Source organism: Sphingomonas ginsengisoli An et al. 2013 (assembly GCF_009363895.1).
Lineage (GTDB): Bacteria > Pseudomonadota > Alphaproteobacteria > Sphingomonadales > Sphingomonadaceae > Sphingomicrobium > Sphingomicrobium ginsengisoli.
In genome coordinates this window covers 505,792-618,028 of sequence record NZ_CP045434.1, presented here as the reverse complement: position 1 = coordinate 618,028, position 112,237 = coordinate 505,792, and the positions used below count along the sequence as shown (strand labels likewise).

The 112,237-nt window shown below is 68.8% G+C and carries 105 protein-coding genes, 1 tRNA gene, 1 other RNA gene, 1 pseudogene and 1 riboswitch (2 of these 109 running past the window's edge); of the genes and pseudogenes, 42 read left to right on the top strand and 66 right to left on the bottom strand.

The genetic code is table 11. The features are described from left to right. Window positions 1–391 carry the 3' end of an argininosuccinate synthase gene (locus GCU42_RS02970; protein WP_114227911.1) on the top strand. The gene continues 836 nt to the left of window position 1, outside the view, so 391 of the gene's 1,227 nt are visible here — the last part of the coding sequence; its start codon lies off the left edge, out of view; it ends in the stop codon at window positions 389–391. Here GCU42_RS02970 and argH read toward each other — a convergent pair. The 3 genes from argH to GCU42_RS02955 form a co-directional block, all read right to left on the bottom strand. Next, a complete protein-coding gene (argH, locus tag GCU42_RS02965) occupies window positions 388–1,791 on the bottom strand; it encodes an argininosuccinate lyase (protein WP_114228362.1) in 1,404 nt (467 codons plus the stop codon). The two genes, GCU42_RS02970 and argH, sit on opposite strands and share 4 nt — an antisense overlap. 54 nt (window positions 1,792–1,845) lie before the next feature. Next, complete coding sequence (locus GCU42_RS02960) at window positions 1,846–3,183, bottom strand: histidine kinase dimerization/phospho-acceptor domain-containing protein (protein WP_152569427.1); 1,338 nt, start codon at window positions 3,181–3,183, stop codon at window positions 1,846–1,848. A gap of 180 nt (window positions 3,184–3,363) precedes the next feature. Further along, complete coding sequence (locus GCU42_RS02955) at window positions 3,364–4,578, bottom strand: tetratricopeptide repeat protein (RefSeq protein ID WP_114227913.1); 1,215 nt, start codon at window positions 4,576–4,578, stop codon at window positions 3,364–3,366. Window positions 4,579–4,779: 201 nt separating this feature from the next. Here GCU42_RS02955 and GCU42_RS02950 point away from each other — a divergent pair, with 201 nt between their 5' ends. The 3 genes from GCU42_RS02950 (at window position 4,780) to GCU42_RS02940 (ending at window position 8,941) form a co-directional block, all read left to right on the top strand. After that, the gene (locus tag GCU42_RS02950; RefSeq protein WP_114227914.1) at window positions 4,780–5,541 is read left to right on the top strand and encodes a YaaA family protein; all 762 of its coding nucleotides are present in this window, start codon (window positions 4,780–4,782) and stop codon (window positions 5,539–5,541) included. A gap of 158 nt (window positions 5,542–5,699) precedes the next feature. After that, on the top strand, window positions 5,700–8,411 hold the full coding sequence (gene gyrA / locus GCU42_RS02945; RefSeq protein ID WP_114228363.1) for a DNA gyrase subunit A: 2,712 nt from the start codon (window positions 5,700–5,702) through the stop codon (window positions 8,409–8,411). 59 nt (window positions 8,412–8,470) lie between these two features. Further along, window positions 8,471–8,941 carry a host attachment family protein gene (locus tag GCU42_RS02940; protein ID WP_114227915.1) on the top strand — a complete coding sequence of 157 codons (471 nt, stop codon included), beginning with the start codon at window positions 8,471–8,473 and terminating at the stop codon, window positions 8,939–8,941. A gap of 102 nt (window positions 8,942–9,043) precedes the next feature. Here the strand turns inward: GCU42_RS02940 and GCU42_RS02935 are convergent, their stop codons facing one another. Genes GCU42_RS02935 through uvrC form a run of 4 tightly spaced genes read right to left on the bottom strand, consistent with a single transcriptional unit; the run spans window position 9,044 to window position 12,567 of the window. Then, window positions 9,044–9,475 (bottom strand): DUF488 domain-containing protein, encoded by a 432-nt coding sequence (locus GCU42_RS02935; protein WP_114228364.1) that lies wholly within the window; start codon window positions 9,473–9,475, stop codon window positions 9,044–9,046. A 6-nt stretch (window positions 9,476–9,481) separates the two neighbouring features. Then, a complete protein-coding gene (apaG, locus tag GCU42_RS02930) occupies window positions 9,482–9,886 on the bottom strand; it encodes a Co2+/Mg2+ efflux protein ApaG (protein WP_114227916.1) in 405 nt (134 codons plus the stop codon). 6 nt (window positions 9,887–9,892) lie between these two features. Further along, complete coding sequence (gene recO / locus GCU42_RS02925; protein ID WP_114227917.1) at window positions 9,893–10,630, bottom strand: DNA repair protein RecO; 738 nt, start codon at window positions 10,628–10,630, stop codon at window positions 9,893–9,895. Further along, window positions 10,627–12,567, bottom strand: coding sequence for an excinuclease ABC subunit UvrC (gene uvrC / locus GCU42_RS02920; protein WP_114227918.1), 1,941 nt, complete (start codon window positions 12,565–12,567; stop codon window positions 10,627–10,629). The genes recO and uvrC overlap by 4 nt, the downstream gene beginning before the upstream one ends. Window positions 12,568–12,664: 97 nt before the next feature. Between uvrC and GCU42_RS02915 the strand changes: the two genes are divergently transcribed. Beyond that, the gene (locus tag GCU42_RS02915) at window positions 12,665–13,480 is read left to right on the top strand and encodes a hypothetical protein (RefSeq protein ID WP_114227919.1); all 816 of its coding nucleotides are present in this window, start codon (window positions 12,665–12,667) and stop codon (window positions 13,478–13,480) included. Beyond that, window positions 13,477–13,875 carry a GFA family protein gene (locus GCU42_RS02910; RefSeq protein ID WP_114227920.1) on the top strand — a complete coding sequence of 133 codons (399 nt, stop codon included), beginning with the start codon at window positions 13,477–13,479 and terminating at the stop codon, window positions 13,873–13,875. The genes GCU42_RS02915 and GCU42_RS02910 overlap by 4 nt, the downstream gene beginning before the upstream one ends. Here the strand turns inward: GCU42_RS02910 and GCU42_RS02905 are convergent. The 5 genes from GCU42_RS02905 to GCU42_RS02890 all read right to left on the bottom strand — a co-directional run bounded on the left by GCU42_RS02905 (window position 13,872) and on the right by GCU42_RS02890 (window position 18,628). After that, a complete protein-coding gene (locus GCU42_RS02905; protein WP_114227921.1) occupies window positions 13,872–15,578 on the bottom strand; it encodes an asparagine synthase-related protein in 1,707 nt (568 codons plus the stop codon). The two genes, GCU42_RS02910 and GCU42_RS02905, sit on opposite strands and share 4 nt — an antisense overlap. A gap of 6 nt (window positions 15,579–15,584) precedes the next feature. Continuing rightward, window positions 15,585–15,716, bottom strand: coding sequence for a hypothetical protein (locus tag GCU42_RS15480; RefSeq protein ID WP_275887915.1), 132 nt, complete (start codon window positions 15,714–15,716; stop codon window positions 15,585–15,587). A 75-nt stretch (window positions 15,717–15,791) separates the two neighbouring features. Next, window positions 15,792–16,517 carry an aspartate/glutamate racemase family protein gene (locus tag GCU42_RS02900; RefSeq protein ID WP_114227922.1) on the bottom strand — a complete coding sequence of 242 codons (726 nt, stop codon included), beginning with the start codon at window positions 16,515–16,517 and terminating at the stop codon, window positions 15,792–15,794. Window positions 16,518–16,708: 191 nt separating this feature from the next. Further along, window positions 16,709–18,226, bottom strand: a complete 1,518-nt coding sequence (locus GCU42_RS02895; protein WP_114227923.1) for an NAD(P)(+) transhydrogenase (Re/Si-specific) subunit beta — start codon at window positions 18,224–18,226, stop codon at window positions 16,709–16,711. Window positions 18,227–18,346: 120 nt separating this feature from the next. Further along, a complete protein-coding gene (locus tag GCU42_RS02890) occupies window positions 18,347–18,628 on the bottom strand; it encodes an NAD(P) transhydrogenase subunit alpha part 2 (protein ID WP_114227924.1) in 282 nt (93 codons plus the stop codon). A 340-nt stretch (window positions 18,629–18,968) separates the two neighbouring features. On the opposite strand from GCU42_RS02890, the gene GCU42_RS02885 reads away from it, so the two are divergent. The 3 genes from GCU42_RS02885 (at window position 18,969) to GCU42_RS02875 (ending at window position 22,440) form a co-directional block, all read left to right on the top strand. After that, complete coding sequence (locus tag GCU42_RS02885; protein ID WP_162789230.1) at window positions 18,969–21,254, top strand: putative bifunctional diguanylate cyclase/phosphodiesterase; 2,286 nt, start codon at window positions 18,969–18,971, stop codon at window positions 21,252–21,254. 293 nt (window positions 21,255–21,547) lie between these two features. Further along, a complete protein-coding gene (locus GCU42_RS02880; protein WP_114227926.1) occupies window positions 21,548–21,967 on the top strand; it encodes a secondary thiamine-phosphate synthase enzyme YjbQ in 420 nt (139 codons plus the stop codon). Beyond that, complete coding sequence (locus tag GCU42_RS02875) at window positions 21,964–22,440, top strand: YbaK/EbsC family protein (RefSeq protein WP_114227927.1); 477 nt, start codon at window positions 21,964–21,966, stop codon at window positions 22,438–22,440. Before GCU42_RS02880 ends, GCU42_RS02875 begins: the two co-directional genes overlap by 4 nt. Here the strand turns inward: GCU42_RS02875 and GCU42_RS02870 are convergent. Further along, a complete protein-coding gene (locus tag GCU42_RS02870) occupies window positions 22,437–23,564 on the bottom strand; it encodes an NAD(P) transhydrogenase subunit alpha (protein WP_114227928.1) in 1,128 nt (375 codons plus the stop codon). The two genes, GCU42_RS02875 and GCU42_RS02870, sit on opposite strands and share 4 nt — an antisense overlap. 13 nt (window positions 23,565–23,577) lie before the next feature. Continuing rightward, window positions 23,578–23,727, bottom strand: coding sequence for an aa3-type cytochrome c oxidase subunit IV (locus tag GCU42_RS02865; protein WP_114227929.1), 150 nt, complete (start codon window positions 23,725–23,727; stop codon window positions 23,578–23,580). Window positions 23,728–23,837: 110 nt separating this feature from the next. Between GCU42_RS02865 and GCU42_RS02860 the strand changes: the two genes are divergently transcribed. Beyond that, complete coding sequence (locus GCU42_RS02860; protein ID WP_114227930.1) at window positions 23,838–25,274, top strand: sigma-54-dependent transcriptional regulator; 1,437 nt, start codon at window positions 23,838–23,840, stop codon at window positions 25,272–25,274. A 39-nt stretch (window positions 25,275–25,313) separates the two neighbouring features. On the opposite strand, the gene GCU42_RS02855 is transcribed toward GCU42_RS02860, so the two are convergent. Further along, window positions 25,314–26,126 carry a SurA N-terminal domain-containing protein gene (locus GCU42_RS02855; protein WP_114227931.1) on the bottom strand — a complete coding sequence of 271 codons (813 nt, stop codon included), beginning with the start codon at window positions 26,124–26,126 and terminating at the stop codon, window positions 25,314–25,316. Between the two features lie 82 nt (window positions 26,127–26,208). On the opposite strand from GCU42_RS02855, the gene GCU42_RS02850 reads away from it, so the two are divergent. Next, the gene (locus tag GCU42_RS02850) at window positions 26,209–26,466 is read left to right on the top strand and encodes an XrtV sorting system accessory protein (protein WP_114227932.1); all 258 of its coding nucleotides are present in this window, start codon (window positions 26,209–26,211) and stop codon (window positions 26,464–26,466) included. A 16-nt stretch (window positions 26,467–26,482) separates the two neighbouring features. Here GCU42_RS02850 and epsI read toward each other — a convergent pair whose 3' ends face one another. Beyond that, window positions 26,483–27,178: an exosortase-associated protein EpsI, V-type gene (gene epsI, locus GCU42_RS02845; protein ID WP_114227933.1), complete on the bottom strand. Its 696-nt coding sequence runs from the start codon at window positions 27,176–27,178 to the stop codon at window positions 26,483–26,485. Beyond that, complete coding sequence (xrtV, locus tag GCU42_RS02840; protein WP_152569426.1) at window positions 27,171–27,980, bottom strand: exosortase V; 810 nt, start codon at window positions 27,978–27,980, stop codon at window positions 27,171–27,173. Before xrtV ends, epsI begins: the two co-directional genes overlap by 8 nt. A gap of 176 nt (window positions 27,981–28,156) precedes the next feature. Here xrtV and GCU42_RS02835 point away from each other — a divergent pair, with 176 nt between their 5' ends. Continuing rightward, window positions 28,157–29,368 carry a glycosyltransferase family 2 protein gene (locus tag GCU42_RS02835; protein ID WP_240309480.1) on the top strand — a complete coding sequence of 404 codons (1,212 nt, stop codon included), beginning with the start codon at window positions 28,157–28,159 and terminating at the stop codon, window positions 29,366–29,368. On the opposite strand, the gene GCU42_RS02830 is transcribed toward GCU42_RS02835, so the two are convergent. The 3 genes from GCU42_RS02830 to GCU42_RS02820 are packed head-to-tail and all read right to left on the bottom strand — an operon-like array spanning window position 29,298 to window position 33,233. Continuing rightward, a complete protein-coding gene (locus GCU42_RS02830; RefSeq protein ID WP_152569425.1) occupies window positions 29,298–30,608 on the bottom strand; it encodes a glycosyltransferase family 4 protein in 1,311 nt (436 codons plus the stop codon). The genes GCU42_RS02835 and GCU42_RS02830 overlap by 71 nt on opposite strands. Continuing rightward, entirely contained in the window at window positions 30,565–31,557 is a 993-nt protein-coding gene (locus tag GCU42_RS02825; protein WP_114227936.1) for a glycosyltransferase family 2 protein, read from the bottom strand. The genes GCU42_RS02830 and GCU42_RS02825 overlap by 44 nt, the downstream gene beginning before the upstream one ends. Next, a complete protein-coding gene (locus tag GCU42_RS02820; protein WP_114227937.1) occupies window positions 31,554–33,233 on the bottom strand; it encodes a glucosamine inositolphosphorylceramide transferase family protein in 1,680 nt (559 codons plus the stop codon). The genes GCU42_RS02825 and GCU42_RS02820 overlap by 4 nt, the downstream gene beginning before the upstream one ends. 149 nt (window positions 33,234–33,382) lie before the next feature. On the opposite strand from GCU42_RS02820, the gene GCU42_RS02815 reads away from it, so the two are divergent. Beyond that, entirely contained in the window at window positions 33,383–34,420 is a 1,038-nt protein-coding gene (locus GCU42_RS02815; RefSeq protein ID WP_205214988.1) for a glycosyltransferase family 4 protein, read from the top strand. Between the two features lie 10 nt (window positions 34,421–34,430). After that, a complete protein-coding gene (locus tag GCU42_RS02810; protein WP_114227939.1) occupies window positions 34,431–35,381 on the top strand; it encodes a UDP-glucuronic acid decarboxylase family protein in 951 nt (316 codons plus the stop codon). Window positions 35,382–35,442: 61 nt separating this feature from the next. On the opposite strand, the gene GCU42_RS02805 is transcribed toward GCU42_RS02810, so the two are convergent. From GCU42_RS02805 to GCU42_RS15310, 4 genes are all read right to left on the bottom strand, one after another. Next, window positions 35,443–36,006 carry an FxDxF family PEP-CTERM protein gene (locus GCU42_RS02805; RefSeq protein ID WP_114227940.1) on the bottom strand — a complete coding sequence of 188 codons (564 nt, stop codon included), beginning with the start codon at window positions 36,004–36,006 and terminating at the stop codon, window positions 35,443–35,445. A gap of 167 nt (window positions 36,007–36,173) precedes the next feature. Beyond that, window positions 36,174–36,695 (bottom strand): CAP domain-containing protein, encoded by a 522-nt coding sequence (locus tag GCU42_RS02800; protein ID WP_114227941.1) that lies wholly within the window; start codon window positions 36,693–36,695, stop codon window positions 36,174–36,176. 76 nt (window positions 36,696–36,771) lie between these two features. After that, window positions 36,772–37,401: a L,D-transpeptidase family protein gene (locus GCU42_RS02795; protein ID WP_114227942.1), complete on the bottom strand. Its 630-nt coding sequence runs from the start codon at window positions 37,399–37,401 to the stop codon at window positions 36,772–36,774. 12 nt (window positions 37,402–37,413) lie between these two features. After that, window positions 37,414–38,043, bottom strand: a complete 630-nt coding sequence (locus GCU42_RS15310; RefSeq protein ID WP_114227943.1) for a PEPxxWA-CTERM sorting domain-containing protein — start codon at window positions 38,041–38,043, stop codon at window positions 37,414–37,416. Window positions 38,044–38,213: 170 nt separating this feature from the next. Between GCU42_RS15310 and GCU42_RS02785 the strand changes: the two genes are divergently transcribed. The 3 genes from GCU42_RS02785 to GCU42_RS02775 are packed head-to-tail and all read left to right on the top strand — an operon-like array spanning window position 38,214 to window position 42,229. Beyond that, window positions 38,214–39,683: a mannose-1-phosphate guanylyltransferase/mannose-6-phosphate isomerase gene (locus GCU42_RS02785; protein ID WP_114227944.1), complete on the top strand. Its 1,470-nt coding sequence runs from the start codon at window positions 38,214–38,216 to the stop codon at window positions 39,681–39,683. A gap of 55 nt (window positions 39,684–39,738) precedes the next feature. Next, complete coding sequence (locus GCU42_RS02780) at window positions 39,739–40,311, top strand: LemA family protein (protein WP_114227945.1); 573 nt, start codon at window positions 39,739–39,741, stop codon at window positions 40,309–40,311. Window positions 40,312–40,315: 4 nt separating this feature from the next. Continuing rightward, window positions 40,316–42,229, top strand: coding sequence for a DUF2207 domain-containing protein (locus GCU42_RS02775; RefSeq protein ID WP_162789232.1), 1,914 nt, complete (start codon window positions 40,316–40,318; stop codon window positions 42,227–42,229). A gap of 4 nt (window positions 42,230–42,233) precedes the next feature. Here GCU42_RS02775 and GCU42_RS02770 read toward each other — a convergent pair whose 3' ends face one another. Together GCU42_RS02770 and rpmE are read right to left on the bottom strand one after the other, a co-directional pair. Then, on the bottom strand, window positions 42,234–42,758 hold the full coding sequence (locus GCU42_RS02770) for a GNAT family N-acetyltransferase (RefSeq protein WP_168713090.1): 525 nt from the start codon (window positions 42,756–42,758) through the stop codon (window positions 42,234–42,236). Between the two features lie 12 nt (window positions 42,759–42,770). After that, window positions 42,771–43,001: a 50S ribosomal protein L31 gene (rpmE, locus tag GCU42_RS02765; RefSeq protein ID WP_114227948.1), complete on the bottom strand. Its 231-nt coding sequence runs from the start codon at window positions 42,999–43,001 to the stop codon at window positions 42,771–42,773. A gap of 94 nt (window positions 43,002–43,095) precedes the next feature. Then, window positions 43,096–43,231, top strand: a riboswitch (cobalamin riboswitch). A gap of 78 nt (window positions 43,232–43,309) precedes the next feature. Between rpmE and GCU42_RS02760 the strand changes: the two genes are divergently transcribed. Genes GCU42_RS02760 through GCU42_RS02745 form a run of 4 tightly spaced genes read left to right on the top strand, consistent with a single transcriptional unit; the run spans window position 43,310 to window position 47,532 of the window. After that, complete coding sequence (locus tag GCU42_RS02760; RefSeq protein WP_114227949.1) at window positions 43,310–45,154, top strand: TonB-dependent receptor plug domain-containing protein; 1,845 nt, start codon at window positions 43,310–43,312, stop codon at window positions 45,152–45,154. Further along, window positions 45,126–45,872, top strand: a complete 747-nt coding sequence (locus GCU42_RS02755) for an ABC transporter substrate-binding protein (protein WP_114227950.1) — start codon at window positions 45,126–45,128, stop codon at window positions 45,870–45,872. The genes GCU42_RS02760 and GCU42_RS02755 overlap by 29 nt, the downstream gene beginning before the upstream one ends. Beyond that, on the top strand, window positions 45,869–46,837 hold the full coding sequence (locus tag GCU42_RS02750) for a FecCD family ABC transporter permease (RefSeq protein ID WP_162789234.1): 969 nt from the start codon (window positions 45,869–45,871) through the stop codon (window positions 46,835–46,837). Before GCU42_RS02755 ends, GCU42_RS02750 begins: the two co-directional genes overlap by 4 nt. Then, a complete protein-coding gene (locus tag GCU42_RS02745) occupies window positions 46,834–47,532 on the top strand; it encodes an ATP-binding cassette domain-containing protein (protein WP_114227952.1) in 699 nt (232 codons plus the stop codon). Before GCU42_RS02750 ends, GCU42_RS02745 begins: the two co-directional genes overlap by 4 nt. A 1-nt stretch (window position 47,533) precedes the next feature. Here GCU42_RS02745 and fabZ read toward each other — a convergent pair whose 3' ends face one another. The 9 genes from fabZ to pyrH form a co-directional block, all read right to left on the bottom strand. Then, window positions 47,534–48,007 carry a 3-hydroxyacyl-ACP dehydratase FabZ gene (gene fabZ, locus GCU42_RS02740; protein WP_114227953.1) on the bottom strand — a complete coding sequence of 158 codons (474 nt, stop codon included), beginning with the start codon at window positions 48,005–48,007 and terminating at the stop codon, window positions 47,534–47,536. 4 nt (window positions 48,008–48,011) lie between these two features. Then, the gene (locus GCU42_RS02735) at window positions 48,012–48,596 is read right to left on the bottom strand and encodes an OmpH family outer membrane protein (protein WP_114227954.1); all 585 of its coding nucleotides are present in this window, start codon (window positions 48,594–48,596) and stop codon (window positions 48,012–48,014) included. Next, window positions 48,596–51,190: an outer membrane protein assembly factor BamA gene (gene bamA, locus GCU42_RS02730; protein WP_114228366.1), complete on the bottom strand. Its 2,595-nt coding sequence runs from the start codon at window positions 51,188–51,190 to the stop codon at window positions 48,596–48,598. Before bamA ends, GCU42_RS02735 begins: the two co-directional genes overlap by 1 nt. A 163-nt stretch (window positions 51,191–51,353) precedes the next feature. Continuing rightward, window positions 51,354–52,484, bottom strand: coding sequence for a M50 family metallopeptidase (locus GCU42_RS02725; protein WP_114227955.1), 1,131 nt, complete (start codon window positions 52,482–52,484; stop codon window positions 51,354–51,356). Then, on the bottom strand, window positions 52,484–53,644 hold the full coding sequence (locus tag GCU42_RS02720; protein WP_114227956.1) for a 1-deoxy-D-xylulose-5-phosphate reductoisomerase: 1,161 nt from the start codon (window positions 53,642–53,644) through the stop codon (window positions 52,484–52,486). The genes GCU42_RS02725 and GCU42_RS02720 overlap by 1 nt, the downstream gene beginning before the upstream one ends. Beyond that, the gene (locus GCU42_RS02715) at window positions 53,641–54,288 is read right to left on the bottom strand and encodes a phosphatidate cytidylyltransferase (protein ID WP_240309481.1); all 648 of its coding nucleotides are present in this window, start codon (window positions 54,286–54,288) and stop codon (window positions 53,641–53,643) included. Before GCU42_RS02715 ends, GCU42_RS02720 begins: the two co-directional genes overlap by 4 nt. Further along, window positions 54,285–54,953 carry a polyprenyl diphosphate synthase gene (gene uppS, locus GCU42_RS02710; RefSeq protein WP_240309515.1) on the bottom strand — a complete coding sequence of 223 codons (669 nt, stop codon included), beginning with the start codon at window positions 54,951–54,953 and terminating at the stop codon, window positions 54,285–54,287. Before uppS ends, GCU42_RS02715 begins: the two co-directional genes overlap by 4 nt. A gap of 101 nt (window positions 54,954–55,054) precedes the next feature. Further along, on the bottom strand, window positions 55,055–55,612 hold the full coding sequence (gene frr, locus GCU42_RS02705) for a ribosome recycling factor (protein ID WP_114227958.1): 558 nt from the start codon (window positions 55,610–55,612) through the stop codon (window positions 55,055–55,057). Between the two features lie 4 nt (window positions 55,613–55,616). After that, window positions 55,617–56,342: a UMP kinase gene (pyrH, locus tag GCU42_RS02700; protein ID WP_114227959.1), complete on the bottom strand. Its 726-nt coding sequence runs from the start codon at window positions 56,340–56,342 to the stop codon at window positions 55,617–55,619. Window positions 56,343–56,466: 124 nt separating this feature from the next. On the opposite strand from pyrH, the gene GCU42_RS02695 reads away from it, so the two are divergent. After that, window positions 56,467–58,374 carry a TIR domain-containing protein gene (locus GCU42_RS02695; protein ID WP_162789236.1) on the top strand — a complete coding sequence of 636 codons (1,908 nt, stop codon included), beginning with the start codon at window positions 56,467–56,469 and terminating at the stop codon, window positions 58,372–58,374. 57 nt (window positions 58,375–58,431) lie between these two features. On the opposite strand, the gene tsf is transcribed toward GCU42_RS02695, so the two are convergent. After that, a complete protein-coding gene (gene tsf, locus GCU42_RS02690; RefSeq protein WP_114227961.1) occupies window positions 58,432–59,370 on the bottom strand; it encodes a translation elongation factor Ts in 939 nt (312 codons plus the stop codon). Between the two features lie 123 nt (window positions 59,371–59,493). Beyond that, complete coding sequence (gene rpsB / locus GCU42_RS02685; RefSeq protein WP_114227962.1) at window positions 59,494–60,246, bottom strand: 30S ribosomal protein S2; 753 nt, start codon at window positions 60,244–60,246, stop codon at window positions 59,494–59,496. 269 nt (window positions 60,247–60,515) lie between these two features. On the opposite strand from rpsB, the gene GCU42_RS02680 reads away from it, so the two are divergent. Continuing rightward, a complete protein-coding gene (locus tag GCU42_RS02680) occupies window positions 60,516–60,740 on the top strand; it encodes a hypothetical protein (protein WP_114227963.1) in 225 nt (74 codons plus the stop codon). Here the strand turns inward: GCU42_RS02680 and GCU42_RS02675 are convergent. Both GCU42_RS02675 and GCU42_RS02670 read right to left on the bottom strand, forming a co-directional pair. Beyond that, window positions 60,676–61,440 (bottom strand): CDP-alcohol phosphatidyltransferase family protein, encoded by a 765-nt coding sequence (locus GCU42_RS02675; RefSeq protein WP_114228368.1) that lies wholly within the window; start codon window positions 61,438–61,440, stop codon window positions 60,676–60,678. The genes GCU42_RS02680 and GCU42_RS02675 overlap by 65 nt on opposite strands. 55 nt (window positions 61,441–61,495) lie before the next feature. Then, the gene (locus GCU42_RS02670) at window positions 61,496–62,221 is read right to left on the bottom strand and encodes a phosphatidylserine decarboxylase (RefSeq protein ID WP_114227964.1); all 726 of its coding nucleotides are present in this window, start codon (window positions 62,219–62,221) and stop codon (window positions 61,496–61,498) included. Window positions 62,222–62,334: 113 nt separating this feature from the next. Between GCU42_RS02670 and GCU42_RS02665 the strand changes: the two genes are divergently transcribed. Beyond that, window positions 62,335–63,570 (top strand): NADP-dependent isocitrate dehydrogenase, encoded by a 1,236-nt coding sequence (locus GCU42_RS02665; RefSeq protein WP_114227965.1) that lies wholly within the window; start codon window positions 62,335–62,337, stop codon window positions 63,568–63,570. Here GCU42_RS02665 and GCU42_RS02660 read toward each other — a convergent pair. Together GCU42_RS02660 and GCU42_RS02655 are read right to left on the bottom strand one after the other, a co-directional pair. Beyond that, entirely contained in the window at window positions 63,558–64,760 is a 1,203-nt protein-coding gene (locus tag GCU42_RS02660) for an FAD-dependent oxidoreductase (RefSeq protein ID WP_114227966.1), read from the bottom strand. The genes GCU42_RS02665 and GCU42_RS02660 overlap by 13 nt on opposite strands. Before the next feature lie 72 nt (window positions 64,761–64,832). Then, a complete protein-coding gene (locus GCU42_RS02655) occupies window positions 64,833–65,045 on the bottom strand; it encodes a hypervirulence associated TUDOR domain-containing protein (RefSeq protein WP_240309482.1) in 213 nt (70 codons plus the stop codon). A 13-nt stretch (window positions 65,046–65,058) separates the two neighbouring features. On the opposite strand from GCU42_RS02655, the pseudogene GCU42_RS02650 reads away from it, so the two are divergent. Continuing rightward, a pseudogene (locus GCU42_RS02650) lies at window positions 65,059–66,630 on the top strand (cation:proton antiporter domain-containing protein); the annotation flags it as partial. A 350-nt stretch (window positions 66,631–66,980) separates the two neighbouring features. Here GCU42_RS02650 and alaS read toward each other — a convergent pair. After that, window positions 66,981–69,635 carry an alanine--tRNA ligase gene (gene alaS / locus GCU42_RS02645; protein ID WP_114227968.1) on the bottom strand — a complete coding sequence of 885 codons (2,655 nt, stop codon included), beginning with the start codon at window positions 69,633–69,635 and terminating at the stop codon, window positions 66,981–66,983. A 117-nt stretch (window positions 69,636–69,752) separates the two neighbouring features. On the opposite strand from alaS, the gene GCU42_RS02640 reads away from it, so the two are divergent. After that, complete coding sequence (locus GCU42_RS02640; RefSeq protein ID WP_114227969.1) at window positions 69,753–70,094, top strand: GIY-YIG nuclease family protein; 342 nt, start codon at window positions 69,753–69,755, stop codon at window positions 70,092–70,094. 94 nt (window positions 70,095–70,188) lie between these two features. Here the strand turns inward: GCU42_RS02640 and ettA are convergent, their stop codons facing one another. From ettA to GCU42_RS02620, 4 genes are all read right to left on the bottom strand, one after another. Then, window positions 70,189–71,868, bottom strand: coding sequence for an energy-dependent translational throttle protein EttA (gene ettA / locus GCU42_RS02635; protein ID WP_114227970.1), 1,680 nt, complete (start codon window positions 71,866–71,868; stop codon window positions 70,189–70,191). A gap of 81 nt (window positions 71,869–71,949) precedes the next feature. Then, complete coding sequence (locus GCU42_RS02630) at window positions 71,950–73,557, bottom strand: long-chain fatty acid--CoA ligase (RefSeq protein WP_114227971.1); 1,608 nt, start codon at window positions 73,555–73,557, stop codon at window positions 71,950–71,952. Between the two features lie 63 nt (window positions 73,558–73,620). Continuing rightward, window positions 73,621–73,947: a YbaB/EbfC family nucleoid-associated protein gene (locus GCU42_RS02625; RefSeq protein ID WP_114228369.1), complete on the bottom strand. Its 327-nt coding sequence runs from the start codon at window positions 73,945–73,947 to the stop codon at window positions 73,621–73,623. A 12-nt stretch (window positions 73,948–73,959) separates the two neighbouring features. After that, window positions 73,960–75,624: a DNA polymerase III subunit gamma/tau gene (locus GCU42_RS02620; RefSeq protein ID WP_114227972.1), complete on the bottom strand. Its 1,665-nt coding sequence runs from the start codon at window positions 75,622–75,624 to the stop codon at window positions 73,960–73,962. Window positions 75,625–75,709: 85 nt separating this feature from the next. Between GCU42_RS02620 and ffs the strand changes: the two genes are divergently transcribed. Beyond that, window positions 75,710–75,807: signal recognition particle sRNA small type (gene ffs, locus GCU42_RS02615), an RNA gene on the top strand. Between the two features lie 225 nt (window positions 75,808–76,032). On the opposite strand, the gene GCU42_RS02610 is transcribed toward ffs, so the two are convergent. The 3 genes from GCU42_RS02610 to GCU42_RS02600 are packed head-to-tail and all read right to left on the bottom strand — an operon-like array spanning window position 76,033 to window position 78,505. Continuing rightward, window positions 76,033–76,344 (bottom strand): 2Fe-2S iron-sulfur cluster-binding protein, encoded by a 312-nt coding sequence (locus tag GCU42_RS02610; protein WP_114227973.1) that lies wholly within the window; start codon window positions 76,342–76,344, stop codon window positions 76,033–76,035. Next, window positions 76,341–77,444, bottom strand: coding sequence for a cysteine desulfurase family protein (locus GCU42_RS02605; RefSeq protein WP_114227974.1), 1,104 nt, complete (start codon window positions 77,442–77,444; stop codon window positions 76,341–76,343). Before GCU42_RS02605 ends, GCU42_RS02610 begins: the two co-directional genes overlap by 4 nt. Beyond that, on the bottom strand, window positions 77,441–78,505 hold the full coding sequence (locus tag GCU42_RS02600; RefSeq protein ID WP_114227975.1) for a cysteine desulfurase family protein: 1,065 nt from the start codon (window positions 78,503–78,505) through the stop codon (window positions 77,441–77,443). The genes GCU42_RS02605 and GCU42_RS02600 overlap by 4 nt, the downstream gene beginning before the upstream one ends. A 94-nt stretch (window positions 78,506–78,599) precedes the next feature. Between GCU42_RS02600 and GCU42_RS02595 the strand changes: the two genes are divergently transcribed. Further along, complete coding sequence (locus tag GCU42_RS02595) at window positions 78,600–79,271, top strand: alpha/beta hydrolase (protein WP_114227976.1); 672 nt, start codon at window positions 78,600–78,602, stop codon at window positions 79,269–79,271. 4 nt (window positions 79,272–79,275) lie between these two features. Here GCU42_RS02595 and GCU42_RS14950 read toward each other — a convergent pair whose 3' ends face one another. After that, the gene (locus GCU42_RS14950) at window positions 79,276–79,443 is read right to left on the bottom strand and encodes a hypothetical protein (protein ID WP_162789238.1); all 168 of its coding nucleotides are present in this window, start codon (window positions 79,441–79,443) and stop codon (window positions 79,276–79,278) included. A 51-nt stretch (window positions 79,444–79,494) separates the two neighbouring features. Here GCU42_RS14950 and GCU42_RS02590 point away from each other — a divergent pair, with 51 nt between their 5' ends. Beyond that, a complete protein-coding gene (locus GCU42_RS02590; protein WP_114227977.1) occupies window positions 79,495–79,746 on the top strand; it encodes a hypothetical protein in 252 nt (83 codons plus the stop codon). Window positions 79,747–79,823: 77 nt separating this feature from the next. Here GCU42_RS02590 and GCU42_RS02585 read toward each other — a convergent pair whose 3' ends face one another. Then, on the bottom strand, window positions 79,824–80,774 hold the full coding sequence (locus tag GCU42_RS02585) for a threonine ammonia-lyase (RefSeq protein ID WP_240309483.1): 951 nt from the start codon (window positions 80,772–80,774) through the stop codon (window positions 79,824–79,826). Window positions 80,775–80,985: 211 nt separating this feature from the next. Between GCU42_RS02585 and GCU42_RS02580 the strand changes: the two genes are divergently transcribed. Both GCU42_RS02580 and GCU42_RS02575 read left to right on the top strand, forming a co-directional pair. After that, window positions 80,986–82,236, top strand: a complete 1,251-nt coding sequence (locus GCU42_RS02580; RefSeq protein WP_114227978.1) for a type III PLP-dependent enzyme — start codon at window positions 80,986–80,988, stop codon at window positions 82,234–82,236. 167 nt (window positions 82,237–82,403) lie between these two features. Then, on the top strand, window positions 82,404–83,462 hold the full coding sequence (locus GCU42_RS02575; protein WP_114227979.1) for a 1,9-bis(guanidino)-5-aza-nonane synthase: 1,059 nt from the start codon (window positions 82,404–82,406) through the stop codon (window positions 83,460–83,462). Between the two features lie 64 nt (window positions 83,463–83,526). Here the strand turns inward: GCU42_RS02575 and GCU42_RS02570 are convergent, their stop codons facing one another. Further along, a complete protein-coding gene (locus GCU42_RS02570; protein WP_114227980.1) occupies window positions 83,527–86,943 on the bottom strand; it encodes a trifunctional glycoside hydrolase family 18/polysaccharide deacetylase/glycosyltransferase family 2 protein in 3,417 nt (1,138 codons plus the stop codon). Window positions 86,944–87,059: 116 nt separating this feature from the next. Here GCU42_RS02570 and GCU42_RS02565 point away from each other — a divergent pair, with 116 nt between their 5' ends. Beyond that, window positions 87,060–87,488: an MAPEG family protein gene (locus tag GCU42_RS02565; protein ID WP_114227981.1), complete on the top strand. Its 429-nt coding sequence runs from the start codon at window positions 87,060–87,062 to the stop codon at window positions 87,486–87,488. On the opposite strand, the gene GCU42_RS02560 is transcribed toward GCU42_RS02565, so the two are convergent. From GCU42_RS02560 to GCU42_RS02540, 5 genes are read right to left on the bottom strand one after another with little or no spacing between them, the layout of a single operon-like run. Next, entirely contained in the window at window positions 87,469–88,650 is a 1,182-nt protein-coding gene (locus GCU42_RS02560) for a class I SAM-dependent RNA methyltransferase (protein WP_114227982.1), read from the bottom strand. The genes GCU42_RS02565 and GCU42_RS02560 overlap by 20 nt on opposite strands. Further along, window positions 88,647–89,987, bottom strand: coding sequence for an NAD(P)H-hydrate dehydratase (locus tag GCU42_RS02555; RefSeq protein WP_114227983.1), 1,341 nt, complete (start codon window positions 89,985–89,987; stop codon window positions 88,647–88,649). Before GCU42_RS02555 ends, GCU42_RS02560 begins: the two co-directional genes overlap by 4 nt. Further along, window positions 89,987–90,805, bottom strand: a complete 819-nt coding sequence (locus tag GCU42_RS02550) for a 4-(cytidine 5'-diphospho)-2-C-methyl-D-erythritol kinase (RefSeq protein ID WP_240309484.1) — start codon at window positions 90,803–90,805, stop codon at window positions 89,987–89,989. Before GCU42_RS02550 ends, GCU42_RS02555 begins: the two co-directional genes overlap by 1 nt. A 1-nt stretch (window position 90,806) precedes the next feature. Further along, entirely contained in the window at window positions 90,807–92,453 is a 1,647-nt protein-coding gene (locus GCU42_RS02545) for a tetratricopeptide repeat protein (RefSeq protein ID WP_114227985.1), read from the bottom strand. Window position 92,454: 1 nt separating this feature from the next. Beyond that, window positions 92,455–94,107, bottom strand: a complete 1,653-nt coding sequence (locus GCU42_RS02540) for an electron transfer flavoprotein-ubiquinone oxidoreductase (protein ID WP_114227986.1) — start codon at window positions 94,105–94,107, stop codon at window positions 92,455–92,457. 118 nt (window positions 94,108–94,225) lie between these two features. On the opposite strand from GCU42_RS02540, the gene GCU42_RS02535 reads away from it, so the two are divergent. After that, window positions 94,226–94,936, top strand: a complete 711-nt coding sequence (locus GCU42_RS02535) for a uracil-DNA glycosylase (RefSeq protein WP_114227987.1) — start codon at window positions 94,226–94,228, stop codon at window positions 94,934–94,936. Window positions 94,937–94,944: 8 nt separating this feature from the next. Beyond that, window positions 94,945–96,726, top strand: coding sequence for a lytic transglycosylase domain-containing protein (locus tag GCU42_RS02530; protein WP_114227988.1), 1,782 nt, complete (start codon window positions 94,945–94,947; stop codon window positions 96,724–96,726). Between the two features lies 1 nt (window position 96,727). Here GCU42_RS02530 and GCU42_RS14945 read toward each other — a convergent pair whose 3' ends face one another. Then, on the bottom strand, window positions 96,728–96,874 hold the full coding sequence (locus GCU42_RS14945; protein WP_162789240.1) for a hypothetical protein: 147 nt from the start codon (window positions 96,872–96,874) through the stop codon (window positions 96,728–96,730). Window positions 96,875–96,988: 114 nt separating this feature from the next. On the opposite strand from GCU42_RS14945, the gene GCU42_RS02525 reads away from it, so the two are divergent. The 7 genes from GCU42_RS02525 to GCU42_RS02495 all read left to right on the top strand — a co-directional run bounded on the left by GCU42_RS02525 (window position 96,989) and on the right by GCU42_RS02495 (window position 102,386). Then, on the top strand, window positions 96,989–98,059 hold the full coding sequence (locus tag GCU42_RS02525) for a PA0069 family radical SAM protein (RefSeq protein ID WP_114227989.1): 1,071 nt from the start codon (window positions 96,989–96,991) through the stop codon (window positions 98,057–98,059). A gap of 26 nt (window positions 98,060–98,085) precedes the next feature. After that, complete coding sequence (locus tag GCU42_RS02520; protein ID WP_114227990.1) at window positions 98,086–99,492, top strand: M28 family peptidase; 1,407 nt, start codon at window positions 98,086–98,088, stop codon at window positions 99,490–99,492. Continuing rightward, window positions 99,489–99,701 carry a hypothetical protein gene (locus GCU42_RS02515; protein ID WP_114227991.1) on the top strand — a complete coding sequence of 71 codons (213 nt, stop codon included), beginning with the start codon at window positions 99,489–99,491 and terminating at the stop codon, window positions 99,699–99,701. The genes GCU42_RS02520 and GCU42_RS02515 overlap by 4 nt, the downstream gene beginning before the upstream one ends. Next, window positions 99,701–100,069 (top strand): hypothetical protein, encoded by a 369-nt coding sequence (locus tag GCU42_RS02510; protein WP_114227992.1) that lies wholly within the window; start codon window positions 99,701–99,703, stop codon window positions 100,067–100,069. Before GCU42_RS02515 ends, GCU42_RS02510 begins: the two co-directional genes overlap by 1 nt. A 41-nt stretch (window positions 100,070–100,110) precedes the next feature. Continuing rightward, window positions 100,111–100,187 (top strand) — tRNA-Pro (locus GCU42_RS02505). Between the two features lie 19 nt (window positions 100,188–100,206). Then, complete coding sequence (locus tag GCU42_RS02500) at window positions 100,207–100,482, top strand: PqqD family protein (RefSeq protein ID WP_162789242.1); 276 nt, start codon at window positions 100,207–100,209, stop codon at window positions 100,480–100,482. A 209-nt stretch (window positions 100,483–100,691) separates the two neighbouring features. Next, window positions 100,692–102,386 (top strand): asparagine synthase-related protein, encoded by a 1,695-nt coding sequence (locus tag GCU42_RS02495; RefSeq protein WP_114227994.1) that lies wholly within the window; start codon window positions 100,692–100,694, stop codon window positions 102,384–102,386. Here the strand turns inward: GCU42_RS02495 and GCU42_RS02490 are convergent. Next, window positions 102,364–103,266 carry a phosphoenolpyruvate carboxykinase (ATP) gene (locus GCU42_RS02490; RefSeq protein ID WP_114227995.1) on the bottom strand — a complete coding sequence of 301 codons (903 nt, stop codon included), beginning with the start codon at window positions 103,264–103,266 and terminating at the stop codon, window positions 102,364–102,366. The genes GCU42_RS02495 and GCU42_RS02490 overlap by 23 nt on opposite strands. 62 nt (window positions 103,267–103,328) lie before the next feature. On the opposite strand from GCU42_RS02490, the gene GCU42_RS02485 reads away from it, so the two are divergent. Then, window positions 103,329–104,363 carry a nucleotidyltransferase family protein gene (locus GCU42_RS02485; protein ID WP_114227996.1) on the top strand — a complete coding sequence of 345 codons (1,035 nt, stop codon included), beginning with the start codon at window positions 103,329–103,331 and terminating at the stop codon, window positions 104,361–104,363. Here the strand turns inward: GCU42_RS02485 and GCU42_RS02480 are convergent. The 7 genes from GCU42_RS02480 to GCU42_RS02450 form a co-directional block, all read right to left on the bottom strand. After that, complete coding sequence (locus GCU42_RS02480) at window positions 104,350–105,702, bottom strand: O-antigen ligase family protein (RefSeq protein ID WP_114227997.1); 1,353 nt, start codon at window positions 105,700–105,702, stop codon at window positions 104,350–104,352. The genes GCU42_RS02485 and GCU42_RS02480 overlap by 14 nt on opposite strands. After that, complete coding sequence (locus GCU42_RS02475) at window positions 105,699–106,847, bottom strand: tetratricopeptide repeat protein (protein ID WP_114227998.1); 1,149 nt, start codon at window positions 106,845–106,847, stop codon at window positions 105,699–105,701. The genes GCU42_RS02480 and GCU42_RS02475 overlap by 4 nt, the downstream gene beginning before the upstream one ends. Continuing rightward, window positions 106,844–109,072: a GumC family protein gene (locus GCU42_RS02470; RefSeq protein ID WP_114227999.1), complete on the bottom strand. Its 2,229-nt coding sequence runs from the start codon at window positions 109,070–109,072 to the stop codon at window positions 106,844–106,846. The genes GCU42_RS02475 and GCU42_RS02470 overlap by 4 nt, the downstream gene beginning before the upstream one ends. 37 nt (window positions 109,073–109,109) lie before the next feature. Continuing rightward, on the bottom strand, window positions 109,110–109,802 hold the full coding sequence (locus GCU42_RS02465) for a polysaccharide biosynthesis/export family protein (protein WP_114228000.1): 693 nt from the start codon (window positions 109,800–109,802) through the stop codon (window positions 109,110–109,112). 109 nt (window positions 109,803–109,911) lie between these two features. Further along, window positions 109,912–110,946: an SDR family oxidoreductase gene (locus GCU42_RS02460; RefSeq protein WP_114228001.1), complete on the bottom strand. Its 1,035-nt coding sequence runs from the start codon at window positions 110,944–110,946 to the stop codon at window positions 109,912–109,914. Beyond that, window positions 110,943–111,707 (bottom strand): metallophosphoesterase, encoded by a 765-nt coding sequence (locus tag GCU42_RS02455; protein ID WP_114228002.1) that lies wholly within the window; start codon window positions 111,705–111,707, stop codon window positions 110,943–110,945. The genes GCU42_RS02460 and GCU42_RS02455 overlap by 4 nt, the downstream gene beginning before the upstream one ends. Continuing rightward, on the bottom strand, window positions 111,708–112,237 hold the 3' end of the coding sequence (locus GCU42_RS02450; RefSeq protein ID WP_162789243.1) for a glycosyltransferase family 4 protein. Its footprint extends 616 nt past the window's final position; 530 of the gene's 1,146 nt are visible here — the last part of the coding sequence; its start codon lies off the right edge, out of view — the gene reads right to left on this strand; the stop codon is at window positions 111,708–111,710.

The following is a 112,237-nucleotide window of genomic DNA, read 5'->3' as shown; positions in this document are numbered from 1 at the left end:
GACCCCCGGCGGCACCATCCTGCTCGCCGCCCACCGCGGGATCGAAAGCATCACGCTCGATGGCGGGGCGATGCACCTCAAGGACGCGATGATGCCGCGCTACGCCAGCCTCATCTACGACGGCTTCTGGTTCGCCCCCGAGCGCGAGATGCTCCAGGCGCTGATCGACAAGAGCCAGGAGCATGTCACCGGCTCGGTCCGCATGAAGCTCTACAAGGGCAATGCGACGGTGATCGGGCGCGACAGCCCGGCCTCGCTCTACGACGAGGACCTGGTCACCTTCGAGGAAGGCAGCGGCAGCTACGACCAGCGCGACGCCGCCGGCTTCATCCGCCTGAACGCGCTGCGCCTGCGAATCGCCGCCCAGCGCGCCAAGAAGCTGCAGGCCTAGCCGACCATCACCGGCGGCTTGAGGGGGAGCCCCTTCTCGAACCGCTCCTTCCAGCGGGCGATCTGCTCACGCACGCGGACCGGCGCGGTGCCGCCGTGGCTGGTGCGGCTCGCCACCGACGCCTCGACGCTGAGCACGTCGTAGACGCGCGCGTCGATGCGCGGGTCGATCGCCTGCAAGGCCTCGAGCGGCAGGTCGGACAGGTCACACCCGCGCTCCTCTGCCGCCTTGACGGCCGAACCGGTGATATGATGCGCCTCGCGGAATGGCACCCCGGCTTCGCGGACTAGCCAGTCGGCGAGGTCGGTCGCAGTCGAGTATCCGCTCGCCGCCAGCGCGCGCATCCGTTCGGGCACGAAGGTCATGCTCTCGATCGTCCCACCGATCGCGGCGAGGCTCAGTTCGAGCATCTCCGCCGCCTCGAAGGTCGGCGCCTTGTCGTCCTGCATGTCCTTCGAATAGGCCAGCGGCAGCCCCTTCATCGTGATCATCAGGCCATTGAGCAGCCCGACGATTCGCCCCGAATGTCCGCGCACCAGCTCGGCCGCGTCGGGATTGCGCTTCTGCGGCATGATCGACGAGCCGGTCGACCATTGATCCGACAGTCGGGCGAAACCGAATGGCGGGCTCGCCCACAGGATCACTTCTTCCGCCAGTCGCGACAGATGCAGGCTGCACATCGCCGCCGCCGACAGGAAGTCGAGGGCGAAATCGCGGTCGGAAACGCTGTCGAGGCTGTTCTCGGTGGGGTGCCAAAAGTCGAGCGCCTTGGCGGTCGCCGCGCGGTCAATGGGAAAGCCCGTCCCCGCCAGCGCCGCGGCCCCCAGCGGACATTCGTCGGCCAGCTTGACCACCTGCATGAACCGCAGAAAATCGCGGAACAGCATCTCGACGTAGGCCATCAGATGGTGGCCGAGCGTCACCGGCTGCGCCACCTGGAGGTGGGTGAAGCCGGGCATGATCGTCTCGGCATGTTCCTCGGCACGCGCGACCAGCACCTTCTGCAGCTCGACGATGGTGTCGGCCATCCGCACCGCCGTGCCGCGGGTCCACAGCTTGAAGTCGGTCGCCACTTGGTCGTTGCGCGAGCGCGCGGTGTGCAGCCGCCCCGCCACCGGGCCGATCAGCTCGGCCAGGCGGTTCTCGACGGTCATGTGAATGTCTTCGAGCTCCATCCGCACCGGCACGCCCTGCTCGGCGAACTCGGTGGCGATCTGGTCGAGCCCCGCGACGATGGCGTCGGCATCCTCCGCCGACAGGATGCCCTGTGCCGCGAGCATGCGGGCGTGCGCCTTGGAGCCCTTGATGTCCTCGGGCCACAGGATCCGGTCGACCGGGATCGAGGCGTTGATCTGCTGCATGATCGCGGAAGGACCGCCGCCGAAGCGGCCGCCCCACATGCTGTTGCTGTCCTGGCTCATGGGGCGGGGCTTTTCACCAGCCGCCCGCCAAGGTCAAACCGCGGGTAGCAGCAGGACGAAATCCTCGGGCTCGATATCGAGCGAGCCGCCCGCGATCTGGGCCAGCCCGCGCACCAAACGAAGGGCAAAGCCGAGCCGGGCGACCGACTCGCCGCGCAGCATGGCTTCGTCGCTCAGGCCCAGCGTTTCCTCCGGCCGGGTGATCGCCAGCACGGCGCGGTCATCGACCCGGTCAACGATCAGCTTGAGCCGTTCCTCCGGCCCGGCGGCATCCGCCACCGCGGCGACGAACCGGCGGAGCAAGCGCTCGGCGAGGCTCGGCTCGAGCGCGACCTTCACCTCGTCGTCGCGCATCTCGACGGTCACGCGCGGGTCGAGCAGCCTGGCCAGTTCGGCCAGAACGGTAACGTCCCGCGACGCCGGGCTGGCGCTGCGCAGCTTGGCGGCAAGGTCGAGATCGTCGACCGCGGCGAGCAGCAGCCGCGCTTGGCGGACGATCTCGCCCGCCCTGTCGCGATAGGCGCGGTGGGCCGGGCCGAGATACTGGCCTTCGATCACTTCGCCGAAGCCGATGATCGCAGTCAGCGGGGTGCGCAGCTCGTGGATCAGCTCGCGCAGATTGCCGTGGTCGGCGGGCAGGCCCGCGGCGAGCACCGGAATCGGATCGTGCTGCGGCACCACCGGCTCCGTCACCCGCCGCGCCACGCCCGCATAGCCGGCGAAGCGTCCGCTGCCGGGCAGGAATTGCGGCTGCCCCGACCAGCGCCAGTCGCCGCCCAGCTCGCCATCGTCGGCCAGCAGCAGCGGCTCATCGACGAACGGCTGCATGGTGTCGAACCGCTGCCGGAGGTCGCTGCGGACGGAGCGGCCGATCACCGCGCCGCGGGCGATGCCGTCGACCCAGTCGATGTCGCCGTCGGGGCCGCATTCCCACTGGAACAGCCGACCTGCGGCGACTCGCGGTGAACTGGCGGCGGACGCCGCGTTCTCCTTAAGCGGCGGACGCGCCGGCTCACGCGGGTGGAGGGTGTCGATAATGGCCTGCGTTCCGGTCGAGGCGGCGGCGCGCAACTCCTTCCACGCCGCGTCGTCCAGCTCCGCCGCGCCAAGCAGCGGTGCCGCGACCTTGCCGCGATCGGCGACGAACACCTTGAGCAGCGCGAGCGGCAGGTCGGGCGCGGCGATCGCCCGCGCCGCCGTCGCGCGGATCGTTTCAGGAACTTCGGGCGAGATTTCAGCAATCCGCGCCAGCGCCTTGTTCAGCAGCACCGGGTCGGTCTCGCCCGCGCCGCGCGCGACCAGTTCGACGAGCTGGCGCCACTGCACCACGCGGTCGCGCGGCGCTACGGCGTTGAGGCCCAAAACCGTCAAAAGGCGGTCGTCGAATCGCACCAGGAAAAGGCCCCGCACTCACACACGTCAGATGACGCTACCTAACGCCGCCGTTAAACAAACGTATACCGGGCCGTCATTAACTTTCCTGTTGTGGGACAGGCATGAAAAAAGGGGCGGCCCGACGGACCGCCCCTCCTTTCGCTTGGCTACCTCGGCTTAGTGCCCGGCGACCCATGCCGACCACAGCTGCGCGGTATACTGCCGCGGTCCGGTGACCTTGGCGAACGAGGCCTGCGCCCCTGCCTTGTCGTTAGCGCCGGCCAGCGCCTCGCCCAACCGCAGATTGATGAGGTTGGCGTCGGCCCCCGTCTTGGTCAGGGCGGCACGGTAGAGCCCCGCGGCCTTGGCATATTCGCCATAGCCGAGGAACACGTCGCCCGCGGTCACCGCCGACTTGGCGGTCGCCGCCGCCAGCCCATTCCGCTCCGTCGCCGCTAGACCGGCGCGGTCGGCGGTGACGCGAGTGCTCGCCGAGCTGTAGACCTGGGCGAAGACCGGCTTGCCCCGGGTGATCGCATTCGAATTAAAGCCCTGGTCGAGGACGGTCTTGGCCTCGCCCGGGAAACCGTGGCTCAAGGCGGTGCTGGCATAGCGATAATAGTCGCTCTCGCCCTTAAGCGCATTGGCGGCGCGCTGCAGCCGGAACAGGTCGATCTGATCATTGTCGGACTGACCCGAGGAATCGCCGACGATCCGCGTCGCGTCGCGGATGTTGTCGGCGGTCGGCGCGGACTTTATCCAGTCGATCACCACGGCGTCCAGGTTGGGCAGCTTGTGGTTGTAGGCGATCGACACCTGCCGCTTGCGCCATTCCGGCGGCACCGGCTGATTGGCCGCCTGCTGGGTCGCGATCGCCTTCTGGAAGGTCGCGACCGCCTGCGCACTGTTGCCGGCGCTCTCATAGGTCTCGGCCAGCAGCAGCATGGCGTCGGTGTTGTTGGGATCGGCCGCCAGCAACGCCAGCAGGTCGGTCTGCGCCCCGGCATAATCCTTCGCCTGGAAGCGCGCTTTGGCCTTGTTCACGCGGAACACCCGGATCTGCTCGGGCGTGGCCATGCCGCTGTTGAGGATGACGTCGCCCGCCGCGGTGATCGCGGCGTCGTCCTTGGCCGCCAGCGCCGCCTTGAGCTGGAGCTGCCCCAGCATGTACCGGTCTTCCTTGGTCGAGACGACAGCCTGCGCCGCGGCGATCGCGCCGGGAATCTTGGCGGTGTCGTTGGCGTTGACCGCGGTCTGCAGCGCGATCAGCGCCGGCTGCGCCTTGTTCGACACCTTGATCTGCGCGGGCGGCTGCTGCGCCATTGCCGGCGCCGCCATGCCAATGGCTCCCAGCGCCACCGCGCCAGCCAGCATCTTGCCGTAGAACGTCATCCCACTCTCCTGTGTGGCCGGACCGCCTCGCGGCCGCGGACCCGTTAATTCTGCAACGACGGTGAGGCGCCTTTAAGCCCCTTCCGCCGCCGGTTCCAGCGCCCTGCTGTCGGCCGCGTGAACCCCCGTTGAACTCGCCAGAACCGATTGTTTTCCCGGACGCTTTGACGTTTCCCCGAGCGACTTGCTAGGCGCGCGATCGTGATCATCCTGCTTTCGCCCGCCAAGACGCTCGACCTCGATTCTCCCGTCTCCGACCAGCCGACCCAAGCGCGCTTCGCCGCCGATGCGGCACGAATCGCGCGGGCCGCGGCGAAGCTGTCGGCCGCCGACCTGTCGGCGCTGATGCACATCAGCGCCGCCCTGGCCAAGCTCAACGTCAAGCGCTTCAAGGGTTTTCGCAAGGCCGCCGAGCGCCCGGCAATCCGCACCTTCGCCGGCGACGTCTATCGTGGTTTCGACGCTGCCAGTGCCGACGCCGACACCATCGCTTTTGCCCAGGATCACCTGCGCATCCTGTCAGGCCTCTACGGCGTGGTGCGGCCGCTCGACGCGATCCGCCCCTACCGGCTCGAGATGGGCACTGCCTGGGCGCCCAAGGATGGCGACAAGCTGACCGATTATTGGGGCCGCAAGGTCGCCCGCGCGGTGCTCGCCGATCTCAAGGCCGACGGCTCGGGTGTGCTGCTCAACCTCGCCAGCCAGGAATATTATGCGGCGGTCGGGCCGCACCTTCCCAAGCGCGGCGTCAAGGTCATCGCGCCCGACTTCCGCGTCCGCACCGCCAAGGGCCTCCAGTTCCAGAGCTTCACCGCGAAGGTCGCCCGCGGCGCGATGGCCCGCTGGGTGTGCGAGGAACGGGTCGCCGACCCGGCCGCGCTTTCCCACTTCGACCGCGACGGCTGGCGTTTCGACTCGGCGGGAAGCACGCCCGACAAGCCCCTGTTCGTTCGGGCGGCGTGACGAAAAGCCTCGCGCGCGTACGCGCGGACTGCTAGTCCTCGGGCGAGCGGGTTCCCGCGAGTAAACGAACAGCACAACAGCAGGATTTTTCCTTGGCCACCCAACCGCCGGCGGAAGCCGCGCCCGACGCGATCGCCCCCATCTCCATCGTCGAGGAGATGAAGACCAGCTACCTCGATTACGCCATGTCGGTGATCGTCAGCCGCGCGCTGCCCGACGTGCGCGACGGGCTGAAGCCGGTCCATCGCCGCATCCTTTATTCGGCCAGCGAGAACGGGTTCGTCTACAACCGGCCCTACCGCAAGTCCGCCCGCATCGTCGGTGACGTGATCGGTAAATATCATCCGCACGGCGACACCGCGATCTATGACGCCCTCGCCCGGATGACCCAGGACTGGTCGATGCGGCTGCCGCTGATCGACGGCCAGGGCAACTTCGGCTCGATGGATCCTGATCCGCCCGCCGCCATGCGTTACACCGAGGCGCGGCTGGCCAAGGCGGCGAGCTTCCTGCTCGGCGACCTCGACAAGGACACGGTCAACTTCCAGCCGAACTACGACGCAAGCGAGCGCGAGCCGCAGGTACTGCCGGCGCGCTTCCCCAATCTGCTGGTCAACGGCGCCGGCGGCATCGCGGTCGGGATGGCGACCAACATCCCGCCGCACAACCTCGGTGAGGTGCTCGGCGCCTGCCGCGCCTATCTCGACGACCCAACCGTCACCACCGAAGGGCTGATGGAGCACGTCAAGGGCCCCGATTTCCCCAACGGCGCGATCATCCTCGGCACCGCGGGCATCCGCAGCGCCTACACCACCGGGCGCGGCTCGGTCATCGTCCGCTCGCGCTACAAGGTCGAGGAAGGACGCGGCGACCGCCGCTCGATCGTCCTCACCGAAATCCCGTTCCAGCAGGGCAAGAACGCGCTGGTCGAGAAGATCGCCGAGGCCGCCAAGGACAAACGGATCGAGGGCGTCTCCGACATCCGCGACGAATCCAACCGCGAAGGCGTGCGGATCGTCATCGACCTCAAGCGCGACGCGACCCCCGACGTCGTCCTCAACCAGTTGTGGCGGCACACCCCGGCGCAGGGCTCCTTCCCCTGCAACATGCTCGCGATCCGCGGCGGCCGGCCCGAGACGCTGACCCTTCGCGACATCATCGAGAGCTTCGTCAAGTTTCGCGAAGAGGTCATCACCCGCCGCGCCAAGTTCGAGCTCCTCAAGGCGCGCGAGCGGGCCCATATCTTGCTCGGCCTCGTGGTCGCGGTCACCAACCTCGACGAGGTGGTGCGGATCATCCGCGGCTCGGCTTCGCCCGCCGAAGCGCGCGAGGCCCTGCTCTCGCGCGAGTGGGCCGGCGACCAGATTCGTCCCTACATCCAGCTGGTCGAAGCGGTCGAGCCGCAGGCAGCGGGCGACACCTATCGCCTGAGCGAAGCGCAGGTGAAGGCGATCCTCGACCTGCGCCTGCACCGCCTCACCGCCCTCGGCCGCGACGAGATCGGGAACGAGCTCGCAGGACTTGCCAAGACCATCGGCGAACTGTTGGAAATCCTTGGCAATCGTGTCCGGCTCTATGAAGTGATGCGCGAGGAGTTCGACGAGGTCGAGCGCGAGTTTGCGACCCCGCGCCGGACCGAGCTCGCCGGCGCCGCCGACGGGATCGACGACGAGGATCTGATCGAGCGCGAAGAGATGGTCGTGACGGTCACCATGACCGGCTACATCAAACGCACCGCCCTCTCGATCTTCCGCGAGCAGAAGCGCGGCGGCAAGGGCCGGTCGGGCATGAGCACCAAGGACGAGGACGCGGTCACCAACCTGTTCGTGACCTCGACCCACAATCCGGTGCTGTTCTTCTCCAACCTCGGCCGGGTCTACCGGATGAAGGTGTGGCGCCTGCCCGAGGGCGGCCCGACTGCCCGTGGCCGGCCGATGGTCAACCTCCTCCCCCTCCAGGCCGGCGAGGTGATCACCACCGTGCTGCCCCTTCCCGAGGACGAGGAGAGCTGGAACGACCTACACCTGATGTTCGCGACCGCACATGGCGCCGTCCGCCGCAACAGCATGGACGCGTTCCGCAACATCCCGACCGCCGGCAAGATCGCGATGAAGTTCGGGATCGCGGAGGAAGGCGACGGCGAGGAAGAGGATGCGACCGACCGGCTCGTCGGCGTCGCGCTCTGCTCAGAGGAGGACGACGTCCTGCTCGCCACCCGCAACGGCAAGGCGATCCGCTTCATGGCGACCGCCATCCGCGAGTTCCAGTCGCGCTCGTCGACCGGGGTCCGCGGCGTCCGCCTCCTCGGCGACGACCAGGTCATCTCCATGTCGATCCTCCATCGCGTTGGCACTGAGGCGGAGGAGCGCGAGGCTTATCTCCGCAGCCCGCGCTGGCGCGACAATGAAAGCGCCGAGGGGCTCGACGCTGATCGCTACGCCTTCATCGCCGACCATGAGCAGTTCATCCTGACCGTCACCGAAAACGGCTTCGGCAAGCGCACCAGCGCCTACGAATATCGTCGCACCAACCGCGGCGGCCAGGGCATCACCAACATCGACACCTCAGAGCGCAACGGCGGTGTGGTGGCGAGCTTCCCGGCCAAGCCAGGCGAGCAGATCATGCTAGCGACCGATCAGGGCAAGATGATCCGCACCACCGTCGGTTCGATCCGCATCGCCGGTCGCAACACCCAGGGCGTGATGATCTTCCGCGTCGCCGACAATGAACATGTCGTCTCGGTCGCCCGCATCGACGAGAGTGACGAGGTCGAGGTCGAGCCGATCGACGGCGAGCTTGCTCCCGACGATGGCGCCAACGTCGGCGAGCAGGAACTCGACAAGCCGGTCGATCCGCCCGTCGAAGACTGATCTTTCCGCAACCGGGTCTCCCCGTCACGCGTTCGATACGCTGTAACGAGGAGACCCGAATGCCCATTCCCAACAACGCGCTCGTGCTGGTCGTCGACGGCCGCAAGATGCTCTTCTTCCGCAACCAGGGCGACGAGAACCAGATCGACCTGCGGACCGAGGACCATGACGAACGCGACGACGCGCATCACGACGGCGATCTCAAGCGGGACGGGCCCGGAACGTCGCACAGCAGCGTCGGGGCCGGACGTTCCTCGATGGAAGAGACCGACTTCAAGCAGCAGGACGAGGATAATTGGGTCAAGGAAGCGGCCGAAAATCTCCGGCTCCGCGCGCTCCGCAATGACTTCGACCACCTGTGCATCGTCGCCCCACCCAAAGCGCTCGGCGTGCTTCGCAAGGCGCTTCACAAGGAAGTGGAGAAGCGGGTTGTCTGCACCATCAACAAGGAAATGAGCGGCCGCCCGATCCCCGACATCGAAGCGCTTATAGTCAGCGAAACCAAGGCGGCCGAACCCGCCGACGTCTAGGCTATGTGGTGCGCCGCCGCGTGATCCGCGCCCTGGTACTGCCGCGGCGGTGCCGGGCTGTGGATCGCCGGGACGTCGGCCTGTGCATTATTTTGGACCGAGTTACGGAAAGAGGTCGATAACCTCGGCGTCGGGAGCCTCCCACCGCAGCCACAGCGAGCGGTGGCAGCCCGCTGGCTCGCGCTCGAAGCAGAGAAGCGCGGTCGGCGCCTCCACAGCGAGCTCACGCAACTGCGCGCTGGCGGCCATCGCCTCGGGCAGCTCAAGCTGCTCGCGGTAGATTCGCTCGAGCTCGGCCTGCCGGCCTTTACGCGCGGCCTCTCGTCCCGCGGCCGGCGTGCCGAGGGCGCGCAGATGGGCATATTCGATCCCTGCTTCGGCCAAGGCCGCGCGCAGCGGCGACTTGGAAAAGCCGGGCCGGCGCGACAGCGGCAACGCCCTGATGTCGACCAGCCGGGTCACCCCCGCGGCCTTCAGCGCGGCGAGGAAGTCGGCGACCGTGGTCCCCTCATAACCGATGGTGAAGAAGCGCAGCGCCAATCAGGCCGGTCCGCTCAGCGGGAAGCGCGGAATGGCGACGTCGAACGCCTCGCCGTCCTCGTCGACCAGCCGGTAGCTGCCCTCCATCGAGCCGGTCGGCGTGCCGAGCGGGCAGCCTGAGACATAGTCGAAGCTCGCCCCCGGCGCGATCAGCGGCATTTCGCCGACCACGCCCTCGCCGCGCACCTCGTGCAGCGCGCCGCGGCCGTCGAGGATGCGCCAGTGCCGCGACAGCAACTGGACGCTCTTCCCGCCGCCATTCTCGAGCCGGATATGGTATGACCAGAACCAGCGGCCATTCTCGGGCGCGGACTGCTCGGCAAGGTAGGACACCGCCACCCGGACGGTGATGTCGCGGGTCGTCGCTTCATGCGGGAACAGGACGGCAAGGGCGCTAAGAGACATAAGCCCTTATGGCAGCCCAGCGGCGCGCCGCAACCGCTCGACGAGCCGCGCGCGGCTATCGTCGAGTCCGACCTGGCGCTGGTGCAGCAGGTCGCGCGACAGGAAATGGCCGGTCAGCGCCAGCCCGTCGAGGATGTCGGGCCACTCCGCCGACCCGCCCGCGAGCAGAAAAGGCGGCAGGCGCAGCAGCTTGCCAGCATAAGGCTCGGCCTCGGCGGCACTGACCGCTCGTCCTGATCGCGGCGAGACCGCCACCAGATTGTCGCTGGCACCACTGACCGCGCAGGCCTCGAGGTCGAGCCCGAAGCCGAGTTCCGCCAGCAGCAACAGCTCATAGCGGACCAGCGCGCTCGCCCAGCCGCGCGCCGCGGGGGCCGCCTCCACCGCGTCGAGCAGCGCGGCCAGCGCGTCGTACAGCCGGGGATATGGCTGGCGCTCGGGCAGCGCGACCGCGGTCAACGCCGCCACCCACTCGATCGCCGCCGCCGGCAGCGCTTCCGACAGCAGCGGACCGCGGCTGTGGATAAGCTCGACCGTGATCTGCGGGAGCTGGACGTCGGTCCGGGCCGCCAGTTGCGCCTCGACCGCATTGCCGGCCATCAGCACCGGCCGCAGCCGCCGTCCCCGCGCCCCGCGGACATAGCCCGCCACCAGTCCCTCGTCGGGGGTGAGCAGCCGGATCACCGCGCCATGCTCGCCATGGTTGCGCAGCCCGAGCACGATGGCGGGGGTGGTCAGCCTCATCCGTTGGGGTGGAAATAATCGTAGAGCTGGCGCGCGGTGCCCTTGCTGATCCCCGGCGCCCGCTCGAGATCCTCCAGCGCCGCGCCCTTGACCGCCCGCGCGGTCCCGAAGTGCATCAGCAGCGCGCGCTTCCGGTTGGGCCCGATCCCCGGTACCTCGTCGAGGGTCGAGGTGGTCAGGCTCTTGGCGCGCTTGGCGCGGTGGGTGCCGATGGCGAAGCGGTGCGCCTCGTCGCGGAGTCGCTGGAGGTAGAAGAGCAAGGGCGAATTGACTGGCAGCGTCAGTTCTCGCCCATTCGGCAGGTGGAACACTTCGCGCCCCTCGCGGCCGTGGTGCGGCCCTTTGGCGACGCCGATCACCGGAATGTCATGGACCCCGGCATTCTCCATGATCTCGCACACCGCGTTCAATTGGCCGCGCCCGCCGTCGATCAGGAGGAGGTCGGGCCATTCCCCGCTCGCCCGGTCGGGATCGTCCTTCTCGAGCCGGGCGAAGCGCCGTTCTAGCACTTCCTTCATCATCCCGAAGTCGTCGTCGGTCGCCGCCTGCTTGATGTTGAACTTGCGGTAGCTGTTCTTACGGAAGCCCTCGGGCCCGGCGACGATCATCGCCCCGGTCGCATTGGTCCCCATGATGTGGCTGTTGTCATAGACCTCGATCCGCTTGGGCAGGTCGGGCAGCTCGAACGTGTCGGCCAGCTCGCGCAGCAGTCGCGTCTGGGTTGTCCCCTCGGCCATCCGCCGCTCGAGTGCCTCTGTGGCGTTTCGGCTGGCCTGCTCGATCAACTTGCGGCGGTCGCCGCGCTGGGGCCGCTCGATCAGGACCTTGCGTTCCGCCCGCTCGGACAGCGCCTCGGCGAGCAGTTCGAGTTCGGGCAGCTCGCGATCGACCAGCACCCGCTTGGGCGGCGGCATATCCTCGTAGAATTGGACCAGGAAGCTGCTGAGAACCTCGGCCTCGGGCACGTCGGCGGTGTGGCTGGGGAAGAAGGCGCGGTGCCCCCAATTCTGCCCGCCACGAATGAAGAAGGCTTGGATGCACATCTGCCCGCCGCTGCAGGCAAGCGCGAAAATATCGGCGTCGCCCAGTCCCTCGGCGTGGACCGTTTGGCTGCCCTGGATGTAGGTCAGCGCGCGCAGCCGATCGCGATAGACCGCCGCCAGCTCGTAATCCTGCTTCTCGGCCGCCTCGGCCATCGACTTGCTCAGCCGCGCCTGCACGCCGGTCGACTTGCCGGAGAGGAAATTCTTCGCGTCTTCGACCAGCTCGCCGTAGGCGGGTTGTTCGATCCGCCCAACGCACGGTGCCGAGCAGCGGCGGATCTGGTAAAGCAGGCAAGGCCGCGATCGGTTCTGGAAAAAGCTGTCCGAACAGCTTCTTAGCAGGAAGAGCTTCTGCAACGCATTAAGCGTGCGAGTGACCGAACCCGCGCTGGCGAACGGCCCGAAATATTGCCCTTTCAGCCGCCGCGCCCCGCGATGTTTCTGCACCCGCGGAAAGGCATGATCCTCGCGCAGCAGGATGAACGGGAAGCTTTTGTCGTCGCGGAGCAGCACATTGTAGGGCGGCCGGAAGCGCTTGATCAGCTGCGCCTCGAGCAGCAGCGCCTCGGCCTCGGTCCGGGTGGTGACGATGGTCATCGAGCGCGTCTGCGCGACCATCCGCTGCAGCCGCTTCGACAGCCGCGCGACCTGCGTATAGTTGGTCACCCTTTGCTTGAGCGCGCGCGCCTTGCCGACATAGAGCACGTCGCCCTTGGCGTCCTGCATCCGATAGACCCCGGGCCGCGCCGGGAGCGTCTTCAAGACATTGCGGATCGCGGCGACCCCCGCCTCGAGATCGGGCGCCTCGCCCCCGCCCTTGACGGTAGTGGTCGCCGCCTCCTCGTTGAAGCGCTCGGCGGCGCGAGGATGGTGCGGACGGTCGGCCTTGCTCACGCCCGCCGACTTAGGTGATCGCCGCCAAGGTTGCGAGAGGGTGAACTTTTGCACCAATGGTGGCGCTGCCGCGCCGCTGCTCTAAAAGGCGGCATCGATGTTCATGTCGCGCGTCTCGACGGCCGATAGCCGCCCCACCAGCATCCGCGAGGCGCTCCGGGTCCCGGCCAGCCGCCGCGCGGTCGGCTGGGCGGTCGCCCTGCTGATCGAGCTGCTGCTGGTGCTTGCGCTGCTAACGCTGGGACGCGGTGAAGCCACCAAGCCGCCGCCCGAACCGCATCTGGTGAGCATCGAGCTCAGCAACCAGAAGACCGACGACACCCCTGCCCCGCCCGCGCCCGCGCCGACCCCCAAGGCCGCCGCAACCGCGCCGACGGTCCCCCTCCCGCCCGCGCCGGTTCCGTCGCAGACGCGCACCCAGGCCACCCCGAGCCCGACGCCGCCAAGCCCGATCGTCGCGCCGACCCCGATCATCGAGTTGCCGAAAGGCGCGATGGCGGGGCTCGACATCCGTTCGCTCCCCAGCGCCCCCGCCGCGCCTCGCCATGTCGCGGGACCCGCCGCGCCCGGCCCGGCCGCCGGGGACACGCCGCTCGCCGAGGGCCACGGCCCCAATGGCGAAAAGCTCTACGCCGCCGCCTGGTATCGCAAACCCTATGAGAGCGAATTGCGCGGTTACTTGTCGACCGCGCAGCCCGACAGCTTCGCGCTGATCGCCTGCAAGACGGTGCCCGACTTCCGCGTCGCCGACTGCATCGGCCTCGACGAATATCCCAACAATTCGGGCGTGCTGCGCGCCGTGCTCGCCGCCGCCTGGCAGTTCCGGGTGCGCCCGCCGCAGCGCGACAACCAGGTGATGGTCGGTGAGTGGGTGCGGATCCGGATCGACTATACGCTGGCGCGCAAGGGATGAGCGCGCGCACCGCCACCTGCCGCTGCGGGCAGCTAAGCGCGACCTGCACGGGCGATCCGGTCCGCGTCTCGGTCTGCTTCTGCCTCAACTGCCAGAAGCGTTCGGGAAGCAGCTTCGCGGCGCAGGCGCGCTGGCCCGACGATCGGGTGCAGTGGGAGGGCGAGACCAAAAGCTGGTCGGCCGCCGGCGACAGCGGCCAGGTCGCGACTTTCCGCTTCTGCCCGACCTGCGGCTCGACTGTCGGCTATCAGGCCGAGGGCCTACCCGGCCTTACCGCCATCGCAATCGGCGCCTTCGCCGAACCGTCCTTCCCGCCGCCCGAATATACGGTCTACGGGGACCGCAAGCACGCCTGGGTCGACGTCGCCGCCCCCAGCCTCGACCCGCTCGACTAGGGTTTTCCGACGGCCAGGAAGCTGGCGAGCGAAATGGCCGGCAAGACCCCCCACACCATCCGATCGTATAAAGCCCCGCGCAGCGTCCGCTCGGCCGGCCAATCGCGCAACGCGCCGAGCAGCGCGTCACAATCGACCCATTCGCGCACCGCGGGCACTTCCGCATAGCGGCGAACCGCCTCTGCCAGCTGCGCAGGGTCGTAGCTCAGGTGCCAGTCGACATTCTGCCGCCCCCGGCGCTGCGGCCGCAGCACGGCTGGCGGGAGCAGGTCGCCGAACGCGCGCTCGAACAGGTCGCGGCGGCCGTCCGGCCCGACCAGCATGGCTGCCGGAAGCGCGTGGACAAACTCCACCAGCCCACGGTCGCGGGTCGGATCGGTCTGCTCGAGCTCGCGCCCGATCGTCACGACATCGTTCGGATTGACCGAAATCCGCACCCCTCGGCGTAGCCACTTGCGATAGGTCAAGCGCGGCGCTGTCGCCGTCGTCGCCTCTCGCAGGGCCACTGCGAACGGCCCGCGGACGAAGCCATCCAGCGGCCTCGGGCCAGGCGGCGTACGCGAGCGCCAGCCGTGGCCGAGCAGCGCGCCGCCGAGGCTCCGCCACCGGCGCGGGTCACGCACCACCAGCGTAGCAATCGTCGCCAACCACCGGCCCACACCCTCCTCGGCCCGAACGTCCTCCAGCCACCCCAAGCCGCCCGCACTCAGCGCATAGTTGCCGAAGTCGCCGCTCAGCAGCAGCCGATTGCCCGCCGCACTGGCGGCGTCCCACAGCTGCTCGCACCAGGCGACTGCCAGCGGCTGCGCGATCGGCACCCGCACCCGCCGATGGATGTCGTCGAGCCTGGCGCACAGGTCGAACGGTCGCGGCCGCAGGACATGATGACGGACGTTGGCGAAACCCGCTGCGGTGCAAGCAGCGAGCGGCGCCTCGTCGAGCAGATGCAGCCCGTCGTCCGCGCCGTCCGGCTCGGCAGCGGCAGTCCAGGCGTCGAGCGTCTGTCCCCGAGCGGCCAGTTCACGCGCCGCGACCGCGGTGACTGCGCCGCTGTCACGGCCCGCGCTCAACAGCGTGCCCGCCGAGCCCTCGATCGCACTCAGACGGCGCTGCACGGCCTGCTCGAGAAGGCCGCGAAGCTTCAATGCGGCTTCCGCATGACCGAGCCTCAAACTAGCCGGTGGCGGCAATTCCCAGAAGCGGCTCACCTTGGCTTCGCCCGCCGTGATCGTCACCAGCGATCCCGGCTGCACCTGCCAGATGCCGTGATAGAGTGAGCGCTGCTCATCGAAGAACGGTTGCATGGCGAACGCTCGCGCGACCATGGTGAGGTCGAACTTGGCGGGCACCCGGCGAATGAGCGCCGCAAGGTCGGTGGAATAAATCACCGTCCCATCGGCGGCGACATGGTAGAAAAGCTCGAGTTCGCTTAGTGGCGCGAGGGCGAGGACGAGAACTTGGCGCTCAAGGTCGGCTAAAGCCACCGCCCAATCCCCGCCAAGTCGGCCGAGGTCACCGGGTGACCAATGCGAAAGCAATTTCCCCGGATCGAGCGGCGCCCGCGGATCGTCGCCGCGTCCCTCGATCACGCAGTGGCGCTGCCCCGCGCGCGCCTCCGCGGCGCGGAACAGTGCGCGGTCGTGCGCGATGGTGACGTCGTGAGCGGCCGGACCGTCGGCCGTGAACCGGCCGGTGACGGTCATCGCCGGTCAGCGATCAGCTAAATTGGCCGCCTTGGCCAGGCTTGCCGAACCCGCGTCCGGAGTGCCGACGCTGCGTTGCGACTCCGCATCGCCGGCCTTCATGACCTTGACCTGTGGCTTCGACCACTTTTTGCGCATTACCCCCACCCGAGCAGTTAACGCGTTTTTGCTAGCAACCGGTTTCGCAGGGATCAAGCCAGGGCCGCACGCTCGTCAGGCGGCGGCTCGGGCTTCCTCGATCTGCTGGTCGGCGAGCATCCACTTGACCGCCGCGGCGGCGTGGATGGCGGTGGTGTCGTAGACCGGCAGGACGTTGGCGCGGGTATCGACCGCGAGCACCAGCTCGGTGCAGCCGAGCACGATCGCCTGGACCTTGAGCTTGCCCAGTTCGGTGATCAACGTCTTCAATTTACGCTGGCTCTCGCGCACGACGCGACCGCCGGCCAGTTCCTCGTAGATGATCCGGTCGACCTCGGTCCGCCACTCGGGGCTGAGTTCCTGGATGACGATGCCGCGCTCCATGTAGGGGGCGCGAGCCCATTCCTCGGTCATGGTGAAGCGCGTGCCGAGCAGCGCGATGCGGCTGCGGCCGTCGGCGACGAGCCGGGCGGCGGTCGCCTCGCGGATGTCGACCAGTTCGAGCCCGGTCGCCTTGCAAGCGGCCTCGGCCGACTTGTGCATCGTGTTGGACGCGAACAGCAGGCCTTCGGCGCCGGCGGTCTTGAGCCGCTGCGAAGCGTCGACCACCACCTTCTCCGCGCCGGTCCAGTCGCCGCTGCGATGGAAGCGCGCGTAATCCTCCTCGAAGTCGAGGCTTTCGATCACCAGCCGGGCGCTGTGCAGCCCGCCCATCCGCTGCGCCACCTGGCGGTTGATGTGATCGTAATAAAGCGCGGTCGAACTCCAGCTCGCCCCGCCGATGATCCCGAGCTTACGCACCTGTCGCCACTCCCCTGGCGCGCGTCGGCGCGCCGTCCCCGAATACCAAGACGATTCAGGCCTCTAGCGAAGCCTCGTCGCGCTTCTTTTCACTTGTTCGCACAGGTCCGACAAGTCGCCAACGCCAATAGTTAACGCGACAACTGCCAGCTGTGGCGGCGAAGCGACAAAGCGTTGCTTGGCCGTTTCGATTAACCAAGCGCTTTCACGATCTCCTCCACCATCTTCTTGGCGTCGGACAGCAGCATCATCGTGTTGTCGCGGTAGAACAGCTCGTTATCGACCCCGGCATAGCCCGCCCCGCCCATCGAGCGCTTGATGAACAGCACGGTGCGCGCCTTTTCGACGTCGAGCACGGGCATCCCGTAAATGGGCGAGCTCTTGTCGGTCTTGGCGGCGGGGTTGGTGACGTCGTTGGCGCCGATCACGAACGCGACGTCGGTCTGCGCGAACTCGGAATTGATGTCCTCGAGCTCGAAGACCTCGTCATAGGGCACGTTCGCCTCGGCAAGCAGCACGTTCATGTGCCCGGGCATGCGGCCGGCGACGGGGTGGATGGCGTATTTCACCTTCACCCCTTCCTTCTTGAGCAGGTCGGCCATCTCGCGCAGCACATGCTGCGCCTGCGCCACCGCCATGCCGTAGCCGGGGACGATGATGACCTGGTCGGCCTGGCTCATCAGGAAGGCGGCGTCCTCGGCCGAGCCGCGCTTGTAGGGGCGGTCGATGACCTCGCCGCCGCCCGCCGCCGCGGTCGCGCCGAAGCCGCCGGCGATGACCGAGATGAAGCTGCGGTTCATCGCGCGGCACATGATGTAGCTGAGGATCGCGCCCGAGCTGCCGACCAGCGCGCCGGTGATGATCATCGCGCTGTTGTGGAGCGTGAAGCCCATCGCCGCCGCCGCCCAGCCCGAATAGCTGTTCAGCATCGACACCACGACCGGCATGTCCGCCCCGCCGATGGGGATGATCAGCAGGAAGCCGATGGCGAAGCTAAGCCCCATGACAGTGAAGAACACCCACGGCGCCTGGTCCTGGGTGAAGTAGGCGATCAGCCCGAGGATGCCGGCGAGCACCGTGAGATTGATGACGTGGCGGCCCGGCAGCAGGATCGGCGACCCGCTCATGTTGCCGTTCAGCTTGAGGAAGGCGATGACCGAGCCCGAGAAGGTGATCGCGCCGATGGCGACGCCGAGCCCGAGCTCGATTCGGCTGACGGGCAGGATGGCGATGAACGACTGGGTGGCGATCGGGGTGACCCGCACCGCGATCCCGAACGCCTCGGGATTGAGGTAGGCGGCGGCGCCGACCAGCACCGCGGCGAGGCCGACGAGGCTGTGAAAGGCCGCGACCAGCTGCGGCATCGCAGTCATCTGGATGCGGCGGGCAGTAACGATGCCGATGACGGCGCCGATGGCGATGGCGGCGATAACGAGCAATAGCGTCGAATAATCCACCGGCCATTGGAATTGCTCGCCGGCAGGGAGCGGCGCGTAGACCGTCCATCCCGGGCCCATCGGCGTCTGGCGAGGCACATGAGTAATAAGCGTCGTCAGCACGGCGATCGCCATACCGATCATGCCAAGGCGGTTGCCGCGCTGGCTGCTGACCGGGCTCGACAAGCCCCTCAGTGCAAGGATGAAGCAGACCCCCGCGACGAGATAGGCGAGCAGGGCCCAGCCGGGCTGGGCGTGGGCGGCCTCAGGCATGCAACTCTCCCCCGTCATGCTGAACTTGTTTCAGCATCCATTTTGCCTTCAGGCTGCAGCGTTCGTGGGAAGATGGATCCTGAACCAAGTTCAGGATGACGGCCGGAGAAACGCGCAAGCCTAGCGCTCCTTCTTCTTGTACATGGCGAGCATTCGGCTGGTCACCGCGAAGCCGCCGAAGATGTTGATGCTGGCGAGCACCACGCCGAGCAGCCCCAGCCACTTCGCGACCGGGTTGCCGCTCGCCGCCGCGGCGATCAGCGCGCCGACGATAATGACGCTGGAGATGGCGTTGGTCACTGCCATCAGCGGGGTGTGGAGCGCCGGGGTCACCGACCAGACGACGAAATAGCCGACGAAGCAGGCCAGCACGAAGATCGAGACGATCGAGATCAGGTCCATGAATGTCCTCTTGGCTTCCTCGCATCAGAGGGGAAGTCGCCGCGCTCGGCAAGACCTGTCCCGTTCTTGGAAGACGAAGTTTCCAAGTTTCCCTGGTTCGACCCCTGCCTGTCCGTATCTCGAAAGGGCCCGAAGCAATTTGTTAACCATTTTCCGAGCAAAGCCGAGACTGACGCTTACTCCTCTCTTGCGGGACAGCATGGCACAAGCCGACGGCAGTAGGACAGGACTAAAGCGGCACTCGCTGCTGGCCGCGTTAATGCCCGTCAACGGGTTCAAGGTTTCCGATTTAATAACCTTTCGCGTGGCAAAAGCAGATCGAATGCGCTCGGACACGCCTTTGCCTTCCGCGGAAGGGACCAAATCACCGGTCAAGCTGCTCTTGTGGCTGAGCCTGATCTGCGCCCTCGTCGGCTATTTCAACGTCGGTGAGGTGGTCGAAGACCTGCTGCGGATGACCCGCAACAACTTCCACCGCTCGGCGGCCAGCGGGCAGCTGGTGTTCGTCGCGATCGACGACCGCAGCACCAAGACGGTCGGCGCCTGGCCGTGGCCGCGCTCGGACCTTGCCCGGCTGATCGACCATGCCTCGGCCGATGGCGCCAAGCAGGTCGTGCTACAGGTCCCGCTCGACGACCACACCAGCGCCGTTGAGGACGACCGCCTCGCCAGCGCGATCGCCAAGGCCGGCAACGTCACCCTTCCCGTCCGCACCCGCCAGGGCACGGGCCGCCAGGGGGAACAGGCCGACGGCGGACCGATGTCGCTGTTCGCCCGCCGCGCGCAGCTCGCCGACACGGCGGTCTTCTACAATTACCAGCAGGCGGTGTGGCGCTCGCCCTACGCCAGCACCTATGGCGGCAAGCCTGTCCCGGGCATGGCGGCGGCGGTCTCGGGCCGCGCGGGCCTGCCGACCAGCGGCGACTTCCGCATCGACTATTCGATCGACCCGACCAGCATTCCGCGGATCAACGCCGCCGACCTGGTTGCGGGACGGGTGCCTGCCGAGCAGTTGCGCGGCAAGACGCTCTATGTCGGCCTCGACGGTGAGGCGCTCGGCGACCAGGTGTGGATCCCGGCGCGCGGGCGGATGGCGATGGCCTATGTCCACATGCTCGCCGCCGAGACGCTGCAGCGGGGCACGCCGCGCGACTGGGGTTTCCTTCCCGCCTTGCTGCTGGCGCTCGGCCTGTGCACCTGGGCCCGCCTGACCCAGAGCCGCCGCCGCGAGGAGATCGCGCTGGCCGTCGGCTTCGGCATCCTCCTCGCCGCGCCGGTCCCGCTCGAGGCTCACCTCGTGTCGGTCGACGTGTTCGCGGGCTTGAGCGCGCTCACCGCGATGAGCGTCCGCCTCGCCTGGCGGCGCTGGCGCCTGGGCGGCCTCATCAACCGCCATACCGGGTTGCCCAACCTGACCGCGCTGCGCGAGGCGTCGGGCCAGGCCAACCGCCTGCTCGCCGCCGCCCGCGTCCACAATTACGCCGAGATCGCCTCGACCCTGCCCGACGAGAGCGAGGCCGAGCTGGTCCGCCAGATCGTCGCCCGGCTGGCGGTCGCCGACAAGCCGATGACCGTCTACCAGGGCGACGAGGGCATCTTCGCCTGGTTCGCCGAGCCGGGCCCGGCGATCACCAACCATCTCGAGGCGCTCCACACCCTGTTCCGCGCCCCCGTCACCATCGACGGCCGCTCGGTCGACGTCGCGCTGACCTTCGGGGTCGAGCTTGGCAGCAACCGCGCCAATGCCAGCCGGCTCGGCAGCGCCCTGGTCGCCGCCGACGAGGCGTGGGACGAAGGGCTGCGCTGGAAATATTACGACCCCGCCCGCGAGGAGCAGGCAAGCTGGCGGCTGTCGCTGCTCGGCGAACTCGACGCCGCGATCGACCGCGGCGAGGTGTGGATCGCCTATCAGCCCCAGCTCGACCTCAAGTCGAACCGGATCGTCGGCGCCGAGGCGCTGGCCCGCTGGACCCACCCCGAGAAGGGTCCGATCAGCCCGGCCGAGTTCGTTGCCGCCGCCGAGCAGCAGGGCCGGATCGCCAAGCTGACCGACTTCGTGCTCGACCGCGCCATCTCCACCGCCGCCGCGATCAACCGCCGCGGGCAGGAGTTCACCATTGCGGTCAACATCTCGCCGCGACTGCTGAGCGATCGCGGGCTGGTCGGACGGATCAAGGAGCGGCTGGTGGTCCACCAGCTTGCGCCCGAGCGGCTGACGCTGGAGTTGACCGAGACCGAATCGCTGCAGAGCGCCGATGAAGGCCTCGCCATGCTCGACGCGCTGCGCCGGCTGGGTGTCCGCATCGCGATCGACGACTATGGCACCGGCCTGTCGACCCTCGACTATCTCAAGAAGGTCCCGGCGAGCGAGATCAAGATCGACCAGAGCTTCGTGAAGGCGATCAAGCTCAACCGGTCGGACCTGATCATGGTCCAGTCGACCATCGCGCTCGCCCACTCGCTTGGCCGCACCGTGGTCGCCGAGGGCGTGGAGGATCGCGCCACACTCGACCAACTGGTCGAGCTCCAGTGCGACATCGTCCAGGGTTATCTGGTCGGTCGCCCGATGGGCGTTCGCGAGCTCGTCCAGTCGCTGCAGATCCGGCACGTCCGCCAAGTCGCGTAACTTCGATCATTACTGCGTTAACCTTTGCCGGCGGCCCTCCCGCCTTGGCGCGTTTCTGCGACTTGTTCGGAAACATGGTAAATAGTTTGCTAACCGTATCGATTAAGGTTAATACTGCTCCCAAGCACCGTCGAATCGGCGGTGCGATACAGGGAGAGTGCTATGTGGAGCTGGCTTTTCGGTTGCGGTTGGCGCTAAGCTGACGCACCGATCCGCGCTCGGGCGGATCAGATTTTCAAAGCGCGTCCGCCGAAAGGCTGGCGCGCTTTTTCTTTGCCCGTTAGCGAGCCCGAATGCTCCACCAGGCCCTCGGCACCATCACTGTCACGGCGCCCCGCCCCGGCCTCCATGAGGTTAGCGCGGAAGTGTTGGAGTGGGTCGCTGCGCAAGGCCTGAGCGAGGGACTGCTGACCGTCTTCTGCCGCCACACCTCGGCCTCGCTGCTGATCCAGGAGAATGCCGCTCCGGCCGCGCGACGCGACCTCGAACGCTACTTTGCCCGCCTCGCGCCCGAAGATGCGGCCTACGAACATGACGACGAAGGTCCCGACGATATGCCCGCTCACCTGCGCAGCGCGCTCACCCAGACCCAGCTGGCGGTGCCGGTGATGGGCGGCGCGCTCATGCTCGGGACGTGGCAGGGCATCTATTTGTTCGAGCACCGCCGCTTCCCGTCGCCGCGCGAACTCGCGCTGCACCTGGTCGGCGCATGAGCGTCGAGAGCGTCCGCGCCTGGCTGGCCGAGCACGCGCCCGAGGCGCGGCTGATCGAGGCACATGCCAGCACCGCCACCGTCGCCGACGCTGCTCTAGCGCTGGGTGTGGCGCCGGGACGGATCGCCAAGACGCTGGCGCTTCGGGTCAATGGCGAGGTGCTGGTGCTGGTCACGCGTGGCGACGCGCGACTCGACAATGTCCGCTGCAAGGCGGCGTTCGGCGGGCGGCCGCGGATGCTCGACGCCGAGGAGACGCTGGCGCTGACCGGCCATCCGGTCGGCGGGGTCTGCCCATTCGGGCTGGCCCACCCGCTCCCCGTCTATTGCGATACGAGCCTGCGCGACTTCGCGACCGTCTTCCCCGCCGCCGGCAGCCGCAACAGCTCGGTCGAGCTAGCGCCTGAGCGGCTGGCCGAAATCACCGGTGCGCGCTGGGTCGAGGCCTGCGTGCTGCCCCCAGCCAGCGACTAGGAGGCGAGCCGCTCGGCGACGACCTGACCGCCGCGGGTCAGCCGAATCGCCTTCACGATCTCGTCCTCGTCGGGCAGTAGCGGGCGCCCCTGCTCCTTGTCCCAGAACGCCGACAGGAAATTGAAGATGTTGCGGGCGAACAGCGCGCTCGAATCGGCCGGCAGGCTCCGCGCGAGGTTGGCCGCGCCCAGAATGGTGACGCCATGCCGCTCGACCCGCTGATCTACCTCGGTCCCCTCGACATTGCCGCCGGCGTCGGCGGCAAGGTCGACCACCACGCTGCCCGGCCGCATCGAGGCGAGCTGGGCGTCGCTGATCAGCCGCGGCGCGGGCTTGCCGGGGATCAGCGCGGTGGTGATGACGATGTCCTGCTTGGCGATATGGCTCGAGACGAGCTCGGCCTGCGCCCGGCGATATTCTTCGCTGGTCTCGCCGGCGTAGCCGCCCTGCCCCTCGCCCTCGATGCCCGCGACGCCCTCGACGAAGATCGGCTTGGCGCCGAGCGACTGGATCTGCTCGCGGGTGGCCGAGCGGACGTCGGTCGCACTGACCTGCGCGCCGAGGCGGCGGGCGGTAGCGATTGCCTGGAGGCCGGCGACCCCGACACCCATCACGAACACCCGCGCGGGGCTGACGGTGCCGGCGGCGGTCATCATCATCGGGAAGGCGCGGCCATAGGCGTCGGCGGCCTCGATCACCGCCTTGTAGCCCGCGAGGTTCGACTGGCTGGAGAGCACGTCCATGCTCTGCGCGCGGGTGATTCGCGGCATCCATTCGAGCGCCAGCGCCTCGAGCCCAGCCGAGGCATAGCCATCGATCGCCGCGCGGCGCCGGAAGGGGTCGAGCGCGGCGACCAGCAGCGCGCCCGACTTGGCGCCCGCCAAGCTGGCCGGTTCAGGACCGCTGACACCGAGAATGATGTCGGCGTCGGCAAGGATCGCCGCGCGCTCGCCCAGCGTTGCACCCGCTGCCTCGTAATCGGCATCGGCGATCGCCGCCGCAGCCCCCGCCCCGCGCTCCACCGCGACGGCGGCGCCGAGCGCGACGAACTTCTTCACCGTCTCGGGGATCGCCGCGACGCGGGTTTCGCTGGGCGCCGTTTCGGCGAGGACCGCGATGTTCATCCGCGCCTGTCCTTTAGCTGGCCAGCAACACCATCACGAGCATGGCGAGGATGAAGGCGATCACGGCGCCCCACTTCAGCATGGAAATGACCTTGGCATAGTCGCGGGCGTGGACCTTGTAATCGACCGGACCTGAGATTTCGTCGGAAGTGTGAATGGCCATGGAATGCTCCGTTCAGCGAAAGCTAGAGTTGGCCCGTGCATAACAACGCTGTGAGCCGTCGCGAAGCCCCTACACCTAATCTTTACGCCTTGGTCCCTAAGGCGATGGTTATGCGTGCGGATACCATCCGATTCCTGTTGCTGGTCAACGCCGGGCTCGACGAGCGCCGGCTGGTTGCGGCTACGGCGTTGCGTGCCGGCTGGAACACGCTGGGCGCGCCCGGCGCCGCCGAGGCGGTCGAGCTGCTGCAAGGCCCCCACGGGCATGAGGTCAAGGCGGTGCTGGTCGGCGGCTGGGACAGCCAGAGCGGCCCGGCGACCGTCCGCGCGCTGCGCGCCGACCGCCCCGGCCTGCCGATCATCGTCTTCGCCGAAGCCGGCTCGATCGCCCAGGCGGTCGAGGCGATGCGCGCCGGCGCCTCCGACTTCCTGTCGCGCCCGGTCGCGCCCGAGCGGCTGATGGAAGCGCTGGCGGTCAACGCCGACCGCCGCCGCCCGAGCGGCGAGCTCGCGCCCTTGTCCGAGAAGCTCGCGCCGCAGATGGCGCTCGAAGAGCTGATCGGCGCCACCCCCGAATTCCGCGCCGCACTGGCGATCGCCGCCAAGGCCGCGCGCAACCGCCTGCCCCTGCTGATCGTCGGTGAGCCCGGCGCCGGCAAGGAAACCATCGCCCGCGCCATCCACTCGGCCTCGCACCGCGCCCGTGGGCCGCTGCTCGAAATCGACTGCAAGGCGACCCCGGGCAACATCATCGACAGCGAGCTGTTCGGCCATGTCGCCGGCGCCTTTCCGGGCGCCTTCGCCGAGCGGATCGGCAAGATGGTCGAGGCCGACGGCGGCACCCTGCTGATCGACGAGATCGGCTTGATGCCGCGCGAGACCCAGGAAACGCTCGACCGCGTGCTCGCCACCGGCGAAGTTCGTCCGGTCGGGTGCAACGGCAGTAATTCGGTCGACGTGCGGGTCATCGCGACCAGCTCGGCCCCGCTGCCCGACGATTTCCTCCCCGGCCTTGCCGAGCGGCTGTGCACCACCATCGTCACCGTCCCCCCGCTGCGCGAACGGTCGCAGGATATCCCGTCGCTCGCGCGCCATTTGCTCGCGCGAATCGCCGGGCAGCCTGGCATCCGCCCGCTGTCGCTCGGCAATGACGCACTGGCGGTGCTGATGCGCTACGGCTGGCCGGGCAATGTCCGCCAGCTCAGCAACGTGCTGTTCCGTGCCGCGCTGCAGAGCGAAGGCTCCGCGCTCACCGCCGAGGACTTCCCGCACTTGGCGGTGCAGTCGCGCTTCACCAACCGCAGCCACGACGCGACCCCCGAAATCAGCAAGGCCAGCGCCGATGCCGCCGTGTCGGGCGGGCCAGGCGTGACCCTGCTCCGCGCCGACGGCCACCTGCGCAGCCTCGAGGACATCGAGGCGGACGTCATCCGCCTCGCCATCAATCATTATCGCGGCAAGATGACCGAGGTCGCCCGGCGGCTCGGGATCGGGCGCTCGACCCTCTACCGCAAGCTCGCCGAACTGGGCATCGACAACCCGAGCTGAGCGCCGCCGGCGATGACCGGCGGCCGCTGAGCCTCCCGCTTACTTCGGCGGGCCGAAGCCCTCCTTATATTCGATCTTGGCGTTCTTGCGCAGGTCCTTGAGCCGCTGCTGCAGCGCATCGGCGCTCTGCTGGCGGCGGAGCAGGTTGACCGCCTCCGTCCGCGCCGGCGCACCGACCAGCGGGGCCGGCTCGCGCGACACGATCGAGCTCGCCACCGACGCCGCGCCATTGGGAACGATGAACGGCTCGCCCGAGGTCATCGCCGCCAGCCGCGGGTACATGTCGGGCGGGATGACGTTCGACGCGATCTGGTTGCTGGCGCGCTGGAACGGAATGCGCGCCGCAGTCAGCACCGCGATGAGCTGATCGATGCTCTTGGTCGCCATGATCTTGGCCTTGACCGCCGGATCGGCCGGGGTCTGATACTGGATCTGGTCGAGCTTCCACACTTCGCGTTTGGCGAAAGCCTGCGGATATTTGTTCTGGAAGGCCGCGATTTCGGCGTCGGTCGGCAGCTTGCTCGAATCCATCTGGCGGCTCGCGAGCATGCCGATCAGCAGCTCGTCGTTCATGCGGCGCTGGCGGGCGATGAACTCGGGCGACTGGTCGATCCCTTCCTGGCGCGCCTGGTCGGCGAGCAGGCGGCGATCGATCAGCCCCTGGAGGATGCGGTTGGTCGCCTCCTTCTTGTCGACGTCGGCCGGCAGTCTGGCGTTGGCGAGCTCGCCGTTGATCTCGGACGAGGTGATCTCGTCCTTGTTGACCACCGCGACCGTCTGCCCCTCGGCCTTCTTCTGACAGCCGGACAGGGCCACCGCGAGGGTCAGACCGAGAAGTAACTGCTTATGCATGAACAGCCCCTATTAAACTTTTGTTCGAGCGTGATTAGCATCGGTGCTAGGTGGGCGCCAGCGTAAGCGGAGGAGTGCGAAGTTGAAAACCCCCTATGACTGGATCACCATTGCGATCTTCGCGGGGCTGATCGTCCTGTTCATGCAGCGATCGACCAACCAGGACGAGCAGCAGGTTCACGATCCCCTTTGGATGTACTTGCTCGCCGGCGGCGGCTGCGCGCTCGCCAATTACCTCGGCAACGAAGGGATGCACCTGCCGGCGGTGGCGATGATCGGCGTGACCATCGCCTTCATCATCCACTATCTGAAGCCCTTCCCGACCGGCCGCCCGCACTAGGCGTCGGCGACCAGCATTAGGCGTCGGCGACCAGCACCTTGCGCCGATCCGCCGGCAACGACCCCACCATCGCCGCGACGAAGCGCTGGAGGCGGTTGAATGCCGCTTCCTGATCGGGATCGATGGTCGAGATGCGGACCAGGACGGCGTCGGGGATCTCGCCCTTCAGATTGGCCACCGCGACCGCCATTTTCTGCGCCGCCCAGGTCGGCGGCATCACCTCACCCACCCGCGTCCAGTAGAGAATCTGCTCGGTTCGGCCCGGTTGCGTGGCGGTCAGCTGGTTGGCCGCAAAGGTCGACCCATTGACCGCGATCGGACGCGGCGTGATCGGGGTGAGTTGGAAGCCGTTCGCCGGATAGCAGAATTCGGGGCGATGGATCTGCAGCACCCCAGTCTGGCCCGCACTCTGCGCGATGAGCAGCATAATCGGCGGCTCGTCGGCATGGGTATAGGTGCGGGTGAGCATCTGCGAATAGAGCGCCGCCGACAACGCGTCCTCGGGCGGGACGACGAGCCCGCTGGTCGACGCGAACTCCCATTCGCCGATCCGGTTGGGAATGAGCTTGTCGAGCTTGGTCTTGCCCAGATAGTCGATCGGCTGTCGCGGCTGGCGGGCGAAGGCGATGCCCGCACTGCCCGCGAACAGGAGCCCGAGCAGCACCTTGCGCCGATCGAGCGCTGGGCTTTCGAAACCGACCGGCTCAGCCATGGAGCACGACCTCCGGCTTGCGCGCGGTGACCCGCGAATAGAGCGCTTCGAGAGCCATCATCGTACCCAGCGCCGCGGCAAAGGTAACGATCCCGGCGAAATCGTGAAGGAAGCCCTGCGCGGCTGCCTCGCTCACATAATAAGTGAGCAAGATGAGGATCAGCACCCGAATGAAGTTAGCGAGGATCGCGACCGGCACGACCAGAAGGGACATGAGGATCAGCGCCCGCGTATCGCTCCGGTGCCGCAGATAGACGTAGAACAGGCCGATCGCCGACAGGGTGATCAGCGAGTTGAGCCCCGAGCAGGCCGCCGCGACGAACAACTCATACTGCGCGATCTGGATCACGACGCCCGAGCTGCCGACCGGATAGCCAAAGGCGTGGAGCAGCGAGACCGCTCCCTGCGAGATGGCGATCTTGACCGGATTGGTGAGGGTCGCGACCACCGTATCGGGCGGGGGTAGCGCGAACGCCATGTAGAAAATCGGAAACCAGACCGCACGGAGCATGCGGGCGCCGACCAGCAGATAGGCGCCGGCGATCAGCGCGCCGTACATCGCCACAACCTGAAGCTCGAGGATGCCGGTGATGCCGAGAACGATGAAGGCCGCCAGAAACAGCGCCAGCGCCACCAAGCCGAGCAGCAGATTGCCGCGCTCCTCCAAGCCTCGCGAGGAACGATATTCGCGCGCCAGCAGCCACAGGCCGGTGGCGAGCACGATCGGCCCGTGCCCCCCTTGCTCGGTCGACCAGTTGTTCTGAGCCACCAGGATCATCGGCGGCAGGACCATGGCCAGCATGCCGAGGATTAGCACGCCGTCGGGCCACCGCAATCGCCAGCGCGAATGTTGAAACTGGTCAGTCTTCTGAAGCAACAATTTCGCCAAACCTCCACTGCCGTTTGGCAAGGTGCAGACCTTGATGCAGGATGCTAGTCGCGCCGCCGTCGCGATGCAATCACGGGACCGACCCAGAAATGAACATGTCCGAAATACTGTCGATCCTGCTGCTGTTGCTGTTAGCGCCGATCTTGGCCGCTAACGCGTTCTTCGTCGTCGAGATCGCCGCAGGATTGGCCCGCCGCCGCGCCGCACCGACCCTGCTGGACGTCGGCGAGGTCGCGATTGTCATTCCGGCGCATGACGAGAAAGCGGTCATCGGCGAGACCCTTCGCCGGCTGGAGGCAGCGCTCGGCACCGGCATGCGGGTGCTGGTCGTCGCCGACAATTGCACGGACGATACGGCGGCGATCGCCCGTTCGTGTGGCGTCGAGGCCATCGAACGTCACGATCCGGCTCGTCGCGGCAAGGGTTTCGCGCTGGCCTTCGCGCGCGATCACCTGCTCGCCGCGCCGCCGAGCGCCGTGGTGGTGTTCGACGCCGATTGCCACATCGATCGGCTAAGTCTCGAGCGATTGGTGGCTTTGAGCGCGGCAACAGGCCAGGCGACCCAGGCGGTCTATCTGTTCGAACCGGACGCGGCGGCCGCGCCGATGGTGCAAATTTCGTCCTTCGCCTTCCTGATCAAGAATCTGGTGCGCCAGCGGGGGCTCCAACGTCTCGCCGGACGCGTCCACCTGACCGGCACGGGAATGTGCCTGCCCTGGCCCCAATTCGCGGCCGCGGACCTGGCGACGGCCAGCATCGTCGAGGATTTGCGGTTGGGGCTGGAACTGGCCGAGTGCGGGGTCCCGCCGCTGCTGGTGGACGACAGCATCGTCTGGAGCACCCACGCATCGGCGTCGCAGACGCTGGGTCAGCGCAGCCGCTGGGAGGGCGGGTTCCTCGCCACCATGCGGGCGACGGCCCCCGCCCTGCTCGCGCGTGGCCTCCGACGGGGATCGCTCGGCACCGTCCTCGCCGGCTTCGACCTGCTCGTCCCGCCGCTTGCCCTGCTGATGATGATCAACGCCGGCGTGCTGGCCGCCACCGTACTCTTCGGACTTTTCGGTCTGACAGGTTGGTTGCCGGCACTTGTCCTCGTCGGCCTCGGCCTACTCGAGATCGTCGTGCTGCTACTCGCTTGGTGGCGTGAGGGCCGCACCACGCTCAGCGGGCGAGCCCTGCTCAGCATCCCCGGCTACGCCTTGTGGAAGCTGCCGATGTACGCCGGTCTGGTCAGGAAGGGCGCGCCGGCGACGTGGAATCGCACCGAGCGGGCGTCTGAAACAAATCGCGAAGCGCCGTAGCCGACTGAGCAATATCGAATTCGCGCGCCATCACGGCGGGACCCCGCGCGCCCATCGCCTGCCGCAAGGCGCGATCGCCGACCAGGCGTTCGAGCGCGCGTGCCAGTCCATCCCAGTCCGACGGCGCGAACAGCAGTCCCGTCTCGCCGTCTCGGACCAGCTCGGGGATGCCAGCCACCTGCGAGGCAATGACCGGCTTGCCGAGCGCGAGCGCTTCCATCAGCACGATCGGCAGCCCTTCCATGAAACTCGACAGGACCAGCAGGTCGCTGTCAGCGATGGCGCTAAGTGTCTCAGCCTCGGGCAGTCGACCGAGGAAGGTGACGCGCTCACCGATGCCGAGCGTAGCGACCTGCGCGTCGAGCTCCGCACGGAGGGGGCCGTCCCCGACGAGGATAAGCCGTGCTCGGTTCCCCGCGGGCAGTCGCGCGAACGCCTCGAGCAAGCCCGAGAAGCCCTTTTCCGGAGAGAGGCGACCGACCGCAATGATCTGCACCTCGACGTCGTCCCGATCTTTCCTGGCAGGCAGTCGATCCAATTCGAGCCCGCAGCGCACGATCCTCAGCTTGGCCCATTGATCGGGATTGGTCAGTCGCTCGGCCTGAGCGCGACCGAAATAGGACACGCAGGCGACGAAGTCGGCCGCCACGATCTTGTCGGCGAGGGTGAGCCCCGCCGGATAGTCGAACTCGGAGACGCCGTGGATGGTGAAGCTCCACCCGATCCCGGCCTGTCGAGCCGCCAGCAACCCGACGCTCGCCCCGCTGTTGGCAAAGTGGTTGTGGAGGTGGGAGATGCCGCCACGCCGCAATTCGCGCGCCAGCAGGATCGCTTCCCCAAAATGCGCAACTGACAGGAGGCCGGCGCGCAAGCCCGGCGCTCGATGGCGGAGAGCTAATGCGAAGGTTTTAACGTAAGTCATTGGCGAACGCGCCAATTCGCCCAGATGCGCGCGAAGGAATGCGGTCAGTGGCTGAGTAAGCAGAGTGTAGGTCTGCTCCGCCTCGCGGCGGTCGCTGTCTGCCTTCAACTCGTCCGCCAGCGGCGCCCGCACGCTGAAGGTCCGGATCGGGACGCCGGCGTCGCGGAGGGCGGTGACCTCGCGCCGGATGAAAGTGTGCGACGTCGCCGGATACTGGCTGGCGAGATAGGCGATGGGGCCTGGCGTACTGGGCGGGGAAACCGGACGAACCAAATCAATTTCCCTTATAATCGATGGCGGTGCGGCTCTGGCCGCCAAAAATTGCCCGCGCCGCGCCGATCAATTCGCCGGACTTAATTGCGAAGATCACGAATGCTTTGCGCCACTGATAGGGATCGCCGATTTCAATTGAGGCCGCCATCCTCGCGATCTGCAGAAAATAGATGAGCGGAAGCAAGACCAGCAAAGTGGGGTGGCGAAGAAGCGCTGCAAGCACGATTAAACCAAGCGGTAAAATTGCCATCCAGAACAAACTGCTCGCGAGCAGCCTGCCATTGATGCGGTGGCTCAGTTTCGCAGTTCGCATCCAGGCTTGGGCGTAGCCGAAGCCTGCACGCATGGCCCGCCGCCAATAAGCTTTGAAAGTGAAGATCTTGGCATCGTGCTCAGTCATCAATGCGTCAATGCGCCAGATCTCCCAGTCGGCTTCGCGCAATCGAGCGGCAAGTTCTGGCTCCTCACTGGCCATGAGACTTGGGTCGAAATCCCCCACTTGGTCGAGGGCTGACACGCGCATCAGCGCGTCTCCCCCCGACGATGCGACCCGCCCGCAGGGAGTGTTCCACTCTTCATCGCAAAGCTTGTTATAGAACGAGGCATCGGGATGCGCCTCAAATCGCCGACCACAGACGACTGCTGCGCGTTGATGCTGTTCAAGAAACGCCGAAGCCTCATCGATCCACCTTTCGGCGAGAACACAGTCTCCATCGAGAAATTGGACGAAGCGAAGCGAGGGATGGTCGACCTTCAGAGCTTGGTAACCCTCATGGCGACCACGCGAAGCATTCATGGCCCGCGCAGGATCAAGCCTGACGACAGTGGCCCCCAATTCGGCTGCGCGATCCGGGCTGCCGTCCGTCGATCCGGAATCGGCGTAAACGATGGGCGCTTGCAGAGGGAGTAACGAGCGCAAACAGGCCGCCAGCCGCTCGCCTTCGTTGCGCCCAATCACGACGAAGCCAAGTTCTTGCGGAGACGGCGGCGTCATCGACGAGATATCCTGAGTTTTCGCAGCATTGCACGGCGTAGCTGAGCAAAAACGAACGTGTGCCGCGCACCGTCAATCACGGTCAGGTCCGCCGTGCCAGAAATCGTGTGAAGTCCATGGGGATAGGGTCCGGCCGGATCCGGCACCAGGCGACCGATCGCACGCTCTTCGTAAATGGAGGGGTTTAGCGAGGTGACTTGGTTGAAGACGAGAGCACCGCCATAGAAGCGCGAGCAATCCTGCGCGGGTCGTAACAGCAAGGAGCCGTGTTGGATGAATGACCCAGCCGGTCGGCTTGAGCGAACATCGATCTTCACAGGGTTGAGATCATGCGCTGTCCAAGTTGAGTCGAGATCGCGCGCGTAAAAGGCGTACAAGGTGTCCTTGTCGTTAGGGCCAGCGCGCGTGCAAAAGAGCCACCACAGATCGTCGCGCTGGAGAATCGTCGCATCGACTGCCGGAAAATCAAGCTTCAGGCGGCCGATTGGCGTAAGAGTTTGCTCTCCCGTCGCGTACACGGTCGTGTGCCCGCTTTCCGCGTTTTCGGGGAGGCAGCGCGTTTCGCCGCCATGCTCGAACAAGAACGGATAGGACAGGTGGCTTAATGTCTTCAGCGCTGGACGCACGTCCACTCCACCGTGGCCGGTAATCGTCGAGATGTGACCTTTCCCCGAATCCCAATCATATTCTTCGGCGAAGACGATCGGGTCCGCGCCTCCTCTCAGCAAAAATGGGTCTGCAAGAAATGCGCCTGCCGGCTCGGGCGACCAACGCACATCCTTCTCGACGAAATCAGCACCGCGCGCTTGCTCAGCAACGTCCCCTGGCGAAGCGTCGATGAATCCCACTCCCCATTGCTGATGCCGGAAAAGAGAAGTCCACTGTTCAGCCAGCCACGACCAAACCAGTCTCCAAACAAATCGAATGACAGCGGCGTTCTTGGGATATCGGTAAATCGGGCCGGAGGGCGGGGGCGTGCCTGCGCGCGCGTCGGCGACGCTAGGATCATTCCGTAATTGAACCAGCGCTCGGGCGAGCATAGGCGACGAGCTCATCAGAAGGTGGTCTAGTTGGCGTGAATAACTAGCTGCAATCGTTTTGAAGTATGCCCGATTGAGGATGACGCCGCCGTCCAGCTTTTCAGTCAGTCGCTGAAGAATTGCACCGGTATTGTCCGCGCCCGCATGGATCTCCCAAAAGCCCGGAGGTGCTCCCCTAAAGAAGTCGGGATCACCGTGATGATACGACCAAACACCGTAGCGACCGATCTCAAGCGCCTTGCCGGTCAGGATTCCAAACCCAAACCTCACGACAACATCGAGGTCGAAATCCGCGATGAGGCCAATATCGGCATCGCTCAACGTTTCCCTGAATTTTCCGACGGGAACCGGCGTGCAATGCACTTGCGAAACGTTTCCGAGGATTTCCGGCAGAGGAAGCCCTCGTACGGCCGGTGTCCGCCTCGATACGAGGCGGTCCAAGATTCGCCACAAGAGCGAGCCGCTTTTGAGCAATTTGGCGGCACGTGCAACGATGCCTTGCGAAACTGGCGCTTGCTTGGCGTTGACGATGAACAAGGCGATATCAACGAAGTCGAGCGACTGCGCCTGACGTAAACAGGCCAGTTGCCAAGCGGCAAGATCGCCCTGCTCGCGAAGCACGCCGACGCGAATCATTCGTTTTAGCGGTTCAGGCAATTTAAGGTCCCCAGCTCGACGCGACCGGCTTTACAGCCCTTTGCTTGGTTGCCAACACGCGAGGCATGAGGATCGCTTTTGCTCTGCCCGGTTTCCACCGGTATCACCGCGGAGCAGAGGTCGCGCTGATGTCCGTCGCTTCGGGCTTGGCGAGCCACGGCCACGCCGTGACGTTGTTCGGAGCAGGTCACGCGGATGCCGACACGAGTTATGCATTCGCGCGGTCACCGCTGATCGCGCGAGAACGCTTCGAGCGTTTTCCCAAGGTGCCGGTCTTCCGCGGCGATACGACCTGGGAAGAAGCAACCTTCCTCCCCGGTTTCCTGCGCCGCTACCGGCCGCAGGATTTCGACGTCACGCTGACTTGCTCCTACCCGTTCCTCAACTGGGCGCTGCGAGCCCGCAAGCATCGCGGCTATCGGCCGCGGCACGTGTTCGTGACGCAGAACGGCGACTGGCCGGCGCGGGCGAACAACAGTGAGTATCGCTTCTTCGGTTGCGACGGGCTGGTCGCGATCAACCCCGATTATTTCGAGGACAATCGCGCCAACTACCGGACCGCGCTCATCCCCAACGGGGTCGACCTCACCCGCTTCAATCCAGGCCCTGCACAGCGCGCGGCGTTCGGGCTCCCCGAAGGCGTGCCGCTCGTCCTGATGGTCAGCGCGATGATCGCCAGCAAGCGGGTCGGCGACGGGATCGAGGCGGTGGCGCGCTTGCCCGGCGTGCATCTGGTAGTGGCGGGCGACGGGCCCTTGCGCGACGAGCTTAGGGCCAAGGCCGACGCGCTGATGCCCGGGCGCTACCATACCCTGTCGGTGGCGGCGACGCAGATGCCCGACCTCTACCGCAGCGCCGACGTCTTCCTCCACCTCTCGCGCGACGAGAGCTTCGGCAACGTCTATGTCGAGGCGATGGCCAGCGGGCTGCCCTCGGTCGCGTGGGACTTGCCCCGCACGCGGTGGATCATGGGCGACACGGGGGTGCTCGTGACCGATCTCGACCAAGATGCGCTGGTCGCCGGGATCCAGCGCGCCCTCACCCTCCCCCGCGCCCCGGCCGCCCAGCTCGAGCGCGCCGAACGATTTTCATGGACCGCCATCGCCGCCGACTATGAGCGATTTCTCAAGGAAGTCGTGGCAGCGGGTCCCCAGCGACCAGAATAGGATTTCAGTGATGCGCACCTACGCCGATACCAAACGCATTCTCGTCACCGGCGGTGCGGGATTCCTTGGCTCGCATCTCTGCGAGCGGCTGATCGGCGAGGGCCATGAGGTCATCTGCGTCGACAACTTCTTCACCGGCCAGCGGCGCAACATCGCGCACCTGCTCGGCCACCCGAATTTCGAGCTGCTCCGCCATGACGTGACCTTCCCGCTGTTCGTGGAAGTGGACGAGATCTACAATCTCGCCTGCCCCGCCTCGCCGGTCCATTACCAGCACGACCCGGTGCAGACGACCAAGACCAGCGTCCACGGCGCGATCAACATGCTCGGCCTCGCCAAAAGGGTCGGCGCCAAGATCCTCCAAGCCTCGACCAGCGAGGTCTATGGCGATCCCGACATCCACCCGCAGACCGAGGATTATTGGGGGCGGGTCAATCCGATCGGCATCCGCTCCTGCTACGACGAGGGCAAGCGCTGCGCCGAGACCTTGTTCTTCGATTATCACCGCCAGCACGGCCTCAGGATCAAGGTCGCGCGGATCTTCAACACCTATGGGCCGCGAATGCATCCGGCGGACGGGCGGGTGGTTTCCAACTTCATCGTCCAGGCACTCAAGGGGCAGCCGATCACCCTTTACGGCTCGGGCGAGCAGACCCGCAGCTTCTGCTATGTCGACGATTTGATCGACGGGCTGGTGCGGCTGATGAACAGCGGCGACGACGTCACCGGGCCGATCAACATCGGCAATCCCGGCGAATTCTCGATGAAGGAACTGGCCGAACTCGTCCGCGACAAAGTCGGCGGCACGTCCGAATTCGTGTTCGAACCGCTGCCGAGCGACGACCCGCGCCAGCGCAAGCCCGACATCAGCAAGGCCAGCGAGCATCTCGGCTGGGCGCCGACCATCCCGCTCGACAAGGGCCTCAATGCCACCATCGACTATTTCCGCACGGTCGTCTGACGCCCACGAAAAAGGGGCCCGGCCAACGGCCGAGCCCCTTCTCCATCCGTATGGAAACGGGTTAGGCGGCTTGCTGCAGGAAGCTGCCGGCCTGACGGCGGCGCATCGAGAAGCCGACCGCGCCGAAGCCGAGGAGCATCAGCGCCCAGGTGGCGGGCTCGGGCACCGCGGGGGTGGCGCCGAACGACAGCGTGCCGCTGTACGAGGCGTCGCCGAAGGTGGTGCCGTTGATGGTCAGCACGTTGGTCGCATTGGCGATCAGCGGGATCATCTCACGGCTGGCGCTGTCGAACACGCCGTTGGCGATGTTGAACGAATAGTTCGACACGCTGTTGTTCAGCACGACCGAATTGAAGTTCAGGTTCGTCAGCGGGTTCGACGTGTTGTAGGTCGAATTGAGGATCGCCGACACGCTGTTGTAGCCGGTCGGGGTGGTGAACGTCACCGTGTCGGTGAACGTCTGGCCCGACGGGCAGCTGGTGGTGGTCGGCGTGCACTGCACGGTCGGGTTCTGGAACGAACCGGCGGCGCCGTCGATGACCGGGGTGACGACCGCGGCGTTCGCGCCGGTGGCGCAGGCGACCGACGCCAGTGCGCCGGCGACGAGATACTTAAACTTTCCCATGTGGTACTCCCTCACTGCACGCGCATGGATGAGCCTGAGCGCGATCTCAGCGAGGTCGTTAACGGGATGGTTACCTTTGGGTTCCCCGCCTAGTTCGCAGGTGCACCATTTTTTCCGGTCCGGGTCCGGCTAGTCATTGAGAACATGGGATTTGTTCGGAACCAAATTTATAGGATCCGTTCACCAATGACATTTCCAGCTGTACTATAACGGCACACTAGAATCTCTTCGGCCCCTGCCGCACTGCTCGCGCAGCCGACGTGCGTGGTCCGCCGCCAGATCATCTGAGTATAGTGGCTGACGTCCTCAACCCGGCGCGTCCGGCTCGCATATGGAAAGATGCCGGGGCGGAATTCGCGCTTCTCGGCGGTCCACAGCCCGACCATATTCTCGGGCAAATAATAACCCGGGGTGCCGCCCCAGATATTCTCGCCCTCGGGTGTCGCCCCAGGTTCGTCGGGCGAATGTTCGAAGCGCCCGGTCCGGCTGAGATGCTTGGCCCAGACGGCCGCGCCCTTGGCGAGCCCCTCGTCCCACGCCAGCGGCGGCACATCCATCACCGCCCGCTCGCGATTCTGCGCCGCCAGCAGCCGGTCGTTGAAATTGGTCCGCGGGCCGAGGCTGCCGATCAGCAGCGGGGTGGCGGTAAGAAGCAGCGCCAAACGCGGAAGAAACTGGGAACGGGGCATGCGTCACCTCGAAGGAACGAGGCGCCGTTTTGAACGAAGAGAGTAAAAGGCCGGTTAGCGTCCGGCGGCGAAAGTCTCAGGCCGGCTTGGCCGAGCGGACGATGGTGACCGGGTCGCCGACCTTCGCCTGGGCATAGACCTTTTCGGCGAAGGCGGTGGGCACGCCGATGCAGCCATGAGTCGCGGCCCCCCACCGCACGTCGCTGCCGTGGATGGCCACCCCGTCGCCGGTCAGCCGCAGCGTATAGGGCATTGGCGCGTCATAGGTGCTCGAGCGGTGATCCTTGCCTTTCCACAGGATTGGGAAGCGACCGAGCGGGGTTTCCTTGGCGTCGGCGCCGTAGAGCACCACCGCGGTGCCAATCTCATGCCCCTGGCGGAACACGCTGATCAGCTGCGTGCGCAGGTCGACGCGGATGGTGACGGGACCGGCCGGGACGCCCGCCTCGTTCCACAGGAAGTCGCCATATTCGAGCGCATGGTCGACCTTGAGCAGCGAGTGCGGCGCCTGCTCGAACCCGCCGACCGCCTGGGCCTGACGCTGCTGGGCGGCGTCAAGCACGATCCGGGCGTTGTCGGTCGGGGCGGCGGGCAATGGCCGGGCGACCGCCACCGCCGCCGGCTCGGACGAAGGCCGATTGAACCAGAGCAGCAGGCCGCCGCCAACGACGGCCAGCACAAGCAAGGGAAGGATCAGCCGCCGCATCGGGCGCCGACCTTAAGCGAGCCTGGGCGTTCTCGAAAGGGCGGGTCCCGAACGAGCGGGCCGACGCCGGCGCTGGGCCGAGCCGATAACCCCGAAACCGAGCAGCATGGTCAACCAGGTCGCCGGCTCGGGTACCGCCGGCACGTCGGTCGGCGGCGCCGAGGGCGTGCCCGGCGTGCCCGGGGTACCGCCACCGCCGCCACCACCAGGCGCGCCGACCAAGACGCTTCCGCCCGGGGCCGAATTGCCGGGAACGCCGGTAACCTTGGGCAACACCTCGGCCAGCGTCGGCGGCGGCGCCAGCGGCGGAGCGACCTCGGCGGCGGCCGGCGGCGCCAGCGCCTCGGCGAAATCGGTGTTCGGCGCGGCGGGATTGACGATCTTGCCGAGCGCCCGCTCGTGCGGACGGACGGCGTTGGCAGCCAGCTTCTTGGTCTTGGTCGCCGTCAGCGCGCCCTTGGCCCGCTCACCCGGCGAACGGGCATCGAGCAACGCGAGCAGGCTTTGAGGCGTGGAAAGCGTTGGAACGTCGTAGCCGTGGTCGGCGAGGGTCTGGAGTGCCAGCGGCGTGCCGGCAACGGCGACCAGTCCGGCGCTGAGCAGCGCCCCGACGGTCAGATTGCGCTTCGTCCCCTGGTTCACCCTGTTGCTCCGGAATCGGTCCACGTCCAGAACGGTTAATCCATTGTTTAGTTTCTGTGAAGATTTTCCATTCATCTGTCTGGCTTTGAGACAGGGTAAGTGTTGCCGCAAAGACAACAGATAGGAACTGCGGCTAGACAAGGTAAACGAGACGCTGTTCAGGGGCCCGCATGAGCATTTCTTCCTCAGCCTCGACCCGCCGTATTCGTCCCGTCATCCTGTGCGGCGGCATGGGCGCGCGACTGTGGCCGGTCTCGCGCGCGCAGTTTCCCAAGCAACTGGCCGATCTTGGTAGCGGCCGCTCACTGCTCCAGGAAACAGTGGCGCGGGTCACCGGGCCTCATTTCGACGCTCCTTTGCTGGTCAGCGGCGAAGAGCATCGCTTTGTCGTCCGCGACCAGATCGCCGATATGGGCGTCGAGCCCGCCTGCCTCCTGCTCGAGAAGACCGGGCGCAATACCGCGCCGGCGGTCGCCCTCGCCGCCGAATGGCTGCAGGCGCATGACCCCGACGCGATCATGCTGGTGCTCCCGTCCGACCATGTGATCGACGACGAGGCGGCCTTCCTCGCCGCGATCGGCGAGGCGCTGGCCGGAGTCGCGGCCGGCCAGCTGGTCACCTTCGGGATCGCCCCGTCGCGGCCCGAGACCGGCTACGGCTATCTCAAGGTCGACGCCGATGGGCAGGCGGGCGGCGGCGTCCGCCCGGTCGAGCGCTTCGTCGAGAAGCCGCCGCTGGCGACCGCCGAGGAATATCTGCGCTCGGGCGACTATTATTGGAACGCGGGCATCTTCCTGTTCGGGGTCGGCGACGTGCTCGCCGAGCTCACCACCCACGCCCCCGAAGTCGCGGCCTGGGCGCACCAGGCCATCGCCGGCGGCAGCAGCGATTGCGAATTCTTCCGCCCGGCCGAGGAGAATGACGCCAGCCCCTGCCCGGCCATCTCGATCGACTATGCGGTAATGGAGCGCTCGGCGCGGATTTCGATGGTCCCGGTCGATCCGGGCTGGTCGGACCTCGGCTCGTGGAACGAACTATGGTCACGCGCCGAGCAGGACGGCGCGCAGAACGCCATGCGCGGCCAGGCGGTGGCGGTGGATTGCCGCGGCAGCTTGCTGTTCGGCTATGACGGGATGACCGTCGCCGGGGTCGGCCTCGACGAGATGATCGTGGTCGCGACCCGCGACGCGGTGCTGGTCGCCCCTAAGGCACGCAGCCAGGACGTCCGCGCGGTGGTCGACGAGCTCAAGGACCGCGGCGAGCAGAGCGGCGAATTGCCGACCGTGATCCATCGCCCGTGGGGGACCTACCAGACCACCGACCGCGACGAGCGCTTCCAGACCAAGCGGATCGTGGTCAAGCCGGGCGGCAAGCTGTCGAGCCAGCTCCACCATCACCGCTCCGAGCATTGGGTGGTGGTCGCCGGCACCGCCGAAGTGACCGTCGGCGAGAAGACCTTCCTCCTTTACGAAAACCAGTCGACCTACATCAGCGCGGGCACCGTCCACCGCCTCGCCAACCCCGGCAAGGTGCCGCTGCACCTCGTCGAAGTTCAGTGCGGGACCTACCTCGGCGAGGACGACATCGTCCGTTTCGACGACGTCTACGGCCGCGCCCCGGCGACCGACGCCGAGGCCTAGCGCCACTTCTCGTCACCGCTTATGCTCGCCCCCGAGACAATCGGGGGTTTGGGTCATGGGGCTGGTTGGCTGGATCGTCATCGGGGTCGTCGTCCTGCTGCTGCTTTACGCGGTCGGGCTCTATAATCGGCTGGTGCGGCTGCGGGCGCTGACCAAGGAGGGCTTCAGCGGGATCACCGTCCAGCTCCGCCGCCGCGCCGACCTCATCCCCAACCTCGTCGAGACGGTGCAGGGCTATGCCGGGCACGAGCGCGAGACGCTCGAGGCGGTGACCGCGCACCGGACCGACGCGATCCAGGGCACCGGCTCGGTCGCCGCGACCGCCCAGGCCGATGCGCAGATGACCGGGATGCTCGGCCGCCTGATGGCGGTCGCCGAGGCCTATCCCGACCTCAAGGCCAACACCAACTTCCTCGAATTGCAGGAGCAGCTGGGCAGCATCGAGGGCGAGCTGCAGGGCGCGCGGCGCTACTACAATGCGACCGCCCGCGACCTCAACACCGGCATCCAGAGCTTCCCGGCTTTGCTGATCGCCCGCCCGATGGGGTTCAGCGAGGAGCCCTATTACGAGGATGCCGATGCCTCGATCCAGTCGGCGCCCAAGGTCAGCTTCAAGCCGGCGGCCTGAGCCGATGCGCCGGTTCGCGGCGGCGCTCGCCGCGCTGCTGGTCGCGCTGCCCGGCGCCGCCGCGGCCGAGGAGCGGATCGCCAGCTACGACTCGCGGATCGCGATCCAGAAGGATGGCGCCCTCGACGTCGTCGAGACGCTCGACGTCACGGTCGAGAACCAGCGGATCAACCACGGCATCTACCGCGACTTCCCGACCCGCTACCGGGGGCCGCACGCCAAGCTGGTCAAGATCGGCTTCACCCTCCTCGGCACCACCCGCGACGGCCAACCCGAGCCGAGCAGCACCGAGGCGATCGGCAATGGCGTTCGGGTCAAGATCGGTGACGCCAACCGCACGGTCCCGGTCGGCGACCATCGTTATACCATCCATTACCGCGCCACCCGCGAGCTCGGCTTCTTCGACCGCTATGACGAGCTCTACTGGAACGTCACCGGCAACGGCTGGATCTTTCCGATCGACCACGCCAGCGCGACCGTCACCCTCCCCGCCCCGGCCACCTTCGGCCAGCGCGCCTTCTACACCGGAAGCCAGGGCTCGACCGATCGCAATGCCGCCGTCACCGCCGAGCGGCCGGGCGAAATCCGCATCGAATCGACCGCCCCGCTCGACGCCTACCAGGGCCTGACGATCGCGGTCTCCTTCCCGAAAGGAATCGTGTCGCCACCCTCGAAAACCCTCAAGGCGGGCTACTGGCTCGCCGATTACGGCCCGCCGCTGACCGGCGCGGCGGTGCTGGTCGCGCTGCTTGGTTTCTTCTGGCGCGCCTACCGCCGTGTCGGGCGCGATCCGCGGGCGGGTCCGGTAGTGCCTTTGTTCTCCCCGCCCGCCGACCTCTCGCCGGCGGCGATGCGCTATCTCGAGACGATGACCTGCGACAATCGCGCCTTCGCGGCGGCGCTGGTCGACCTCGGCGTCCGCGGCCACATCCGCCTGACCGAGGAGGACGGCGGCTGGTTTTCCAAGGACACCACCCGCATCGACCGCCTTCAGGGCACGTCGCCGCTTCCCGACGAGGAAGCCGCGATGCTCGATGCGCTGATCGCGATGCCCGATCAGTCGCTCGAGATGAAGCAGCAGAACCACAGCAAATTCTCGGCCGCCTCACAGGCGCTCGAGATGCCGCTCAAGGAACGGTTCGACGGCAAGCAGTTCAAGCGCAACCTCGACTGGGCGGTGATCGGGCTGGCGCTGGTGCTGGGCGGGCTATGGCTCACCGCGACCACCATGGGCCTCGCCGCCGGGGTCGCCGGCCGCTGGCTGCTGATGGGCATGGGCGCGCTCGCCGCGACGCTGTTCCTGCTCTTCCTCCGCCAGGGCGCGCGCGGCGGGATGCGGACCTTGTGGACGATCCTCGCCGGGATCGCCGGCGTGATCGTGGTCGTCGTTAGCCTGCCGATCGCGCTCGCCGGGGTCGAGATGACCGGCCTGCTCCCCTTGCTCGGCCCGCTGCTGGCGGTGCCGGTGGCGCTGAGCGCCTTCAAATGGCTGTCCGCGCCGACGGCGGAAGGCCGCAAGACGCTCGATCAGATCGCCGGCTTCAAGCAATATCTCTCGATCGCCGAGCAGGACCGGCTCGAGCGGATGACCGGCGGCCCGGCGCCGACGCTCGACCTATTCGAGAAATATCTGCCCTACGCGATCGCCTTGAAGGTCGAGAACAAGTGGGCCGACCGCTTCGCCGCGCAGCTGGCGGCGGCCGCCGCGGCCAACACCGCCGCGGGGCAGCAGGGCTTCCTGTGGTATTCGGGCTCGCACCAGCCGTGGGACAATCCGGGCGGCTTCGTCCGCGACGTCGGCTCGAGCCTGTCGAGCGCCATCAGCGCGGCCTCGACCGCGCCGGGCTCGTCGAGCGGCTCGGGCGGCGGCGGTTTCTCGGGCGGTGGCGGCGGCGGCGGGGGTGGTGGCGGCTGGTAAGCGCCTAAGCGGCGGGCCGCTTCAACAACACCGTCTCACCATGATAGTCGACCTGTCCCACCCGTGCGAAGCCGAGCCGGTCGGCGAGCTTCAGTGACGGCGCATTGCCCGGGCTGATGATCGCCCAGCTCTCCTGCCCCAGCTCACGGTCGAGCCAGTCGAGCGCCGCGCGGCAGGCCTCGCCCGCCATCCCCTTGCCGTGGGTCGCCGAGGCGAAGACGTAGCCAAGCTCGGGCGCGCCATCCATCGCGGGATCGATGCCGCGGCGGAAATCGGCGAAGCCCATGTGCCCGACCAGCCGGTCGTCACGGTCGGTGACGATCCAGTAGCCGAAGCCGAACAGGCCCCACTGCGCGGTGCCGGCCAGCGCCTTGCGCCAGCTTTCCTCTTCGCTGAGCGGGCGGCCGCCGACGAACTGGGTGACCAAAGGATCGGCCCACAGCGCCGCCAGTTGCGGCAGGTCGTCGGCGCCGAACGCGCGCAAGCGCAAGCGCTCGGTCTCCAGCGTGGGAGCCGAGCGCTGCGTCACCGGCAAGCCGGCTTACTTCTTGCCGAGGGAGAGGCCGCCAAAGCGCTTGTTGAAGCGCGCGACCTGGCCGCCCTGGTCGAGCATGCGGCTGTTGCCGCCGGTCCAGGCCGGGTGGACGGTCGGATCGATGTCGAGGTGGAGGGTGTCGCCCTCTTTGCCCCAGGTCGACCGGGTCTGATACTTGGTCCCGTCGGTCATCTCGACGGTGATGAAGTGATAGTCCGGGTGGGTCCCGCTCTTCATGATCTCATTCCTTTGGAGTGGCTGGTTCCGACCAGCCTGGATGGTGCCCGGCGCCCTTAGCGGGGGGGCCGCCGCTTGACAAGGTCGCGGGCCGGCCCGAGAGGCGCCGCCAGGCCCAGGGGTCAAGGAAGCCGGTGCGACACCGGCGCTCTGCCCGGAACGGTATGCTGCGTCGCCGATCACGGATGACGCGGACAAGTCCGATACTTGCTCTGGCGCCGTCGTCCGTTTCCTTGTCCGGGGTCAGGCTGGGGACGTGGGCTTCGCCCTCCGTGACGACATTCGTGTCGTGACGAGAGGAATGAATTTTGCCCCTGATCCAAGCCGACGTCCCCGCTGCGCTGCAGCCACCCGCCGTCGTGGTCACCGCCGAGCGCGCGCCTGAGCCTCGCGACAAGACCGCCGCATCGGTGTCGATTGTCGATAGCAAGCGGCTCGACCGGCTCGGCGAGCCGCTGGTCGCCAGCGTGTTGCGCCTGCTCCCCTCGGTGGCGGTGGCGACCTCGGGCCCGGCGGGCTCGATCACCGAGGTCCGCATCCGCGGGGCCGAGGCGAACCACACCCTACTGTTCATTGATGGCATCCGCGCCAATGATCCCGCGGCGGGCAACATCCCGCGCTTCGAATTGCTCGGCGCCGACCTCGCCGACCGGATCGAGCTGGTCCGCGGCCCGCAGTCCGCGCTGTGGGGCTCCGAGGCGATCGGCGGCGTGATCGCCCTCAGCTCCGACCCCAGCGCCACGCCCCAGGTCAGCGCCGAGGGCGGCTCGTTCGGCTTCGCCCGTGCCGGCGGTCGCGCCAGCGTCGCTCAAGGCAACCTCTCGGCCAGCGTCGCCGGCGGCTACCAGCGCGCGACCGGGATCGACAGCTTCGGTGCGCCCGGCGGCGACAGGGACGGCTATGCCAACCTCGCGCTCCGGACCCGCATCCAGTGGCGCCCGGCGGATGGGCTGACGTTGGGGCTGACCGGCTTCGCGGTGCGCGGCCGCTCCGACTATGACGGCTACCAGGACTTCGTCCGTGCCGACACCGCCGACGTCACCCGCAATCGCCTCGGCGCGCTCGGGCTCGACGCCGGCTGGAGCGGCGGCGGCTGGACGGTCGCCGCGACCGTCTCGCTGCTCGGCTCGCGCAACCGCAACCTGCTGGCCGGCGACTTCGTCAACCAGACCTCGGGCGAACGCCGCGCCGCCGGGCTCCAGCTGGGGCGCGAGCTGACCACCGGTGCGATCCACCACCGCTTCATCCTCGCCGCCGATGCCGACCGCGAGCGCTTCACCGCCAGCGACGCCGTTTATTCCGGCGCGACCGACCAGCGCCGCACCCGCGCGCACCAGGCGCTTACCGGCGAGTGGCGCGCCGAGGCCGGGCCGCTCACCACCGACCTCGCCGTCCGCCGCGACATCTTCAACCGCTTCAAGGACGCGACCACCCTGCGCGGCTCGGCGCTGCTGTCGCTCGGACACGGCTGGGCGGTCACCGCTTCCTATGGCGAGGGGATCGCCCAGCCGAGCTTCTTCGACCTCTACGGCTTCTTCCCCGACAGCTTCGTCGGCAATCCCGACCTCCGGCCCGAGCGGTCGAAGGGCTGGGAAAGCGGCGTGCGCTACACCGCCGGACCGCTGTCCCTCCGCGCCACCGTCTACCGCCAGCGCCTCCACGACGAGATCATCGACGTCTTCCTGCCGACCTTCCAGTCGACCACCGCCAACGCCAGCGGCGTCAGCAAGCGCGCGGGGGTCGAGCTCGAAGGCGATTGGCAATTATCCAAGGCGATCCGGCTCAGCGCCACCTACGCCTACCTCAAGGCGAGCGAGCGGCGCGACGCGCTCGACCGCCCGGTGCAGGAGCTCCGCCGCCCCAAGCACAGCGGCAGCGTCGTCCTCGATGGCCAGTCGCGGCGCTGGACCTATGGCGCCAGCGTCGCGCTGGTCGGCGCGCGCAAGGACACCGATTTCGACCAATTCCCGGCCCCGACGCTGACGCTCAAGGGCTACTGGCTCGCCGGGGCGCGGGTCGGCTATCGCCTGACCGATAAGCTCGAACTGTTCGGGCGGGTCGCCAACGCGTTCGATCGCACCTACCAGGACGTGATCGGCTACCGCACGGAGGGAAGAAGCGTCGATGGCGGCCTTCGCCTTAGCCTTCGCTAGCGCGGTCCGCGTCGCCTCGCTCAACCTGTGCACCGACGAGCTGGTGCTGGCACTCGCCGAGCCCCGGCAGATCGCCTCGTTGAGCTACCTTGCGGGCGAGCCGGGCGACAGCGCCCGCTGGGCCGAAGCGCGGCGTTACCCGCGCAATCGCGGCACGCTCGACAGCGCGCTGGCCGCGCGGCCCAACCTCGTCCTGACGATGGGCGGCGCCGGCCGCGCGACCGCCGAGATCGCCGCGCGGCTGGGAATGCGGGTGGTCGTCCTCCCCTTCCCCCAGAGTGTCGCCGATGTCCGGGGCCAGGTCGCGCAAGTCGGCGCGCTGCTCGGCCAGCAGGGCAAGGCGCGTCAGCTCGTTGGGACCATCGACCGTTTACGGGCAAGCGCCCCGCCGCCGGCCGACGGCGCCTTCATCGGCGGCAGCGGCACTTCGCTCGCCCCGGGATCACTCGGCGCCGAGTGGCTGGCGCTGGCCGGTTACCGCCAGCGCGCCTTGCCGAACGCCCGCCTCAGCCTCGAAGCGCTCGTCACCTCGCCGCCCAAGTGGCTGATCCGCAGCGATTATCGGAGCGGTGAGGCGAGCCGGCAGCAGGCCTGGTTCGACCATCCGCTCGTCCGGCGGCTGGCCGCGCGGACGACCCGAACCGACGGCCGCGCCTGGACCTGCGGCGGCGTGCCGATGCTCGCCGAGGTGGCACGCTTGCGGCGGGCCCCGCATTGAGCCGCCTTGGCCTCGCCGCGATCGGGCTGGCCTTGCTCGGCCTCGCGGCCCTGGCGCTACTGCTGCCGTGGGCGCCGCTCGGCGCCCTGCTCGACGCCGACCCCGCCCTCGCCCGCACCGTGGTGGTCGAATTGCGTCTCCCCCGGCTCCTCCTCGCGCTCGGCTATGGCGCGACCCTCGGTCTCAGCGGCGCCGCGCTGCAAGCGATCTTCGCCAACCCCCTCGCCTCGCCCGACATCACCGGCAGCAGCAGCGGCGCCGCGCTCGGCGCGGTGCTCGGCAGCTATTTCCTCGGGTTCACCGGTCCGCTCGGCCTCGCGCTGTGCGGCGCGGCCGGCGCCTTGCTAGCGCTCGGGCTGCTCCTCGCCATCGCCGGCCGCCGCGCCGAGCCGCTCAGTCTGCTCCTCGCCGGCCTCGCGATCAGCCTCGTCGCGGGCGCGCTGACCAGCCTCGCGCTCGCGCTCGCCCCCTCGCCATTCGCTTTCTACGACAGCTTCGCCTGGCTGATGGGCAGCCTCGAGGACCGCAGCCTGTCCCAGGCCACCGCCGCCCTGATTCCCGCCGCGCTGGCCGGGACCTGGCTCGTCAGCAGGGCGGCAGTGCTCGACCGGCTCGCGCTCGGCGAGGACGTGCTCGCCGCCATGGGCCACGATCCGCTCACGCTCCGGCGCGGGGTGGTGGTCGCCAGCGCGATCGCGGTCGGGGCGTGCGTGTCGGTCTGCGGCGCGGTCGGGTTCGTTGGGCTTGTCGCGCCGATCGCCGCGCGCTGGCTGTGCCGCGGCCATCCCGGCCGTGCGCTGCTCCCCGCCGCCGCGCTGGGCGCCGCGCTGCTGACCGGTGCCGACCTCCTCACCCGGCTCGCGCCGCTCGGACGCACCATCCCGCTCGGCGTCGTCACCGCCGCGATCGGCACGCCCTTGTTCCTGTGGGTGCTCCTCCGCCGCGCTGGAGGTCTGAGCCGATGAGCGGACCCCTGCTCCAGGCCGCCGCCGTCGCGCTCGACGACCGTCTCCAGCCGACCGACCTCTCGCTTGAGGCAGGCACGCTGACCGCAGTGATCGGCCCCAACGGCAGCGGGAAGACCAGCCTCCTCAAGGCCCTCGCCCGGATCGAGCGGCCCGCCGGCCGCGTCACCCTCGCCGGCGAAAATCTCGACCGGATGCCGCCCGCGCGGCGCGCTGCCCGGCTCGGCTATCTTCCCGCCTCGCGCGACCTCGCCTGGGCGATCCCGGTCCGCGACCTGCTGCGACTTGGTACGGCGGACGGCGATCCGCCGCCCGCCCTGCTCGACCGCTTCGAGCTCGCGCCCCTGCTCGACCGCGCGGTCGACCGCCTCTCGACCGGCGAGCGCGCCCGCGTCCTCCTCGCCCGGCTGCTGGCGAGCAAGCCGGACCTGCTCCTCCTCGACGAGCCGCTGTCGAACCTCGATCCTTATTGGGTGACGACCGTGATCGCGGCGCTGCGGACGGCGGCCGACGAGGGCGCCGCCGTGCTGCTGACGCTGCACGACCTCCATCTGCTCGACCGCTGCGACCGGGTGCTGATGATGACGCAAGGCGCGCTCGTCGCCGACGGCACGCCAACGGCGGTCCGCACGGGCCCGCACTTCGAGCAGGTCTTCCGGGTCAGCGCCGCGGCCGCGACCGGCCACGCAGCCTAACTCAGGCGGCGGGCGGGTCCGCGATCATCGCGGTGAAGTTGGCCTCGGCGGCGAGCTTGCCGTCGACCATCGCCTTGCCGGCGAACTTGCACACGCTGCTGCGCTTCTGGACGAACTCGACATGGAGTTCGAGCAGGCAGCCCGGCTCGACCGGGGTGCGGAACTTGGCGCCGTCGATCGCCATGAAATAGACGAGCTTGCCCGACCCCGCGAGGCCGAGGCTCTCGACCGCGAGGACGCCGGCGGCCTGCGCCAGCGCCTCGACGATCAGCACGCCCGGCATGATCGGGCGGCCGGGGAAATGCCCGGCGAAGAAGGACTCGTTGATCGTCACCGCCTTGATCGCGGTGATGCTCTGGTCCTTGGTCAGCCGGGACACCCGGTCGACCAGCAGCATTGGATAACGGTGCGGCAGCGCGGCCATGACCGCCCGGATATCGAGCGTGCCCACCTCCGCGCTGTCGCCGTCCGTCATATTCTTAGCGGCTCTGCTGCGGCTGCTGGGTCTGCGGCAGCGGGGTGACGCTGACGGCCGGCAGCTGCTGGTTGAGCTGCGCCAGCACCTCGGCGGTGATGTCGATGGTCGAAGCCGCGTACATCACGTCGCCCTTCGCGATGGTGACGTTGGCGCCGCGCGCGGCCGACACGCTGGCGACGATCGTCTGCAGCTTGGCGCTGATCTGCTGGTTGACGTTCGCCTGGGTCGACTGCAGCCGCTGCTGGCCCGAGCCGAGCTCGTTCTGGGCGGCGCGCTGCTGCGCCTCGAAGGCGTTGATCTTGGCCTTGAGCGCGGCGTCCGGCTCCTTGCCGTTGAGCGCCTGGACCTGGGTCTGCAGGGTCGAACCGGTGCTCTGAATCTGCTGCTGGAGGGTCTGCGCGCGGGTGCGCAGCGTCGCCTCCTGGCTCTGCAGCGTGGCCGAAGCCGCGCGGCACGCGGTGCAGGTCTGGCTGATCTGGTCGGTGTCGACCACCGCGACGGCGGCGGCGGGGACGCGCTGCGCCTGCGCGGCGGCGGGAACGAGCGCGGTGGCGGCGAGCGCCGCAACGAAAAGCTTGGTCTTCATCAGAATTGGGTTCCTACGTTGAACGAAAACAGCTTGGTATCGTCGCCTTCCTGCTTGAGCAGGGCCTTGGCGATATCGATGCGGATCGGACCGAACGGCGAGGTCCAGTTGAAGCCGACGCCGATCGACAGGCGCGGCTTGATCGAGTCGCCGAGATACTCTTCCTTGTAGCCCAGCGTGTCGGCGTAGCCCGTGCCGCAGGTCGTGCGCGGATCGTTGCCGTTGATGCGGAACGCGGTCCCGGTGGTGTTGTCCGAGGTCGGCGTGCAGAACAGGCGGACGTCGTTGACGTTGGGACGGCGCAGGCCGAACACCGAGCCGGCATCGATATAGGCCGACGGCCGGATGCCGAGGCTGCGCAGACCCGAACTGGTCGGGAATTCGAGCTCGAGCCGGCCATTGTAATAGGCCCGCCCGCCGAGCGCGTCGGTGGTGTTGTTGTTGGGCGTTCCCAAGCTCAGCGTGCCGTCGGAATTCTTGATATACTGGACGCGGCGGATGCGCGGACCGATGCCGCGGATGTCGAAGCCGCGCAGCTGCTGGCCGAAGAAGCGGTCGGTGATCCGCACCGGGTCGACGTTGGCGCTCGGCGCGCTCTCCAGCGACTTGATGTAGCCGCCCTCGGCGTGGGCCGAGAAGACGAATCCGCCGAACGGGTTCCAATACTTGGTCGCGTCGGCGCGGGTGCGGATGTACTTGGCGTCGCCGCCGAGGCCGGCAAAATCCTGCCCGAAGATCAACCGCTGGCCGCGCGTCGCGCGGATGCCGTTGGTGTCGTCATAGACCGCGGTATAGCCGACCGAGCTGGTCAGACGGTTGCCGAGCTGGTCGCACAGATACTGACCAGCCTTGAACGGATCGCAGACGCCATCGGTGTAGAAGGTCGTCGGGTCGAGCGAGAGCTTGTCGTTCTGCAGCGTGTAGCGCGTGCCGATGGTGACGAACTCGTTGACCGCGAAGCCGAGCCGGATCCCGCCACCGGTCGAGACCTGGCTGTAGGTCGTGTTGCGGGTGTTGTTGACGAGGTTGAAGCTGTTCAGATCGCGGCGGAACAGGTCGACCCCGAACAGGATCGGCTTGTCGAACAGATAGGGCTCGGTGAAGCCCAGCTGGACCGACTTCGAATAGCTCGAATAGTTGACGCCCGCGCTCAGCACCTGGCCGAGGCCGCGGAAGTTGCTCTGCTCGACCGAGGCCGAGATGATGAAATGCTCGAGGCTCGAATAGCCGGCCGAGAGCGACAGCTGGCCGGTCGACTTCTCCTCGACGTCGACGCCCAGCGCGACCCGGTCGGGGGCGACCTGGTTCTGCTTGATCTCGAGCTTGTCCTGGAAGAAGCCGAGGCTCTGGATGCGGTCCTGGCTGCGCTTGACCTTGAGCGTGTTGAAGGCGTCGCCTTCGTTGATCCGGAACTCGCGGCGGATGACCTTGTCGCGGGTGACGGTGTTGCCGCTGATGTCGATCCGGTCGACATAGACGCGCGGCGTCTCGTTCACCCGGAAGGTGATGTCCATCGTCTTGGTGTCGGGGTTGCGGCCGTAGTCGGGCTCGATGTCCGAGAACGCATAGCCGAGCGCGCCGGCGGCCTCCTGCAGCCGCGTCACCGCATCCTCGACCGCCTTGGCGTTGAACCAGTCGCCCTGCTTGACCCCGGTCAACCGGTCGATCGTCTTGGTGTCGAGATCGCGGATCGCCGATTCGGAAGAAATCTTGCCGAACTTGTAGCGCGGCCCTTCCTCGACGACGTAGGTGATGACGAAGTCGCGGCGGTCGGGCGTCAGCTCGGCCAACGCCGAGACGACGCGGAAGTCGGCATAACCCTGCGTCAGATAAAAGGCGCGCAGCTTCTGCTGGTCGGCCGCCAGCCGGTCGGGATCGTAGGTGTCGTTGGACTTGAGGAAGCCCAGCGGCCCGCCCGCCTGCTTGGTATACATCTCCTTGCGGAGGCGACCGTCGGGGAAGGTGTTGTTGCCGATGATGTTGATCGCCCGCACCTTCGACAGCGGGCCCTCGTTGATCTCGAACACGAGGTCGACGCGATTCTGGTCGAGGTTGACGGTCTTGGGCTCGACCCGCGCGCCGAAACGGCCCTGGCGCTTGTAGAGTTCGATGATCCGCTCGACGTCGGCGCGGACCTTGGAACGGGTAAAGATCTGCCGCGGCGCGAGCTTGATCTCGGGCGTAATCTTGTCGTCCTTGATCCGCTTGTTGCCCTCGAGGACGATGCGGTTGATCACCGGATTTTCGCGGATCGCGATCACCAGATTGCCGGTATCGGCGCCTTCGATCTGCGCGTCGGCGAACAGCTCGGTCGCGTAGAGGTCCTTGATCGCCTGATCGAGGGTCTCGGTGTCGTAGGTCTGGCCAGGCGCCAGGTTGGCGTAGGAGCGGACCGTCTCGGGCTCGAGGCGCTCGGCCCCGCGGACCGAGATCGAGCGGATCACGCGCTGGGCCGGCGCCGGTGCGGCGGCGGTCGCCGGAGTTGCCGTGGTCGGCGCAGCGGTCGTCCGCGCCGGAGCAGGGGTCGGAGCCGGGGTGGCGGGTGCCGGCGCGGCGGCCTGCGCCAGCGCCGGAGCAGCCCAGCCGGACAGCATCGTCCCGATCAGCAGCGCCGCACCGAGCCGGCGACTGGAGGTCGGAGAATCATTGGAAATCACGCGCGTCCCCGCTTCAAATCATGGGTGATGGCGTTGCCCCCGCAACACGGCCATCGAATGCGGCGCCCGCCCTGCCCCAGACGCCCGGCTTGTTCAAGCATTAGCCCGCCAAATGGCCGATTCTCTCCCACAGGCCGAACGAGCCTAGGTCGTTGATGGTCGTGAACAGGAACAGGGTCGCGATGGCGGCCAGCCCGCCCCGGAACACCCACTCCTGCGCCCGCTCACCCAGCGGGCGGCGACGAACCGCCTCCACCGCGTAAAGGGCAAGGTGGCCGCCGTCGAGCATCGGGACTGGCAGCAGATTGATGAACCCGAGGTTTATCGAGAAGAGCGCGATCAGCTGGATGAAATCGACGGGACCAAGCGTGGCGATTTGCCCGGCGAGTTGCGCCATCTTGATCGTCCCGTGAAGCTCGCTGAGCGGCCGCCGCCCGCTGACGAGCTGCCAAATCCCCTCCGCCATCGAGCGGGTGGTGTCCCACGTCGCTCCCACCGCTTCGGGCAAGACTTCGAGCGGCCCGACCCTGGCGAACACCGGCGGCGGGGTGGCAACGCCGAGACGGCCGACCTCGAACCGCTGGCCGAAACGGTCGACCTCGACCGCGCGGCCGAGGGTCAGCGGCGTATCGAACTGCCGCCCCGCCCGCTCGAGCCGCACCACCACCCGCTCACCCGGGCGCATCACGGTGAAGGTGCTCAGGTCGCGGAAAGTGTCGATCCCGCGACCGTTCATCGAGATGACCCGGTCGCCCGGCCGGAACCCGGCCGCCGCGGCCGCGCTCCCTTGCGCGACGCCGGCGAACACCGGCGGGGTGCGCGGCACGCCATAGGCCATGAAGAAACCGGCGAAGATCAGAATGGCGAGGAGAAAGTTGGCGGCCGGACCCGCCAGCACCACCAGGAAGCGTTGCCAGACGGCCTTGCCGTGGAAAGCCTCGGCGCGCTCCCTGGGGGTAAGCTGGTCAAGGTTCTTGCCCATGCTCGCCGGGTCCATGTCGCCGGCGAAGCGGACATATCCGCCGAGCGGCAGCCAGCCGATCTTCCAGCGCGTGCCCCTTTTGTCGGTCCAGCCGGCAATCTCGTGGCCGAAGCCGATCGAAAAGGTCTTGGCCCCGATCCCGCACCAGCGGCCGACCAGATAATGGCCCATCTCGTGGATGAAGACGAGCGGCCCGATCGCGGCGAGGAAGGCCAGCACGATCAGCCAGACGGGCGGTTGGGCGAGCATCAGGCTGCACACTCCAGGCGGGCGGAAACGGCGCGGCGGGTGCGCCGGTCGAGATCGACGACATCCTGGATGGAGGTAGGCGCGGGCTCGTCCATGGTCTGCAACGCGGCGTCTACGGAGCCGGCGATGTCCGGGAAGTGAATGGTGCCGCCGAGGAAAGCGGCGACGGCGATCTCGTTGGCGGCGTTGAGCACGACCGGTGCCGCACCGCCCTGCCTCAGCGCCTGGCGCGCCAGCCGGAGCGCCGGAAAGCGTTCGGGATCGGGCGCCTCGAAGTCGAGCCGGCCCGCACTCGCCAGGTCGAGCCGCGGCACCGCGGTCGCCATCCGCTCGGGCCACGCCAGCGTATGCGCGATCGGCACCCGCATGTCCGACGGCCCGAGCTGCGCCAGCTGCGAGCCGTCGACATATTCGACCAGGCTGTGGACGATCGACTGGGGGTGGACGAGGATGTCGATCCGCTCGCCCGGCAAGCCGAACAGATAATGTGCCTCGATCAGCTCGAGCCCCTTGTTCATCATCGTCGCGCTGTCGACCGAGATCTTGGCGCCCATCGACCAATTGGGATGCGCGACCGCCTCGGCGGGGGTGGCGCGGGCCATCTGCTCGGCGGTGCTGGTGCGGAACGGGCCTCCGCTGGCGGTCAGGATCAATCTTGAGACGCGTTCGACGTCCTGCCCCGCAAGGCATTGGAAAATCGCGTTATGTTCGCTGTCGACCGGCAGGATGGTCGCGCCCGAGCGGCGCGCCGCGTCGGTCATCAGCGCGCCCGCGGTGACCAACGCCTCCTTGTTGGCCAGCGCCACCGTCCGTCCCGCGGCAATCGCCGCCATCGCCGGTTCGAGCCCGGCGCAGCCGACGATCGCGGCCATCACCCACTCGGCCTCGCCCGCCGCCGCCTCGGCCAGCGCCGCCGGTCCCGCCCCGCAGGCGATCCCGCTCCCGGCGAGCGCCTCGCGCAGGTCGGGCAGCAGCTTCTCGTCGGCGACGGCGGCGAAGCGTGCGCCCAGGCGGCGGGCGTCAGCGGCGAGCCGCGCGACATTGCTCGCGGCGGTCAGCGCGACCACCTCGAACCGCTCGGGCACGGCGCTCAACAGGTCGATCGTCGACTGGCCGATCGACCCGGTCGCGCCGAGGATCGAGACGGTCCGCCGGCTCACGCCAGTCCCGCGAGCACCGCCAGCCCGGTCAGCACCGCCACCGGCACCAGCCCGTCGAGCCGGTCGAGCGCGCCGCCGTGGCCGGGGATGAGCGCGCCCGAATCCTTGACCCCCGCCTTGCGCTTGAGCCAGCTCTCGAACAGGTCGCCGCCGGCCGAGCCAAGCGCGAACACCGGCGCCAGCAGCAACCACGGCCACGCCAGATGCGTCGCCTGCGCCCAGATCCCGCCCACCAGGCTCGCCGCGACCAGTCCGCCGACGAGGCCCGAGATCGTCTTGTTGGGGCTGATCGACGGCGCCAACTTGGGCCCGCCGAAGGTGCGTCCGGTGAAATAAGCGCCGATGTCCGCCGCCCAGGTGACGATGAACGCCCACAGCACCAGCTCGAACCCCTTCGAGCCCGGCGGCACGCCCGCCCGTTCGCGCACCCACAGCAGCGCCAGCGCGGGCAGCAGGGCGTAAGCGAATCCGGCGAGGTGCCAGCCGATCCCCCACCCCTTCACCAGCCGCGACCATTCGTAGAACATGACCGTCGCCGCAGCCGCGACGAAGATGGCGAACACCGTCCCGCCGAGCCATTCGGCGAGCAGCGCGACAGTGACCATGACGAGCCCGGCGAGGCTCCGCAGCGCCAGTTCGCTCACCGGCCGCCGAACCGCCGCTGGCGCCGGGCATAGTCGGCGAGCGCGCTGGCGAACGCCGCCTCGTCGAAATCGGGCCACAGCACGTCGGTGAAGATGAGCTCGGCATAGGCCGCCTGCCACAGCAGAAAGTTGCTTAAGCGCACTTCGCCTGAGGTGCGGATGACGAGGTCGAGCGGCGGCAGGTCGCGGGTCTGTAGCAAGTCGGAAATCGCGTTCACGTCGATGTCCGCCGGCGCGATCTCCCCGGCGACCGCGCGCTCGGCCAACTGGCGCGCGGCGGCCGCGATCTCGGCCTGGCTGCCGTAGTTGAGCGCGACGACCAGCGTCAGCCGATCGTTGTCGCGGGTCTGCTCGACCGCGCGCTCGAGCCGGGCGAACAATTCGTCGCCGAAGGTGCGCGGCTCGCCGATCAGCTTGAGCCGCACGCCCTGCTTCTTGAGCGTCGCCAGCTCGCGCTCGACATAGAAGCGCAGCAGCCCCTTGAGGTCGCTGACCTCCTCCTCCGACCGCCGCCAATTCTCGCTCGAGAAAGCGTAGATGGTGAGGCACTCGACCCCTGCGTCGACCGCCGCCTGCATCGCGCTGCGCACTGCCTCGGCCCCGGCGCGGTGGCCGGCGACCCGCGGCAGGCCGCGGCGCTCGGCCCAGCGGCCATTGCCGTCCATGATGATCGCGACGTGGCGCGGGACCGGGGCCGGGCCCGTGGCCCCCGCCGGGTCGCTCCGCCCCGCGGCGGCGTCGGGCGCACGCGGGGTGAGCGAGCGGGTCACTTGCCGAGGATTTCCTTTTCCTTGGCCCCCGCCGTCGCGTCGATCTCCTTGATCGTGTCGTCGGTCATCTTCTGGACCTCGGTGTCGAGCCTCTTGTGCTCGTCCTCGCTGATTTCCTTCTTCTTCTCGTCGGTCTTGAGGCCGTCCATCGCGTCGCGGCGGACGTTGCGCACCGCGATCCGCGCCTTTTCGGCATATTGGCTGGCGAGCTTGGCGAGCTCCTTGCGGCGCTCCTCGGTCAGATCGGGAATCGGCAGGCGGATCATCTGGCCGTCGGTGATCGGGTTGATGCCGAGCCCGGCGTTGCGGATCGCCTTTTCCACTGCGTTCAAATTCGAGCGATCCCAGACCTGCACCGAAATCAGCCGAGGCTCGGGCACCGATACCGTGGCCACTTGGTTCAGCGGCATGTTGGCGCCGTAGACCTCGACTTGCACCGGATCAAGCAAAGCGGTCGAGGCGCGGCCGGTGCGCAGGCCGCCCAGGTCGTGCTTCAGCGCTTCAAGCGCGCCGTGCATGCGGCGCTGGACGTCGGCCTTGTCATAGGCGGGCATATTCTCAAGCTCCTTCGGTCTGAACGGTCGTCGCGGTGCCTTCCCCGGCCAGCACGCGGGCGAGGTTGCCCGGCTGGCGGATGTTGAAGACGACGATCGGGATGTCATTGTCGCGGCACAGTGCCACCGCGGCGGCGTCCATCACCTTCAGATTGTCGGCGAGGACCCGGCGATAGCTCAATGTCTCGTAGCGCTTGGCGTCGGCGACCTTTTTCGGGTCGGCGTCGTAGACGCCGTCGACGCTGGTGCCCTTGAACAGCGCGTCGCAGCCCATCTCGGCGGCGCGCAGCGCGGCGGCGGTGTCGGTGGTGAAGTAAGGATTGCCGGTGCCGGCCGCGAAGATGACGATCCGCCCCTTCTCGATGTGGCGGAGCGCGCGGCGGCGGATATAGGGCTCGCTGACCGACGACATCGGGATCGCCGACTGGACGCGGGTGTCGACCCCCGCCTTCTCGAGCGCATTCTGGACCGCCAGCGCGTTCATCACCGTCGCCAGCATCCCCATGTAGTCGCCGGTCGCCCGGTCGAACCCGCGCGCGGCGGCGGCCATGCCGCGGAAGATATTGCCCCCGCCGATCACCAGGCACAGCTCGTGCCCCTGTGCCTTGGCGGCGGCGATCTCGGCGGCGAGCCCGGCGACCGTCTCGGGATCGATCCCGAACTGCCCCGGCCCCATCAACGCCTCGCCCGACAGCTTCAGCAGGATCCGGTTGAAGCGCGGGCGGGTCATGAGGCGAGGTCGGTCCTTGGCAAGGCGAAGAGCGAGGCGCTTCTATGACCGACCCGCGCCCTTGCCAACCGTCTTGACGGGACCCGGCACCCGGCGCACCCTCCGCGGCACGAGGGGGAGAGCCGTGGCGCATGTCTTCCTGAGCTACGCCCACGACGATCTGGCGCTCGCCCGCCCGCTCGTCGCCGCGCTCGAAAAGGCCGGCCACCAAGTCTGGTACGACCGCCACATCGAGGGTGGCGCGCAATATTCCCACCGCATCGAACAGGCGCTCGACGCCGCCGCCGCCGTGGTCGTCCTGTGGACCGAGCACAGCGTCGCCAGCGCCTGGGTCCGCGATGAGGCCGCCGACGGGCGCGACCGCGGCAAGCTGGTCCCGGTCAGCGCCGGCGGGGTGCAGCCGCCGATCGGCTTCCGCCAATATCAGACGATCGAGCTCGGCAAGTGGAGCGGGCGGGGCAAGGTGCCGCGGCTCGCCGACTTGCTGCAGGCCGTGGCCGACCGCACCGAGGCGTCCGCATCGTCGCCCTCGGCAAGCATCGCCGATTCCGCACCGGTCGCGCGCCCGCGCCCCTCACCAAGCCGGCGCAGCTGGCTGATCGCCGCCGCCGCAGCCGTCCTCATGCTGGCCGGCGGCGTCGCGCTGTGGCGCTGGCCTGGCCGGGATTCGCTGCCCGTCGTCACCGTCGCGCCAAGTGACGGTTCGCCCCGCGCGCGGGCGATCGCCAACGACCTATTCGTCAGCTTGGGCTCGCTGGCGCAAATCGGCGAGGGCCGCTGGAAGTTGGTCGACCCCGGGACAGGCACGCGTGCCGACCTCACCTTCCGACCGACTGACAGCGGTTCGGCGACCGCGCCGCAGGCCGGGCTGGTGCTGACCGGGCGGGACAACGGCCTCCTCTGGTCGGGCGAGTTCGAGTCCGACGGCGGCAGTGCGGCGGACGTTCGCCAGCGCCGCGCCCTCGCCGCCGGGCGCGTGCTCGACTGCAACCTCGAGGCGCGGGCGGCGGGCGGCCTGCCGGGCGACCTCCTTAAGATGTTCCTCAACGCCTGCGCCGCGAGCGTCGGCAACGGCGCAGATTCGCCAGACGCCCAGCTCCGCCCGATCGTCGCGCGCCTGCCGCGCTTCGAGCCTGCGTGGCGGCGACTAATCCTCGCCGACGCCGATGCGGTGACCGAGGCGCGTTTCACCCCCGACCTGCTCCAGGCGCAGGCCCAGCTCCGCACCGACGTCGCGCAGGTGAAGCCGCGCTTCCCCGACCTCCCCGAGCTCGCGATCGCCGAGAATGAGCTGGCGCCCCGGCTCGATTACGGCGGACAGATCGCGCGGCTCAGCGCGGCGGTCGAACGCGCGCCCACCAGCGCGCGCCTGTGGTCCGAGCTCAGCAACGCGCTCGCCCAAGTCGGCCTGATGAATGATGCGGTCGCCAAGGCGCGTAAGGCGGCCGAGCTCGACCCCCTCTCGCCCGACGGGACGACGAATATCGTGATGACCCTCGCCAACAGCGGTGAGCTCGACGCGGCGCGACAGGAACTGGCCAGTGCGGAGAAGCTGTGGGCAGGGACCGCGGCGCTGCGCAATGCCCAGCTCGCCTTCGCGATGCGCTATGGCGATGTCCGGCTGGCGCAGCGCCTCGATCCCAGTGGTTACAACACTGCCGCATTCTATCAGGCGCGGCTCGACCCTTCCCCGGCCAACATTGCCCGCCTCAAGGCCGGCATCGACGAATTCCGCTCCAAGGCGGTCACCGCCAGCCAGGTCGGCTGGGCGACCCAGGCGCTCGGCCAGTTCGGGCTGGTCGACGACGTCTTCTACTGGTTCGGGCGGCTCTCGACCGACGATGCGGCGCGGATCGCCTATGTGCTGTTCCGGCCGACCATGGCGTCGGTCCGCCAGAATCCTCGCTTCCTTCCCCTGGCCAAGCGGCTCGGGCTGCTCGCTTACTGGCGCGCGAGCAGGCGCTGGCCCGACTTCTGCGACCGCCCCGGGATCAGCTACAATTGCCAGGCCGAGGCGGCCAAGCTTGGCTGATACGAAAAGGGCGGCGCCTCGCGGCACCGCCCTTTCCTTTTCCGTCGACGTTGAAATTTAAGCGACCGGCTGCGGCACGCCCGAGGCGGCGGCGACTTCGGCGGCGAAGTCGCTCTGCGCCTTTTCGATGCCTTCGCCGAGCTGGAAGCGGACGAACGCCTTCAGGTGCACCGGCGCGCCGCTGTCCTTGCCCGCCTGCGCGACGACGTCGCTGACCGGGGTCTTGTTGTCCATGACAAAGAGCTGGCTCAGCAGCGCGCTCTCCTTCTTGAACTTGGCGATCGCGCCGTCGACCATCTTCTCGACGATGTTGGCGGGCTTGCCGCTTTCCTTCGCCTTTTCGGCGGCGATCGCGCGCTCACGCTCGAGCAGCTCGGCGTCGAGCTCGTCGGCGTGGAGCGCCAGCGGGTTGGCCGCGGCGATGTGCATCGCCAGCTGCTTGCCGAGCGCGTTCAGCGTCTCGGCCGGCGCCGAACCCTCGAGCGCGACCAGCACGCCGATCTTGCCCATGTTCGGGGCGACCGCATTGTGGACGTAGCTGACCACCGCGCCCTCGGCGACCTCGAGCACCGCCGAGCGGCGGAGCGACTGGTTCTCGCCGATGGTGGCGATGTTGTTGGTCAGCTTCTCCTCGACGGTCCCGCCGCCCGGATAGCTGGCCGCCTTGAGCGCCTCGACGTCGCCGTTGGCCTGCAGCGCGAGCTGCGAGACTTCGCGGACGAACTCCTGGAACTGCTCGTTCTTGGCGACGAAGTCGGTCTCCGAATTGACCTCGACGACCGCGCCGCGGGTGCCCGCGACGGCGACGCCGACGAGGCCCTCGGCCGCGGTGCGGCCCGACTTCTTGGCGGCGGCGGCGAGGCCCTTGGCGCGCAGCCAGTCGACCGAGGCTTCCATCTCGCCATTGTTCTCGGCGAGCGCCTTCTTGCAATCCATCATGCCCGCGCCGGTGCGCTCACGCAGCTCCTTGACGCTGGCGGCCGTGATCTCAGCCATGTCGTATTTCCTCTGAAGAAGTGGTTCGCTCGTCCCGAGCGGAAGCCGAAGGCTGAAGTCGAGGGGCGTTTCGCGGTGAAGCGCCCCTCGACTGCGCTCGGGACGAGCGGAATTTGCGTGACCTTAAGCGACCGCGGCTTCCATCGGCGGTTCGGCCATCGACCCGATGTCCTCGCCGCGCGACGTCGCGCCGCCGGCCTTGCCGTTGTTGGCGGCCGAGGCGACCGCCTCGCAGTAGAGGCGGATGGCGCGGCTGGCGTCGTCGTTGCCCGGGACCGGGAAGGCGATGCCCTGCGGGTTCGAGTTCGAATCGAGGATCGCGACGACGGGGATGCCAAGGACGTTGGCTTCCTTGATCGCCAGCTCTTCCTTGTTGGTGTCGACCACGAACATGACGTCGGGCAGGCCGCCCAGGTCACGGATACCGCCGAGGCTCTTCTCGAGCTTGTCGCGCTCGCGGGTGAGCTGGAGCACTTCCTTCTTGGTCAGGCCGGCGGTTTCGCCGCTGAGCTGCTCCTCGAGGCTCTTCAGCCGCTTGATCGAGTTGGAGATCGTCTTCCAGTTGGTGAGCATGCCGCCCAGCCAACGGTGGTTGACGAAATGCTGGCCCGACGCGCGCGCCGCCTCGGCGATCGCGTCCTGCGCCTGGCGCTTGGTGCCGACGAACAGCACCTTGCCGCCGCGGGCGACGGTCTGCTGCACGAAGTCGAGCGCGCGCGAGAACAGCGGCACCGACTGCGACAGGTCGATGATGTGGACACCGTTGCGGTCGCCGAAGATGTACGGCTTCATCCGCGGGTTCCAGCGGTGGGTCTGGTGGCCGAAGTGCGCTCCGGCTTCGAGCAATTGCTGCAAGGTGACGAGCGTGCTCGCCATAGGGATAATTCCTTCCGGTTAAGCCTCTGGGCGGCGGGAACGAGGTGGCCGAAACCACCGTCGCACCGGGCTATGTTGCCACCCATGCGGGGTTGAGGAGCGCGCCGTTAGGGCAGTTGCGCGGCGTTGGCAAGCGCCGGCGCCACCCGGCGGGGGCTTGACACGACGAGAACAAAGAGAGAACGTTGGCGCGGAACAGGGGTTTTCTGGTCGGATTTGGAACGAACCGAATCAAGAACAGTTAACCCGCAAAGCGAAGGAAACCGCCAATGTTGCTGACCGTGCTTGCGACCCTCCCCTTTCTCGCCGCGCTGGGTGTCGCCATTCTGGCGCTGACCGCCACCATCGGCGGCAGCGGGGATCGCATCCTCGCTGCCCTCCGCGGTGAGATGCCGTCGACCGTCGTGTCCCGCCCGGTGAGCGTCCGCTTCAACCCGCGTCCGGTGCGGGTGCAGCCGGTCCGCGCCGAACCTCGCTGGCGCGCCGCCGCCTGACCTTGGCGTAGGAGTTGAGGCTGAACGGGATCAGCACGAGGTAGATCGCGCACACCACCAGCAGGGTCCACCACGGTTCGGTGAGCAGCGCCGCCACCAGCAGTGCGGTCGCCGCCAGCGCGAACAACCGGATCGAGCGGCGGATCCGGATCGACGACCAGCTGTAGGTCGGCAGGTTCGAGATCATCAGCAGCGCGATGAACAGGATCCACGCCATCACCACTGGCCAGCTGCGGAACCACTGCTCGTAGCCGCTGCCCTGGCTGACCAGCCACAGATAGATGGGCACGAAGGCAAGCCCCGCCCCCGCCGGCGCCGGGACCCCGGTGTTGAACCCCGCCGACTTGTGCGGCTGCTCGAGCGTGTCGATCCGGCTATTGAACCGCGCCAGCCGCAGCGCGCAGCAGACCGCCAGCGCGAGCGCCGCCGTCCACCCGAACCGCGGCGCGTCTTTCAACGACCACAGGAAGAGGATCAGCGCCGGGGCCGTCCCGAAGGCGATATTGTCCGACAGCGAATCGAGCTCGGCGCCGAACTTGCTGTTGGCCTTGAGCAGCCGGGCGATCCGCCCGTCGAGCCCGTCGAGCACCCCAGCGAAGATGATGCTGGCGAGCGCCTTCTCCCACTCTCCGCCGATCGCGAAGCGGACCCCGGTCAGCCCGAGGCACAGCGCCGCCGCGGTGATCGCGTTGGGCGCCATCGCCCGCAGCGTCAGCCCGCCGGGCGCGCGCGGCGCCTGGCTCACAGCGACGACCTCACTGCGCCGAACCCTTCAGTCCCGGATCGACCCCCAGCTCGGCGACGATCGTCTCGCCCGCGATCGAGCGCTGGCCGAGCAGCAGGCGCGAGCCGGTGCCGGCCGGCAGGAACACGTCGACCCGGCTGCCGAAGCGGATCAGCCCGATCCGCTCGCCCGCGGTTACCGCATCGCCTTCCTTGACGAAGGCGAGGATCCGCCGTGCGACCAGCCCGGCGATCTGGGTGAAGCCGATCTTCACGCCGTCAGCGCCCTCGACCACGAAATGCTGCCGCTCATTATCCTCGCTCGCCTTGTCGAGGTCGGCGTTCAAAAACTTGCCCGGAATGTAGGCGACCTTGCTGATCCGCCCGGCGATCGGCGCGCGATTGATGTGGACGTCGAACACACTCATGAAGATCGACACGCGGGTGAACTCGCCCTCGCCAAGTAGCGCGCGCAGCTCGGGCGGCGCGGGCACGCGCTGGATCTGCGTCACCAGCCCGTCGGCGGGCGCGACGATCAGCTTGGGATCGAGCGGCGTCGTCCGCACCGGATCGCGGAAGAAGGCGGCGACCCACACCGTCACCGCCGCCATCAGCCAGCCCAGCGGCGCCCAGAAGAAGTAGAGCACCAGCGTGATGAAGGCGGCGATCACCACATATTTGCGCCCCTCCGGATGCACCGCGGGAAAGCGCCACTTGATGTTGGCGAGATTGCTGTCGGGATTGGGAAGTTCAGCCATAAGGACCGCCCCTACCCCATGTTCCGCCCAAGTTGCCAGAGCGCTCCGCCGACGCTAGGGCGCGGCCATCTTCCGACACCGTCGAAACACATGAAAAGCAGGACGCAAGCCCTATGGCCAAGATCAAGGTGAAGAACCCCGTCGTCGAGCTCGACGGCGACGAAATGACGCGGATCATCTGGCAGTGGATCCGCGAGCGGCTGGTTCTCCCTTATCTCGACATCGACCTCAAATATTACGACCTCGGCATCGAGCATCGCGACGAGACCGAGGACAAGGTAACCGTCGAGGCGGCCAATGCGATCAAGCAATATGGCGTCGGCGTGAAGTGCGCGACCATCACCCCCGACGAGCAGCGCGTCGAGGAGTTCGGCCTCAAGAAGATGTGGAAGTCGCCCAACGGCACCATCCGCAACATCTTGGGCGGCGTCGTCTTCCGCGAGCCGATCGTGATCGCCAACGTCCCCCGCCTCATCCCCGGCTGGACCGACCCGATCGTCATCGGCCGCCACGCCTTCGGCGACCAGTATAAGGCCACCGATTTCCGCGTCCCCGGCCCCGGCAAGCTCAAGATGACCTTCACCGGCGCCGACGGCCAGGTCATCGAGCACGAAGTGTTCGAGTTCGACAGCTCGGGCGTCGCGATGGGCATGTACAATGTCGACGAGAGCATCCGCGACTTCGCGCGGGCCAGCCTCAACTACGGCCTCAACCGTGGCTGGCCGGTCTACCTCAGCACCAAGAACACCATCCTCAAGGCCTATGACGGCCGCTTCAAGGACATCTTCCAGGAAGTCTACGAAGCCGATTTCAAGGCGGCGTTCGAAGCCAAGGGCATCGAATATCAGCACCGCCTGATTGACGACATGGTCGCCTCGGCGCTCAAGTGGAGCGGCAAGTTCGTCTGGGCCTGCAAGAATTACGACGGCGACGTCCAGTCGGACCAGGTCGCGCAGGGCTTCGGCTCCTTGGGCCTGATGACCAGCGTCCTGATGACCCCCGACGGCAAGACCGTCGAGGCCGAAGCGGCGCACGGCACCGTCACCCGCCACTATCGCATGCACCAGCAGGGCAAGGCGACTTCGACCAACCCGATCGCCTCGATCTTCGCCTGGACCGGCGGCCTCAAGTTCCGCGGCCAGATCGACGAGACTCCGGAAGTGGTGAAGTTCGCCGAGACGCTCGAGCGCGTCTGCGTCGAGACGGTCGAGAACGGCCAGATGACCAAGGACCTCGCGATCCTGGTCGGCCCCGATCAGCCGTGGATGACCACCGAGCAGTTCTTCGAGGCGATCCGCGCCAACCTTGAAAAGGCGATGCAGGCCGAGGGCATCGCTCAGCCCGCGTAAGCGTCGGGCGATTCGACCCGCTCGCGGCGGATCCCGAGGCCGATCAGCCGGCCCGGGATCCGCCGCAGCAGCGGGGCCTTATTTAACAGTTTGACCAGCCATGGCGCGTCGCTCAGCGGCGGCCCCGGCTGGAGCAGGCGACCAATGATCCGGTCCTGCGCGGCCTTCTGCGCCGACTGCACCAGCCGCGTCGGCAGCAGACGCCGCTCCTCCACCGCATGGAGCAACTGATCGGGATCGCTACCCGCCGCCAGCGGTCCGGCCAACACGTTCGCCGCCGCCACCGCATCCTGCACCGCCAGATTGATCCCCACCCCGCCGATCGGGCTCATCGCATGCGCCGCATCGCCGATCGCGAGCAGCCCCGGCCGGTGCCAACAGGTCAACCGGTCGAGCGCGACGCTCAGCAGCTTCAGATCCTCGACCTTGGTCAGCCCCGACAAGTCGAGTTCGGGCGCCGCGGCGGCGACTTCAGCCTTGATCGGGTCGACACCGCCGGCGAGCAGCTCGGCCGCCTTGCCCTTGGGAATGAGGAAGGCGCACTGCCAGTAATCGCCGCGGTCGATCATCACCAGCAGCCGTCCGCGCTCGACCGACCCCCGCAGCGCGGTTCCCGGCTGCTGCTTGGGCACCCGGAACCACAGCACGTCCATCGGCGCGCCGAGCACTTCGACCGGTAGCAACTGGCGGCTGCGGACCAGCGACGAGCGCCCGTCGGCGGCGATCACCAGCCGCGCGCGCCGCTCCTGCCCGTCGGCGAGCCGCACCCCGACGATCCGCCCAGCTTCCTCGATGAAATCGGCGACCGGCTCGCATAGCTCGAGATCGAACCCCGGGTAACGCGCCGCCTTGCCGCGCAGGAAATCGAGGAAGTCCCATTGCGGCATCATCGCGATGAACGGCGCGGGCGTGTCGAGGTGCGACAGATCGCCGATCAGCCAGTCCTTGCCGGCGATCCTGAGCTCGGCGCGGTCGAGCCGGTTGTGCGCACGGCTCAGGAAATCGTCCAACCAGCCGAGCTGGTCGAGGATCTCCGTCGTCGAGGGATGGACCGTGTCGCCGCGGAAATCGCGGAAGAAATCGGCATGCTTCTCGAGCACCGTCACCCGGCACCCTGCCCGCGCGAACAGCAGCCCCGTCATCACCCCCGCCGGCCCGCCCCCGACGACGATCAGGTCACGGTCGGACATAGATGATCTCCCTCGGCTCAGGCGGCGGGGCACATCATCGGCCCGCTCGCTCCGAAAGCAAGGCGCCCCCGCTCAGGCCTTCTTGAGCCCGCCCGGCTTGTGCGCGGCTTCCTTGCCGCTCTTGTCGCTCTTCACCAGATATTCCGGATTGACCTTGGACGCCGCGACCTTGTGGCCCTTGATCATCATTGGGCTGGTCAGCTTCTTCTCGACCTTGCCGACCGAGTGGCCGCCGCTCGAATCCCACGCCACCTTGTCGCCCTGCTTGAACGTCTTCTCGGCCACTGCAGCCTCCTTAATGTCGCTTACCCCGGAAACGAAACAGCGACACCTTGGCTCCGGCCCCGGCTTACGGCTTAAAGGCGGCATGGCGAACGCGCTCCACTTCAGTCCGGCGCTGTCGGACGCGCTGACCGTGCTCGGCGCGGCGGGGATCGTCATCCCGGCCTTCTCGCGGCTCAGGATCTCGCCGGTGCTCGGCTTCATCCTCGTCGGCGTGCTCGGCGGCCCGCACCTGCTCGGCGGCTGGGCGGAGCGCTGGCCGTGGCTGCGCGCGGTCAGCATCACCGATCCCGACGCCATCCAGCCCTTCGCCGAGTTCGGCATCCTCCTCCTCCTCTTCGCCATCGGGCTTGAGATGAGCCTCAAGCGCCTCGGCGCGATGCGCCAGGCGGTGTTCGGGCTGGGCGGCGCGCAGATGCTGCTGACCGCGTTGCTGCTCGGCGGGCTCGGCGGGGCTCTCGGCGCGCGCGGCGGCAGCGGGGTCGTGCTCGGGCTCGCGCTGGCGATGAGCTCGACCGCCCTGGTCCTCCCCATCGCCGGGACCACCAGCGGCGTCGGCCGGGTCGCGCTCGCCATCCTGCTGTTCCAGGATTTGAGCCTTGTCCCCATCCTGTTCGTGCTCGACGGAGGGGCGGGCGGGGCCTCCCTGCTCGGGACGCTGACCCTCGACCTCGCGGTGATCGCCGGCCTGCTGCTCGCCGGCCGCTTCCTCCTGCCGATGCTGTTCGCCCAGGCCGCGCGGACCAAGAGCCCCGAGCTGTTCTTCTCGATCAGCCTGCTCGTCCTGATGCTCTGCAGCCTCGCCACCGGCCGTGTCGGCCTCGGCGCCAGCCTCGGCGCACTGCTCGCCGGGGTACTGATCGCCGAGACCGACTATCATGCCGAGGTCGAGGTCATCACCGCGCCCCTCCGCGGCCTCGCGCTCGGCGTCTTCCTGATCACCGTCGGGCTGCGGCTCGACCTCCCCGCCATCGTCGCGCAGTGGCCCGCGCTGCTCGGCGCGCTGGCGGCGGTGCTGCTCGCCAAGGCGGCGGTGATCATGGGGCTGCTGCGCTGGCGCGGACGCCGCCGCGGGGTGGCGATCGAGGCCGCGCTGCTCCTCTCGAGCCCGTCCGAGCTGACCCTGATCGTCCTCGGCGCCGCCGCCGCCGCCGGCGTCCTCAGCGCCAACCAGGCGGGCTTCTGGACCATCGTCACGGCGCTCGGCCTCACCGTCACCCCGTTGCTCGCCGCGCTCGGCCGGCGGCTGTCGCGGCGGATCGACCCCGACGCGCTCGGCAGCCGCGCCGAGGACACGGCGGGCGTGACCATGATCTTCGGCTTCGGGCGGGTCGGCCGGCTGGTCGCCGACATGCTCAGCGCCCACGGCCGCCGCTACCTCGCGATCGAGGGCGATATCGACGCGGTCGCCGCCGCGCGCGAGAGCGGCCACCGCGTCATCTTCGGCGACGTCGCCAAGGGCGATGCGGTCGAGCGCTTTGGCCTGCGCGACGCGGCCGCCGTAGTGCTGACGATGGACGACCCCGTCCTCGCCAACCGCCTCACCCGCACCATCCGGGACGACTGCCCCCGCCTCACCATCGTCAGCCGAGCCCGCGACGGCGCCCACGCCGCACAGCTCTACAAGGCCGGCGCGACCGACGCGGTGCCCGAGACGATGGAGGGCAGCCTGCAGATGAGCGAGGCGGTGCTGGTCGACATCGGTGTCGCGACGGGCCCGGTGATCGCCTCGATCCACGAAAACGCGCCGAGCTACGCGCCCTCATCCGCGAGCAGGGCGAGCTCAGCGAGGAGCCGGCGCTCGGACGGCGGCGCTGAACACCAAACGTTCGTCCTGAGCGCAGGCCGCAGGCCGAAGTCGAAGGGCGCCTTGCCACGCGAGCGCCCTTCGACTTCCCCCGGAACAAGTCCGGGGTCCGCTCAGGACGAGCGGGCTCGTCAGGCGCTGACCTTTGCCAGCCCGTCCTTGATCGCCGCCAGCGCCTCGTCGGCCTTGGCGCCATCGGGCCCGCCGCCCTGCGCCATGTCGGGGCGACCGCCCCCGCCCTGCCCGCCGAGCGCGGCGACCGCCGCCTTGACGAGGTCGACCGCGGAGACCTGGCCGGTGAGGTCGTCGGTGACCCCGGCGGCGACGCTGGCGCGGCCGTCGTTGACCGCGATCAGCGCGGCGACGCCCGAGCCCAATTGCTTCTTGAGCTTGTCGATCTCGGGCCGCAGCGCCTTGGGGTCGAGCCCGTCGACCACGCGGCCGATGAACGGCACGCCAGCGATCTCCTCGGGCCCGGCCGCGGGCGCCCCGCCGCCGCCGCCCATCGCGAGCTGCTTCTTCGCCTCGGCCAGCTCGCGCTCGAGCTTGCGCGTCTGCTCGACCAGCGCGGCGACCCGCGCCGGGGCCTCGTCGGGCGCGGCCTTGAGGCTGGCGGCGATGTCGCGCAGCCGCGCGTCACGGGCGATCAGCCAGTGGCGCGCCGCCTCGCCGGTCAGCGCCTCGATCCGCCGCACTCCCGAGCTCACCGCGCTCTCGGAGATGATCTTGAATAGCGCGATGTCGCCCAGCGCATTGACGTGGGTGCCGCCGCACAGCTCGACCGAATAGGTCTTGTCGCTGTCGAGCCCCATCGAGAGCACGCGCACCTCGTCGCCATATTTCTCGCCGAACAGCGCCATCGCGCCTTCGGCGATCGCCTCGTCGGGGGTCATCAGCCGGGTCGTCACCGGCTGGTTGTGGCGGATGTGGGCGTTCACCTCGGCCTCGATCGCCGTGATATCGTCGGCGGTGAGCGCGGTCGGCTGCGAGAAATCGAAGCGCAGCCGGTCGGGAGCGACCAGGCTGCCCTTCTGGGTGACGTGGGTGCCGAGCCGATGGCGCAGCGCGGCGTGGAGCAGGTGCGTCGCGCTGTGGTTGGCGCGGACCATCCGGCGGCGCTCCTCGTCGACGCTCTGCTGGACCGTGTCGCCGACCTTGAGCGAGCCGCTCCGCGCCGTCACGGCGAGCGCGTGGAGCTTGCCGAGCTGCTTTGACGTGTCGGTAACGTCGCCCTCGAAGCCGTTCAGAGTCTTGAGGTTTCCGCTGTCGCCGACCTGCCCGCCGCTTTCCGCGTAGAAGGGCGTCTGGTTGAGCAGCACCTGCCCCGTCTGCCCCGCCTCGAGCATCTCGACCCGCTGGCCGTCACGGACGATCGCCAGCACCGCCCCTTCGCCCCGGTGGCCCGCGTAACCGGTGAACTCGGTCGCGCCATATTCCTCGACCAGGTCGAACCACAATTCATCCAACGCCTTCTCGCCCGAGCCCTTCCACGCCGCCCGGGCGCGCGCCTTCTGCTCGGCCATCGCCGCGTCGAAGCCGGCGCGGTCGACCTGCAGCCCCTGCGCCCGCAGCGCGTCTTCGGTGAGGTCGTAGGGGAAGCCGTAGGTGTCGTAGAGCTTGAACGCGGTCTCGCCCGGCAGCGTCCCGCCCGCGCCTAGCGAGCCGGTCGCCTCGTCGAGCAACCGCAGGCCATTGGTCAGCGTCTGGCGGAAGCGGGTCTCCTCCTGGCGCAGCGTCGCCTCGATCAGCGGCTGCGCGCGGACCAGCTCGGGGTAAGCCGCGCCCATCTCGGCGACCAGCGCGGGCACCAGCCGGTACATCAGCGGCTCCGCGGCGCCGAGCAGGTGCGCGTGGCGCATCGCCCGGCGCATGATCCGCCGCAACACATAGCCGCGCCCCTCATTGGCCGGGAGCACGCCATCGGCGACGAGGAAGCCCGACGAGCGCAAATGATCGGCGATCACCCGGTGCGAGGCTTGGCTCGCGCCCTCGGCCCGCGTCCGGGTCAGCTCCTCGGACGCCGCGATCAGCGCCTTGAAGGTGTCGGTGTCGTAATTGTCGTGGACCCCCTGCAGCACCGCGGCGACCCGCTCCAATCCCATGCCGGTGTCGATCGACGGCCGCGGCAGGTCGGAGACGATGACGTCGTTCTCCTGCAGGTGCTGCATGAAGACGAGGTTCCAGATCTCGACGAAGCGGTCGCCATCCTCGTCCGGGCTGCCCGGAGGACCGCCGGGGATGTGGTCGCCGTGATCGTAGAAAATTTCCGAGCAGGGGCCGCTCGGCCCGTCCGGCCCCATCGCCCAGAAATTGTCCTTGGTGGCGATGCGGATGATGCGGTGGTCGGGTAGTCCGGCGATCTTCTGCCACAGGGAGAACGCCTCGTCGTCGCTGTGGTAGACGGTGACCGTCAAACGGTCGGGGTCGAGCCCCCACTCCTTGGTCAGCAGTCCCCAAGCGAGCGCGATCGCGCGTTCCTTGAAATAATCGCCGAACGAGAAATTGCCGAGCATCTCGAAGAAGGTGTGGTGGCGCGCGGTGTAGCCGACATTGTCGAGGTCGTTGTGCTTGCCGCCCGCGCGGACGCACTTCTGGCTGCTCGTCGCGGTCGAATAGGGCCGGCTCTCGAGCCCGGTGAAGACGTTCTTGAACGGCACCATCCCGGCGTTGACGAACATCAGCGTCGGGTCGTTGTGCGGCACCAGCGGCGCCGATGCCACGCGGGCGTGCCCTTGCCCTTCGAAGTAATCGAGGAAGCTGCGGCGAATGTCGTTGGTCGAAGTCATGGGCGGCCGCTTACCACGCCCATGCTGCGGCGCAAAAGGGGCTGGCGGGAGCCGGCAGTCACCCTTACTCGTCATGCCGGGCTTGACCCGGCATCCACCTTCTTTTGGAATGCGACAATGCAGCGCGAACCCTGCGTCAACATTCTGGCAAGCGGGTTCAAAGGTACCCTCTACACTGGCGTAACCTCGGACCTCGTCGCACGCATGTTCAAGCATCGCGAGGGTACGACCCGCGGCTTTACGACCCGCTACGGCGTGACGCGCCTTGTCTGGTTCGAACGGCACGAGGAGATGCTGACCGCCATCGCCCGTGAGAAGACGATCAAGCGCTGGCGGCGCGAGTGGAAGATCGAGCTGATCGTAGAGGCCAATCCGAGCTGGCGGGACCTTGCCGAAGACTTCGGCTTCGAGCCGCTGATCGGCAAAAGGCAGGTGGACCCCGGGTCAAGCCCGGGGTGACGCTCTCCGAAAACCCGTCATGCCGGACTTGATCCGGCATCCACCTTCTTGAATCGAAGCAAGTGCCCCCTGTTTACGCCGGAGGAGCGCCCCCTTACCGCGCCAGCTTCTTGTAGCTGGTCCGCGTCGGCCGGTCGGCCTCCGGCCCGAGGCGCCGCTTCTTGTCCTCTTCATAGGCTTCGAAGTTACCCTCGAACCACTCGACGTGGCTGTCGCCCTCGAAGGCGAGGATGTGGGTCGCCAGCCGATCCAGGAAGAAGCGGTCGTGGCTGATGACCACCGCGCAGCCGGCGAAATTCTCGATCGCGTCCTCGAGCGCGCCCAGCGTCTCGACGTCGAGATCGTTGGTCGGCTCGTCGAGCAGCAGCACGTTGCCGCCCTGTTTCAGCATCTTCGCCATGTGGACGCGGTTGCGCTCACCGCCCGACAACTTGCCGACGTTCTTCTGCTGGTCGGGACCCTTGAAGTTGAACGCGCCGACATAAGCCCGGGTCGAGGCGTCCTGGCCGTTGACCTTCATATAATCGAGCCCGTCGCTGATCTCTTCCCACACGTTCTTCTTGGGATCGAGGTGGTCGCGGCTCTGGTCGACAAAGCCCAGTCGCACGGTCTCGCCGACCGCGACGCTGCCGCTGTCGGGGGCTTCCTTGCCGGTGAGGATCTTGAACAGCGTCGACTTGCCCGCGCCGTTGGGGCCGATCACCCCGACGATTCCGCCCGGGGGCAAGGTGAAGCTCAGATCCTCGAACAGCAATTTGTCGCCATAGGCCTTGGAGATGTTCTCGACCTCGATGACCTTGCCGCCGAGGCGCTCGGGCACCTGGATGACGATCTGCGCCTTGCCGATGCGGCGGTCGTCCTGGGCGTCCTGCAATTGCTCGAACTTGCGGATGCGAGCCTTGCTCTTGCTCTGCCGCGCCGCCGGGGTCTGCCGGATCCATTCGAGCTCGCGGGTCAGCGCCTTCTGCTTGCCGCTCTCCTCCCGGCTCTCCTGCTCGAGGCGTTTCGCCTTCTTTTCCAGATAGGTGGAGTAGTTTCCTTCGTAGGGATAATAAGACCCGCGATCGAGTTCGAGGATCCATTCCACCACATTGTCGAGGAAGTAGCGGTCGTGGGTGATCATTAGCACCGCGCCGGCATATTCCTTGAGATGCTGCTCGAGCCACTGGACGCTTTCGGCATCGAGGTGGTTGGTCGGCTCGTCGAGCAGCAGGATCGATGGCTTCTGGATCAGCAGCCGGGTCAGCGCGACGCGGCGCTTCTCACCGCCCGACAATGACGTCACCGGTGAATCCGACGGCGGGCAGCGCAGCGCCTCCATCGCGATCTCGAGCTGGTTGTCGAGCGTCCACCCGTCGACCGCGTCGATCTTCTCCTGCAGCTCGCCCATTTCGGCCATCAGCGCGTCGAAGTCGGTGTCGTCCTTGGGATCGCCCATCTCGGCCGAGATCGCGTTAAAGCGATCGACCATGTCGGCGGTCCCGCGCGCGCCATCCTTGACGTTCTCGAGCACGGTCTTGGTCGGGTCGAGCTCGGGCTCCTGCGCGAGATAGCCGACGGTGATGTTCTCGCCGGGCCAGGCCTCGCCGGTATATTCGGTGTCGATCCCGGCCATGATCTTCATCAGGGTCGACTTGCCGGCGCCGTTGGGGCCGACGATGCCGATCTTGGCGCCCTGATAGAATTGCAGGTTGATGTTGCTCAGCGTCGGCTTGGGAGCGCCGGTAAAGGTCTTGGTCAGACCCTTCATCACGTAGGCGTACTGGGCGGCCATGGGGTCGCTTGATCCTTATTAAGCGGTGGTGAGATTTGCCGCGCAGATAAGCGTTTGGAAGCCGGTTGGCTAGGTGTGGACCTACCGCCCGACCATCGCCACCGCGTCGGGGAAGCGATAGTCGCGCCACTGCTCGCGCAGGGTCTTCTTGCTCAGCTTGCCGGTGGCGGTGTGGGCGAGCTCGTCGACGAACTCGATCGCGTCGGGCAGCCACCATTTGGCGACCTGGGTCGCGAGGTGGGCGCGCACCTGCGCCGCGGTGACGTCACTCCCCGGCGCGCGGACCACCAGCAGCAGCGGTCGCTCGTCCCACTTGGGATGGACGATCCCGATCGCCGCCGCCTCGGCCACGCCGGCGCAGCCGACCGCGGCATTCTCGAGCTCGATCGAGCTGATCCACTCGCCGCCCGACTTGATCACGTCCTTCGAGCGGTCGGTGATCTGCATCGTCCCGTCGGGGTGGAGCGCGGCGACGTCGCCGGTGTCGAACCACCCCTCGGCGTCGACCGCGTCATGGTCCGCCTTGAAGTAGCGCTGCACCACCCACGGCCCGCGCACCTGCAGCCGGCCCGACGACACCCCGTCGCGCGGCAGCACGTGGCCGTCGTCGTCCACTGTCCGCAGCTCGACTCCGAACGGGATGCGGCCCTGGCGGGTGATGTAGTCGAGCTGCTCGCTATCGCCGTAATCGTCCCAGCCCGCCGGCGGTGCGCCGCAGGTGCCGATCGGCGAGGTCTCGGTCATTCCCCAAGCGTGGCCGACGTCGATCCCGCGCTCGCGGAACCAGGCGACCATCGCCCGCGGCGCTGCCGACCCGCCGATGGTGACGTTCTTCAGTGCCGACAGCGGGGTGCCGGTGCGCTCGATATATTCGATCATCCCCATCCAGATGGTCGGCACCCCCGCCGAGTGAGTCACGCCCTCGTCGCGGAACAGCTCGCACATCTGCTGCGGGCGATAGTCGGCGGAGAGGACCAGCTTGCACCCAGTCATCGGCGCCGCCCACGGCACCCCCCAGGCGTTGGCGTGGAACATCGGCACGATCGGCAGCACCACTGAGCTCGCGCCGAGGTTGAAGACGTCGGGGCTCACCTCCATCAGCGTGTGGAGCATGGTCGAGCGATGCTCGTAGAGCACGCCCTTGGGATTGCCAGTGGTCCCGCTGGTGTAGCACAGCCCGCACGGCTCGCGCTCGTCGCCCTCGGCCCAGCGGTAATCGTCGTCCTCGCGGGCCAGCCAATCGGCGAACTCGCCGTCGTCCATGCAGACGTAATGGCCAATCGTCGGCCACTGCGGCTTCATGCTCTCGACAAGGTCGGCGAACGCCCGGTCGTAGAGGAGTACCCGGTCCTCGGCATGGTTGGCGATGAAGGCGAGCTGGTCGGCGAACAGCCGCGGGTTGATGGTGTGGAGAATACCGCCCATCCCGATCGCGCCATACCATGACGTCAGATGGTGGGCGTGGTTCATCGCCAGCGTGGCGACCCGGTCGCCCTTGCGGATGCCCATCCGCTCGAGCGCCCTGGCCATCCGCCGCGCCTGCGCGGCAACCTCGGCCCAGTTGGTGCGGGTGATGCTGCCATCGGCCCAGGCGGAGACGACCTCGCGCTGCGCATGCTCGCGCTCGGCATGGTCGACCAGCCGCATGACCCTGAGCGGCCAGTTCTGCATTGCACCCAGCGCCGACATCTTTCCCCTCCTGTCCGAGCCGGACGAGAGTGGCAGCCCGTCAGGCCAAGTCAACCGCGTCCGTCACATCCCCGGCATCTGGAAGCCCGGCGGCAGCGGCAGGCTCGACTGCATCCGCTGCATCTCGGTAGCGGCGACCTGGTCGGCCTTCAGGCGCGCGTCGTTGAGCGCGGCGGTGACGAGGTCTTCGAGCATCGTCTTCTCCGAGGGCTGCAGCAGGCTGTCGTCGATGCTGATGCCGATGATCCGCCCCTTGGCGCTCGAGCGGATCTTGACCAGCCCGCCGCCGGCCTGGCCCTCGACCTCGACCTTGTCGAGATTGTCCTGCGCGCGCTGGAGCTCGGCCTGGGCGTTCTGCGCCATCTCGAGGATGGCATTGAGGTCGGGCATTTCGGGCATGGATCAGGCTCCTGGTCGAGCAACGCTTTCGAGCGTCGCGGTGGGAAAGGCGGCAAGCGCGGCGGCGACGGCGGGGTCGGCGAGGACGGCGGCGCGGGCACGTTCCTCGGCCATGTCGTCCTGCTGCTTCAACGACGGCTCAGCCTCACCCTCGGCAAGGGTCACCGACCAGGTCGCGCCGGTCAGCGTCTTCAACTGGCCGGCCAGCTCGCGCGAGAAATCGGGGCCAAGCGGCTTCAGCGGCTTCAACGCCAGCTCGGGCGGGGCATAGCGGACCACCCCGACCTGGTCGCGCAGCTTGAGGCCGAGCAAAGCCTGCCCCTCGCCCTCGAGCCGCTTCACCAGTTCGAGGAAGGTAGCCGGCAGGCTGGTCGCAGCCGACGCCGCCGGTGCAATGGCGGCCGGCGCGCGGGCGGCGGGCGCCGGACTGCCCAGCGCCACCGCCCCGCCCGACTGCAATTGCGCGAGGATCGTCGCCGGGTCGGGCAGCTCGGCGGCGTGGATGACGCGCAGCAGCACCATCGCCGCGGCTTCCTGCGGGTCGGGCGCCTGGCCGACGTCCGCCAGTCCCTTGAGAAGCAATTGCCACAGCCGGTGCAGGTTGGCCCAGCCGAGCCGCGACGCCAGCGCCTCGGCAGCCTCGCGCTCCTCGGCCGAGGAGAGGACATCCGCCTGCGCCCCGGCCTTGACCCGGGTCACTGCATGGACCGACTCCATCAGCCCGCGGATGAGCGCGGCGGGGTCGAGCCCGAGGCTGTGCGCCTCGTCGAGCTGCGCCAGCGCGGCCGTGGCATCCCCATCGAGCACGGTCGCCAGCAATTGCCGCACCCGCCCGCGGTCGGCGAGGCCGAGCATCGCGCGCACTTCGGCGGCGGTCACCCGCCCCTCGCCGTGCGCGATCGCCTGGTCGAGGATCGACAGCCCGTCGCGCGCCGACCCTTCGGCGGCGCGGGCGACCACGCTCAGCGCCTCGGGCTCGACCGCGACCTGCTCCAGCTCGGCGACACGGCCGAAATGCTCGGCGAGCTTCTCGGCCGGGATGCGCTTCAGGTCGAACCGCTGGCAGCGTGACAGCACGGTCACCGGGACCTTGTTGACCTCGGTCGTCGCGAACAGGAATTTGACGTGCGCCGGCGGCTCCTCGAGCGTCTTCAACAGTGCGTTGAAGGCATTCTTCGAGAGCATGTGGACTTCGTCGATGATGTAGATCTTGAAGCGCGCGCTGACCGCGGCGTAGCGGACCGCCTCGATGATCTCGCGGACGTCGTCGACGCCGGTGTGGCTCGCCGCGTCCATTTCGGTCACGTCGATGTGCCGCCCCTCGGCGATCGCCCGGCACGGCTCGCACACCCCGCACGGATCGATGGTTGGGCCGCCCTGCCCGTCGGGTCCGATGCAGTTGAGCGCCTTGGCGACCAGCCGCGCGGTCGAGGTCTTGCCGACCCCGCGCACCCCGGTCAGCAGGAAGGCGTGCGCGATCCGCCCCGAGGCGATCGCATTGGCCAAGGTGGTTACCATCGCCTCCTGCCCGATCAGCTCGGCGAAGCTCTGCGGGCGGTATTTGCGGGCGAGCACCCGATAGGGCGAGGCCGCCGCACTTTTCTCGAGCGGCTGCGCGGGCAGGTCGAGGCCGAGGCCGGGTTCGTCAGCGGGCGATTCGTCGGTCATTGGGTCAAGATGTAGGGGGCGCGGGGGCGGCTGTCATGCGTTCGCCCACTCCTTGTCAGACCGCGATGCTTCGACCATATGGCCGCCCGGGAGTCGGGCGGACGGGATTGTCGCCAACCTGGTCAGGTCCGGAAGGAAGCAGCCACAACGATTTCGTCCCGGGTCGTTCCGGCTCCCACCTGCGCCGCATGCACAGCGGCAGCGCGAGCTGGCGCTGAGACATGCCAGCACAGCCGGCGTGCCGCGAAGCGGACACGACCGACGGCGCGGATTCACTCCGCGCCCTCTTCCCCTTCTTCCCCCGTCATGCTGAACTCGTTTCAGCATCCATCCCGTCACCCGCGCCGTCGCCGACAAAATGGACCCTGAAACAAGTTCAGGGTGACGACCTCCGGTGACGTCACCACGTCACCCCGGCATCCGCACCGTCAGCGTCTCCAGTCCCGCCGACAGCACCACTTGGCACGCAAGCCGGCTAGTTCGCTCGACCGCAAATGCGAAGTCGAGCAGATCCTCTTCCTCCTCGCTCGCCGGTTTCAACCGGGCGAAGTCGTCTGGCGCGACTATGACGTGGCAGGTCGAGCAGCTCATCGCCCCGTGGCAGGTGCCCTCGAGCGGCTGGCCGGCGGCCTGCGCGACGTCAAGCAACCGCGCGTCCGCCGGCGCTTCGACCGCACGATCGACGCTGCCGTCGGGCCGAAGGAAGGTGACCAGGGTCATGCGACCCAGCGGCGCTGCGCCTCGGCCGCCGCGGCGATCCGGCCGCAGGCCTCGGCCAACTCGCCCTCGGTCGTATAGCGCCCGAAGCCAAGCCGGATCGACGAGCGCGCCTCGGCATCGCTCAGCCCCAGCGCGCGCAGCACGTGGCTCGGCCGCCCCGAGCCGCTCGCGCAGGCGCTGCCGAGGCTGAAGGAAATGTCGCGCAGCTCGCCGATCAGCCGCGCCGCGTCGAGCCCGTCGCCGCGCAGGTTGAGGTTGCCGCGATAGCGCTGCTCGGTGCTGCCGTTGACGGTCCAGCCCGGACCGAGCGCGTCGAGCGCCACCGCCCACAGCCGCTCGACATGCGCCGCGTCGGCCTCGCGCCGCTCGACCGCCAGCGCCGCCGCCGCGCCGAAGCCCACGCACAGCATCGGCGACAGCGTCCCCGAGCGCAGCCCCCGCTCCTGCCCGCCACCGTGAAGCAGCGGCTCGACATCGATTCCCGCCCGCACCCACAAGGCGCCCACGCCCTTGGGGCCGTGCACCTTATGCCCGCTGACCGCGATGAGGTCGGGCCCATCGGGCACCGCCATCCGCCCGAATCCCTGCACTGCGTCGCACAGCATCAAGGCGCCCGCCTCATGCGCGATAGCGGCGATCTCGGCGATGGGCTGGATCACCCCGATCTCATTGTTGACCAGCATGACCGCGACCAAGGCGGTTCGCTCGCTCATCGCCGCCCGCAGCGTACCGAGGTCAAGCAGCCCGTCGGCGCCGACCGGCAAGCGGACGACCGCCCGTCCTTGCCCCTCCAGCCAGTCGCAGGTGTCGAGCACCGCAGCGTGCTCGGTCACCACCGTGACGATTTCGTCGCGGCCCGGCGTCCCCACTCCGCGCAGCGCGAGATTGAGCGCCTCGGTCGCCCCCGAAGTGAAGATGACGTCACCACCCTCTGGAAGCGCCGCGGCAACCTGCCCCCGCGCATGCTCGATTGCGGCTGCGGCTTCGCGGCCTGCACGGCTGGGACTGTGCGGATTGGCATAATGGTCGAGCCACGGCAGCATTGCCGCCTTGACCTCGGGCGCGAGCGGGGTGGTCGCCTGATAGTCGAGGTAGATCATGCGGCGCGGGCGCGCTCGGCGATGCGCGCGATCGCCGCGGCGACCGCGTCGACCTCCGCCGCCGTCGTTTCGGGCCCGAAGCTGATCCGCACCACCCGGTCGGCGAGCTCCCCCGCCACCCCCATCGCGCCCAGCACGTGGCTGCGCTTCATCGAGCCCGAGGAGCAGGCGCTCCCCGCGCTGACCGCGAACCCGGCGAGGTCGAGCTGGACCAGCAGCGCCGCGCTGCTCACCCCCTTGACCGCATAGGCGCCGATCGCCGGGCTGCGCGGCGCCTCGGCGGCGATCACCGTCGCCGGCAGCGCCGCTTCGAGCCGTGCGCGCAGCTCGGCCAGCCGCGGCATCGCCTCGGCGAACGCGCCCGAGCCCAGCGCCGCGGCGAAACCGGCGATGGCGGGCAGGTTATGCGTCCCCCGCCGATAGCCCTTCTCCTGCCCACCCGTCGCAGCGAGCATCCCTAAGTCCTTGACCAGCAACGCCCCCACTCCCGGCGGGCCGCCGAGCTTGTGCGCCGACACCGCGATGAAGTCCGCGTCGGGCAGCAGCAGCTTGCCCGCCCCCTGCGCACAATCGGCGAGGAGCAGCGAGCCCGCCGCGCGGATCCGCTCGGCGAGCCGGTCCAACGGCTGGATCACCCCGGTCTCGTTATTGACCTGCTGGATGGCGACTAGCCCCGGCCCTTCGGCCAGTGCGGCGTCGAGCGCGGCCTCGTCGACCAGACCGTCGGCGCCGACCGGAAGCACCCGGCTGCCCGCGCCCATCGCGGCGGGCACCGCCTCATGCTCGGTCGCGCCGTGCCAGCGCCCCGGACGCAGCGCCCGCGCCCCGGCGATCGCCAGCGCCTCGCTCGCGCCGCTCGTGAAGATGACGTCATGCCGCCAGCCGAGCGCCTCGGCGATGCTCGCACGGGCCCGCTCGAGCCGGCCCTTGGCGGCGCGCCCCGCGGCGTGCGGGCTCGACGGATTGGCCCACTCAGCCAACGCATCGGCCATCGCCGCCCGCGCCGGCGCCACCACCGGCGTCGTCGCGGCATGGTCGAGATAGATATGCGTGGAGCCCATGAGCGCGTGCGAGCAGCCGCCGATTGCCTGTTGATGAACCGACCCTATATAGGCGCGGCCACTTTCAAGTCACACCTTACACATCCAGAGGGTCATGCCCGAAGTTATCTTTCCCGGGCCCGAGGGCCGTCTCGAAGGCCGCTTTCACCCCGGGGTGCGCCCGCGCGCGCCGGTCGCGCTGATCCTCCACAGCCACCCGCAGGCGGGCGGCACGATGAACAACAAGCTGGTGCAGCTCCTGTACCAGGCGTTCGTCAAGCGCGGCTTCGCCACCCTGCGGTTCAACTTCCGCGGGGTCGGCAAGAGCCAGGGCGTGTTCGACAATGGCGTTGGCGAACTGTCCGACGCGGCGAGCGCGCTCGACTGGGTCCAGCAGATCCATCCCGAGGCCGAGCAGACCTGGGTCGCCGGGGTCAGCTTCGGCGCCTGGATCGGGATGCAGCTCCTCATGCGGCGTCCCGAGATCAAGGGCTTCATCTCGATCGCCCCGCCGGCCAACATGTACGACTTCAGCTTCCTCGCCCCCTGCCCCTCCTCGGGCATCATCGTCCAGGGCGAGGCCGACGAGGTGGTCACACCGGCGGCGGTGCAGAAGCTGGTCGACAAGCTCCGGACCCAGCGCCACATCACCATCGCCCACGAGACGATCCCCGGCGCCAACCACTTCTTCGCCAACGAGCTCGACCTCCTCATGAAGATCGTCGAGGACTACGTCGACATGCGGCTCGCCCAGCCCCTTCCCAAGGCGCCGGTCGGCCGCCGCTAGGCGCTCACACCGTCCAGATCAGCACGTTGGCGAGGATTACCACCCCCGCCACGATCATCAGCGCGCCGTTCTTGCGGGTCGCGGGCTGAAGCGCGAAGCGGACCCCGAAGCCAAGCAGGGTGAAGGCGGCGATCACTGCCACCGAAAAGATCGCCGCCACCACTCCGCTCACTCGTCCGCTCCTTGGCAGTTTCTTAACTTCGCCGCGCTAGCTAGCAGCTTCATGAACGTGCGCGAACAGCAGGACCGCCTGACCGAGGCGTTCGACCGGATCGAGGAGACGATCCTGCCGTGCATCGCGATGATGCTCGACACGCTCCTCGACGCTTCCGAGAATCTCGCCGAGGTCGATCCCAAGGCACTCGCCGCCGAACTGCAGATTCTCGCTGCCGAGCTCGAAGAGCTGACCCGCACCGTCGAGCGCAACTCGCCTTCGCAGGTCGATCCCGGCGAATATCGGACCGCCGTCGCCTAAGCGTCCCTCCGCTCGTCCTGAGCGGAGCGTAGCGCAGTCGAAGGGCGCCCTTCGACTTCAGCCCTGCGGGCTTCCGCTCAGGACGAGCGGCCCTCCCCGACGATCTTCTCATGCAGCGCGGGATCGATATTCCCGCCCGATAGCGTCGCCACTGTCCCCGGCTCGACCGCCACCTTGCCCGCCAGCAATGCCGCCAGCGCCACCGCCCCGCCAGGCTCGACCACCAGCCCAAGCGCGCGCCACGCCCAGCGCACCGCCGCCTTCACTTCGTCCTCGCTGACAGACACTCCCCGCGCCCCGCGCTCTGCCAGCACGCCGAAGGTGATCGGCGACACCAGCGGCGTCTGCAGCGCGTCGCAAAGCGTCGGCGGCGGGTTCGGGCCGACTGGCTCGATTCGCCCAGCGCCAAGCGACCGCCCCATGTCGTCCCACCCCGCGGGCTCGACGCAGATGATGTCGGCTTCCGGCACCGCCAGCGCGATCCCCGCCGCCAGCCCCCCGCCCCCGGTGCAGACGAGGATCCGCCGCACCGGCTCGGGGCATTGCGCGACGGTCTCGAGCCCCGCCGTCCCTTGGCCCGCAACGATGGCGTAATCGTCGAAGCTCGGCACCACCACCGCGCCCCGCTCCGCCGCCAGCTTCTCGGCGATGGCGACGCGATCCTCGTGTCCGCGGTCGTAGAAGACGATCTCCGCCCCCTCAGCGCGCGTCCCCGCCACCTTCAGCGCTGGCGCGTCGGCCGGCATCACAATCGTCGCCGGGATGCCCAGCCGTGCGGCCGCGATCGCCACGCCCTGCGCATGATTGCCCGAGGAGAAAGCCACCACCCCGGCGCGCCGCTCGGCCTGGCTCAGCTGGAGCAACCGGTTGGTCGCCCCGCGCAGCTTGAAGCTGCCCCCGGTCTGCCGGCACTCGGCCTTGAGCCACACCCGCCCGCCCGGCAGATTCGCTTCGATGAGCGGCGTGCGCTCGACCAGCCCAGCGATGCGCTCGGCGGCTGCCACAATCGAGTCATGGTCGAGAGTCACGACTTGTGAAATTCCTTATGCTTGTCAGCGGCTTGGACGGGGTGTGGCGCAGTTGCGACGAGCGGTGCCGCGGGTCCGAAAACCATGCGACAAAAATGTTGCGTTAAGGGACCCCCCTCCATATATCGCGCCTCCGCTGCCCCATGGGACTTCCAACCGCAAGGCAGCTTTTCGTCAATGATTGCCGCGAGGCATTTGGAGGTCCCTTGAGTTGCACAAGCATCATCGCGCGCTGGGGCTAGCGTCCGCCCCGTTTGGCCCCGCCGTCGTTTCCGGCGCGGCCGAGATCGCGAAGTCGAAGCCGGTGCAGCCGGTCACGCTTCTCCGTCCGCATGCCGCTCGCCGTGCCGCCCGCTTCTTCGTGGAGAAGTTTCCGGGCCGGTCGCTCTATGCGGTCAAGGCCAACCCCTCCCCAGACCTCTTGCAGGTGCTGTGGGACGGCGGGGTCACGCATTACGACGTGGCCTCGATCGGTGAGGTGCGCCTGGTCGCCGGCACCCTGCCGAACGCGACCCTGTGCTTCATGCACCCGGTCAAGGCCGAGGAAGCGATCGCCGAGGCCTATTTCCAGCACGGCGTGAAGACCTTCAGCCTCGATTCGATGGAGGAGCTCGACAAGATCGTCGCGGCGACCTCGACCGAGGGCGTTGCCGCCACCGACTTGAACCTGCTGGTCCGCCTGCGGGTGTCGAGCGAGCATGCCAAGCTGAGCCTGGCGTCCAAGTTCGGCGCCGCGCCCGACGAGCAGAAGGCGCTGCTGATGGCGGCCCGCCAGGCCGCCGACGCGCTCGGCCTGTGCTTCCACGTCGGCAGCCAGGCGATGACCCCGGCGGCCTATGCCGAGGCGATGGCGCGCGTCCGCGACGCGATCGTCGAGGCGGCGGTCACCGTCGACATCGTCGACGTCGGCGGCGGCTTCCCCTCCTCCTATCCGGGGATGGAGCCCCCGCCGCTCGAGACCTATTTCGCGGTCATCCACGAGGCGTTCGAGAAGCTGCCGATCAGCTACTCGGCCGAACTGTGGTGTGAGCCGGGCCGCGCGCTGTGCGCCGAATATGCATCCGTGCTGGTGCGGGTCGAGAAGCGCCGCGGCGACGAACTCTACATCAACGACGGCGCCTACGGGACGTTGTTCGACGCCGCGCACATCGCCTGGCGCTTCCCGGTCAGCCTCGTTCGCGAGACCGAGTCCGATACGCGCGACATGCCGTTCAGCTTCTACGGCCCGACCTGCGACGATCTCGATCAGATGGCCGGCCCCTTCGTCCTGCCGGGCGACGTCAAGGCCGGCGACTATATCGAGATCGGCATGCTCGGCGCCTACGGCTCGGCGATGCGGACCGCGTTCAACGGCTTCGGCTCGGCCACCGCGCCGGCGGTGGTCGTGACCGACGAACCGATGGCCAGCCTCTACGGCGCGGTGACCCGTGAGGATCAGCGCTCCAACGTCGTGACGCTGTAATTCGTCACCGCTAAGCGTCCAGGCGCAACCATTACCGTCATGCCGGACTTGATCCGGCATCCACCTTCTTCTTGCTCGCTCGAAGGACAGGTGGACCCCGGGTCGAGCCCGGGGTGACGGCGTATGAATGACGAGCATCTTGTCCAAAGCAGGATGGAAGAAAACCCATGAACACCGAGACCAAGATCAACGACACCCGCAAGGCGGAGCTGCTGTCGTCGACCGTCGAGCATATCGACATCACCAAGTTCGACGCCCGCCCGATCGTCGACGCGATGGGCAAGATGAGCTTCACCAGCCGCGACCTGTCGCGCGCGACCGGCATCTACAACCAGATGCTGGCCGATCCAGACTGCTCGGTCATCCTGGTGATCGCCGGCTCGACCTCGGCCGGTGGCTGCATGGACCTCTATGCCGAGCTGGTCCGCTCGAATATGGTCGACGCGATCGTCGCCACCGGCGCCTCGATCGTCGACATGGATTTCTTCGAAGCGCTTGGCCACAAGCACTATCAAGCGCTTGAAATCCCTGACGATGACACGCTGCGCTCGCTCTACATCGACCGCATTTACGACACCTATATCGACGAGACGCAGCTGCAGGACTGCGACTTCACCATCGGCCGCATCGCCGATGCCCTCGACCCCAAGCCCTACTCCAGCCGCGCCTTCATCCGCGAGATGGGCAAGTGGCTGAGCGAGGGCAACGCCAAGAAGCAGGGCAGCCTCGTCCAGCTCGCCTACGAGCATGACGTGCCGATCTTCTGCCCGGCATTCGTCGACAGCTCGGCGGGCTTCGGCCTCGTCAAGCACCAGGTCGACCGGATGAAGGAAGGCAAGCCCTACATGGTGCTCGACGCCATCGCCGACTTCCGTGAGCTGACCGACATCAAGATCAAGGCGGGGACCACCGGCCTGCTGATGATCGGCGGCGGCGTGCCCAAGAACTTTACCCAAGACACCGTGGTCTGCGCCGAGATCCTCGGCCACGACGATGTCGAGGTGCACAAATACGCCGTGCAGATCACCGTCGCCGACGTCCGCGACGGCGCCTGCTCCTCCTCGACCCTCCAGGAGGCGGCGAGCTGGGGCAAGGTCTCGACCGCGCTCGAGCAGATGGTGTTCGCCGAGGCGACCAGCGTGCTGCCGCTGCTGGCCTCCGACGCCTACCATCGCGGCCACTGGAAGACCCGCGCCAAGCGCGCCTTCGCCAAGCTGTTCGACTAAGCCTCGACGCTTCGACCAGAAAATGGGCCCGTCGCTCCCCCGAGCGGCGGGCCTTTTTCTATGCTCAGTCGACCGTCTCGAGCTTCTTCGCCGGCGCCGCGGGCTTGAGCTCGACCGAGCCACGCCGCGCGACCGTGGTCCACCCGACCTTGGGCCCGCGCAGCGCCTGGATCGTCGCCTTGATCACCACGTAATACATGATCTGGCGATAGACGAAGCGCATCGGCAGCAGCCAGACGATCAGCCGCCACCGCTCGCGCCGCTCGAGCGCGAAGGCGATCAGCCCCGCGACGAGATCGATCGCCGCGAACAGCAGCCAGAAGGCCGCCATGCGGTTCAAGTCGCCCTGGACGTAGGTGAGGCCGTGATCGTGGATCGACAGGCTGGTGGTCACGATGCTGACGATCAGCGCGAGGTCGATCAGCGGCGACACCAGCGCGAACAGCAGCTGGAACAGGATCGCCTGGGGCAGGCCGATGAACGCCAGCCCCTTGGGCTTGCCCGAGCTGATCACGCGCTTGTGCTTCCACAGGCACTGGATCGTGCCGAACGCCCACCGGAAGCGCTGGCGGGCGAGCTGACGGATCGAGTGCGGCGCTTCGGTCCAGGCGACCGCCGACTGATCGTAGGTGACCTCCCAGCCCAGACGCTGCACCGCGATCGTCAGATCCTGGTCCTCGGCCAGCGTGTCGCCGGGATAGCCGCCGACCTCGGCAATTGCCGCGCGGCGCCATGCCCCCACCGCGCCCGGCACCACCGTCATCGCGCCGAGCCAGGCGAGCGCACGCCGCTCGAGGTTCTGCGCCGTGACATATTCCAATGCCTGCCAGCGGGTGATGAGGTTGATCCGGTTGCCGACCTTGGCGTTGCCCGCCACCGCGCCGAGCTTGGGATCGGCCGCGAACCACCGTGCCAGCCGCGCGATGGTGGTCGGCTCGAACTGGGTGTCGGCGTCGAGCGCGATGACGATCTCGCCCCCCGCCAGCGCCAGCCCCTGGTTGAGCGCGTGCGCCTTGCCGCCATTCTCCAGCGTCAGCAGCCGCACCCGCTCGTCCCCGCTGAACGCATCGCGGACGATGGCCGAGGTGCGGTCCTTCGACCCGTCGTCGATGACGATCACCTCGAGCTTGACGTCGGTGCTGGCGAGCACGGTGCGGACCGAGCGCTCGATCACTGCTTCCTCATTATAGGCCGGGATCAGCACGGTGACGAAGGTCGCGGGATCGATCGGCGGCTTGACCCGCGCCAGCTCGCGCCGGGCGTTCAGCAATGCCAGCCCGCTCAGCACCAGCGCCCGCCCGACCCCGAGAGTCAGCGCCACCGCGAACAGCACGCCCAGGCTGGTGACGAGGAAGCCCAGCGCCAGGAACAGGAACAGCGAGAATTGCGCGGTCGCCTGGTCGGCGGTGCTCAGCACCGGCATCGCCTGCGCCGGGCTCAGCCCCGCCAGCTCGGACACCGGGACGAAACGGTAGCCGCGCGCCTTCAGCTGGGCGATGATCTGCGGCAGCGCGGCGACGGTTTCCGCCCGATCGCCGCCGCTGTCGTGCATTAGAATGATGTTGGCGCTGCGGTCCGGGGTCCCGGCCAGCACCCCCGTCACCACATTGTTGACGATCGCCGGCACGCCCGGCCGCTGCCAGTCCTCGCTGTCGACGTGCAGACCGACGCTGATGTAGCCGCGCTGCTGCGCTTCGAGCGCGGGGAGGATTTCGTCGGCGGTGGTCGGCTCGGCGTCCCCGAAATAGGGCGCACGGAACAGCTTCAACGACCGCCCGGTAAAGGCCTGGAACAGGCGCTGCGTCGCATTGAGCTCGAACAGCGTCCGCGCGGTCCCGGTCGTCGCCAGATTGGGGTGCGTATAGGTGTGGCTGCCGATCTCATTGCCTTCGTCGATCATCCGCCGCAGCAGGCTGTACTCGGTTAGCCCGTTCTCGCCGACGATGAAGAAGGTCGCCGGGACATGGTTGGACTTGAGGATGTCGAGGATTTTCGGAGTCCAGCGGCGGTCGGGCCCGTCGTCGAAGGTCAGCGCGATCAGCCCCGGCTGATCGCCGGTGCGGTTGATCGTGTAGGGCTTGGGGAGTTGCTTGAAGTCGACCCCGTCGATCAGCCCGTTGCGGCCGATCGTGATGTTCCGCCGTCCCGCCGACGGCAGCGAGGTGATCCGCAGGATTTCGCCATTGCCCTCGACGTCGACGTTGCTGACCTGTGCCAGCGACTGGAGCAGCCCGGCGTTCAAGGGCCGCGTCGCCGAGCGCCCGAACTCGGTCCACAGCGCCGGATCCTCGGCCCCCATCCGCCACAGAGCGACGTCACGGACCCCCGCCCGCTCGAGCAGGCTCAGCTGGTTGAACGCGCTCGCCGCGTCGAGCAGCCAGACGGTGTGGCGCTCGCCATTCTCATCGTCATAGGCGAAGGTCGAATTGCCGCTCGCCCGGTCCCACATAGGCACCGCGTCGCTCTCGGCCGCTTCCTGCCACGCTTCTTCGACCGAATTGGCGTCGGCACTCTTGCCGTGCCAGTCGTAGGAATAATTGGCGATGGTCACGACCGCCTTGTCGCGCGGCACCTGGCTGAGCGCGGCGCGGACCTGGTTGGCCCACCATGCCTCCGACGCGATCGGCCCGGCCTCGCCGTCGTTGCTATGCTCGTCATAGACCATCAGGAAGACGCGGTCGGCGACCCGCGCGAAGGCGCCGAGGTCCCAGTCGGCCCCGACCGGCGCGGCCAAGGCGATGATCCAGTGCCGCGGGGCGAAACGCTTCTTCGCCTCACCCAGCAGCAGGCGGAAATTGGCCTGCGCCGCGGGGTCGAGTTCCTCGAGGTCGAACAGCACGCCCGAGGCATGGTTGGCGACCAGGAACGGCTCGAGCCGATCGAGCAACTGCTTGCGCATGGCAGGGCTGGCGAGCATCCGCCCGGCATTGGCACCCTCGAACACCCCGTTGGCGGCATTCTGCACGACCGGCAGGATCAGCGGCCGGTGCGCCGCGCCGTTGATGATCGCCCGCCCCGCGCTGTCGGGCAGCGCCTGGAGCTGGTGGTTGGGCCCGGTCATCGTCACCCACACCGGGGCGAGCCAGTCGAGATCGCCGATATGCGCCTTCAAGGAGCTGACCGAACTCGGGTCCCACGGCGTGTAGAAGCCGACGCTGACCCGCTGGCCGAGCGCGGCCGCCGCCTTGACCGAGGGCAGCGCGCCGACCCGTCGCGCGCTCGGCGGGCGGGTACCCAACAGCCGCTGGATCGCATGGTCGATGCTGACGCTGGTCCGCTTGAGCAGGCTCTGCTGCGGCGGGGTCACCGCCTTGCCGCGCTCGAGCGCAATCGGCAGTGGCGGCGCCGCCGGCAACAATCGGATCGAGGCAAACAGCGCCGCCGCGGCGAGCAGGTTCAGCAAAATGAACAGCGTCAGCGCGAGCGTGAAGCGCTTGCGCCGGCGTCCGGTGGGATCATGAAAAACGCTGCGGTCGGCCATTCGGGTCGTCTTACTCGTGGGAGGAAAGCGCGGTTACTTAAGTCTCTGTCATGCTTGCGTAGGAGATCGTTTCGCTTCAGTCATGGTTACCGCAAAAGCGCGGTCAGGGGGATATCATGACGCACAATCCATTGCTCGGTCCAATCGTCGTACTGGTCAGCTGGACGCTGGTGATGCTGCTCTGGCTGGCGGCGGCGCGGTTGCCGAAGATCAAGGAATCCGGGGTGACCCCACCGCCCGGCTCGCGCGGGGTCGATTTTGAGAAAGCGGTCCCGGGCAAGGTCAACTGGCCGGCGCACAATTACGCCCACCTGCACGAACAGCCGACCCTGTTCTACGCGATCACCCTCGCGCTGGTGGCGATGGGCGACCATTTCGCGATCAACCTCTACCTCGCCTGGGCCTATGTGGTGCTGCGCATCGTCCACAGCCTCATCCAGGTTACGAGCAACGTGGTCCGTATCCGCTTCGCCGTCTTCATGCTCTCGGCCCTGTGCCTCGCCGCGATGACGCTGCACGCGGCGCTCAGCCTGGCGCACGCCTGAAGCAGGCCGCCAGCTCGATGTGGGTCGACCAGCGGAACTGACCGACCGGCCGCACCCACTCGAGCCGGTAGCCGCCGTCGACCAGCAACTTCGCGTCGCGCGCGAAGGTCGCCGGATTGCAGCTCACATAGGCCACCCGTGATACCGCCGCCGCGGCCAGCTCGCGGACCTGCGCCTCGGCCCCCGCTCGCGGCGGATCGAGCACCACCGCGTCGAAATTCGCCAGGTCCTCGGCGGTCAGCGGCCGGCGATAGAGGTCGCGATGCTCGATCGACTGATTGGGCCGCGCCGCCTTGAGCGCCAGCACCGCGTCGCGCGCCGCCTCGGCGGCATAGACCTGCCCCGGTAGCGCCAGCGTGAAGGTGCCCAAGCCAGCGAACAGGTCGGCGCTGCGGCGCGGGCTGCCGACCGCCTCGATCACCGCCGCGACCAGCGCCGCCTCGCCATCCTCGGTCGCCTGGAGGAACGCCCCCGGCGGCAACCCGACCGGCGTCCCCGCCAGCGTCACCGTCGCCGGCCGCGGCTCATAGCGCACCTCGAGCCCGTAGCCCTCGTCGAGGCTAAGCCGGGCGAGCCGATGGGTCTCGGCGAAATCGGTCAGCGCCTCGGCCGCCGCGAGCCCTTCGGCCACGACCCCACTCAGCGCCACGTCGACCCCCTGGTCGCACAAGGTAAGCCGGACCTCGCCCGGCCCCTTGCGGCCAAGGATCGTCACCAGCAGCGACCGCAACGGCGCGACCAGCGCAAACAACTCGGGCCGCAGCACATGGCATTCGCGCAAATCGACGATCCGGTGCGAGCGCTCGGCGTTGAACCCTATCGCCACCCCCTTCCCCACCCGCAGCGCGCGCAGCGTCGCCCGCCGGCGGCTGCGCGGCGGCGACAGATGCGGCGCGCGGACCTCGGTGGCGATATCGTGCTGCGCCAGCGCGCCCGTCACCCGGTCGACCAAATAGGCGCGATAGGCATCGTCATCGACATGCTGGAGCTGGCAGCCGCCGCAGTCGGGAAAATGACGGCATGGCGGCACTTGGTGATGCGGCCCGGGGGTCAGCGCCCCGTCCGCATCGACCAGATCCCCCGGCGCGGCGAGCGCGAAGTGGCGGCCGCTCGCGGTCACCCCGTCGCCTCGCGCGGCGATGCGGACGATTGGCTCGCTCAAAGGACGTGCGGGATCGCTGCGAGCAGGTCGTCGGCGATCATCGCGGGCCCGGCGTGCTCGGCAGCACGGCCGTGGAGCCAGACCGCCGCGCTCGCCGCCTCGAACGCCGGCATCCCGCGCGCCCGCAGCGCCGCGCTCATCCCGGCCAGCACGTCGCCCGTCCCCGCGCTCGCCAGCCACGCCGGCGCCGGCGGGGCGAGGCCGAGCCGCCCGTCGGGCGACGCGACCAGCGTGTCGGGACCCTTGAAGACCACCACCGCCCCCGACCGCTCGGCCGCCGCCAGCGCCTGCTCGGGCTTGCTGCCGGGCAATTCGCCGAACAGCTTCTTGAACTCCCCCGCGTGCGGGGTGACGATCGCGTCCTGCCCGCGCAGCCGCTCGGGCTCGCCGACCTGGCCGAGCGCGTCGGCGTCGATCACCTTGGCCGCATGGCTGGTCAGCGCCAGCGTCAGGATTTGCGGCAGCTCGCCCATCCCCGGCCCGACCAGGATGCACCCGATCCGCGGGTCGGCGAGCGTCGCGGTGTCGGTCTGCACCACCGCCGCCGGCAGATGCTCGATGGGCCGGCTGGTCGAAACCCGGACATAACCCGCCCCCGCCCGCGCGGCGGCGCTCGCCGCAAGCGCGATCGCCCCGGGCATCTTGCCCGCCAGCGCATGGACCAGCCCGCGCGTATATTTGTGCGCATCGGGCGCGAGCGGCGGCAGCGTCGGCCGCGCCAGCTCATGCCAGCGCGTGTCGGCGTCGATTCCGATCTCGGCCAGCACCACCCGCCCCATCTCGGCCATCGCCGGCATCAGCCGGTGCGCCGGCTTGAGCGCCCCGAACGCCACCGTCAGGTCGGCACGCGGCACCGGCGAGAGGATCGCCCCGCTGTCGGCCTCGACCCCGCTCGGCAGGTCCGCGCACACAAGCCACCGCGCCTCGGCCGCCAAAGCGGAAAGCCGTTCGCGAACAGCCGCTTCCAGCCCACGCTTCAAACCCGTTCCGAACAGACAATCTATCAGCACGGGCGCCGCCACGGCCTCGGCCAGCGGCTCGACCGCCCCCGTCCACTGTCCCCGCGCCCACCGCGCCACCTCGGTCGCCGGCTCGGCCAGCACCGCCACCCGCACCTCGACCCCGGCGGCGGCGAGGTGCCGCGCCGCGACATAACCGTCACCGCCATTATTGCCCGGCCCGCACAGCACCAGCACCGGCGCCGGCCCGGCGAAGCGGAGCGTCGCCTGCGCCAGCGCCGCCCCCGCGCGCTCCATCAGCGTCTCGACGCGGGTCCCGCCCGCTATCGCCTGTTCCTCAGCGGCACGCATCGCCGCGGCGGTAAGAACCGGGCGCATCAGCGCAGCACGCTGGCGAGGTGCCACCACGCCGGCGGACAGGCCTCAGCGGCGGCATCGCGCTCCGCCTCGCCCTCGAACAAAGCAAAGCAGGTCGCCCCCGACCCCGACATCCGCACGAATTGCGCCCCCGGCTGCTCGCGCAGCCAGTCGAGCACCGCCCCGATCGCCGGGACCAGCCGCCTAGCCGGCGCCTCGAGGTCGTTGCGCCCCTCGCGCCAGTCGCCGAGCGGCCCGCGATCCTCCCCGTCCCAGCCGGCGAACACTGCGCCCGTCGCCAGCCCCTCGCGCGGATTGACGAGCAGCACCGGCGCCCCCGCCACCCCCGCGTCGACCAGCGCCAGCCGGTCGCCCGCCCCCTCGCCCCGGCTGGTCAGCGACAGCAGGCAGGCGGGCACGTCGGCGCCGAGCTCGGGCGCGACCCGCGCGGCGATGGCGGGATCGAGCCGCCACATCGCGGTCAGCAGCCGCAGCGCCGCCGCCGCGTCGGCCGAGCCCCCGCCGATCCCCGAGGCAACCGGCAATCTCTTGTCGAGGATCAGCCGTGCCCCTCGTCCGACCCGCGCCTCGCCCGCCAGCGCGGCCGCGGCGCGGCTGACGAGGTTGTCGGGCCCGTCGTCGAGCATCGCCGCGAACGGCCCGGTGACGGTCAGCGACAATTCGGGCGCGGGCTCGGCCCACAGCCGGTCGCCGTCGGTGCAGAAGGCGAAGATCGTCTCGAGCGCATGGCGCCCGTCGGGCAGCCGCCCGCGGACGTGCAGCGCGAGGTTGAGCTTGGCGGGCGCGAGCTCGCTCCACCGCCCGGCCGCGGCGCTCACCTCAGCGAGCGGCGTTGCCGGCGCCAAGGCCCGTCTGCAGCTTCGAAACCAGCCGCGGCCGGCTCTTGTCGTCGGCGACGACCAGCGCGGCATTCCAGCTGTTGCGCGCCTCGAACCGCCGCCCCGCCGTGTAGAGCGCGTCGCCGAGATGCTCGTGGATGTCGCCCTCGGTCGGGTCCTTGGCGGCGGCCTCGGTCAGCGTCTTGATCGCCTCGCTCACCTTGCCGCGCTTGTATTGCGCCCAACCAAGCGAATCGGTGATCGACGCATCGTCGGGCGCCAGCCGGTGCGCTTCGGCGATCAGCGCTTCGGCGGCGTCGAGATTCTCGCCCCGCTCGAGCTGCGCGTAACCCAGATAGTTGAGCACCGTCGGGCTCTGCGGCGCCAGCGCGCGCGCCTTGGTCAGCGACGCCTTGGCCTCCTCCCACCGTCCCGCCCGCTCGAGCATCGCGCCCTGCAGCAGGTAGAATTGCCAGGCGTTGGGGAGGTCGGGCGGCAACAGCGCGATCGCCTTGCCATAAGCCGCGGCGGCGTCGGCCTGGCGGTCCATCCCGTCGAGCGTGTCGCCGAGCCGCCCCCAGTCGGCATAATCAGCGTCGCGCGCCTGCGCGAAGGCCTGCGCCCGGGCCAGCGCCTCGGGCCGCCGCTCGGCCTTGTTCAACAGGCTCACCTCGGCGTCATGCGCCTGGCTCGCATAGGCGCTGTTATTGTCGATGCTGCGCAGCGCGGCGAGCGCGTCGGGGGTGCGGTCGGCCTGGCCGAGCAGCGCGCCCGCCAGCAGCCGCGTATAGTCGCTCCCCGGATCGGCGAAGCGCGCCACCTGCGCCAGCACCGCCGGCAGCGACTGCCCGCTCTCGCGGTTCAGGTCGAGCGCGAGCGCGTCGAGGATCAGGCCATAGCCCTGCGCCGCCGTCTCGACCGCCCCGTCCGGGCGGCGCCCGGCGGCGACCAGCGCTCGCGCCCGGCGCACCGCCGGCTCGCTGCCGTCGAGCAGCGCCAGCGCGCGCGGCTGATCCCCGGCGCGCAGGAACGCATCGGCGAAGGCGAGCCGCAGCGCCACCGCGCGGCCCCCGGCGGAGTCGATCGCCCGTCGCGCCAGCGGGTCGGCGCCGGCGGTATTGCGCTGGGCGAGCAGCGCGAAGGCGCCAAGCTCGGGCTTGAGCGGCGCCGCGACTCCCTCGGCAGGGATGGCGTCGACCGCCGCGGTCGCGCGCGGATCGCGCCGCTCGATCAGCGTCCACGCCAGCATCGGCTGGGCGAGGAACTTGAGGCTGCCTGCCGGCGCGTCGAGCGCGAGCAATTGCACCGCTTGATCGGGCTTGCGGCTCTTGAGCGCGTTGGCGGCAAGCAGCAGCCGCGCCTCGACCGATAGCGTCACTGGCGGCCGCCGGCCGATCAGCCGCAGCGCCAGCGGCATGTCGCCGCCGGTGGTCGCCTGGGCGATCGCGCGGTCGGCGACCACCTTGTTGGTGGGATCAGCGGCGGCCAGCGCGGCATAGAGCGAGGCCGCCCGCCGGCTGTCGCCGCGCAGCTCAGCGGCGCGGGCGGTGGCGAAGGTGCTGACCGCGCTCGGCCGATAGTCGACCAGCCGGGTCGCCTGCGCCGGGGCGCTCGCCACCATCGCCGCGGCAACCGCGGCGAGGCCCAAGCTACATGTTCGGATAATTGGGGCCACCGCCGCCCTCCGGGGTCACCCAGTTGATGTTCTGGGTCGGGTCCTTGATGTCGCAGGTCTTGCAGTGGACGCAGTTCTGCGCGTTAATCTGCAGCCGCGGCGCACCCTCCTCAACCACATATTCATAGACCCCCGCCGGGCAATAGCGCTGCTCTGGCCCGTCATATTGCGGCAGGTTGATCCGCGTCGGGACCGTCGGGTCCTTCAGCGTGAGGTGGATCGGCTGATCCTCCTCGTGATTGGTGTTCGACAGGAAGACCGACGACAATTTGTCGAAGCTGATCACCCCGTCGGGCTTGGGATAGTCGATCGGCGGAGCGATGTCGCGCCGCCACAACGTCTCATGGTCGGGATGATGCTTCAGCTCGAACGGCAGCCCGATCTTCAGCTGCCGCATCCACATGTCGGCGCCCGCGACCAGCGTGCCGATGGTCGAGCCCAGCTTGGACACCGCCGGCTCGGCATTCTTCACCTTGCGCAATTCCTCGCCGATCCAGCCGTTACGGACCGCCGGCTCATAGCCGTCGAGCACGTCGCCGCGGCGGTCGGCCGCGATCGCCTTGAAGGCGTCCTCGGCGGCGAGCATCCCGCTCTTCATCGCGGTGTGCGTACCCTTGATCCGCGGTACGTTCACGAACCCCGCCGAGCAGCCGATCAGCGCTCCGCCCGGGAAAGCGAGCTGGGGAATCGACTGCCACCCGCCCTCGTTGATCGCCCGCGCGCCGTACGACACCCGCCGACCGCCCTTGAGCATCTCCTTGATCGCCGGGTGATGCTTCCACCGCTGCATCTCATCGAACGGCGACAGGTGCGGGTTCTTGTAGGACAGCGCGACCACGAAGCCGATCGACAGCTGGTGATTGTCCTGGTGGTAGATCCACCCTCCGCCCCAGGCGTCGCCGAGCGGCCAGCCTTGCGTATGGATCACCCGTCCCGGCGTGTGCTTGGCCGGGTCGATGTCCCACAATTCCTTGATGCCAATCCCGTAGACCTGCGGCTGGCAGTTCTTTTCGAGGTCATACTGGCGCTTCAACTGCTTGGTCAGCGAGCCGCGCGCCCCTTCGGCGAAGAAGGTGTAGCGGGCGTGGATCTCCATCCCCGGCTGGTAGTCGGGCTTGTGGTGGCCGTCGCGCGCCACCCCCATGTCGCCGGTCGCCACGCCCTTCACCGAGCCGTCCTCGGCGTAGAGGATTTCGGCGGCGGGGAAGCCGGGAAAAATCTCGGCGCCAAGCTCCTCGGCCTTGCCCGCCAGCCAGCGGCAGAGGTTGCCGAGGCTGCCGGTGAACGTCCCCTTATTGTCGAGGAAGCCGGGCATCATCAGGTGCGGCAAGTGGAAGTGCTTGCGCTTGGTCAGCACCCAATGCTCGTTCTTCGTCACCGGCACGCGATTGAGCAGGCAGCTGTCGTCCTCGCGCCACTCGGGCAGCAGTTCGTCGAGGCTCCGGGGATCGATCACCGCCCCCGAGAGGATGTGCGCGCCGACTTCCGAGCCCTTCTCGAGCACGCAGACGCTGACGTCCTTGCCGGCCTCGGCGGCGAGCTGTTTCAGCCGGATCGCCGCGGACAGGCCCGCCGGGCCCGCCCCCACGATCACGACATCATAGTCCATCGACTCGCGTTCGCTCATTCGCCCTTCGCCCATCCGTGCCGTTCGTCAGCCATTTCGCTTGCCCTGCCCTTGCAATGATAGTGGCGTCAATGGCGACAAGGGCTATGATTGCCCCGTGTCGGGTGGGGATCAGTCAGTGCTGGATGGGGCCGTCGCGGCCAGCCTGCTCGGCTGGTGGCTCGACGCGGGGGTCGATGTGCCCGTCGCCGAAGCCCCGCGCGACTGGCTGCGCCAGAACCCAGCCGCCGAGCCCGCGCCCGCCGCTCCCATCGCCCTCACGCCGGCCGCCGCCACCGGCCGCGCCGCGCTCGACAGCCTCGACGATTATCAGGCCTGGCTGCGCGAGGGGCTCGATCTGCCCTTGTTCCAGGCCGGCGCCGGTCGCGCGCTCCCCCACGGACCCGCGCAGGCGCCGCTGATGATCGTCGCCGACCTGCCCGAGCGCGAAGGCTCGAGCGAAGGCCGCCCGATCACCGGCGAGGCGTGGGCGCTGACCGAGCGCATGCTCGCCGCGATCGGCTTCACCCCCGAGCAGGTCTACGTCGCCGCGCTCGCCTGCTTCCCCGCGCCCGCCGGGCGGCTCGACCCGCGGCTGGCGGTCGAGTGCGGGGCCGAGATCCGCCGCCACATCGCGCTCGCCGCGCCCCAGCGCCTGCTGCTGCTCGGCGAAGGCCCCGCCAAGGCGCTGACCGGCCAGGGGCTCGTCCAGGCCCGCGGGCGCATCCACCGCATCGACCACATTCCCGCCGTCGTCACCTTCCACCCTCGCCAGTTGCTCAGCCATCCGCCCCACAAGGCGCATGCCTGGCGCGACCTGCTCCTGTTGATGAGCGAAGAGATATCATGAGCGTATCCATGAGCTTGGCCGCCGTCCTTCTGATCGCGGCGCAACCCGTCAACGACCCCCTCGCGCCCTTGCCTACCGGCCCGACGCTGCCCACCCCGGCGCCGACGCGAACGACCGCCCCGGCCCAAGTCATCACCGACCCGGTCAAGGTTCCGCTCCCTCCCGGCGAGCCGAGTGACGCCACCCCCGCCGAAGCCCCGCCGCCGACCGCCGTCGTGATCGCCGTTCCCAGGGACTGGCGCGGGGTGTTCGACGCCATCCGCCTCAACCAGTGGGCCGCCGCGCAGGCGGGCATCGCCGCGCTCCCAAAGAACATCCTCACCCCCGTCGCCAAGGCCGAGCTCTACACCGCCAAGGGCTCGCCCAAAGCCAGCCTCGACGCGCTCTACGACCTGCTGCTCGAAGCCCCCGACCTCCCCAAGGGCGACCAGCTCCAGCGGATGGCCGAGGCGCGCGGCGGGATCGACACCCCGCGGATCGCTCAGCGCTATGCGGTGGTCCCGCTCGGCTACGCCCCGCGCCGCACCCGCGCCCGCTCGGTCACCGGCGAGCCCGAGGCCGACAAGCTCCGCCTCGCGCTCGACCCACTGGTCAAGATCGACGACGCCGCCAATGCCGAATTGCTGTTCAACACCAGCGCCCCCCTGCTCTCGCCCGAGGCGCGGGCCGAGGCGGCGCAGCGGGTCGCATGGATCTATTACGTCCGCGGCGACGACCCCAGCGCCCGCCGCGTGGCCGAGGCGGGACGGCTCGGCGCCACCGGCGAGTGGGCGATCCAGAACGCCTGGGTGTCGGGCCTCGCGGCGTGGCGGCAGAACGACTGCCTCTCGGCCGCCTCGCTTTTTCGCATCGTCGGCGGCGGCGCCAGCGAGCCATCGCTGCGCGCCGGCGGCCTCTACTGGGCGGCGCGCGCCGAAATGGCCTGCCGCCACCCGGCCGAGGTCAATCCGCTGATGCGCGCCGCCGCGCAATATAACGAGACCTTCTACGGGATGATCGCCCGCCGCTCGCTCGGCATGGACACCAGACTCCCCCCGGCCGCCACCGCGGTCGACCCACAGGTCGAGAACCTCCCCAACGTCCGCCGCGCGGTCGAGCTGGCGCGGATCGGCGAGCGCGATCTTGCCGGCCAGTATCTCCGCTTCCAGTCGCGCCTCGGCCGCCCCGCCGACCAATTGAGCCTAATCAACGTCGCCCGCCGGCTCGAGCTCGCCGCGACCCAGCATTACCTCGCCCACTTCGGCCCGCCGGGGTCGCAGGTGCCGCCCGCCGCGCGCTATCCCGCCCCGTCGTGGAGCCCGCGCAGCGGCTGGCGGATCGACCCCGCGCTGGCGATGGCCCACGCGCTCCAGGAATCCTCCTTCCGCGCCGAGGCGATCAGCCCCGCCGGCGCGGTCGGCCTCATGCAGGTCGTCCCGTCGACGATGACCGTGCTCGCGCGGATCGGCAACGTCCCCACCGGCGACCTGCGCGATCCCGCCACCAACATCGAGTTCGGCCAGCGCTGGATCGAGGCGATGCGGGGCCGTTCCGAAACGCAAGGGCAGCTCCCCAAGGTCATCGCCAGCTACAATGCCGGCTCGCTCCCAGTCGGGCGCTGGCAGGTCAACGACCGCGGCGACCCCCTGCTGTGGATCGAGAGCGTGCCTTATTGGGAGACGCGCTTCTACATCCCCACCGTGCTCCGCAACATGTGGGTCTACGAGCAGCTCGACGGTCGCTCGGCCCCGACCCTGACCGAAATGGCGCAGCACAAATGGCCCGCCTTCCCGACCGCGAGCCGCCGCTAGCCTAGTTGCGGAACAGGTAGCTCAGCGGAAAGCCCGCGCGCCGCTGGCGGTCGCGGCGGCGGCGATCGGCGTCGTCGGCCCGGCGCTGTTCCTCGGCCAGGCTGAGGACTTCGAACGGCGCGGTGCCCTGGGGAAAAGGGTTCTTCACCCCCAAGCCCTTGAAGCCAAAGCATTACAGTTTCGAATCAGCTTCGTGGCAAATTGACGTTCGGCGCCTGTTCCCGCGCTTGTTCGCTCTTTGTTCTCGTCCTATGCTTATCCGATGCCAGCCGAGTCGCTCTCCGGCCGCGGGGCGACCCGCAATCTCACGCCCACCCGCTTCAACCTGGCGGAGCGGACGATCGAGGGCGACTGGCTCGACCAAGTCGAGGTGCTCGACGGCGTCGGCGTCCGCCGCACCACCGTCACGGTCGAGCGGCCCAAGACCATCCTCACCCGCAACCGCTCGCCCGACATCGGCTTCGACCGCTCGGTCAATCCCTATCGCGGCTGCGAGCATGGCTGCATCTACTGCTTCGCGCGCCCGACCCACGCCTATCACGACCTCTCCCCCGGCGCCGATTTCGAAAGCCGCCTGTTCGCCAAGCCCGACGCGCCCAAGCTGCTCCACGCGGCCCTGAGCCAGCCCGGCTACGACGTCGCCCCGATCGCGCTCGGCACCAACACCGACCCCTATCAGCCGATCGAGGAACGGTGGGAGATCACCCGCCAGATCCTCGAGGTGCTGATCGAGACCAAGCACCCCTTCACCATCACCACCAAGAGCGACCGGGTCCTGCGCGACCTCGACCTCATCGCCCCCGCCGCGCACGAGGGGCTGGCGGCGGTCGCGCTGTCGGTGACCTCGCTCGACCCCAGGATCAGCCGCACGCTCGAGCCCCGCGCTCCCGCGGGCCGCAAGCGGATCGCGGCGCTCAAAGCCCTTAACGAGGCCGGCGTTCCGACCCTGCTCGCGGTCGCCCCGGTCATCCCGATGATCACCGACCATGAACTGGAATCGATCGTCGCCGCCGGGGCCGAGGCCGGCGCGCGCGGCGGCTTCTACCTCCCTGTCCGCCTGCCGCACGAGGTCGCGCCGCTCTTCCGCGCCTGGCTCGACGAACATTACCCCGACCGCGCGGGCAAGGTGATGGCGACCATCCGGGCGATGCGCGGGGGCAAGGACAACGATCCCAATTTCTTCTCGCGGATGCGCGGCACGGGGGTCTGGGCCGACCTCCTCAAGACCCGCTTCGACAAGGCGGTCGCGCGCTACGGGCTCGGCACCACCCGCACCGTGCTTCGCCGCGACCTGTTCCGCCCGCCCGACGGCCAACAGCTTCGCTTGTTGTGACCGGCTGGCCGCATTAGGCAGGCGGGATGATCAAGCCCCTCACCGCCGCCCTGCTGGCCGCCGCCGCCGCTCCGCTCCTCGCCCAGACGGCGCCAGCCCCCCCGCCCCCGCCGGTGATCGTCCCCGCCCCCCTCGCCGCACTGCGCGACGATGCGCTCAACAACGACCACTATGCCTGGGACATCACCGAGGGACTGACGACCGAGATCGGGCCTCGTCTCGACGGCACCCCCGCCGAGGCCCGCGCGCGCGACTGGGCGGTCGCCAAGCTGACCGCGATGGGCTTCAAGAACGTCCGCATCGAGACCTTCCCGCTCCAGGTCTGGACCCGCGGCGCCGAGAGTGCCGAAATCCTAAGCCCCTTCCCGCAGAAGCTCGCCGTCACCGCGCTCGGCAACAGTGCCTCGACCGGCGCCGCCGGCGTGACGGGCGAGATCGTCGCCTTCGACAGCGTCGACTCGCTCCGCGCCGCCCCCGACGCCGCGGTGCGCGGCAAGATCGTGTTCGTCGACCACCACATGGCGCCGACCCAGGACGGCAGCAGTTACGGCCCCGGCGGCACCCCGCGCCGCTTGGGCCCGACGATCGCCTCGCAGAAGGGCGCGCTCGCGATCGTGGTCCGCTCGGCCGGCACCGACCACCATCGCAACCCCCACGCCGGGGTGCAGAACTTCGCGGACGGCGTCCGGCCGATCCCCGCCGGCGCGCTCAGCATCCCCGATGCCGAGCAGCTCGCCCGCATCCTCGCGCGCGGCAAGCCCGTCAGCCTCCACTTGACCCTCGTCAGCCAGGTCCGCCCGGGCCAGTCGGGCAACGTCATCGCCGAAGTCCCCGGCCGCGATCCCAAGCTGCCGCCGGTGCTGGTCGGCGGCCACCTCGACAGTTGGGACCTCGGCACCGGCGCGATCGACGACGCCTCGGGGGTCGCCATCGCCACCGCCGCCGCCAAGCGGATCATGGACGCCGGCCAGCCGCTGCGCACCATCCGCATCGTCTGGTTCGGCTCGGAGGAAACCGGGCTGTGGGGCGGGCAGGACTATCGCAAGCGCTATGGCCAGCAGCCGCACTGGGCGCTGCTCGAAAGCGACTTCGGCGCCGACCGCATCTGGCGCGTCACCTCCAAGCTCGGCGACCAGCGCCGCGACGAGGCCCGCATGATCGGCGCCGCGCTCGCCCCGCTCGGGATCGTCACCGGCGCCTTCGACAAGGCCGACGGCAGTGACATCGAGCCGATGCTCGACGACGGCCAGCCCGGCGTCGGGCTCAGCCAGGACGGCACCCGCTACTTCGACTATCACCACACCCCCGACGACACGCTCGACAAGATCGACCCCGTCCAGTTGCGCCAGAACGTCGCGGCGTGGACCGCGGCGCTGGCGGTGCTGACCGGGCCGATCGAGCCTCCGGCGCGCGCCCGCGCCCGTCGCCGGTGACTCGCCTCGTGCTCGCCGGCGCGGCGCTGCTGCTGGCGGGCTGCGGCCAGTCCGCCGACGACAGCATCGAGCCGGTCCCGCAGGACACCAACGCCTCGACGCACGAGCTGATGAATGCCGCCGATCAGGCCGCAGGGAACGCACAGGCCAGGATGAGCGCTGAAGCGGGCAATATGACTACCGACAACCTCCAAGGGGAGACCAAGTGATGAATGGCAAACTGATCCTGGGTGCGGCGCTGGTGTTGGCGCTGGGCGCGTGCAACGCCCGCGACGAAGGCAATGGCAGCACGGTCATCTCGATCGACAAAAATGCCGTGAACAAGGGCCTCAACGACGCCGGCGGCGCGCTCAAGGATGCCGGCAACGACGTCAAGGACACCGCCAAGGACGCGGTGCCGGTCATCAAGGACGCCGCCCACAAGACCGGCGAAGCGGTCTCGAACGCTGCCGACAAGACCGGCGACGCCGTCTCAAACGCCGCCGACAAGACCGGCGACGCCGCCCGCCGCGCGGGCGACAAGGTCGACAACACCCACGTCACCGTCACCACCAACACCACCGAGCACAAGCGCTAGGACTGGTCTCGGCGCGCCGTCGCTGCTAGGCGGCGGCGCGTCGGGGAGTGGCGCAGCCTGGTAGCGCATCTGCTTTGGGAGCAGAGGGTCGCAGGTTCGAATCCTGTCTCCCCGACCATCCGTCGAAGGAACTGCCGGTGAGCGCGGACAATCCGACCTTCGTCCGCGCCCGCGATCTGCTCGAGGCTGAGCTTGGCGACGAACTCGTCGCGCTCGACGCCCGGGACGGGCTCTGCTTCGGCTTCAACGACGTCGCCACCGCCATCTGGCGGCAGCTCGCGACCCCCACCGCGCTCAGCGATCTCGTCGATCACCTGGTCGCCGACTATGACGTCACCCCCACGCAATGCCGCGAGGATGTCTCCGCCGCGCTTGAAATCATGGCGGAACATCGACTTATTCGAACGATTTAGCTGCTTGCTACGGTCCACCGTCCAATTTACGACGGCCGGACCGTAACGGACCGATCCCGGTCTGCCCAAGGAGGCTCGCGTGGCGAAGAAGATTTGGCGCAAGCCGGAAATAAAGACGATGCGCGCGGGCGAGGCCGAGAACGGCACGCTGAACAACCGCAAGGACGCGCAATCGACGCGCTCCTGATCGCCGGACCGTTGCCCCGCCCGTGATTTTCGCCGGCGCCGTCGACTGGCGGTCGCTCGCAGCTGCTGACGACACCCGCCCGGCCGTCTGGTTCAGCGGGCGGCTGGACGACGTCGCTGCCTTTGCGGTCAGCATCGGCGCCAATGCCGCCATCCCGCCCGCCGAACTGATCGGCCTTGCGGTTGCGCGCCGCGGCATCGCCATCCTCGACACCCTCTACGGCGAATTCGCCCTCGCGGTCGTTGAGCCCAAATCGCGTCAACTTCACCTCATGCGCGACGCCACGGGGCAGCGCCCGCTCCTGTTCGTCAGCGATTCGCACGGCGTCCGCTTCGGCTCGGCCCCGCGCGACCTCGGCCTCGCGCTCCGCCCCGACCTCGCCGGCCTGGCCGCCTTCCTCGATGGCCACGCGGCCCTGCAGGAGGGCACCGCGCTCGCCGGCGTCCGCCAGGTTCGGCCCGGCGAGATTGTCACCATCGCGCCCGAGCGACTGACCCGCCGATATTGGTGGCAGCCGATCGCCGAACCCGAGCCGTTCGACCCCCGCCGCGATTATGCCGAGGAATATCGCGCCCACCTCGCCGAGGCGGTGCGCCTCCGCCTGCCGAGCGGTCCGGTCGCCACCCACCTCAGCGCCGGCTGGGACAGCGGCGCGGTGACCAGCGCGGCCGCCGCGCTCGCCGGCCCCGACCGGGTGACCGCCTTCACCGCCGTGCCGTGGCGGCCGGTCGAGGGCGCGATCATGCGCCACGCCGATCCCGACGAAAGCCCGTTGGCGGCGCTGACCGCTAACCACCTCGGCATCCACCACCGCCTGTTGCGCGAAAAGTCCGACCCGTTCGCCAACGCGCGCGCCTTCATCGCCGACGCCCAGGCGCCGCTCCCCGACGCCTTCCACCTCGGCTGGTGGAATGCTGCCCGCGACGCAGCGCGCGGCGTCGGCGCGACCGTCCTCCTCACCGGCGAGCTCGGTAACCTGTCGCTTAACGCCAGCGGCCTGCCGATGCTCCGTTGGCTCGTGACGCGCGGACACTATCGGCAGGCGTGGCGCGAAAGCGCGGCGCTGGTTGCGGCCGGGACCGTCCGCCGGCGCGGCGCGGCGGCGACGGCACTCGCCCACTGCATTCCGGCGCCGCTGTTCGACTGGGCCCGGACCACCTTCGGCGGCGGCATCCCGTCGACCGCCGGCGGCTTCCTTCGCCCCAAGCGCCGGCGGGTGACCCCACCGACCGCGCCCGGCGGCAATCCCCACGCCGACCGCCTCGCGCAGATCCGCGCCAGCGATTTCGGCACCTTCCGTCACCTCTCCCAGCAGCGCTGGGGGCTCGCCGAGACCGACCCCACCGCCGACCGGCGACTGGTCGAATGGAGCCTTCGCTTGCCGAGCGAAACGCTGCTCAACGATGGCGTCCTCCGCCCGATGGCACGCCGCGCGCTGCACGGGCGTCTTCCCGACGCCGTGCTCGCGTCACCCTTGCGCGGTCTGCAGAGCGCCGACTGGTACCAGCAGGCCGGCGCCGTCGATTGCCGCCGCCTGCTCGCCGAGATTCGCGAACATAGCCTGGCCCGCGACTTCCTCGACATCGCGGCGATCGAGCAGGCGATCGACAACTGGCCGACTGGCGATTGGAACAGCCCCGCCGTCTATGGCCGCTACCGCGTCAGCCTGTTCGACGCGCTCTGCGCCGGTCTATTCATCGCCCACTTCGCGCCCTGATCGCGTCGAGCAGGACGGCCACTTCGGCCGCGTAGTGATCGAGCCGCCACGACCGCGTCCACCGCAGCACCGGCAGCCGGCTGGCGAGCGCGAGGCAGGTCCGCCACACGCGTTCATGCTCGCCGGCGGACAGATATTCGCCGCGATAGATGTTGCCGAACAGCACCTCCATCGCGGCGGCGGGCGCGAGCGCCTCGAGGCCGGCGTTCTCGCCGCGTTCGAGCAGGATCACCCCGCCGAGCGGGGCTGGTTCGGACGCCAGGCCACCGCTCGGCAGCGGCACGTCATATTTGTCAAAGTCGTCGGCATCCTCGAACGAGCGCGCGTAGCTGCCAACCTCGCGCCCGCTCCGCTCAATCGCGTCGCGCCACAAGCGCAGCCGCGGCAGCCCCGGAAAAACCCGCGCCACGCCGTCGGCATCGACTCCGATCGCGCAGACATCGTCGCTGAGCAGCGGATATCCTGCTTGCGCGAACCACGCCGCCAGCGTCGACTTGCCCACGCCCGACGGCCCGGTGAAGGCGAACGCCCGCCCATCGATCACCACCGCATTGGCGTGGAGCGGCAGCAGCCCGCGCTGATGCATCAGCAGCCCCATCGCCGACCCCAGCAGGAACAAGCGCAGATTGCGCTCGGGCACCCCCGCCACCGGCTCGACCACCAGCTCGCGTCCCGCCAACGCGAGGTAACGCCCCACCCCTTCGATCACCAACAGCCCGCCACGCTCAAGCGGGTGAAACCCCGGCGCCGACGGCAGCCCGGCGGGCAGCGCTCCCACCCGGATGACGAGGTCGGGCACACGCACGGTGTCGACCGCGCTCAGCTCGGGCAGCGCAATCTCGCTGCGGATCGCCAGTCCGAACAGGCGATAGTCGTTCACGTCCAGTTTCCGCTCCGGCGCAGCCCCGTGCTAGCGCCGGTGCCGACCATGAGCCCGCGCCGATGCCCCCGCCGCTGACCGCCTCGCCCGCCCTGCGCTGGCTGGCCGCCGCGTGCCGGCAGGATGGCGCCCCGCTCGGCGCTCCGCCGCTCGCCTGGGCCGACCTGATTTCCCTCGCCTGCCGCCACCGCGTCCAGAGCCTGCTCCACGCCGGCCTGACCGCTCGCGGCGTCGCCGTCCCCGACGCCCTTACCGCCGACGCGCAGGCCATCGCCGCCGACAACCTCCGCGCAGCAGTCGAATATGGCCGCCTCCATCGCACCTTCGTCGATGCCGGCCTTCCGCTCCTGTTCGTCAAAGGCCTGCCGCTGTCGCAGCTCGCCTACGGCCGCGCCACGCTCAAACTCAGCCGCGACATCGACCTACTGGTCCGCCCCGCCGACGTCGTCGCCGCGGGCCGACTGCTCCTCGACCTCGACTACCATCCCCAGGACGGTGTCACCCTCGCCCGGCTCGCCGCCTGGCATCGCCATTCCAAGGAATCGGGCTGGCTCCATCCCACGGGCCTGCTGGTCGAGCTGCACAGCCGCCTGACCGACTCCCCGCGCCTGCTCCCCGGCCTTGGCGCCGATCGCCCCGGGCCGAGCGTCCCGATCGCCCCCGGCATCGCCGTCCCGACCCTGCCGAGCGAGGCACTGCTCGCCTATCTCGCGGTGCACGGCGCCTCGAGCGCCTGGTTCCGCCTCAAGTGGCTCGCCGACTTCCACGCCCTGCTCGGCGACCGCGACCCGGCCGCGCTCCACGCCGCCATGCGTGACGCCGGCGCCGGCCGCGCCGCCGGGCTGGCGCTCCTGCTCTGCCAAGCGGTCTACGACCTGCCGCTGAGCCAAACGCTCAATCCCGACCGCGCCACCCGCTGGCTGGCTGCCGAAGCCCTGCGCCAGCTCGACCACCCCAGCGAGCCCACCGCCCGCCGTGGCGGCACCCTCGGCATCCACCTCAGCCAATTGCTCATCGGCGAATCCTGGTCCTTCCCGCTCACCGAAGGCGTGCGGCGAACCCGCGAGATCCTGTTCCGGCGGCTCAGCCCAGGCTGACATGGCGCGCCTTGCGGCGTTCGGCGGTGGCCCCCTCCGCCCGCCGCCACTCGCGCGGCTCGGCCATCAGCGCGACCGCGGTAGCGAGCACCGCCGCAATCGCCATCGTCCGCGCCGGGAAGTCGACCAGCGAATGGGCGAGGATGGTCGCCGCCGCGATCGTCGCCGCACGCTCGAACGGCGTGCTCGCGGGCGAGCGCCAGATCGCGACCAGCCGCTTGAGCCACCACCACAAGAAGCCCAAGAGGATCAGCACCCCGGGCAGCCCGCCCTCGAGCGCGATCTCGAGATAATCGTCATGCGCATGGTTGACCATCGCGCCGAAGAACACGCCCGGATCCTCATACAGCGCATAGACCCGCGGGAACGACCCCAGCCCCGACCCCACCGGGAACAGCTGCCACGCGGTCGCCGCGGTCTTGGCATAGAGATGCGCGCGGATGCCGGTCGACATGGCGTTGTTGGGATCGTTGATCGCCGGCAGCCACGCATAAGCGACCAGCCCGATTGCCATGCAGGCGAGGCTGAGCCCGCCGACGATCTTCCACCGTCCCCGCTCGGGCTTAATCAGCAGCAGCGCGCTGGCGAGCGCCACCGGCACCGTCAGCAGCAGCGCCGCCATCGACTTGCTGATGACCAGCCCCATCACCAGCACCAGCAGCGGCCCGAGCGCTAGCCCGAGGCTGCCGACCCTTTTGCGATGCGAGCGCCGCTCGCGAAGCCCGTGCGCGGTCAGCGCGGCGAGGAACGGAATGGCGGCAAGCAGCAGCGTGCCGAGGTAATTGCCGTTGGCGAAGAAGCCCGCCGCCGACCCCACCGTCGAGAAGGGGAAGAGATAATAGCGCCCGGTGCTGATCTGCAGCGCACCCAGCAGGATGTTGAGCACCGCCCCCGCCCCGATCGCAATTCCCAGCCAGCTCGTCCGATAGGCGCCCAGCCGCAGGATCGCAGCGAGCAGCGCCAGCGGCGGGATCAGCCCCAGCGCCGAGCTCAGCCCGTCGTAAGGCGTCAGCGACAGCGGCAGCCACGGCAGCGGCTCGCCGAGCAGCCGGAAATTCTCCACCGCCGCGGCCCGCCCCGGGAGCGAGGTCCACAAGACCGGCGGCAAGGGCAGCAATTGCACCAGCACCAGCAGAACCGCCGCGCCCATCAGCCAGCCGAGCCGACGCGCGCTCGCCCCCAGCGGCCGCGGCGGCGCCGACCAGAAGCTCCAGCCGAGCAGCACCACGCCCGCGAGTTGCAGCAGCAGCGGCCCCCACACCCCCTGCCCGCTCCCGCCCAGCAGCAGGCAGGCGAACAGATAAGCGGGGGCGATCCCCTGGCGAACCGGCGCCCTCATGCGGCCGCGCCCCGGCTCAGCGCGACCGGGCTCACCACCGTGTCGACCGTCATCGGATAATCGCCCGGCGTGCCCTTGAGCTCGAGCCGCTGCGCCGCGCAGCCGCTCGCCGGCACGGTGAAGTCGAACGCGCCCCGCGCCAATTCCTGCGCCTGCGCGGCAGTGCCGGGCAGGCAGGTCAGCGCCCACGACAGCCCCGTCGCCGGTCCCTTCACCTGGAACCCGAGCCGATAGCGCCCCGGCGCCAGCAGCATCGTCTGGTCGGCCAGCACCGTATCGTCGCGCCCGAAATAGAGCAGGTGCAGCCCGCCCCCCGGCTGCGGCTCGGCGGTCCCCGCTGACCCGCTCTCGAGCCGCCAGTTGAACGGCGGCGGCGGCCCGCCCGCCGCGAAGCGCGGGTTGAACAGGCTCGCCGTCGCCGGCGCCGGCACGTGAGCGAACCCCCGCCACAGCGCATAAGCGCGCGCATATTGGCGGTCGGCGACCAGCGCGGTCAGCAGCCGCTGCCGCCACTCGGCATCGTCTGCGCCGCCAGTCTTGGGCGCCAGCGCAAGGATCGCGGGCAAATTGGCGGGCTGTTCGGCGAGCAGCGACAGCACCAGCCCGCGCGTCTGCGGCTGGCGGTCGAGCAAGGGCTTGAGCCGCGCCGCGGCCCCCGGCTGCGCCGCATATTGCGCCAGCGCCGGGATCAGCGGCGCCGCATTGCCGTCGAGCCGCTCGAACAGGAACCCGACCTGCGCCAGCCCGGCGTCCCCGCGATTCTCCCGGAAATAGAGCTGCGCCAGCAGGAAGCGCGGCGCCGGCGCCAGCGGGTCGAGCCGGCTCGCCGCCAGCAGCAACTGCTCGGCCCGCCTCGTCTCCCCCGCCGCAAAGGCATTGGTCCCCTCGACCAGCAGCGGCCCCGGGTTGAGCGGATCGCGGCGCGCCACGCCCCTCACCGCGGCGGTCACCTCCGCCGGCGGCGGATGCCCCGCGGCGACGCTCTGCCCGATCGCCCGCAGCCCCGCGTCGAGCGCCACCGTCGGATGCCCCGGCCAGATGGCCGCGGCCCGCGCCGGCAGCCCCTGCACCGCCGCCACCCGCACCGCGAGCAGCGCTAGCAGCAGCCCCGCCAGCACCAGCGATCCGCGCCGCAGAACGGTCAAACCGCGTCCGCGCTCGCGTCCGCCTGGTGCGCGATCAGCACGACCTTGTCGTCGCGCTCGTCCTCGAGCTGGCCGTAGCGGTACGAATAATAACCATAGCCCTCACGCTCGATCGCCTTGGTCAGCACCGCGCCGAGGATCCGCGCCCCCGCCGCCTCGATCCGGTTGAGCGATTCCACCGCCGCCCGCGTCCGGGTGCGGCCGCTCTCGACCACGAACAGGGTTCCGGCGACCGTCGCCGCCAGCAGCGGCGAATCGGCGAGGCCGAGGATCGGCGGCCCGTCGACCACCACCAAATCGAATCGCTGGCAGGCGTCCTCGAGGATGGTCGCGAAGCGCCGGGTCGACAGCAGGTCGGCCGGATTGGGCGGCAGCGGCCCGCACGGCAGCAGCCACAGATTGTCGAACTGGGTCGGCACCACCCGCCCGTTGACGTCCTCATGGTTGGTCAGCAGACCGACCAGCCCCTGCTCGTTGCCGCCGGTCTTGAACGACGGCTTGCGCAGGTCTGCGTCGATCAGCAGCACGCTGCGCCCTTGGCGGGCATAGCTCTGCGCCACCGCCAGCGCGGTCGACGACTTTCCTTCCGCCTCCTGGGTCGAGGTGACGAGCAGGCTGCGCGGCACCCCTTCCTCGGTGGTGAAGCGCAAGGCCGCGCAAACCGCCGAATAGGCTTCGGCCACCGCCGACGAGGGATCGCGGATATCGTCCACCAGCGTGCCCTGCTTGGCGACCCGCTTGGGGATCGCCCCGAGGCAGGCGAGCTGGAGCTTGGTGCGGATGTCCTCGCGGGTCTTGATCGTGTCGCTGAGGAATTCGAACCCCAGCGCCGCGCCGATCCCGGCGAGCAGCCCCAGGCCCAGCCCGGCCATCAGGTTCATCAGCAGATTGGGCTTGAACGGCCCGCCCGGCGGCAGCGCCCGGTCGACGATCGAGATCGGCGCCGCGCCGACCCCGCCGGCCACCCCGATCTCCTTGTAGCGCTGGAGCAGCGCGTCATAGAGCGCGCGGTTGGTGTCCACCTCGCGCTGGAGGATATTGTACTGGACGCTGCGCCCGCGCAGGTCGAGGACCGAGCCCCTAAGCGCATTAACCCGCCCTTGCAGCGACGCTTCGGCGGCGGCGGCGCCGCGATATTCCTGCGCCAAGCTGTTGTTGCGCCCGCCGCTGACCTGCGCGGTCTCGCGCGCGATCTGCTTGTCGAGCTCGTCGATCCGGCTGCGCAGGCTGATCATGTCGGGATGGTCGGGCTTCAGGAGCGTGCGCTTCTCCTGATATTCGGCCTCGAGCCCGGCCTTCGTCTGCCGCAAAGCCGACGTGCTCTCGTTGACCTCGTTGGTCGGCCCGGACGCCTGCGCGGCGCGATAGGCGCCCTCGGCGGCGACCCGGCGCGCGGTGGCGGTGGCGAGCGCGGCGTTGAGCGCCTGGAGCGATTCGCCCTGCAACGAGCCGGCATCGCTCTGTCCGCCGCCGGTCTTGCCGTCGCCGCCGGTGCCCTGGAGGTTGATGATCCCCTCGGTCTGCGCATAGGCGACCTGCTGCCGCTCGGACTTCTCTAGGTCGCCGCGGGTCTTGGCGATCTGCCGCTCGAGGAAGCGGCGGGCGTAGTTCGATGCCTCGAACTTGCGCTGGAGGTTCGAGTTGATGAACCCGTCGGCGACCCCGTTGGCGATCTGCGCGGCGAGTTGCGGATTAGGGCTGGTATAGCTGAAGCGGATCAGCCGCCCGTCCTTGGGCGCGACGACGTCGAGCCCGCCGGCGACGATCCCCGCCGCCCGGTTGAGCCGCGCGGTGGCGTCGCCCTCGCCGACCACGCTCGGCGTGTTGACGAGATTGAGGTCCTGCGCGACCCGCTCGGCGAGACTGCGGCTGCCGAGCAGGCCGACCTGGGTCTGGACGAAGTCGTAAGTGCTGTCGTCGTTGCCGAAGCGGTTGCGCTGCTGGTCGTCGGAGACGTCCACCGTCGGCGGATTGACCTCGAGCGTGACCCACGCCTTGTAGAGCGGCGTCGTCAGCAAGGTCGCCACCACCCCCAGCGCCAGCCCCAGCGCGGTCGCCCCGACGATCAGCCAGTGCCACTCGCGGATGACCCGCAGGATGGTCTGCGCGTCGAGCTTGGGCGCGTGATGCTGGCGGTCGGCGACGCCGAGCGTGGCGTTGGGGGTGACCACGCGGTCCGACAGCGCCCGGCTGTCGCCGCTGGGGATGGAAAGGTCGCGATTCACTGGTGGGAAGTTCCTTGGGCCGCGTCGGCTGCCGGCATCAGAAGGGCCGGAAGATGGACAGCAGCGGGATGTTGCTCAGAATGGCCTTCTGGGTCGCCTTCACCCGCGAACCGTCGACCACCACGATGTCGCCCGGATAGATGGTCGGGTCCTGCGCCAGTCCGCGGCGGATGTCGGTCAAGTCAAACGCCGCTGCCTGCCGCTTGCCGGCGATCGAGCGGAAGATCGCCACCCGGCGCGGATTGGCGTCTTCGGTGGTCCCCCCGGCCTGCGCGATCGCCTGGATCAGCGAGACCGGCCCGGCGACCGGGAAGGACCCGCTGTTCTTGACCGCGCCGTCGACCGTGACGCTGCGCCTGGTCGACGACTTCACCCCGACGCTGATGTCGGGTTTCTCGAGATATTTGGCGCCATATTGCGCCTTCAGCCGGCCATCGAGCTCGCTGGTGGTCAGTTCGGCGACCTGGACGTTGCCGATCAGCGGCATCGAGATGTTGCCGGTCAGGTCGACCGGATAATCGCCCGACAGGTCGGGCTGCTTGAACACCTTAACCGTCAGCACGTCGAGCGGGGCGATGCGATAGTCCTGCTCGAGCGGGACGATCTTGGGCGCGTCGGGCGCGGCCAGCGCGACATTGTAGGCGATCGGCCCGCCGCGCTTGTCGGCGCAGGACCCCAATGCCGCCGCCAGCCCTACCGCCAGTCCCAGGGTCGCATATGCCTTCGCCACGTTCGCGATCCTTTGTCGTCCACCCGCGCGCCCTGCGGCCCGCTTGGCCCAGCCATAGCGGCAAAGCAGGCGTCTTCAATGCCTTGGACGGTTATCGCGGCGCTAAGAGTTAGCGCAGCTCCGCCACATACCAGGGCAGCGCCGCGGCCAGCCCGGCGGCGAGGTCTTGGGTCGGCCGGTAACCGAGCAGCCGCTCGGCCTTGCTGACGTCGGCCAGCGAGTGGCGGACGTCGCCTTCGCGGAACGGCCCGTGCCGCGGCGGCCGGTGGTAGGCGATGCCGAGCCTTCCGAGCCCTTCCGCAATCAGCCGATGGAGGTCGTTGAGCGAAGTCCGCTCGCCGACCGCCACATTGTAAACCTCGCCCTGCGCCTCGTCCCCCGCCAGCGCGCCGCGCAGATTGGCCTGCACCGCATTGGCGACGAAGCAGAAGTCGCGGCTGGTCTCGCCGTCGCCGTTGATGACGATCTCCTCCCCGGCGATCATCGCCGCCACCCACTTGGGGATCACCGCGGCATAGGCCCCCTCGGGGTCCTGCCGCGGCCCGAAGATGTTGAAGTAGCGCAGCCCCGTCGCCTTGTAGCCGTAGCTGCGCTGATAGACCCCGGCGTAGATCTCGTTGACCAGCTTGGTTGCGGCATAAGGCGACAGCGCGTTGCCGATCCGCTCCTCGCGCTTGGGCAGGTTGGGCTCGTCGCCGTAGGTCGAGCTCGACGCCGCATAAAGGAAGCGCGGGACCCCCGCCTGCCGCGCCGCCTCGATCATGTTGACGAAGCCGGTGACGTTGGCGTCGTGGCTGGTCAGCGGGTCGGCGATCGACCGCGGCACCGAGCCCAAGGCCGCCTGGTGCAGGATGACGTCGATCCCCTCGGCCGCCCGGGCGCAACCCGCGCGGTCGCGGATGTCGACTTCGAGCATGGTGAACCGGCTCGCCGCCTCCGGCCCGACCGCGCCGAGCAACTGGTCGAGATTGTGCGCATGGCCGGTCGCATAATTGTCGAGCCCGACCACCTCCTGCCCGAGCCCGAGCAACGCCTCGGCAAGGTTCGAGCCGATGAATCCCGCCGCCCCGGTCACCAGCCATCGCCGCCGGCTCGCGGCGACCGCCTGTTTCAGATCCTCCGCCAGCCAGTCGACGATGCTCATTGTCCGCTCCGCTGCTGCAGCCAATAGCGCTGGGTGCCGTCGACCATCAGCGCGGTCAACACGCCCTGGCGATAGCCGCCGGTGTCGATCCCGATCCGGTTGGCGCGCACCTGCGGCTCGTCGCTGATCGTGTGGCCATGGACCACCAGCATCCCATGGTCGCGCGGGTCGGACAGGAACGGTTCGCGGATCCAGCGGAGGTCCGCCGGCTGCTGCCGCTCGAGCGCCACCCCCGGCCGGATCCCGGCATGGACGAACAGATAGTCGCCGAAGCGGAAGGTGTCGGCGAGCGAGCGCAGATACTCCTGATGCGCCGCCGGGATCAGCTCCCGCAGCCGCGCGATCGCCTCGTCCTCGGGCAAGGCGGCGAGCCGGTCGGGGTCCTCGCCATAGCTCAGCACACACGCGTCCCCGCCGAAGTGCAGCCACCGCTCGAGCAGCCCCGGCTCCGCCTCGTCGAGCAGCCGCAGCAGCGCCTCCTCATGATTGCCGCACAGCGCCACCGTCTGGAACCCCGCCAGCGGCGCGGCGATCAGCCGCTCGAGCACCCCGCGGCTGTCGGGCCCGCGGTCGATCAGGTCGCCGAGCAGCACCAGCAGCGGCTGGACCCCCGCCGCCCGGCCCGCATGGTCTTCCTGGATCTGCACCAGCAACCCGTCGAGCAGGTCGAGCCGCCCGTGGACGTCGCCCACCGCATAAGCACGATAGCCCTCGGCCCCCCCCCACTGCCGCGCCTGCGCCTTTCGCCAGCGACCCCACACTCAGCCGTCACTCCTCGTTCCGCCCGCCCGCAGCAGGGGCGCCAGTTCCTTGAGATAGGCCGCGACGACCTGCTCCTCGCTGAACCGCTCTTCGGCCGTGCGCCGGGCAGCGTCGCCCATTCTCTGCCGCTCGTCCGGCGTCAAGGCGAGAAACTGGCGCACCGCCGCCGCCAAGCCCTCCGCCGAGCGGACCGGAAACAGCAGCCCGTTGACCCCATCCTCGACCACGTCGCGGCAGCCGGGAACGTCGCTCGCCAGCAGCGGCCGTCCGACCGCCGCCGCCTCGAGCAACGAGCGCGGCAGCCCCTCGCGATAGGAGGGCAGCACCACCCCATGCGCCTGCGCCAACGCCGGCCGCACATCCTCGGCGGTGCCGAGATAATCGAGCAGATCCTCGGCGAGCCACCCGTCGAGTTCGTCCTTGGTGATGGCGGTCCGGTTCTGCGCTCCGACAAACCCCAGCAGCTGGAACCGCACCCCGGCCCCTTCCGCCTTTAGCAGCCGCGCCGCCTCGACCAGCTCGCGCACCC

Excerpts from the sequence above, each read along its gene's own strand:
- GCU42_RS02680 (WP_114227963.1), top strand. The coding sequence starts at position 60,516 with ATGTTGCTGACCGTGCTTGCGACCCTCCCCTTTCTCGCCGCGCTGGGT.
- GCU42_RS02625 (WP_114228369.1), bottom strand. The coding sequence starts at position 73,947 with ATGCCCGACCTCAATGCCATCCTCGAGATGGCGCAGAACGCCCAGGCC.
- GCU42_RS02520 (WP_114227990.1), top strand. The coding sequence starts at position 98,086 with ATGATCAAGCCCCTCACCGCCGCCCTGCTGGCCGCCGCCGCCGCTCCG.
- GCU42_RS02940 (WP_114227915.1), top strand. The coding sequence starts at position 8,471 with ATGCCCATTCCCAACAACGCGCTCGTGCTGGTCGTCGACGGCCGCAAG.
- GCU42_RS02595 (WP_114227976.1), top strand. The coding sequence starts at position 78,600 with ATGCCCGAAGTTATCTTTCCCGGGCCCGAGGGCCGTCTCGAAGGCCGC.
- frr (WP_114227958.1), bottom strand. The coding sequence starts at position 55,612 with ATGCCCGCCTATGACAAGGCCGACGTCCAGCGCCGCATGCACGGCGCG.
- GCU42_RS02825 (WP_114227936.1), bottom strand. The coding sequence starts at position 31,557 with ATGACGCCGCCGTCTCCGCAAGAACTTGGCTTCGTCGTGATTGGGCGC.
- GCU42_RS02670 (WP_114227964.1), bottom strand. The coding sequence starts at position 62,221 with ATGGCTGAACTTCCCAATCCCGACAGCAATCTCGCCAACATCAAGTGG.
- fabZ (WP_114227953.1), bottom strand. The coding sequence starts at position 48,007 with ATGACGGACGGCGACAGCGCGGAGGTGGGCACGCTCGATATCCGGGCG.
- GCU42_RS02605 (WP_114227974.1), bottom strand. The coding sequence starts at position 77,444 with ATGATCTACCTCGACTATCAGGCGACCACCCCGCTCGCGCCCGAGGTC.
- GCU42_RS02855 (WP_114227931.1), bottom strand. The coding sequence starts at position 26,126 with ATGCATAAGCAGTTACTTCTCGGTCTGACCCTCGCGGTGGCCCTGTCC.
- GCU42_RS02610 (WP_114227973.1), bottom strand. The coding sequence starts at position 76,344 with ATGACCCTGGTCACCTTCCTTCGGCCCGACGGCAGCGTCGATCGTGCG.
- GCU42_RS02875 (WP_114227927.1), top strand. The coding sequence starts at position 21,964 with ATGAGCGTCGAGAGCGTCCGCGCCTGGCTGGCCGAGCACGCGCCCGAG.
- GCU42_RS02805 (WP_114227940.1), bottom strand. The coding sequence starts at position 36,006 with ATGGGAAAGTTTAAGTATCTCGTCGCCGGCGCACTGGCGTCGGTCGCC.
- GCU42_RS02835 (WP_240309480.1), top strand. The coding sequence starts at position 28,157 with ATGAACATGTCCGAAATACTGTCGATCCTGCTGCTGTTGCTGTTAGCG.
- argH (WP_114228362.1), bottom strand. The coding sequence starts at position 1,791 with ATGTGGGGCGGCCGCTTCGGCGGCGGTCCTTCCGCGATCATGCAGCAG.
- GCU42_RS02775 (WP_162789232.1), top strand. The coding sequence starts at position 40,316 with ATGCGCCGGTTCGCGGCGGCGCTCGCCGCGCTGCTGGTCGCGCTGCCC.
- rpmE (WP_114227948.1), bottom strand. The coding sequence starts at position 43,001 with ATGAAGAGCGGGACCCACCCGGACTATCACTTCATCACCGTCGAGATG.
- GCU42_RS02640 (WP_114227969.1), top strand. The coding sequence starts at position 69,753 with ATGCAGCGCGAACCCTGCGTCAACATTCTGGCAAGCGGGTTCAAAGGT.
- GCU42_RS02810 (WP_114227939.1), top strand. The coding sequence starts at position 34,431 with ATGCGCACCTACGCCGATACCAAACGCATTCTCGTCACCGGCGGTGCG.
- GCU42_RS02785 (WP_114227944.1), top strand. The coding sequence starts at position 38,214 with ATGAGCATTTCTTCCTCAGCCTCGACCCGCCGTATTCGTCCCGTCATC.
- GCU42_RS02590 (WP_114227977.1), top strand. The coding sequence starts at position 79,495 with ATGAACGTGCGCGAACAGCAGGACCGCCTGACCGAGGCGTTCGACCGG.
- GCU42_RS02915 (WP_114227919.1), top strand. The coding sequence starts at position 12,665 with ATGTTCATGTCGCGCGTCTCGACGGCCGATAGCCGCCCCACCAGCATC.
- GCU42_RS02510 (WP_114227992.1), top strand. The coding sequence starts at position 99,701 with ATGAATGGCAAACTGATCCTGGGTGCGGCGCTGGTGTTGGCGCTGGGC.
- tsf (WP_114227961.1), bottom strand. The coding sequence starts at position 59,370 with ATGGCTGAGATCACGGCCGCCAGCGTCAAGGAGCTGCGTGAGCGCACC.
- GCU42_RS02600 (WP_114227975.1), bottom strand. The coding sequence starts at position 78,505 with ATGGGCTCCACGCATATCTATCTCGACCATGCCGCGACGACGCCGGTG.
- recO (WP_114227917.1), bottom strand. The coding sequence starts at position 10,630 with ATGAGGCTGACCACCCCCGCCATCGTGCTCGGGCTGCGCAACCATGGC.
- uppS (WP_240309515.1), bottom strand. The coding sequence starts at position 54,953 with ATGGACGGCAATGGCCGCTGGGCCGAGCGCCGCGGCCTGCCGCGGGTC.
- GCU42_RS02620 (WP_114227972.1), bottom strand. The coding sequence starts at position 75,624 with ATGACCGACGAATCGCCCGCTGACGAACCCGGCCTCGGCCTCGACCTG.
- GCU42_RS02540 (WP_114227986.1), bottom strand. The coding sequence starts at position 94,107 with ATGAGCGAACGCGAGTCGATGGACTATGATGTCGTGATCGTGGGGGCG.
- apaG (WP_114227916.1), bottom strand. The coding sequence starts at position 9,886 with ATGTCTCTTAGCGCCCTTGCCGTCCTGTTCCCGCATGAAGCGACGACC.
- GCU42_RS02725 (WP_114227955.1), bottom strand. The coding sequence starts at position 52,484 with ATGCTCGCCCAACCGCCCGTCTGGCTGATCGTGCTGGCCTTCCTCGCC.
- GCU42_RS02485 (WP_114227996.1), top strand. The coding sequence starts at position 103,329 with ATGCCCCCGCCGCTGACCGCCTCGCCCGCCCTGCGCTGGCTGGCCGCC.
- GCU42_RS02910 (WP_114227920.1), top strand. The coding sequence starts at position 13,477 with ATGAGCGCGCGCACCGCCACCTGCCGCTGCGGGCAGCTAAGCGCGACC.
- GCU42_RS02630 (WP_114227971.1), bottom strand. The coding sequence starts at position 73,557 with ATGTCGGCGCTGGGTGCAATGCAGAACTGGCCGCTCAGGGTCATGCGG.
- GCU42_RS02800 (WP_114227941.1), bottom strand. The coding sequence starts at position 36,695 with ATGCCCCGTTCCCAGTTTCTTCCGCGTTTGGCGCTGCTTCTTACCGCC.
- GCU42_RS02890 (WP_114227924.1), bottom strand. The coding sequence starts at position 18,628 with ATGGACCTGATCTCGATCGTCTCGATCTTCGTGCTGGCCTGCTTCGTC.
- GCU42_RS02665 (WP_114227965.1), top strand. The coding sequence starts at position 62,335 with ATGGCCAAGATCAAGGTGAAGAACCCCGTCGTCGAGCTCGACGGCGAC.
- GCU42_RS02905 (WP_114227921.1), bottom strand. The coding sequence starts at position 15,578 with ATGACCGTCACCGGCCGGTTCACGGCCGACGGTCCGGCCGCTCACGAC.
- gyrA (WP_114228363.1), top strand. The coding sequence starts at position 5,700 with ATGAAGACCAGCTACCTCGATTACGCCATGTCGGTGATCGTCAGCCGC.
- pyrH (WP_114227959.1), bottom strand. The coding sequence starts at position 56,342 with ATGACCCGCCCGCGCTTCAACCGGATCCTGCTGAAGCTGTCGGGCGAG.
- GCU42_RS02870 (WP_114227928.1), bottom strand. The coding sequence starts at position 23,564 with ATGAACATCGCGGTCCTCGCCGAAACGGCGCCCAGCGAAACCCGCGTC.
- GCU42_RS02525 (WP_114227989.1), top strand. The coding sequence starts at position 96,989 with ATGCCAGCCGAGTCGCTCTCCGGCCGCGGGGCGACCCGCAATCTCACG.
- GCU42_RS15480 (WP_275887915.1), bottom strand. The coding sequence starts at position 15,716 with ATGCGCAAAAAGTGGTCGAAGCCACAGGTCAAGGTCATGAAGGCCGGC.
- GCU42_RS02955 (WP_114227913.1), bottom strand. The coding sequence starts at position 4,578 with ATGACGTTCTACGGCAAGATGCTGGCTGGCGCGGTGGCGCTGGGAGCC.
- GCU42_RS02880 (WP_114227926.1), top strand. The coding sequence starts at position 21,548 with ATGCTCCACCAGGCCCTCGGCACCATCACTGTCACGGCGCCCCGCCCC.
- GCU42_RS02660 (WP_114227966.1), bottom strand. The coding sequence starts at position 64,760 with ATGTCCGACCGTGACCTGATCGTCGTCGGGGGCGGGCCGGCGGGGGTG.
- GCU42_RS02530 (WP_114227988.1), top strand. The coding sequence starts at position 94,945 with ATGAGCTTGGCCGCCGTCCTTCTGATCGCGGCGCAACCCGTCAACGAC.
- GCU42_RS02755 (WP_114227950.1), top strand. The coding sequence starts at position 45,126 with ATGGCGGCCTTCGCCTTAGCCTTCGCTAGCGCGGTCCGCGTCGCCTCG.
- GCU42_RS02480 (WP_114227997.1), bottom strand. The coding sequence starts at position 105,702 with ATGAGGGCGCCGGTTCGCCAGGGGATCGCCCCCGCTTATCTGTTCGCC.
- GCU42_RS02795 (WP_114227942.1), bottom strand. The coding sequence starts at position 37,401 with ATGCGGCGGCTGATCCTTCCCTTGCTTGTGCTGGCCGTCGTTGGCGGC.
- GCU42_RS02675 (WP_114228368.1), bottom strand. The coding sequence starts at position 61,440 with ATGGCGCCCAACGCGATCACCGCGGCGGCGCTGTGCCTCGGGCTGACC.
- GCU42_RS02575 (WP_114227979.1), top strand. The coding sequence starts at position 82,404 with ATGAACACCGAGACCAAGATCAACGACACCCGCAAGGCGGAGCTGCTG.
- GCU42_RS02865 (WP_114227929.1), bottom strand. The coding sequence starts at position 23,727 with ATGGCCATTCACACTTCCGACGAAATCTCAGGTCCGGTCGATTACAAG.
- epsI (WP_114227933.1), bottom strand. The coding sequence starts at position 27,178 with ATGGCTGAGCCGGTCGGTTTCGAAAGCCCAGCGCTCGATCGGCGCAAG.
- alaS (WP_114227968.1), bottom strand. The coding sequence starts at position 69,635 with ATGACTTCGACCAACGACATTCGCCGCAGCTTCCTCGATTACTTCGAA.
- GCU42_RS02745 (WP_114227952.1), top strand. The coding sequence starts at position 46,834 with ATGAGCGGACCCCTGCTCCAGGCCGCCGCCGTCGCGCTCGACGACCGT.
- GCU42_RS02895 (WP_114227923.1), bottom strand. The coding sequence starts at position 18,226 with ATGCCTGAGGCCGCCCACGCCCAGCCCGGCTGGGCCCTGCTCGCCTAT.
- GCU42_RS02565 (WP_114227981.1), top strand. The coding sequence starts at position 87,060 with ATGACGCACAATCCATTGCTCGGTCCAATCGTCGTACTGGTCAGCTGG.
- GCU42_RS02570 (WP_114227980.1), bottom strand. The coding sequence starts at position 86,943 with ATGGCCGACCGCAGCGTTTTTCATGATCCCACCGGACGCCGGCGCAAG.
- GCU42_RS02820 (WP_114227937.1), bottom strand. The coding sequence starts at position 33,233 with ATGATTCGCGTCGGCGTGCTTCGCGAGCAGGGCGATCTTGCCGCTTGG.
- GCU42_RS02815 (WP_205214988.1), top strand. The coding sequence starts at position 33,383 with ATGTCCGTCGCTTCGGGCTTGGCGAGCCACGGCCACGCCGTGACGTTG.
- ettA (WP_114227970.1), bottom strand. The coding sequence starts at position 71,868 with ATGGCCGCCCAGTACGCCTACGTGATGAAGGGTCTGACCAAGACCTTT.
- xrtV (WP_152569426.1), bottom strand. The coding sequence starts at position 27,980 with ATGCTGGCCATGGTCCTGCCGCCGATGATCCTGGTGGCTCAGAACAAC.
- rpsB (WP_114227962.1), bottom strand. The coding sequence starts at position 60,246 with ATGGCGAGCACGCTCGTCACCTTGCAGCAATTGCTCGAAGCCGGAGCG.
- GCU42_RS02460 (WP_114228001.1), bottom strand. The coding sequence starts at position 110,946 with ATGAGCATCGTCGACTGGCTGGCGGAGGATCTGAAACAGGCGGTCGCC.
- GCU42_RS02555 (WP_114227983.1), bottom strand. The coding sequence starts at position 89,987 with ATGCGCCCGGTTCTTACCGCCGCGGCGATGCGTGCCGCTGAGGAACAG.
- GCU42_RS02780 (WP_114227945.1), top strand. The coding sequence starts at position 39,739 with ATGGGGCTGGTTGGCTGGATCGTCATCGGGGTCGTCGTCCTGCTGCTG.
- GCU42_RS02735 (WP_114227954.1), bottom strand. The coding sequence starts at position 48,596 with ATGAAGACCAAGCTTTTCGTTGCGGCGCTCGCCGCCACCGCGCTCGTT.
- bamA (WP_114228366.1), bottom strand. The coding sequence starts at position 51,190 with ATGCTGTCCGGCTGGGCTGCTCCGGCGCTGGCGCAGGCCGCCGCGCCG.
- GCU42_RS02860 (WP_114227930.1), top strand. The coding sequence starts at position 23,838 with ATGCGTGCGGATACCATCCGATTCCTGTTGCTGGTCAACGCCGGGCTC.